The 115343-nt window shown below is 46.8% G+C and carries 90 protein-coding genes and 1 other annotated feature (2 of these 91 cut by a window edge); of the genes, 76 read left to right on the top strand and 14 right to left on the bottom strand.

Going from position 1 to position 115343, the window contains the following annotated elements:
- The 3 genes from ACFQ0C_RS12030 to ACFQ0C_RS12040 form a co-directional block, all read right to left on the bottom strand.
- A protein-coding gene (locus ACFQ0C_RS12030) for a phosphotransferase (protein WP_379367003.1) crosses the window boundary here: on the bottom strand, positions 1-512 show its 5' portion. The gene continues 442 nt to the left of window position 1, outside the view; the window shows 512 of its 954 coding nt (coding positions 1-512); the start codon lies at positions 510-512; its stop codon lies beyond the left edge, outside the window.
- Positions 513-1254: 742 nt separating this feature from the next.
- On the bottom strand, positions 1255-1431 hold the full coding sequence (locus tag ACFQ0C_RS12035) for a hypothetical protein (RefSeq protein WP_379367005.1): 177 nt from the start codon (positions 1429-1431) through the stop codon (positions 1255-1257).
- Positions 1432-1547: 116 nt separating this feature from the next.
- A complete protein-coding gene (locus ACFQ0C_RS12040) occupies positions 1548-3593 on the bottom strand; it encodes a Na+/H+ antiporter (protein ID WP_379367007.1) in 2046 nt (681 codons plus the stop codon).
- A gap of 131 nt (positions 3594-3724) precedes the next feature.
- On the opposite strand from ACFQ0C_RS12040, the gene ACFQ0C_RS12045 reads away from it, so the two are divergent.
- The 4 genes from ACFQ0C_RS12045 (at position 3725) to ACFQ0C_RS12060 (ending at position 6248) form a co-directional block, all read left to right on the top strand.
- Positions 3725-4006: an EamA family transporter gene (locus tag ACFQ0C_RS12045; RefSeq protein WP_379367010.1), complete on the top strand. Its 282-nt coding sequence runs from the start codon at positions 3725-3727 to the stop codon at positions 4004-4006.
- Between the two features lie 168 nt (positions 4007-4174).
- On the top strand, positions 4175-4417 hold the full coding sequence (locus ACFQ0C_RS12050) for an EamA family transporter (RefSeq protein ID WP_445324354.1): 243 nt from the start codon (positions 4175-4177) through the stop codon (positions 4415-4417).
- A 30-nt stretch (positions 4418-4447) separates the two neighbouring features.
- Positions 4448-5872 carry an aspartate ammonia-lyase gene (gene aspA, locus ACFQ0C_RS12055; RefSeq protein ID WP_379367012.1) on the top strand — a complete coding sequence of 475 codons (1425 nt, stop codon included), beginning with the start codon at positions 4448-4450 and terminating at the stop codon, positions 5870-5872.
- A 28-nt stretch (positions 5873-5900) separates the two neighbouring features.
- Positions 5901-6248, top strand: a complete 348-nt coding sequence (locus tag ACFQ0C_RS12060) for a hypothetical protein (RefSeq protein ID WP_379367014.1) — start codon at positions 5901-5903, stop codon at positions 6246-6248.
- A gap of 202 nt (positions 6249-6450) precedes the next feature.
- Here ACFQ0C_RS12060 and ACFQ0C_RS12065 read toward each other — a convergent pair whose 3' ends face one another.
- Positions 6451-7395 (bottom strand): hypothetical protein, encoded by a 945-nt coding sequence (locus tag ACFQ0C_RS12065; RefSeq protein ID WP_379367016.1) that lies wholly within the window; start codon positions 7393-7395, stop codon positions 6451-6453.
- Positions 7396-7574: 179 nt separating this feature from the next.
- On the opposite strand from ACFQ0C_RS12065, the gene ACFQ0C_RS12070 reads away from it, so the two are divergent.
- From ACFQ0C_RS12070 to abc-f, 5 genes are all read left to right on the top strand, one after another.
- Positions 7575-8585 carry a medium chain dehydrogenase/reductase family protein gene (locus ACFQ0C_RS12070; protein WP_379367018.1) on the top strand — a complete coding sequence of 337 codons (1011 nt, stop codon included), beginning with the start codon at positions 7575-7577 and terminating at the stop codon, positions 8583-8585.
- Positions 8586-8605: 20 nt separating this feature from the next.
- Positions 8606-9031: a MerR family transcriptional regulator gene (locus ACFQ0C_RS12075; protein ID WP_379367020.1), complete on the top strand. Its 426-nt coding sequence runs from the start codon at positions 8606-8608 to the stop codon at positions 9029-9031.
- A gap of 15 nt (positions 9032-9046) precedes the next feature.
- Positions 9047-9847 (top strand): SDR family NAD(P)-dependent oxidoreductase, encoded by an 801-nt coding sequence (locus ACFQ0C_RS12080; protein ID WP_379367022.1) that lies wholly within the window; start codon positions 9047-9049, stop codon positions 9845-9847.
- Positions 9848-10004: 157 nt separating this feature from the next.
- Complete coding sequence (locus ACFQ0C_RS12085) at positions 10005-10148, top strand: hypothetical protein (protein WP_379367024.1); 144 nt, start codon at positions 10005-10007, stop codon at positions 10146-10148.
- Between the two features lie 104 nt (positions 10149-10252).
- Entirely contained in the window at positions 10253-12259 is a 2007-nt protein-coding gene (gene abc-f, locus ACFQ0C_RS12090) for a ribosomal protection-like ABC-F family protein (RefSeq protein WP_379367026.1), read from the top strand.
- Positions 12260-12328: 69 nt separating this feature from the next.
- On the opposite strand, the gene ACFQ0C_RS12095 is transcribed toward abc-f, so the two are convergent.
- Positions 12329-12547, bottom strand: a complete 219-nt coding sequence (locus tag ACFQ0C_RS12095) for a hypothetical protein (RefSeq protein ID WP_379367028.1) — start codon at positions 12545-12547, stop codon at positions 12329-12331.
- Between the two features lie 30 nt (positions 12548-12577).
- On the bottom strand, positions 12578-12784 hold the full coding sequence (locus tag ACFQ0C_RS12100) for a DUF1657 domain-containing protein (protein WP_258215899.1): 207 nt from the start codon (positions 12782-12784) through the stop codon (positions 12578-12580).
- A gap of 226 nt (positions 12785-13010) precedes the next feature.
- On the opposite strand from ACFQ0C_RS12100, the gene ACFQ0C_RS12105 reads away from it, so the two are divergent.
- From ACFQ0C_RS12105 to ACFQ0C_RS12210, 22 genes are all read left to right on the top strand, one after another.
- Positions 13011-13517: a DUF3189 family protein gene (locus ACFQ0C_RS12105; protein WP_379367031.1), complete on the top strand. Its 507-nt coding sequence runs from the start codon at positions 13011-13013 to the stop codon at positions 13515-13517.
- 175 nt (positions 13518-13692) lie between these two features.
- A complete protein-coding gene (locus ACFQ0C_RS12110; protein ID WP_379367033.1) occupies positions 13693-14454 on the top strand; it encodes an MOSC domain-containing protein in 762 nt (253 codons plus the stop codon).
- A gap of 23 nt (positions 14455-14477) precedes the next feature.
- On the top strand, positions 14478-14891 hold the full coding sequence (locus ACFQ0C_RS12115) for an HIT family protein (RefSeq protein WP_379367035.1): 414 nt from the start codon (positions 14478-14480) through the stop codon (positions 14889-14891).
- Between the two features lie 694 nt (positions 14892-15585).
- Complete coding sequence (locus tag ACFQ0C_RS12120; RefSeq protein ID WP_379367323.1) at positions 15586-17196, top strand: gamma-glutamyltransferase family protein; 1611 nt, start codon at positions 15586-15588, stop codon at positions 17194-17196.
- A gap of 60 nt (positions 17197-17256) precedes the next feature.
- Positions 17257-18240 (top strand): N-acetylglucosamine kinase, encoded by a 984-nt coding sequence (locus tag ACFQ0C_RS12125; RefSeq protein ID WP_379367037.1) that lies wholly within the window; start codon positions 17257-17259, stop codon positions 18238-18240.
- A complete protein-coding gene (locus ACFQ0C_RS12130; protein WP_379367039.1) occupies positions 18237-19565 on the top strand; it encodes a 6-phospho-beta-glucosidase in 1329 nt (442 codons plus the stop codon). Before ACFQ0C_RS12125 ends, ACFQ0C_RS12130 begins: the two co-directional genes overlap by 4 nt.
- Positions 19566-19889: 324 nt before the next feature.
- Entirely contained in the window at positions 19890-21212 is a 1323-nt protein-coding gene (locus ACFQ0C_RS12135) for an extracellular solute-binding protein (protein ID WP_379367041.1), read from the top strand.
- 45 nt (positions 21213-21257) lie between these two features.
- Positions 21258-22079, top strand: coding sequence for a sugar phosphate isomerase/epimerase family protein (locus ACFQ0C_RS12140; protein WP_379367046.1), 822 nt, complete (start codon positions 21258-21260; stop codon positions 22077-22079).
- A gap of 1 nt (position 22080) precedes the next feature.
- Complete coding sequence (locus ACFQ0C_RS12145) at positions 22081-23208, top strand: Gfo/Idh/MocA family protein (RefSeq protein ID WP_379367048.1); 1128 nt, start codon at positions 22081-22083, stop codon at positions 23206-23208.
- A 26-nt stretch (positions 23209-23234) separates the two neighbouring features.
- Complete coding sequence (locus ACFQ0C_RS12150; RefSeq protein ID WP_379367050.1) at positions 23235-24107, top strand: carbohydrate ABC transporter permease; 873 nt, start codon at positions 23235-23237, stop codon at positions 24105-24107.
- Between the two features lie 25 nt (positions 24108-24132).
- Positions 24133-24960 carry a carbohydrate ABC transporter permease gene (locus ACFQ0C_RS12155; protein WP_258215909.1) on the top strand — a complete coding sequence of 276 codons (828 nt, stop codon included), beginning with the start codon at positions 24133-24135 and terminating at the stop codon, positions 24958-24960.
- Between the two features lie 118 nt (positions 24961-25078).
- Entirely contained in the window at positions 25079-26872 is a 1794-nt protein-coding gene (locus ACFQ0C_RS12160; RefSeq protein WP_379367053.1) for a sensor histidine kinase, read from the top strand.
- Positions 26869-28449: a response regulator gene (locus ACFQ0C_RS12165; RefSeq protein ID WP_379367055.1), complete on the top strand. Its 1581-nt coding sequence runs from the start codon at positions 26869-26871 to the stop codon at positions 28447-28449. Before ACFQ0C_RS12160 ends, ACFQ0C_RS12165 begins: the two co-directional genes overlap by 4 nt.
- 38 nt (positions 28450-28487) lie before the next feature.
- Positions 28488-29675, top strand: a complete 1188-nt coding sequence (locus ACFQ0C_RS12170) for an MFS transporter (protein ID WP_379367057.1) — start codon at positions 28488-28490, stop codon at positions 29673-29675.
- A gap of 256 nt (positions 29676-29931) precedes the next feature.
- Positions 29932-31002 carry a Gfo/Idh/MocA family protein gene (locus ACFQ0C_RS12175; RefSeq protein ID WP_379367059.1) on the top strand — a complete coding sequence of 357 codons (1071 nt, stop codon included), beginning with the start codon at positions 29932-29934 and terminating at the stop codon, positions 31000-31002.
- Positions 31003-31025: 23 nt separating this feature from the next.
- Complete coding sequence (locus ACFQ0C_RS12180; protein ID WP_258215914.1) at positions 31026-31901, top strand: sugar phosphate isomerase/epimerase family protein; 876 nt, start codon at positions 31026-31028, stop codon at positions 31899-31901.
- A gap of 27 nt (positions 31902-31928) precedes the next feature.
- The gene (locus tag ACFQ0C_RS12185) at positions 31929-32777 is read left to right on the top strand and encodes a sugar phosphate isomerase/epimerase family protein (protein WP_379367061.1); all 849 of its coding nucleotides are present in this window, start codon (positions 31929-31931) and stop codon (positions 32775-32777) included.
- A gap of 131 nt (positions 32778-32908) precedes the next feature.
- On the top strand, positions 32909-33997 hold the full coding sequence (locus tag ACFQ0C_RS12190; RefSeq protein ID WP_379367063.1) for an alanine racemase: 1089 nt from the start codon (positions 32909-32911) through the stop codon (positions 33995-33997).
- A 26-nt stretch (positions 33998-34023) separates the two neighbouring features.
- Positions 34024-35649 (top strand): N-acyl-D-amino-acid deacylase family protein, encoded by a 1626-nt coding sequence (locus ACFQ0C_RS12195; protein WP_379367065.1) that lies wholly within the window; start codon positions 34024-34026, stop codon positions 35647-35649.
- Positions 35650-35818: 169 nt separating this feature from the next.
- Positions 35819-36283: a RidA family protein gene (locus ACFQ0C_RS12200; RefSeq protein WP_258215918.1), complete on the top strand. Its 465-nt coding sequence runs from the start codon at positions 35819-35821 to the stop codon at positions 36281-36283.
- Between the two features lie 400 nt (positions 36284-36683).
- A complete protein-coding gene (locus ACFQ0C_RS12205) occupies positions 36684-38078 on the top strand; it encodes a transposase (RefSeq protein WP_379367068.1) in 1395 nt (464 codons plus the stop codon).
- A 510-nt stretch (positions 38079-38588) separates the two neighbouring features.
- Complete coding sequence (locus ACFQ0C_RS12210) at positions 38589-38867, top strand: DUF2277 domain-containing protein (RefSeq protein WP_379367070.1); 279 nt, start codon at positions 38589-38591, stop codon at positions 38865-38867.
- Positions 38868-38903: 36 nt separating this feature from the next.
- On the opposite strand, the gene ACFQ0C_RS12215 is transcribed toward ACFQ0C_RS12210, so the two are convergent.
- Entirely contained in the window at positions 38904-39674 is a 771-nt protein-coding gene (locus ACFQ0C_RS12215; RefSeq protein ID WP_379367072.1) for a VCBS repeat-containing protein, read from the bottom strand.
- Between the two features lie 481 nt (positions 39675-40155).
- Between ACFQ0C_RS12215 and ACFQ0C_RS12220 the strand changes: the two genes are divergently transcribed.
- The 4 genes from ACFQ0C_RS12220 (at position 40156) to ACFQ0C_RS12235 (ending at position 44774) form a co-directional block, all read left to right on the top strand.
- Entirely contained in the window at positions 40156-40479 is a 324-nt protein-coding gene (locus ACFQ0C_RS12220; RefSeq protein WP_379367074.1) for a phosphoribosyl-ATP pyrophosphohydrolase, read from the top strand.
- 113 nt (positions 40480-40592) lie between these two features.
- Positions 40593-41144 carry a class I SAM-dependent methyltransferase gene (locus tag ACFQ0C_RS12225; protein ID WP_379367076.1) on the top strand — a complete coding sequence of 184 codons (552 nt, stop codon included), beginning with the start codon at positions 40593-40595 and terminating at the stop codon, positions 41142-41144.
- Between the two features lie 369 nt (positions 41145-41513).
- Positions 41514-43193: a cache domain-containing sensor histidine kinase gene (locus tag ACFQ0C_RS12230; RefSeq protein ID WP_379367078.1), complete on the top strand. Its 1680-nt coding sequence runs from the start codon at positions 41514-41516 to the stop codon at positions 43191-43193.
- 21 nt (positions 43194-43214) lie between these two features.
- Positions 43215-44774 carry a response regulator transcription factor gene (locus ACFQ0C_RS12235; RefSeq protein WP_379367080.1) on the top strand — a complete coding sequence of 520 codons (1560 nt, stop codon included), beginning with the start codon at positions 43215-43217 and terminating at the stop codon, positions 44772-44774.
- 140 nt (positions 44775-44914) lie between these two features.
- Here the strand turns inward: ACFQ0C_RS12235 and ACFQ0C_RS12240 are convergent, their stop codons facing one another.
- The 5 genes from ACFQ0C_RS12240 to ACFQ0C_RS12260 form a co-directional block, all read right to left on the bottom strand.
- A complete protein-coding gene (locus ACFQ0C_RS12240; RefSeq protein WP_379367082.1) occupies positions 44915-47995 on the bottom strand; it encodes an S-layer homology domain-containing protein in 3081 nt (1026 codons plus the stop codon).
- Positions 47996-48198: 203 nt separating this feature from the next.
- Positions 48199-49698, bottom strand: coding sequence for a sulfatase (locus ACFQ0C_RS12245; protein ID WP_379367084.1), 1500 nt, complete (start codon positions 49696-49698; stop codon positions 48199-48201).
- 26 nt (positions 49699-49724) lie between these two features.
- Positions 49725-50588, bottom strand: coding sequence for a carbohydrate ABC transporter permease (locus ACFQ0C_RS12250; RefSeq protein WP_379367086.1), 864 nt, complete (start codon positions 50586-50588; stop codon positions 49725-49727).
- Between the two features lie 19 nt (positions 50589-50607).
- Positions 50608-51525 (bottom strand): carbohydrate ABC transporter permease, encoded by a 918-nt coding sequence (locus tag ACFQ0C_RS12255; protein ID WP_379367088.1) that lies wholly within the window; start codon positions 51523-51525, stop codon positions 50608-50610.
- Between the two features lie 96 nt (positions 51526-51621).
- Positions 51622-52932 (bottom strand): ABC transporter substrate-binding protein, encoded by a 1311-nt coding sequence (locus tag ACFQ0C_RS12260; RefSeq protein ID WP_379367091.1) that lies wholly within the window; start codon positions 52930-52932, stop codon positions 51622-51624.
- Between the two features lie 314 nt (positions 52933-53246).
- Between ACFQ0C_RS12260 and ACFQ0C_RS12265 the strand changes: the two genes are divergently transcribed.
- From ACFQ0C_RS12265 to ACFQ0C_RS12290, 6 genes are all read left to right on the top strand, one after another.
- On the top strand, positions 53247-55022 hold the full coding sequence (locus ACFQ0C_RS12265; RefSeq protein WP_379367093.1) for a glycoside hydrolase family 35 protein: 1776 nt from the start codon (positions 53247-53249) through the stop codon (positions 55020-55022).
- A gap of 102 nt (positions 55023-55124) precedes the next feature.
- Positions 55125-57170 carry a hypothetical protein gene (locus ACFQ0C_RS12270; RefSeq protein ID WP_379367096.1) on the top strand — a complete coding sequence of 682 codons (2046 nt, stop codon included), beginning with the start codon at positions 55125-55127 and terminating at the stop codon, positions 57168-57170.
- Positions 57171-57194: 24 nt separating this feature from the next.
- A complete protein-coding gene (locus tag ACFQ0C_RS12275; protein WP_258215932.1) occupies positions 57195-57725 on the top strand; it encodes a YbjN domain-containing protein in 531 nt (176 codons plus the stop codon).
- 753 nt (positions 57726-58478) lie between these two features.
- Complete coding sequence (locus ACFQ0C_RS12280) at positions 58479-59411, top strand: ornithine carbamoyltransferase (RefSeq protein WP_379367098.1); 933 nt, start codon at positions 58479-58481, stop codon at positions 59409-59411.
- Complete coding sequence (locus tag ACFQ0C_RS12285; RefSeq protein WP_379367100.1) at positions 59404-60006, top strand: transglutaminase-like domain-containing protein; 603 nt, start codon at positions 59404-59406, stop codon at positions 60004-60006. The genes ACFQ0C_RS12280 and ACFQ0C_RS12285 overlap by 8 nt, the downstream gene beginning before the upstream one ends.
- 30 nt (positions 60007-60036) lie before the next feature.
- The gene (locus ACFQ0C_RS12290) at positions 60037-60801 is read left to right on the top strand and encodes an alpha/beta hydrolase family protein (protein ID WP_379367102.1); all 765 of its coding nucleotides are present in this window, start codon (positions 60037-60039) and stop codon (positions 60799-60801) included.
- A gap of 22 nt (positions 60802-60823) precedes the next feature.
- Here the strand turns inward: ACFQ0C_RS12290 and ACFQ0C_RS12295 are convergent, their stop codons facing one another.
- The gene (locus tag ACFQ0C_RS12295; protein WP_379367105.1) at positions 60824-62614 is read right to left on the bottom strand and encodes a methyl-accepting chemotaxis protein; all 1791 of its coding nucleotides are present in this window, start codon (positions 62612-62614) and stop codon (positions 60824-60826) included.
- Positions 62615-62843: 229 nt separating this feature from the next.
- Here ACFQ0C_RS12295 and ACFQ0C_RS12300 point away from each other — a divergent pair, with 229 nt between their 5' ends.
- From ACFQ0C_RS12300 to ACFQ0C_RS12370, 15 genes are all read left to right on the top strand, one after another.
- A complete protein-coding gene (locus ACFQ0C_RS12300) occupies positions 62844-64616 on the top strand; it encodes a sensor histidine kinase (RefSeq protein WP_379367107.1) in 1773 nt (590 codons plus the stop codon).
- The gene (locus tag ACFQ0C_RS12305) at positions 64603-66228 is read left to right on the top strand and encodes a response regulator (protein WP_379367109.1); all 1626 of its coding nucleotides are present in this window, start codon (positions 64603-64605) and stop codon (positions 66226-66228) included. Before ACFQ0C_RS12300 ends, ACFQ0C_RS12305 begins: the two co-directional genes overlap by 14 nt.
- A 337-nt stretch (positions 66229-66565) precedes the next feature.
- Positions 66566-67939 (top strand): ABC transporter substrate-binding protein, encoded by a 1374-nt coding sequence (locus ACFQ0C_RS12310; protein ID WP_379367111.1) that lies wholly within the window; start codon positions 66566-66568, stop codon positions 67937-67939.
- 321 nt (positions 67940-68260) lie between these two features.
- Positions 68261-69160, top strand: a complete 900-nt coding sequence (locus ACFQ0C_RS12315; protein ID WP_379367113.1) for a carbohydrate ABC transporter permease — start codon at positions 68261-68263, stop codon at positions 69158-69160.
- A 153-nt stretch (positions 69161-69313) separates the two neighbouring features.
- Complete coding sequence (locus tag ACFQ0C_RS12320) at positions 69314-70087, top strand: carbohydrate ABC transporter permease (protein ID WP_379367325.1); 774 nt, start codon at positions 69314-69316, stop codon at positions 70085-70087.
- Between the two features lie 48 nt (positions 70088-70135).
- Positions 70136-72331 (top strand): heparinase II/III domain-containing protein, encoded by a 2196-nt coding sequence (locus ACFQ0C_RS12325; protein ID WP_379367115.1) that lies wholly within the window; start codon positions 70136-70138, stop codon positions 72329-72331.
- A gap of 91 nt (positions 72332-72422) precedes the next feature.
- A complete protein-coding gene (locus tag ACFQ0C_RS12330; protein WP_379367117.1) occupies positions 72423-73892 on the top strand; it encodes an arylsulfatase in 1470 nt (489 codons plus the stop codon).
- A 46-nt stretch (positions 73893-73938) separates the two neighbouring features.
- Positions 73939-74195: a binding site (T-box leader), on the top strand.
- Between the two features lie 46 nt (positions 74196-74241).
- Positions 74242-77325, top strand: a complete 3084-nt coding sequence (gene ileS, locus ACFQ0C_RS12335; RefSeq protein ID WP_379367119.1) for an isoleucine--tRNA ligase — start codon at positions 74242-74244, stop codon at positions 77323-77325.
- A 921-nt stretch (positions 77326-78246) separates the two neighbouring features.
- Positions 78247-78951, top strand: coding sequence for a response regulator transcription factor (locus ACFQ0C_RS12340; protein ID WP_379367121.1), 705 nt, complete (start codon positions 78247-78249; stop codon positions 78949-78951).
- 1 nt (position 78952) lies between these two features.
- Entirely contained in the window at positions 78953-80350 is a 1398-nt protein-coding gene (locus tag ACFQ0C_RS12345) for a sensor histidine kinase (RefSeq protein ID WP_379367124.1), read from the top strand.
- A gap of 78 nt (positions 80351-80428) precedes the next feature.
- Entirely contained in the window at positions 80429-80986 is a 558-nt protein-coding gene (locus ACFQ0C_RS12350; protein WP_379367126.1) for a hypothetical protein, read from the top strand.
- Between the two features lie 80 nt (positions 80987-81066).
- Positions 81067-82167: a putative lipid II flippase FtsW gene (gene ftsW / locus ACFQ0C_RS12355; RefSeq protein ID WP_379367128.1), complete on the top strand. Its 1101-nt coding sequence runs from the start codon at positions 81067-81069 to the stop codon at positions 82165-82167.
- 79 nt (positions 82168-82246) lie between these two features.
- Positions 82247-82861 (top strand): undecaprenyl-diphosphatase, encoded by a 615-nt coding sequence (locus tag ACFQ0C_RS12360; RefSeq protein WP_379367130.1) that lies wholly within the window; start codon positions 82247-82249, stop codon positions 82859-82861.
- 951 nt (positions 82862-83812) lie between these two features.
- Positions 83813-85150, top strand: a complete 1338-nt coding sequence (gene mgtE / locus ACFQ0C_RS12365; protein ID WP_379367132.1) for a magnesium transporter — start codon at positions 83813-83815, stop codon at positions 85148-85150.
- Positions 85151-85307: 157 nt separating this feature from the next.
- Positions 85308-86420, top strand: a complete 1113-nt coding sequence (locus ACFQ0C_RS12370; protein ID WP_379367134.1) for an FtsW/RodA/SpoVE family cell cycle protein — start codon at positions 85308-85310, stop codon at positions 86418-86420.
- Positions 86421-86475: 55 nt separating this feature from the next.
- On the opposite strand, the gene thrC is transcribed toward ACFQ0C_RS12370, so the two are convergent.
- Positions 86476-87864, bottom strand: coding sequence for a threonine synthase (gene thrC / locus ACFQ0C_RS12375; RefSeq protein ID WP_258215951.1), 1389 nt, complete (start codon positions 87862-87864; stop codon positions 86476-86478).
- 356 nt (positions 87865-88220) lie between these two features.
- Here thrC and ACFQ0C_RS12380 point away from each other — a divergent pair, with 356 nt between their 5' ends.
- From ACFQ0C_RS12380 to ACFQ0C_RS12475, 20 genes are all read left to right on the top strand, one after another.
- Positions 88221-89228: a phosphotransferase enzyme family protein gene (locus ACFQ0C_RS12380; protein ID WP_379367137.1), complete on the top strand. Its 1008-nt coding sequence runs from the start codon at positions 88221-88223 to the stop codon at positions 89226-89228.
- Between the two features lie 121 nt (positions 89229-89349).
- Entirely contained in the window at positions 89350-91107 is a 1758-nt protein-coding gene (locus ACFQ0C_RS12385) for a chondroitinase-B domain-containing protein (protein WP_379367139.1), read from the top strand.
- An 887-nt stretch (positions 91108-91994) separates the two neighbouring features.
- The gene (locus ACFQ0C_RS12390; RefSeq protein WP_379367141.1) at positions 91995-93572 is read left to right on the top strand and encodes a spore germination protein; all 1578 of its coding nucleotides are present in this window, start codon (positions 91995-91997) and stop codon (positions 93570-93572) included.
- A gap of 2 nt (positions 93573-93574) precedes the next feature.
- Positions 93575-94774: a Ger(x)C family spore germination protein gene (locus ACFQ0C_RS12395; RefSeq protein WP_379367143.1), complete on the top strand. Its 1200-nt coding sequence runs from the start codon at positions 93575-93577 to the stop codon at positions 94772-94774.
- A gap of 11 nt (positions 94775-94785) precedes the next feature.
- A complete protein-coding gene (locus ACFQ0C_RS12400) occupies positions 94786-94983 on the top strand; it encodes a hypothetical protein (protein WP_379367145.1) in 198 nt (65 codons plus the stop codon).
- Positions 94984-95021: 38 nt separating this feature from the next.
- A complete protein-coding gene (locus tag ACFQ0C_RS12405) occupies positions 95022-96110 on the top strand; it encodes a GerAB/ArcD/ProY family transporter (protein WP_379367147.1) in 1089 nt (362 codons plus the stop codon).
- Positions 96111-96353: 243 nt separating this feature from the next.
- Positions 96354-97259 carry an ABC transporter permease gene (locus tag ACFQ0C_RS12410; protein ID WP_379367327.1) on the top strand — a complete coding sequence of 302 codons (906 nt, stop codon included), beginning with the start codon at positions 96354-96356 and terminating at the stop codon, positions 97257-97259.
- A gap of 18 nt (positions 97260-97277) precedes the next feature.
- The gene (locus ACFQ0C_RS12415) at positions 97278-98156 is read left to right on the top strand and encodes a carbohydrate ABC transporter permease (RefSeq protein ID WP_379367149.1); all 879 of its coding nucleotides are present in this window, start codon (positions 97278-97280) and stop codon (positions 98154-98156) included.
- 28 nt (positions 98157-98184) lie between these two features.
- Positions 98185-99702, top strand: coding sequence for an extracellular solute-binding protein (locus ACFQ0C_RS12420; protein ID WP_379367151.1), 1518 nt, complete (start codon positions 98185-98187; stop codon positions 99700-99702).
- A 94-nt stretch (positions 99703-99796) separates the two neighbouring features.
- The gene (locus ACFQ0C_RS12425) at positions 99797-100675 is read left to right on the top strand and encodes a family 43 glycosylhydrolase (RefSeq protein ID WP_379367153.1); all 879 of its coding nucleotides are present in this window, start codon (positions 99797-99799) and stop codon (positions 100673-100675) included.
- A 64-nt stretch (positions 100676-100739) separates the two neighbouring features.
- Positions 100740-101636: a glycoside hydrolase family protein gene (locus tag ACFQ0C_RS12430; RefSeq protein ID WP_379367155.1), complete on the top strand. Its 897-nt coding sequence runs from the start codon at positions 100740-100742 to the stop codon at positions 101634-101636.
- Between the two features lie 217 nt (positions 101637-101853).
- Positions 101854-104160, top strand: coding sequence for a helix-turn-helix domain-containing protein (locus tag ACFQ0C_RS12435; RefSeq protein ID WP_379367157.1), 2307 nt, complete (start codon positions 101854-101856; stop codon positions 104158-104160).
- A 408-nt stretch (positions 104161-104568) separates the two neighbouring features.
- On the top strand, positions 104569-106113 hold the full coding sequence (locus ACFQ0C_RS12440) for a glycoside hydrolase family 28 protein (RefSeq protein ID WP_379367159.1): 1545 nt from the start codon (positions 104569-104571) through the stop codon (positions 106111-106113).
- A gap of 600 nt (positions 106114-106713) precedes the next feature.
- Positions 106714-107379, top strand: coding sequence for a GntR family transcriptional regulator (locus ACFQ0C_RS12445; RefSeq protein ID WP_379367161.1), 666 nt, complete (start codon positions 106714-106716; stop codon positions 107377-107379).
- A 238-nt stretch (positions 107380-107617) separates the two neighbouring features.
- Positions 107618-108715: a mandelate racemase/muconate lactonizing enzyme family protein gene (locus tag ACFQ0C_RS12450; protein WP_379367163.1), complete on the top strand. Its 1098-nt coding sequence runs from the start codon at positions 107618-107620 to the stop codon at positions 108713-108715.
- 133 nt (positions 108716-108848) lie between these two features.
- The gene (locus ACFQ0C_RS12455; RefSeq protein ID WP_379367165.1) at positions 108849-110189 is read left to right on the top strand and encodes an ABC transporter substrate-binding protein; all 1341 of its coding nucleotides are present in this window, start codon (positions 108849-108851) and stop codon (positions 110187-110189) included.
- Between the two features lie 86 nt (positions 110190-110275).
- Positions 110276-111157 (top strand): carbohydrate ABC transporter permease, encoded by an 882-nt coding sequence (locus ACFQ0C_RS12460; protein ID WP_379367167.1) that lies wholly within the window; start codon positions 110276-110278, stop codon positions 111155-111157.
- Positions 111154-111969 carry a carbohydrate ABC transporter permease gene (locus tag ACFQ0C_RS12465; protein ID WP_258217167.1) on the top strand — a complete coding sequence of 272 codons (816 nt, stop codon included), beginning with the start codon at positions 111154-111156 and terminating at the stop codon, positions 111967-111969. Before ACFQ0C_RS12460 ends, ACFQ0C_RS12465 begins: the two co-directional genes overlap by 4 nt.
- A gap of 92 nt (positions 111970-112061) precedes the next feature.
- The gene (locus ACFQ0C_RS12470) at positions 112062-113771 is read left to right on the top strand and encodes a sensor histidine kinase (RefSeq protein WP_379367170.1); all 1710 of its coding nucleotides are present in this window, start codon (positions 112062-112064) and stop codon (positions 113769-113771) included.
- Positions 113772-113800: 29 nt separating this feature from the next.
- Positions 113801-115343, top strand: partial view of a response regulator transcription factor gene (locus tag ACFQ0C_RS12475; RefSeq protein ID WP_379367173.1) — the 5' portion only. 95 nt of this gene lie beyond the right edge of the window; the window shows 1543 of its 1638 coding nt (coding positions 1-1543); its start codon is at positions 113801-113803; its stop codon lies beyond the right edge, outside the window.

Raw genomic sequence — 115343 nt, forward strand, 5'->3', positions numbered from 1 at the left:
TCTTGTACCAAGGCGTAATCATCCGAACGATGCTGCAAAAAAGGGAGGATGTGCTGAACAGGTTCATCCAGCAGATGCTTCGCATCGAGCGAAAACCGGCTGTGTAGAGGCATATATTCGTCTGCAGCCCGGTGCAGGAGGGCGACCGATCGCCCGAATATTCGACTCGTCTGCACATCCACTTTCGTTTTTCCATGGGCGAATGTAAATAATACCGCGTACCGCAGCCCTTCCGGCGCTTCAAGCTCCGTCAACCATCCGCCGTCAAGCCGTGGAATCGGTGTAGAAACTGGAATTCCATGGTGATGCAGATGTACTAGAAAATCCAGTTCATAGTGGATATCTGATTCGGATCGCCATTGATGTTTATAGATGCGCAGAACGAACGCCCCCTGGTTTGTTTCAACTATATAGGTGTCATTGAGGCCGTTCATAACAAATCGGCTCGAAATTGGAGTTCCAATGTTATAAAGCTTGGAGATAGTATTGAACAGCTCCTCTTTCTGGAACACGGTATGTACAGCTGGGATATGGACTATGTTAATCTCTTCCTTTCAGCCACGATATGGAGGTGTATGACTATCTTATTTCAAATGGAATAAAAAGGGGATAGGGACGATCGTTATATTGGATTTTTCCTCGCTCCAGTTTATGCGTAATGTTCGGTTGAGAAAAACGTCCGATAGGCTGACTACGTTATACGATATACCGGCTTTGGGAACGAGAGTATATATGGAGGTAAATTGAAATGCTTGCTTTAATGATGCATCTAAATACAGAAGGGGCAGCTCCAAAAGTAGTTTTAGCTACTAGGGGCTGCCCCTTCTGTGTTGCTTAAGTGATGGCGTGAAAACCGATGATCAAAGGTTGTTTTCATTCTAGAGGAAACTAGGATTTTCGGAAGGCTGCCGGACAATAGATGGAAATCCTCCCGTTAATCCAGCCTGGATATCGATTGAAGCTAATATAGCTGGAAAAGCTACAGCTAATATAGGCGATATGGATGATACTAGCCAAAATATTCAGAATTAGCATGAGGAATTCCAGCTATAGGGCTTGGAACGCTATTTTTGGAGTAATTAACCCGACATTTTCCAGATAATTTGCGCGGAGGGTTCTATGTAACCGGATAAGTGGTGGAAAGGCTGTCCCAAAATGACTTTAGAGATAGCACGTTTTTGCATTGGTCATACAGACTGTGATGTGACTATGCAATCCTTTAATAAAATAAACGAATTGGCCACTCAGCAGGCATTATTCATTCCACGACTTTGGCTTCACTTTGATATTCTGGCGTAAATCTAACTTCTGCCACCATTTTCTTTGCCGCTTGCTCTCTTGGTAGGTTCTTAGCTGCTGCATGAGGAGCTTGGCGCGGTCTTCATCCTGGTACTTTACTCTTAGCTCGTCGTAGAAGTTTTTGGATTCCATGGTATCACCTGCTGTAATATTTTTGGATTTGCAACGCAAATCATTCCAGATATAGAACGTCAGTTCCTATCATATAATATACAGCAGGATCGCGCAATGAAAAAAACGTGCAAAGATCAATTGGACAGCACAGCCATTCCTTCTTCAATGCTATCCGCTTCCCGTATACTAATCATTAATTGAAGCTTGTTGTACTGCTGTCTGGTTAAAAGCCTTTGTTGGAAAAGGGACTGGATTTCATCTCTCTCTGCCTGGATTGCAATCATTTCCAATTCCTTCACCTGCTCGTTCAAACGCTGCTTCTCCGGATCAGAGGATAACTGATCACGAAGCATAGCGATAATATAGTTGTATCGCTTGATAACCCGAGCAGCAGTGGCAGTAGCATCAGGGCTCTCCAAAGTGGTTTTGTGGATTCCTTCAACTGCTGCCTCTAATGACTTTATTTTTATCCGAATCATTTCCTTTTTATGGTCTGCCGATAAGGGGGTGAATGCAGCGCGTTTGGCCGGGATCAAAGTGGCGGCAAGCTTGCTGAATAGTATGGAAAACAGTATGTACCATAGATGCAGGGGGCTTGTCAGCGCTAGCTTAGCTCTCTTTAGATTGGTTTGCATTCTACTGGCATCTTCAGCCCGGATACTGCCTTCCTGCAATAATTGCTCGACCAGCTGCTTTTCTTTCTCAATTCCCAATCTGCGCAACGCCAATTCCTGCTGACGCTCACGGCCGTTAATCCGGACTTCAGAGTTTTCGTTCATCAGCCCTGCCAATCGTAGTTCATAAGCATGGATCACGATAGAAGCTGCAATACTATCGTCATTCTGTGCTTGCCTTACAGCTCCAAGCGCTGCAGCTATGGATCGGGACTCCGCTGTGGTCTCCTTATCATCGGAAGAAGTATCCGGCTGCGGGCTTTCCTTTGCAATCAATAAAGGCAATGTAATACTGGCCATCACAAGCGACAAGAGAATAACGCCGGCTGCCAAGAAAATAATCAGGTTTCTTTCTGGGAAGGGAGCTCCGCTGTCCAGAAACAGCGGTATCGTGAAGGCGCCGGCCAATGTCACGGCACCTCGCACACCGGAAACCGAAAGTAATAAAAGAGGTGTCCACGTAGTTGGTTTCGTTTCTTTGTTGCGTCGCATCCACGATAAGTGGCCGAATACATACAGCCATAAAAAGCGCAGCACAATTAGCAGCACATAAATGACTACCACGTAGCCTAATGCCTTTATGATGCTGTACATGGAATCATCAATTATATGCTGCACGATATCCGGAATCTGAAGACCAAGAATGACAAATACGAGGCCGTTTAAAATGAACAAGATTACAGACCATGTGCTCTCCGAAACTACCTTTAGCTCCAGAGAAGAGGACCGTGTGCGATCCTGCTCAACAGCATGGACAATTCCACCGGCTACAGCAGCTAATATTCCGGAAAGCCCGGCATGCTCCGCCATTAGAAACAGCACGAACGGTGTAAGAATCTGTATCAGCATGTGTACCGTAACATCCTCCATACCAAAGCGCCGAAGCAAGGACCGGAACCAGATGAACACCAGGGATAAGAAAGCGCCAAATATCAGCCCGCCAACAGAGACGATAACAAAGCTGACTGAAGCTTCTTGGATGGAGAATACACCGGTCACTGCAGCTGCGATGGCGAACTTGAAAGCAACCAGCCCTGAAGCATCATTCATCAGCCCTTCCCCTTCGAGCAGCCGATGAATTTTCTTGGGCAAATGAATTCTGGATGCTATGGCGCCTACAGCTACAACATCCGTTGGAGACAGAATAGCGGCTAATCCAAAGGCTGCCGCGAGCGGAATAGTCGGAATCAGGGCGTGGATGGTGTAGCCGCCAACAAGAACCGTAGCAAACACAAGACCTATGGCCAGAAGGAGAATAGGACCTTTGAGACTCCATAATTCCTCACGTGGCGTCCGCTGTCCGTCCTGGAACAATAGAGGGGCAATGAATAGAACAAAAAATAGCTCCGGCTCCAGCGGTACATGCATGTGACCTGGCAATAGGACCACGATAATACCGAGGGCAATCTGGACGAGCGGTACCGGAATAATAGGAAGTAAATGATGAACCACTTGGGATATACCGACTAATGATATCAATACTAAAATATCTAAAAAAGTCTCCATCCTGTCAATCTCCATTCTGTGTCTATGTAAATTTATGGTGGGGGCTATAAGCTATTATGGACAAATAAATGAAAACCAACACACCGACCCTGGTGTTAATGGAGTATACAGGTCGTTGTGCCGGTTTATAGATGATGGTATTAATCAATTGGAATAGTAATATAGATGGCGGTACCCCAACCGAATTTACTGTGGATCCGAATGCCAAATTGTTCCCCATAGGTTTATTCTCGGTAATTGTTTATTTGCAGCCAGTGCTTGTAGCTATTTTCGCATGGATGTGGCTGGGGGAGCGTATGTCCATTCTGAAGGTCGTGGGATTGTTGCTCGGCTTTCTGGGGGTAACGGTGGTCAGCGTGCAAGGGTTTTATGGGTATATTTCATTGCTTGGCATTGCATTGGCTTTGGGTTAAGCTATTGGTTGGGGACTCGGAACGGTTTATGTGAAAAAGGTAAGCTGTCGAGTGGATTCTATGTGTCTTGCAGCATTTCAATGTTTAATCGGAGGCTGTTTGTTAACGGGTATGGCTTGATAGGGGAGTTGGGGTGATGTCGTATGGAATCTGACCTATGTTTCAGTATTGCTGTACGGGGGGATACTAGGAGTTGCGGCTTCCTGGGCAGTCTATTTTACACTGGTTAATTCCGGGGATGTGAGCAAGGTGGCTTCCTATACCTTTCTCGTTCCTTTTGTATCGATTTTAACCGGAACGCTTCTTCTAAGGGAATCGTTTACGTTTCAGCTCTTTGCAGGACTTATTTTGATTGCTGTCAGTATATTTTTCATTAACGGCAAGCCCAAAAAGATTCAGCAAATGGCTTAAGAGCAAGCCGATCAGAAGGGAGACAGTAGCATGTTGAATGAAGGAGTACGAATAGAGAAGGATTTTTTAGGAGAGAAGGAAGTGCCTCAGGGTGCTTATTACGGGATTCAAACCTTAAGAGCTGTGGAAAATTTCCCGATTACCGGATACAGAATCCATGAAGAGCTGATTAAAGCTATAGCTATGGTCAAAAAGGCGGCAGCATTGGCAAATATGGAAATAAGGCAATTAAATCCGCGTCTGGGTAACGCCATTGTAGAAGCTGCAGGAGAAGTGATTTCTGGACATTGGCATGATCAGTTTATCGTGGACCCGATTCAGGGAGGTGCAGGAACTTCCATTAATATGAACGCAAACGAGGTTATAGCCAATCGGGCTATTGAGCTTCTTGGAGGAACCAAGGGCGACTACTTTTCCCTAAGTCCAAATTCCCATGTCAATATGTCCCAATCAACTAATGACAGCTTTCCTACAGCTATTCATATTGCGGTCTTATCGTTAATTGAACGGCTGTTGGTAACTTTGCAGCATTTGCATGAAACGTTTTTACGAAAAACAAAGCAATTCGACGGAGTTATTAAAATGGGTAGAACCCATTTACAGGATGCGGTTCCGATTCGGCTCGGCCAGGAGTTTGAAGCTTACAGCCGGGTGCTTGAGAGGGATATAAAAAGGATCGCGCGGACGAAAGAGCATTTATATGAAGTGAATTTGGGGGCCACCGCAGTAGGAACGGGTCTGAATGCCGATCCCCAATATATTGTCAGGTCCGTTGAAATATTAGCTGGCCTTAGCGGGCTGCCTTTAAAAAATGCCGAGCATTTACCTGATGCTACTCAAAATACCGATGCTTACACGGAAGTTTCCGCCGCTTTGAAAGTATGTATGATTAATATGTCAAAGGTGGCAAATGACTTGCGTCTAATGGCTTCCGGACCGCGCGCCGGCTTGGGGGAAATCAGCCTTCCCGCTCGTCAGCCTGGATCGTCGATTATGCCGGGTAAAGTCAATCCGGTGATGTGCGAGGTAATCAATCAGGTAGCTTTTCAAGTGATTGGCAATGACCATACGATTTGTTTGGCTTCAGAAGCGGGGCAGCTTGAATTAAATGTAATGGAACCGGTGCTGGTTTTTAATTTGCTGCAATCTTTAAGCATGATGAATCAGGCCTTTGGAGTATTCAATACTCACTGTTTGGAAGGGATAGAGGCCAATGAACAGAGATGCAAGGAGTATGTGGACAAAAGTGTTGGCGTTATTACGGCGCTGAATCCCCATCTTGGCTATGAAATAGCCGCAAGAATTGCACGTGAAGCTATTGAAACGGGACGATCCTTGCGTGAGTTGTGCCTGCTATATAATGTGATGACGGAAGAAGAGCTGGATATTATTTTGGATCCTTACCAAATGACTCAGCCGGGAATAGCCGGAAAGGTGCTGCTGGATAAAAATTGATTGGTGTCAGAATTAAGCCAAGGCTGGAGTGATTACCAAAGAAGCCGTTATTGAGGGCGGCAACGGGCATGGATGCGCGTCTACAGATGTCGGCGATGTAAGCTGGCTCGTCCCTACTGGACAAGTATACGTGACGACCTGCGCATTCGGAACAATGCCGCATAGCTGGCAGATGGTTGCACAAGGCAAATCTTCTATTGCCCACAAGGGTTTGCTGTTAGCCGGTAAGGTTATGGCTTCCTCTGCCATTGAAGCCATGCTAAACCCGGAAATTATTGAAAAAGCAAAAGCTGAGCATAAAGAACGTTTGGAGGGTGAAGTATACCAGTCGTTGATACCGCTCGGCACCAAGCCTGCTCCGATCCGTACTAACTAATTTCAGCTAGTTAAGCTTTGGCAGGGGATCTGCTGTTCTGTTTCGGAAGTCAATTTTGGATTTATTGAGTACATTGCTATTATTGATTTATAGAACAAAAGCCTCCGAAACCACTTTGACAGAGAAAAGTGGTTTCGGAGGTTTTTTTGTTTGAACTTTGGGACCGGTTCACTCCGCTCTAACAGCCCAATTCTTTTATACATTAGGGTTCGATTTGTTCAATCCACAGGATACGCTTCGTTTTTATTCCTGCCAGTGCCGACTCGGCGGCAGTATGCTCCGTTTGGAGCTGGCGGACGATGGTGCGGATATGATGAATTGCCTCAAGTGTTTGGTCTTGAGCATGTTGGATGCGGCCTTGGACGACCCAGTCGGTAATCAATCCGTCGAACCAATAATCGGCCATCTTCAGCAGTCCGCTTATTTCTATATGGATGTCCACGCTGCGCTTCAAATCGGCCAGCTCGTTACGGAAATTCAGCAGCAGACGGTTTGCATTATGAATATACTGTTTGGCGTCGTCGACATGGTTGTGCTTCACATGTGTACTGATGGTACCGCCGCCCAACATATCCCATTTCCCCCAATTTTCCGCTTTCTCCAAGCTTGCGGAGGCATCCTCCAGCGAGGCCAGCACCCGTCGTCCAGCGGTCAATGCCTCAAAGATTTCTTTGACATGGACGGTCTGATCCGAGATTTGCCCATCCATCTCAGCCAGCATGTTGGCTGAGGATGAAGACTCTCTGCGCAGGACAGATTCCATCTCAGCCATGAGCTTCTCGTACTCGCGCTCTGCGTTGCGGTAGTCCATGAGATCATTGCCGACCTGCTCCAAATCGGCTTCCATGCCCTCGAGCGCCTGCTTGGCTTCTTGCAGCTTGAGTGCGGCAGCTAACGCCTGTTGACGCTCCATCTCAAGCTGTTCTTCTTTGTTTCGAAGAATCGTATGAAACAGGTTGGCAAGAGACATTCGTGTCAATTTGTCCACATCTAATTGCTCCGATTCCAATTGCAGCTCGAGCTGTATGATGAGCCGCTCCTGCTTGCGAGATTCCTTCAGCAGCTCCTCTTTTTGGCGTTCCGCCTTTTGAAGGCGGAATTTCCGTTCCTTCGCTTCCATCAATCGGCTGTGCAATGAGTCTGGCATGGATAATCCTCCGTTTCTTTTTTCGAAATAGCCTTATTTTCATTACGTCGTCACTGCACTTCGGTTTCCAATAGTTAGATTATAGCTGAACGGATCAGAAAAAAACTGCACTTGACTTAGAGTTGACTCTAAGCTATAAAATGCAATTATCTGATATTCCAGTTGGAGGAGACATGCTTATGTTGAATACGCGCGTAGTTGTAACCCGGTACGGAGGAGCTGATGTTCTTGATACGATAGAGGAGCCGCTGTGTATGCCCCATAAAGGGGAGCTTCGCATTAAAGTTCAGAGTGCTGGAGTCGCTCTTGCGGATATTATGAGAAGAGAGGGCGTATATCCGCTATCGCCAACGCCTCCATTCACACCGGGGTATGATATAGTTGGAGTTGTTGATGAACTGGGAGAAGGAGTCGAACACTATTCGCGTGGAGAGCGGGTTGGCGCCTTTTTTAACGGAACCGGCGGTTATTCAGCGTATGTATATGCAACGGTTGAGGATGTATTCAAAGTACCTGAATTTATTGATGCTGCACAAGCCGTTGCGATTATTCTCAACTATGTGACAGCCTATCAAATGCTTCACCGTATTGCTAAGGTTTCCGAAGGGGAGAACATCCTTATCCATGGCGCAAGTGGTGGCGTGGGATCCGCACTGCTGGAGCTTGGAAAGGTTGCGAATGTAATTATGTTCGGCACGGCTTCCGCAATCAAGCATCACAGTGTTTCCCAATTTGGTGCAACGCCAATTGACTATCGGAATGATGATTTTGTCCAGGTGCTCGGTCATTTGGTTCCGCAAGGCATGGATGCAGTGTTTGATCCTATAGGGGGACAGAATTGGCAGCGATCGTTTCAAACTTTAGGTACAAAGGGTAGGTTTGTCGGCTACGGCTACACCTCTGTTTTGGGGCATGAGAATCGTGAGAATTGGGTTAAGGATTGGACAATTTTATCGGAGACAAAGCAAACGGACCAAGGAAACCCAGCTTATCTATATAGCATTACAGCTTTAAGAAAAGAAAGACCGGATTGGTTTAAGGAGGATGTGGGTGTTCTGTTCTCATTGCTAGAGCAGGGACGAATAAATCCGGTGATTTCCCACCGAATTCCGTTGTCTGAAGCGGCATACGCGCAGCAGTTGCTTGAGAAGTCATTATCTGTTGGGAAAGTTGTATTGATTGGTCTATAAAAAGAAAGGAGACGCCCCTCATGTACTCTATCGGAGAAATATCGAAACTGACGGGGATTACGGCTTTTACACTTAGATATTATGAAAAGATAGGCGTTCTTCCCAAACCGGGTCGCCAGGATGGAATGCGGCGTTATGATGATCAGGAGCTCCAGTTTATTCGGTTTATTCATGGGTTAAAGCAGACGGGGATGAGCTTGGAGAGCATCGCAGCTTTTACAAAGGACGGTTGTATCCTTACCCTTAACGATCAGGATGTAGACATTAGCGGTTCGCTGCAGGATAGAATCAGCATGCTGGCACGGCACATCGATCAGTTGGAGCAGCAGATTAAGCATCTGGAAACGGTCAAGGAGATTGCACAGGAAAAAAGCCGGTTCTATTCGAATATGTTGAAAGAGCAAGCATTCAAGAAAGTCCAAAGCAAGGTTAACCTTAACCATTAAAAGGAGGAGATTCAAATGAATTTAGGACTTGCCGGTAAAATAGCGATTGTCACAGGGGCAAGCGCAGGGATCGGGTTTGCCTGCTCTAAAGCGCTGTTCGAGGAAGGGGCTTCCGTCGTAATGGTGGCGCGGGATGCTGAACGCATGCAGCAAGCTGCTGCTTCTATTCGTGAGGGACATCCTGAGGGGGGCGCTTCGCGCATCGTCACAGTAAGTGGTGATATGCGCGAGTTGGAGACGGTGAAGCAAGCGGTAGCAACCGCTTTGGAATGTTTTGGCCGCATCGATATATTAATTAATAATGCCGGGTCGGCGAAGGCAGGCTCGTTTTTCGAGCTGCCGGAGGAGGCGTTTATGGATGCATGGAGCTTGAAGCTGCTCGGGTACATCCGAATGGTGAAGGAAACGGCACCCCATATGATCAATCAGCGTGACGGCCGCATCGTGAATATCGTCGGTGGAGCAGGGCGCACACCGGGCCCGGCGTTTCTGGCCGGCAGTACCGCCAACGCGGCGCTGCTTAACTTCACGAGAGGGGTTTCCAAGGAACTGGCTAAATCCAATGTGAGAATTAACGCCATTTCCCCGGGAACTACGGCTACGGAGCGGGCTGAAAGGCTGGCTGAGCAGCATGCAGAGGCTAAAGGAGTATCCGTTGATGCTCAAAAAGCGGAGATGAATGCAGCTATTCCGCTTGGGCATATGGTAGATCCGGCTGAGATAGCGGCGATGGCGCTCCTGCTCGTTTCCGACCGAGTTCCCTCGATCACGGGTACGGAAATCGTAATTGACGGCGGACAGCAGCCGGGTGTTTAAAAAAAAGAACGGATAAGTTGTTCCGTTCATGCGAAATTCCAGCGGCGGTATACTGCCTTTTAGAAAGCTATAGGTCGCTTAGTTTAGGTTAGAGATTGCAATACCTATATGTTTCGTGCTAAAGTAAAAAGTAATTATTTTCAAGGAGGTGAGGTAGGTGAATCACGAGATGGTGAACAACCGTATTAGCCAGCTGCCGATTGCTATGGCTGGCCTCGTTCATGCTTTTTCTTGCAATGGGAGAAGTCTGTCCGTTTATACCTATACGTTGTTACCATTCGCGAGAAGATGCCTACCTTAACCGATACGGATTGCTGTATCATTCGAAGGGTCGCGGCTTGCTGCTGCGGCTCTTTTTTGTCGTTCGGATTGTGGATAGGGTCTTCATCTCTGGGAGGATCTTATATGATAATTGTTAACGGTCAACATATAAAAAAATACTTGGGAGCCCATCTTGTACTGGACGGGGTTACGTTTGAAATTCACGATGGAGAGAAGATCGGTCTAATCGGCCGAAACGGTTGTGGTAAATCGACGCTGCTGCAGCTCATCTCCAGGCACATGCATGTGGATGAGGGTATGCTGACTCTGAAGAAGGATATGCAGGTCGGGTATTTGCCCCAAATTCCAGCTGAATTCGAGAGTCTTACTGTCTACGAAGTGTTTGCCTACGGTTACCGGGAATTAATAGCGCTTCAGAAGGAATTGTCCCATTTGGAGCAAGAAATGTCCAAACCCGACGCTGCCTCGAGTCCCGAGAAGCTTGAACAGCTTTTGAAAGCCTACGCAGCTGTTCAGGAACGCTATGAACGTGGCGGCGGTTATGAAATGGATGCAAATATAGACAAGGTGGCAGGCGGTCTGCAAATATCAAAGAGCGTCTACGCACAAAGCTTCAGCACACTCTCCGGAGGCGAGAAGACGAGGGTGTCCTTAGCTTCGCAGCTGATTGTATGTCCGGGCTTGCTGCTGCTTGATGAGCCGACGAACCACCTGGATCTGAAGGGGATTGAATGGCTGGAGCAGTTTCTGCAAAGCTACACGGGCGCATACGTTGTGGTATCGCATGACCGGTATTTTCTTGACCGGGTGGCCTCCAAAATGATTGAGCTCGAGGATGGGGAGGCTCATACGTATACCTCCAACTACAGCGGATATATGAAAGAAAAGGAAGAACGACTGCTGCAGCAGTTCGCTCAATTTCAAGAGCAGCAGAAGGTCATCAAGAAAATGAAGGAGACGATTCGCCAGCTTGAGGAATGGGGGCGTGTTGGAGGGAATGAGAAGTTTTTCAAGCGGGCGGCATCTATCCGAAGGGCGCTGGAACGTATGCAGATAGTGAAACGACCCGTGTTGGAGCCCCGAACCGCTGATTTCGAGCTTTTGCCGCTTGATCGCTCAGGGAACAGGGTTGTTGCTTTCGAGCGGATTTCCAAGGCTTATGGAGAACGCAGCGTGCTGACGGGTGCCGAAGGAAGCCTTCAATACGGCGAAAAGGTTATGCTACTGGGCGATAACGGTTCCGGCAAAACAACATTGTTCAAGCTCCTGCTTGGTGAAGAATCACCGGATAAGGGGGAAATAAAGCTGGGCGCACGTGTCGAGGTTGGATACCTTGCCCAGCAGACGGAGATACAAGATCGCAAGCAGACCGCACTGGAATACTTCCGGCTGGAAGGAGGCATAGAGGAAGGCGAAGCGAGGGGGATTCTCGCCAAATATTTGTTCTATGGCACAGATGTATTTAAGCCGGTAAGTATGCTATCCGGAGGCGAGTGGTCACGATTGCGCCTTGCGCTGCTCGTCCTGAAGAAGCCGAACCTGCTATTGCTCGATGAGCCCACCAACCATCTGGATATCGCTTCACGCGAGGCGCTGGAGGAAGCACTGGAGGAATTTCCAGGGACGGTGCTAGCTATATCGCATGACCGGTATTTCATTAACCGGTTGGCACAATGGGTATGGGAGCTGGAGAAGGGCAAGCTTGCGACGTACCTCGGCGATTTTGACGAGTACCGGGCGAAGAAGCGACAGCAGGAGGAGGCTTCCGCCAGAAACAAGGCGGAAGCTGGAGGCCTAGCCGCTGGCAGTGCGCGGCAAGCCGCCGGAGCCCGGCCCGAAGGCAAGCCGGCCCGCTCTGGCGCATCCGCCGCGGAAGCGCTCGGCGCTGCGGTGGGAAGCGCGGCAGCGTCCGCGCCGCAGCCTCCCGCGCAGGCCGCTGAGCGGCGGCGCGAGCAGCTCGAGCGGCAGATAGCCGCGCTCGAAGCGGAACTGGCTGCTGCAGATGCGAAGCTGCAGCAGCTAGGCGACAGCGGCGGCGATGCGGCGCAGCTGGAGGCGCGGTGGCGCGAGCGGGAAGCGCTGCGTGAGCAGCTCGATGCGCTGTTCGAGGCGTGGCTGGAGCTCGCTTAGAGGTATGCAAAAAAGGATGGCATAATGCCATCCTTTTTTGCATTCTGTGGTTCTCAATACAGCTGGCAGCTAGGATTGAGGCTGTTGGACGGCGGTTTGAAGTGAAGAATATACCTGGCTTACCATCGTTTGCGCCTGGGCTATTTCAGCAGAAGCTGCTTTTAAAGCTTCTTCACATAACGTTGGGTTTGCAGCCGATTGTTCGATCGCTTGAGCAATCATATCTTTAGCGATCGAAGAGGAAGCTTCTGCTTTTTTTAACAGGTTTGTATCGATTTGTTGAGCCATGTTCAAATTCCTCCATCCGGTTAAATGATTTTAGAATCCCTTATATTGAGGTTCCTCGTTCTCTAGTTGCTGAACCCGACTCTCCACCTGCTCCAAAATTTGTTGTGTTTGTTGGGAAGCATTTGTGAAAAGAGTTTTTGCTTCTTGATTTTGAGTTTCCAAAGCAAATTGCTCAAGACTTGCTTGGGCGCTTTTTAACGAAGCTACGCATGTTTTTACTTGGGATGCTACGGTCATTGGTTTCACCTCCTCTTTAAGTAACGAACATAATATATCCCATATTAGTAAAAAAAAACTGGAAAAAATTAAAACCAGCGAAGAGAAGCAATTTTTGAATGAATATGAAAATGAAGGGTACAGCATACTAAGTTAACTTAGAACATTTTCATGCTGCCTGCTCCTAAGCTTTGAAGGCTATACAACTTTGGAATTTAGACAATTACATAGTAGGGAAGGAAAAAATATGATTTATATTTATAATGATTTTGGTGGGACGCACACAACGGTATTGGCAGCCTCCTACCATCTTAATAAGCTGGATGTAAATAGAGAGCCGACCAAAACGGAGATATTAGCTTCGCATAATTTCAATAAATTGGTGTATAAAGACCGAGGCAAGTTATATTTTCATGGAACCGATGATGAGGGGAATCAAGTATATACAATGGGCAGAGGACGATCCAAAATCCTGATTCCGGGCATTTATAATCTTATCCAGATGCTGCTTGATGAAAATGTATTGCATGAGAAAATTATTTTATCGAATACTTCGCCGACCGTACCTCTTTCAATGACGATGGGCGGTATGCTTTCGCGTTGGTTAAAAATTGATTTTATCGGAGTTCCGTTGTTAGTGATGGGGGCAAAGAAAGCTTACAAGGACATTGTTAACTTGGTTCATCAAACGAAACAGGCAGCAAAAATTTCTGCTTCACAATTGGTCATGCTAGAAAATAAAGGCTTAAAATAGCGTTGCGGACAGTAAGCTTCCATCCCCACTTTGACAGTGGTTTTGGAGGTTTTTTTTGTTTGTTGTTCTAGGACTGGCTCTGCTTTGGGGTAGTTTCTTCATGCGGAATACAGTGATAAATGTTAATCTATTTGTCAGTTTATGGTACTATTTATACAGGAAAGGAAGTGTGCGAATGTCGGGAGCATCGACGCTATTATCTATTGGGGAAATAAGGGAAATTAATAGATATCCTATAAAGTCTTTTGCTGGAGAGAGCTTGGAGACAACGAGAATCGAGACCTATGGATTATATGGTGACCGCAGTTATGCCTTTATCGATGAAACGAAAGAGGGATGGTCCAGATATATTACGGCCAGACAAATTCCTGACATGCTTAGCTATAAAGCCAAGTTAATAGGTGATGGTTCTGAAGAGGAGTTTCCCCAAGTGAATGTCATCTCGCCAAATGGCCGGATTTTAAAGTGGGATGAAGAGCTGCTAGGAGAGATACAAGCCTATTCGAAAACAAAAATGTCCATGCTGGACTACAAACCAAGTAATGAAGATCTTTTGGCTGTGGATACATGCAGTATATTGATAATTACAGATGCTTCATTACGGAAGCTTGAGGATATATGGGGCAAAAATTTGGATAAGCGTCGTTTTAGAGCCAACTTTACGGTGTCTTTAGGCGAGAACTCATTTGACGAAAGCAACTGGATAGGGAAACGTTTATTAATAGGGAATGCGGAGCTGCAGGTTGATATGTACTGTAAGCGCTGTTCAATGATTACAATCGATCCGGATACTTTGGAATATGATAAATCTCTGTTGAAAAAAGTAAACGAGGAGATGAATTTAAATTTCGGGGTATACGCTTCTGTAAAAAAGACAGGACAAATTAGCGTCGGTGAGAAGGTATTTTTAATGGATTCACATAATACGACTGACTAATACATCCAATTGGAGTGGTGAGTGTGGGTTGCCTCGGTTGCAGAATTGCTAATGGCAATGAACCTAACTTAAATATGGTTTATGAAAATGAACTTGTTGCTTGTGTTTTGGATATCGCTCCATTCAATGAGGGGCATCTGCTGATTCTACCGAAAGAGCATTATTTGGACGTCGAAGAAATGGATACTGAAACCGCCTATGCTGTAATGGATGCTTCGATAAAGCTGTCCAAAGTTATAAAGAAGGTGTTTGCACCGGACGGAATAACTATATGTCAAAATGGCGGAAGCTTTAATGATCTGACCCATTACCACATGCATCTCATTCCAAGGTTTGAAGGGGATGGCTTTTCTTGGAGTGAACCTCTACATCCTTATGATGCGGGGAATCATCTAAAAGAAACCAAAGAGAGAATGTTAAAAGCTATGAACGATTAAAGCTATTGAATAAGCTTTGCCTCACAGAAGGTTCGGTCTTGTGACTGGTGCTCTTAAGGTGCTGAACGGAACTGAAAATTCCGTTATTGAATCTGCCGCTTCCAATTTAAGATGATAGCGGAAACCAGAATTCCGTTATTTAGAGTGAATGGGAACATATTGAACAAAAACAGAGAGATTACGGAAGAAGTTGTTCCTTTATCTCTCTGTTTGTTGTGCTTTCCAAGCCATAGCGGAACGAATACATCCGCTAAAGCTCTAGCTCATTCCTTGTGGGAGGCCAGATCAAAGACGGGTTAGGAAGTAAGGATCGATGCAAAGTACAGAGTAGAACAAAAGAAGGCGTGGGTGTGGTGAAGGGATCAAGATGTCGTAAATTTGCACTAATTGTGAAACTTTTAAGAACTTTTTGAAAGCGCCATCTATAAATTCGATAACATATAATAATTGTCCCATTTTTGATGCCAAAAAGTGCTGCATGGCAAAAAAACGACAGCGATATACAGGCCGATTTTTGCAGCCCCAGGCCGTTAGAGAAGGCCTTTTAGCGGGTTTGTAGGGGGAGTCCGTGAGCCTCGCAATTTCAGTTGACACCGTGGAAGAAGAGTGCACATAATGTTCATTAAATCGGTCGGCCCGTCGTGGGATCACCGATTTCAATGACGCAATTATGAGGGAGATGATGTCGGTGACGATGCAATACGATGCCTTGTATTATCCTTATTCATCCAGAAGAATGGTGACTTATGCGAGTCGGGGAATGGTATCCACGACCCAACCGTTGGCGGCCGAAGCCGGACTGGATATGCTCAAGCGGGGAGGGAATGCGATCGACGCTGCAATTGCGACGGCAGCTTGTCTAACTGTCGTTGAGCCGAACTCGAACTCTATCGGCGGCGATTCATTCGCGTTGGTATGGACGGAGGGCAAGCTGCACGGGCTGAATGCCAGCGGTCCTTCCCCGGCGGCCATTTCGCTTGACAAGGTGCTGGCTGACGGACATGCCAGAATGCCAACCTACGGCTTGCTGCCGGTTACGGTTCCCGGAACGCCTGCTTCGTGGGTAGCACTGTCGGAGCGGTTCGGCCGCTTGCCGTTGACGGAGGTGTTAGCTCCGGCGATTCGCTACGCGGAACAGGGTTTTCCCGTGTCACCGACGATCAGCAGCTACTGGAAGCTCGGGCATGACAACATCCGTGCTCTGAACGATGAGTTGCTGTTCGCTTCGTGGATGGATGTATTTGTTCCAGGCGGCCGTACGCCCCGCAGCGGTGAGCTCTGGCGTTCGCCTGATCATGCGCGGACTTTGCGATCCATTGCCGAAACGAACGCGGAGTCGTTCTACCGAGGTGAGCTCGCTGAGCGCATCGATGCGTTCTTCCGGCAGCATGGCGGCTTTTTGACCAAGGAGGATTTGGCTGAATACCAGCCGGAATGGATGGAGCCCATCAGTGTGAACTACCGCGGTTACGATGTTTGGGAAATGCCTCCGAACGGACAGGGGCTGATCGCGTTGATGGCACTGAACATCCTCAAGGGACTTGATTTCGACGGGAAGGATACGCCTGCCACCTTGCATAAGCAGATTGAAGCCGTGAAGCTCGCTTATGCGGACGGGCTGCGTTATATTACGGACCCGCGAAACATGAAGGTCACTGTGGAGGAGCTGCTCTCTGAGGCTTACGCGGCACAGCGACGATCATTAATCGGCGAGGAAGCGCTGATGCCGACTGCCGGGGAGCCGCCGAAGGGCGGAACGGTCTATCTGGCGACGGCAGATGGGGAGGGCAATATGGTGTCGTTCATCCAGAGTCATTCCGGCGATTTCGGTTCCGGCCTGGTTATTCCTGGAACAGGCATCTGCATGCAGAATCGGGGTGCAGGATTCTCGTTGGACCCGGCGCATCCCAATGTGCTCGCTCCCCGCAAAAAAACGTATCATACGATCATCCCTGGATTTATCACGAAGGATGAACAGCCCATCGGCTGCTTCGGCGTCATGTGCGGTTCGATCCAGCCCCAGGCGCATGTGCAGGTTGTCATGAATGCGATCGATTTTCACCTCAATCCGCAGGCATCGCTTGATGCGCCAAGATGGCGCTGGCTGAGGGAGAAGATGATCGAGGTCGAGCCTCAATTTCCCGATCATCTTGCACAGGCGCTTGCTCGCAAGGGACATACCGTGCAGCGGGCGCTTGATTCCGGCATGTTCGGACGCGGCCAGATTATATGGCGCGAGCCTGATACCGGCGTGTTGGCCGGGGGGACGGAACCGCGGGCCGATGGACATGTGGCCGTATGGTAAGTTGGAGCGAGTCTTTGATATGAGGCATGGAGTAAGAAGTGAATAACGGAGAGGAGGCAGATGATGCCATACCTAATGGGCATTGATGGCGGAGGCAGTAAGACTTATACGGTAGTTACAGATGGGCAGGGCAACCGGCTTGGACAGGGCATCTCGGGCCGCAGTAATCACCAGAACTTTGGCGTCGAGCAGGCGATGGCCAATATTAGTGAATCGATTGCCATGGCGCTCGCGGAAGCGCAGCTGGTGCATGACGATATCGCCTTTGTACAATACGGACTAGCCGGTGCAGACCGACAGAAGGATTTTGATGTGCTGCTTCCGGCATTGGGCAGGCTTCCGTTCGCGAGCTGGGATCTGGTCTGCGACACGATGACAGGGCTGCGGGCGGGGAGCCCCACCAATACGGGCGTTGTGCTCGTATGCGGCAGCGGTACGAATGCTGCAGGGCGCAACCGGGAAGGACGGATGGTGCAGACCGGAGGGCTTGGGCCCTTGTACGGCGACCGGACGAGTGGAACCGATCTGGCACGCGAAGCTTTCAGCAGCGCCGTTCGCTCGTGGGAGCTGCGGGAGAGACAGTCGCTGCTAACGGATAGGGTTCCCCGTTATTTTGGTTTTGACACGATGGAGGCGCTCGTGAACGATTTTCTCGATCGCGATGTAAGACAAGTTCCAGGGGAATTAACGATCGTGCTTCACCAGGCAGCGGACGAAGGGGACGAACTGGCCATCGAGCTGCTGCGTGGCTCGGGTAAGGAGCTCGGCATTGCGGCGAACTCGGTTATTCAACGCCTCGGCGGCTTCGGCTCTGAAATGGTGCCGATTGTGCTAGTGGGCAGCGTCGTTCAAGAGGGCCGCAATCCTCACCTGCTTCAGGCGCTGAAGGAGACAATCGCTGAAAGGCAATATGCCTTCGAGCTCGTAGTGCCGCAGCTGTCGCCGGTGTACGGTTCGGTGCTGCTGGCGATGGATCGGCTGCAGCTGCCCGTAACGGATATTATCATGAACAAATTCATAGCCTACGGAGGGTACAAATCGTGAGAAAAAAAGCTCTGAAAATAGCGGTCATAGGCGGCGGATCATCGTACACCCCTGAGCTGATAGAGGGATTCATCAAGAATTACAGTGAGCTGCCAGTGACCGAGCTGGTGCTGGTCGATGTCGAAGAGGGAAAGGGCAAACTGGAGACCGTTGGTCGTTTGGCGGAGCGTATGATCGAAAAGGCCGGAGTGCCAATCCAGCTTAGCCTGACGCTTGATCGGCGGGCTGCAATTGCCGGCGCAGACTTCGTTGCTACGCAAATGCGAATCGGACTGCTGTCGGCGCGTTCCCGCGACGAGAAAATTCCGCTCCGGCATGGGCTGATCGGACAGGAAACAACGGGGGCCGGTGGGTTCGCCAAGGCGCTTCGTACGATTCCCGTCATTCTCGATATTTGCCGGGATATGGAGGAGCTTGCACCGGACGCGTTTCTCGTCAACTTCACGAACCCGGCAGGCATTGTCACCGAAGCGGTAATCAAGCATTCCAAGATCCGCACGATGGGGCTCTGCAATCTTCCGATCGGTACTCGTATGCAGATTGCCGCGCTGTACGATATCGATGTTGCGAGGGTTGAAACAGAGATGGTGGGCATCAACCACCTGAACTGGACGACGCGCATCCTGATTGACGGGGAGGATGTAACCCGCAGCTTCCTGAGCAAGGCGGCCGGAGCGAGCGGATTGACGATGAAGAATATTCCCGATTTTGGTTGGGATGACGACTTCCTTCAAGCCGTGGGCGCGCTTCCTTGCAGCTATCATCGGTATTATTACATGAGGAATACGATGCTTGGGCACATGCAGGAGAAGTTCCGTGAGCATGGAACGACACGCGCGGACGATGTAATCGGGGTCGAAGCGGAATTATTCGAGCTGTATAAGGATCCGGAGCTGGCGGTTAAGCCGCCGCAGCTTGAGAAGAGAGGTGGGGCCTATTATTCCGAGGCGGCTGTCAATCTGATTAAGGCAATCTACAACAACGCAAGAAATATCCAGACGGTAAACGTAAAAAACAACGGGATTCTGCCGTTCCTGCCGAATGACGCATCGGTAGAAATCAACTGTGTGATAGATGCGCAGGGCGCTCACCCGATTCAGCCCTTGGCTCCGGTAACAGCACAAATGCGTGGTTTGCTTCAGGTCGTAAAGGCGTATGAAGAATTAACGGTCAAGGCCGCCGTTGAGGGAGACTATGCTTCCGCGCTCCAGGCGCTGACTATTCATCCGCTCGTAGGGGATGCGGCCCTTGCCAAAACAGTGCTGGACGACATTCTGCTGGAAAATAAGGTGTGGCTTCCGCAGTTTCCGCAAGCTGAAGAGTGAGTTTCTCGGTTTTTGGCTACACTAATCGCGAAATGAAGGTGAAAAAATCTGTGATCCTGGCTGGATTGCAGTTTTTTTCTTTTTTTAAGAGCTTTCAAAGCTAACATGAGGGCTAAAAAACAATGGTTTTTGATTGGATGCGCTTACTTACATGTTATATAAACTAACATTAATCATAAAAAATAGACTAAAATTCAATATTAGATTAAAAAATTCAACTTTATTGTATTTCCGTGGGATAGTTAAGCGGATACATTCGGAGTTATAATAGCCGTACGAACTTTAGTGTTAATAATAATGACATTTGAAAAGGGGAATGTTCTTGTGAAAAAGTCGATTCGTAATACAATCTTGGTTGCTGCTTCCGCCGCAATGGTTACTGCTTTATCAGGTTGCGGACAGACGGCCACAACCGAGCAGACCAAGACTCCGGCGAAAGAAACAAAAGGGCCTGTGACCCTGACTATGGAGTACAACTGGTCCAGCCCCAATGTAGACAACGTGCTTTACAAGGAACGGATCAAGAAGTTCGAAGAATTGAATCCTGATATTAAAATTGAGGCACAGGACATTCCATCGGCCCAATATCGTACCAAGCTTCGTACGGAAGCGGCTGGCAACAGTATGCCGGATATGTTCATCCTTTTCCCGGGAATCGAAATGGAGCCTTATATCGCAGCTAATGTGCTGATGCCGATCGACGAGATTATGGATAACTGGAAAAACATACTCCCACAGCAGGCTCTGGCCGGCTTTAATGTGAATGGCAAGCAATATGCGATTCCTACCAAGATGACGTTTGTTGATATTGTATATTACCACAAGGATATGTTGGCCAAAGCGGGCTTTAATGAATTTCCCAAAACTTATGCCAGCTTCCTCGATCTGGTCAAGAAACTGAAGGATTCCGGTGTCACTCCAATGGCGATCGGAAACAAAAATAAATGGCCTATGCAGTCGACCTTCATGTCTGCCGTAGAGGATCGTATCACCGGAAGCGAATTCCTGACTAAGGTGAATAAAGGGGAAGCCAAATTTACCGATGCGGAATATGTGAAATCACTGAATGTAGTGTCTGATCTAGTCAAGCTGGATGCCTTCAACCCTGATATTAACACGATGGACGAAGTACAGCAGCAAGATTACTTCCTGCAGAAGAAAGCAGCCATGACGATGACCAGCTCGACGATTGACACCAAATTCAGAGCTGGAAATACGGATAAAGCAGCTGCCGAAAACATCGGAATCGCGCTGTTCCCTTCGGTTGATGGTGGTAAAGGAGATCCAACTAAGAGTGCGGGAGTCATTCAGTACGGTATCGGGTTGAGCAAAGAGTTGAATGGTGCGAAGAAGGAAGCGGCGATGAAGTTCTTGAAATATTTTTACGCGCCTGAGCTGTACCAGAACCTGATGAGCAAAGGTATCGTTGTTCCGGCCAAGGTCGATATGCCTGCGGATACTAGCCCTTATCTGAAAGAAATGCTGAAGTTAACGCAAAATGGCTCGGCGCTCGTATTCGACAGTGTAATGCATCCATCCGTCAAGGATGCAATGGAGAATGGGATCCAAGCGATCATAACGAAGCAGAAGACACCAGAGCAAATTGCCAAAGAGCTGCAAGATGCCGTGGATAAGAATAAGAAATAAAGCAAACGCAGCCTGGGATCGACTTGGGTCAGGGAGGTTAGGAGCTTGAATGTTTCCATCGGAGGATTTTCTTTTTACCAGCTGCTCAGTGCAGGAGAAATGGATATTTTCGGTTATTTAGAAACGGTCCGGCATCGTTATGGATTGCGATCTGTTGACTTGTGGAATGGATTCTTCACAGACCGGAGTGATCCATTCTATCCGATCGCCGAAGACGATATTTTACAGAAAATTAAAAGATCGCTTGATGAGAAAGAACTGACCGTTGCCAATTTTGCTGTGGACCGGGCCCATATATGGGACCCGGACCCCGGTACCCGGGCGAGGCTGCACCAGAATGCGCTTGATCATTTACGCGCAGCGGAGCTGTTCGGCGCCCGCACGGTTCGGATCGATACGAGTCGTGGGCCGGTAGAGCCTTCTGAGGAGCAATTCGAATACACAGTTATGCGATATCGGGAATATGCCGAGCGAGCAGCAGACAATGGATACACGGTCGGGCCGGAGAATCATACAGGTATTTCGCTCGATCCGAAGTGGATGAAGAAGCTTGCCGAAGCAGTAGATCATCCGGGTTATGGGGTACTTCTGCATATCGGTCGATGGCAGGATACGCAGGCGCAGGGGGATCGGCTGATAGCCCCCTGGGTGAATCATGTTCATCTCGATGCAAAGTCATTAGTCTCGGAGGAATCGATCGAGATCACAAGGATGCTCATGGAGCGCGGTTATCAGGGACATTGGGCGGTCGAGTACAACGCTCCGTCCCTGCCTTACATCGAGCTGGAGTGGGCGTTAGCTTCAGCGAAACGAATACTGGCCAAGGCTGAAATGGCCATGCTGGAACAAGGAAACGGAGGGAAATGAGGTGCAACGAATAAGAATCGGCGTCATTGGTGTCGGCATTATCGGAAAAGCTCATTTGCAGGAATACGCCGGCATCCCCGGGGCTGAGGTAGTGGCCTTATGCGATATTAACGAGCAGGAAGCAAGGCTGATCGCTGATAAGTATGGGATCCCGGATGTCTATACGGATTTTAAGGAAATGCTGGCGAGAGATGACATCGATGCGGTGGATGTGTGTCTGCACAATAATTTTCACGCACCGCTGACGATCGCTGCACTTCGGAGTGGCAAGCATGTTTACTGCGAGAAGCCGATAGCGGGCTCTTACTATGATGGGCTGACGATGCTGGAGGCGGCACGCGAAAGCGGGAAGAAGCTGCATATTCAGCTTGGCACCCTGTACAAGAAAGAAACGAAAGCAGCGAAGGCGCTGATTGATGACGGACAGCTAGGGCGATTGTTCCATGCCCGTTCGAATGGCTTTCGCCGCAGAGGCCGGCCTTATGTGGATGGCTTTGGTACGGTACATTTCACGAAGAAGGCTAGCGCAGGGGGCGGTGCTTTGCTTGATATGGGCGTGTACCATATTGCTCAGATGCTCTACCTGCTCGGAGTAACCGATGTGGAACGGATGACAGGCAGGCTGGTTCAAGAGATGGATATGGACCCGCAGCGCCGGGAAGACAGCGGCTTTGATGTGGAGGAGCTGGCGTTAGGCTTTGTTACTTTCAAGAGTGGCGTGACGCTGGATATTTTCGAAGCTTGGGCCATACATCTGGGCGGAATCGAAGGAAGCAGCATTGTTGGGGCAAAAGGGGGAATTCGACTGCCCTCCTATCATTCAGGAGAACAAACGGGCGATTTCAGCTTCCATACGACAGTGGCGGACCTCGATTTGAACAGTACGGTTGATCTCAACCGGATGGACATCCGATGGCATCGAATGAGATCGAATGAGGATGCCTACGACTCCTCGCAGCAGCATTGGATTGCCGCACTGCAAGGGAGAGTCGAGCTTCTGCCGACAGCGGACATTGCACTTGCGACTCTGCTGATAAGCGAAGGGCTTTATTTGGCCGACTCCCTTGGCCGAGAGGTTACGGCAGATGAAATTGCAGCCAGCTCCCGGTCGCTTGCCGTCAAGATATAACTAACTGTGAACGGAGGCTGCTGCACATGCATGCATTGAAAAGAACTGGATGGACTGTGTTTATTGGAATGCTGCCGGCTCTCATCATTTATATAGGAGTCGCACTAGTGCCTATCGGCATGTCATTTTACTATTCTTTCTTCAATTGGGACGGATTATCCCCTATGAAGTTCATTGGTATCGATAATTACGTTTCGACCCTCAAGGATACGATTTTCTGGAAGGGCGTACAAAACAATATTTTCATGATGGCAACCGGTATCTTCGGCCAGCTTCCGATAGGTCTGTTTTTCGCCCTGCTGCTTAACCGTTCGCTCAAGGGCATCAAGCTTTATCGATCGATGCTGTTCCTGCCTGTCGTTATTTCGGCGGTTATCGTGTCAATTATTTGGGGCATGGTATACAAGATAGAGTCCGGTCTGCTGAACGGCTTGCTTAGCGTGGTCGGCCTGGATGCCTGGAAGCAGGACTGGCTCGGAAGCCCGAAGCTCGGCATGCTCTCAGTCAGCATTACGTATATTTGGCAAAATTACGGCTTTTACATGGTCATATTCCTGGCAGCTCTACAAAATATTTCGGAAGAAATCAAGGAAGCTGCCGTTATGGACGGAGCGATAGGCTGGAAGCATTTCTGGTATGTAACTCTTCCAATGCTGAAGGATACGATCTGGGTAACACTCATCTTCTCTATCAGCAACAGCTTCCGGGTATTTGATCTCATCTATGTCATGACGGCCGGCGGACCGGCGCATAACACGGAAGTGATGACGATATATATGTACAACAATGCTTTTCAAAATATGAATTTTGGATATGGAAGCGCGGTTTCCATGCTGATTCTGCTATTCAGCCTGATTGCCATTTATGCAGCCAACCAGCTTACACGACGCAGCCAATAAGCAGAACCTAGCAGAAGGAGGACCTATGCAAACATCACGTATAAAATTATCATTCATCCACATATTGCTGGCTGTCTTATGTTTGGCCAATATTATCCCTATCCTGTGGATGATCATCAGCTCCTTCAAATCCGAGCAAGAATTTTCTGTTAATCCGATGGGTTGGCCCAAGCTGTGGGATTTTAGCAACTACACCAATGCCTGGAGGGTAGCTCACCTCGGTACTTATTTCTGGAACAGCATCTTTGTGACGATAGCCGCCATTGTATTAACTGTATTTCTCGGTGCGTTGGCCTCCTATTTTATATCAAGATTCGATTTTAAATTGTCCAAGTGGGTTTACGGGCTGTTTATCATCGGGATGACTATTCCGATTCACGCAACGCTTGTGCCGATCTTCATATTAATGAAGAAACTCGGATTATTGAACACCCATTTGTCTCTAATCCTGCCGTATACCGCGTTCCATCTATCGATTACGATTTTTATTCTAGTAGGCTTCATGAAGTCTTTCCCTAAGGATATCGAAGAATCGGCGGTTATTGACGGAGGTGGAGTCTACCGGATCTTCTGGTCCATTATTTTACCGATGACTCGGCCTGCATTGGCGACGGTTGTCATCATTAACTTCATTTACAACTGGAATGAATTTCTATTCGCGCTGGTACTGATCAGCAAGACAGGACTCAAGACACTTCCGTTGGGCCTTGCCAATTTCGCCGGTACGGAGACGAAGTTCCAGACGATGCAAATGGCTGCATTGACAATGGCGCTGCTGCCTGTAGTAGCTTTCTATCTTCTGCTGGAGAAGCAGCTCGTGCAGGGAATGACCGCAGGAGCCGTGAAAGGCTAGCCAATTTCCAGTAGATTCTCCTTCGGGCCTTCCTATATTATAGAAGGAATAGATGGAATCCGAACCGTGTTGGGCAAAATACCGGTAAGGGAATCTATTGGGGGAGGACTTGCGGGAAATGAAAAAAAATCAAGGCAGATTAACCAATATAAGCTTGCGAAAAAAATCGATTGCGATCTTCTTCTTATTGGTAACGCTCCCATCCCTGCTTGTCGGGTATGCGTTTCTGAACAGGTATGACACCATCTTAAGACAGCAATTCATCGATTCCACGGAGAAAAATCTTAACACTATTGAGATGAATCTGTATGAGAAGATCAAAACCGTGGACGATATGACAGACTATATGATTTATCAAAAGGATTTCCGTAATTTCATGCAGACGGCTGAGACGCCTGAGACGTTGGATCAGCTGAACAAAGACCGGGAATCCATAGAAGGCTTTGTTGCCTTTCAGCTCATGTCCAAGAGCTATATTAAATCAATTACGCTGCAGGGTCTGAAAGGAAACACGATGCAGCTTGGGGAGCCGGTGGAGGGACCCGAGCAGCCGTGGATCGATCTGGCAAAGGAAAATCGGGGCAGGATTGTCTGGTCTAATTCCTATCCGCTGACCAGCGCCTGGACTGGACCGAAGCGTGTGGTTTCGTTGTTCCGCATCATCAATTCCTTTGACGATTTAACGAAGACGGTTGGACTGGTCATCGTCAGGCTGAACGAATCGGAGATTTCCAAGCTGCTGACAGCAGCGATTCCGAAGGAGCAGGGCTCCATTTTTATATTACGTCCCGATGGAACCGTCCTGTTGGACAGTAACAAGGAGCTTATTGGACAGCCTTACCCGAATTCTGAGCTGTTGAATGCAGTCAACCAATCATCAAGTCAAGTGACTAAAATAGAAATAAATGGTAAAAATCATGTGGTGTTTAATAAGTTCATGAGATCTACCGGTTGGAACATTGTGACACTGGTCAGTGACGAGACGATCGTAGCCAAGACCAGTGCACTAAAGGTTTCGCTGCAGGCTTTGTTCCTGGTTGTCTTTATATTTGGCCTGTTTGCACTGATTGGATTCGAACTGGCGATTATTCGTCCTATGCTTGAGCTGAAAAAGCAAACAAGCCGTCTGAAGACCGGAGATTTCTCTGCAAGGGTAACGGTTCGTTCTCGTGACGAGATCGGTGAGCTTGGCAGGCAGTTCAATAATATGGTACAGACGATCAAAGAGCTGATCGATAAGAAATACAAGCTGGAGATCCAGCAGAAGGAATCCGAGCTGCGTATTCTGCAAAGCCAGATGGACCCGCATTTCCTGTACAATACGTTGGATATGATCCGGTGGACGGCCAGGCTGGAGAAGGCACCGGAAACCAGCCAATTGATCGAAGCACTGTCAGGCTTCTTCCGGATGAGCATGAACAGGGAGAAGCGCACTGCGACTTTAGCCGATGAGCTGGAATTCGTCCGGTCTTATCTCAATTTGCAGCAGAAACGAATGGGGAGCAAGCTCGCTTTCTCCCTACTGATGGAGGCTTCACTGGAAGAGGTTGTGCTGCCGCGCAGACTGATCCAACCGCTTGTAGAGAACAGTATCAAGCACAGCTTTATCTCCCGGCAGAAGGGTGAGATCCGTGTGCGCTGCTATCGTAGTCTGCAAGATGAGCTGATCATTGATGTAGCGGATACAGGAATGGGCTTCACGAAGGAGCGGCTGCAAGCAATTCGTCAGGCGTTAGCCGAGAAGAGCAATGATGAGAGTCTTGTCGGGCATGCGCTATGCAATATTCATGAGCTTATTTCACTGGTCTACGGCGGAGGTTATGGTGTTGAAATTCCCGAAGAATACAACCAGACTGGGGCTTGCGTTCGGTTAAGAATTCCTATTCAGACGAACGGACAGGAGGCTATATGACCATTAAAATGTTGATTGTAGACGACGAACCTATCATTTGCCGAGGGCTGCGGGAGACGATCCCGTGGGACTCGATCGGAGTTGAAGTGGTGGGCGAAGCCGCCGATGGGGCGGAAGCGCTCGAGCTGATTAACCGCCAGCCGGTCGACCTGGTACTGACGGATATCAACATGGACGGCATGGACGGCCTCGTCTTGTCCAAGTCGCTGAGGGAACGGCATTCAGAGATACGGATCATTATCCTCAGCGGCTATGACGATTTTGAATATGCACGCCAGGCAATCCGTATCGGGGTGGAGGATTATTTGCTGAAGCCGGTCAATGTTGACGAGCTGATGGGGATGGTGCAGCGCATCGGCGGCGAACTGGAGCAAGAGGCCAACCAAAGGAAGGAAGCGGTGCGAGACTGCTGGCTGAACTGGCTGAAAAGCCTGATGCAGAACGGTGGTGCCTTGCCTGATGGAGAAAAAACTCCCTCTGTCCCGGCGGGGGCTCATAGCTTCCGTTTTGTAGCGAGTCAGCTGGAGGATTATGCGATGTGGGCAGAGCAATCGGCAGAGGAAGAACGGCAGATAGTACGCAGAAAATGGGAGCAAGCCGTCCATAACGCCCTCTCGGAAGAGGGGCAGGAGGTTTTCTCGTTTTTTCATCATCCTAATTTGCTAATTTCCTTATGTATCGATTCTCGGGAGGTTAGCAGAGAGAAGCTGCTCGCTGCGTTGGGGGAAGTGCCGGGACCAGCAGCGGAGGCGCATAGTCTTCACTTTGGTGTTTCTCCTGACTTCCAGGCGCTGACGGAGGCATACACGCGCTGTGAGAACGCCATTGCTGCTGTCCAGCTGAGTGCGGCTATGGAGGGAAGGACCGTGTTATTCCACGAGGAATCGGTTTCTCCAAGAAGGAATCGCGGTTTGTTTGCACCTGCAGAGCTGGAGAAGGAACTTGTGAACCTCCTGTTTAATGGGAGCATCGATGAGTTGGAGGATGTACTGGGGAAGATGATGGACCAATCGCGGGAGAAAGGGAATTTGCTCGCAGATATCGTCCAGGCGGTCAAAGAGCTGAAGGTTGTGATTCAACGGAGGCTGCGAACCAGCAGTGTAGATGTGTCGGATGAGATCGAAGGCTTTCTGGCCGGGGAAATCGATCTGCATGTGCATAACTCATACCGTGCGCTTGAAGCGCTGATCCGCCGTGAGCTGTTGTCTTTGTTCACTCTAATCCATTCCTCTGTCGGGGGCAAAAACCATTGGACTATCGATAGGGTCAAAAAATATATTGAATCTCATTACACCAACGATTTAAGGGCATCCGAGGTTGCGGCCTGGCTGAAAATCACGCCGAACTATTTCAGTATCGTCTTCAATCAATATTTCGGTAAAGGCTTCGCGGAATATTTAAACGAGGTGCGGATCGAGCATGCCAAAGCATTTCTGAGAGGAACGCATGACAGAGTGTTCGAGATTGCGGAGAAAGTCGGCTACAAGGATTACAAGTATTTTTGCTCCATCTTCAAATCATATACAGGCGTCACGCCTACGCAGTACCGCAAGCTTGCGGAAACGACACCGACATAAGGCTTCCGGCCGGTACGGGTAAGGAGGTGAGGCATGACATGGAGTTAGCCTCCCGAACGAAAGCGCGGTCATTCACCGTTATTAAAGGCTTTAACTTCTTTATTTACGGCGCGATTGCGATTTACACGTCTTTCTTTCCGCTCTATTTGAAATCAATTGGCATTTCGTCGCTGCAGATCGGACTGCTGCTGGCTGGAGGTCCGTTCATTTCGATTCTGGCAAATCCGTTCTGGGGTTATTGGAGCGACCGCTGGAATAATATCAAACGGGTGCTGATCTTGTTGTTGATCGGCAACGCGGTTGTGATGCTGAGTGTCTTTCTCAGTGCTTCACATACTGTGTTGTTCGCGCTGATGCTGGCGTATTTTTTCTTTCAGAGCCCACTCTTTTCGCAGAGCAATAGTCTGATTCTGGATGTCATCGAGCATACGGGACACAGGTTTGGCTCGTTCCGCCTCTGGGGATCGCTTGGCTGGGCTCTAATGGCGATAGCGACCGGACCTGTTCTGAGCCTGCTCGGCATCGGCCGGTTCTGGGTCGTGTACAGCGTTATGATGCTGGTGGCCATTGGGGTTGCTTTCGCGCTCCCGCGGGGGAATGCACGACCTAAGGAAGCTGTGTTTCGCGGTGGGTACGGACGCATCTTTACGAACAAGCGGTTCCTTGCTTTTCTATTGATCGGGGTGCTGATTTCGATTCCGAACGGTATGAATACGACCTTCGTGTCAATTTATATCTCCGATCTTGGAGGGCAGGAAGGACTGATCGGATTGTCGGCTTTCTTGACATCTATCTTTGAGATTCCAGTTTTCCTGCTCTTCGACCGTCTGCTGCCAAAAAACGGCCGGACTATGATTCTGTGTTTGGGTGTGGTTAGCCTTTTGTATGCGGTACGATGGCTGCTGATGTCTTTGGCCACCTCCCCTTATGAGGTTGTAGGTATCCAAATCCTGAACAGCATTACGTTCGGCGGATACTACTATATAGGCACGCAGCTGACCTCTACGCTAATTCCGCGGGAGTACCGGGCCTCAGGCCAGGCGCTGTACGCGCTGAGCTGGGGAGGCGTGTCCGGTATAGTCGCCGGCATTGCCGGAGGCTGGGTGTTCCACTATATGGGTGCGGTGGCTATGTACCGACTCGGAGCCGTGCTTGCGCTGCTCGGAGTCGCGGGATTCCTGATCATGTTCGCTCTGATGAACCGGGCAAAGTCCTCCACCGGCTGATGATCATATTGCCGCAACGCGCGTGAATCCCGGGCGCGTTGCGGCATTGCATGGCGGTCGGTCGAACCCCGCAAGCTTCTCTCGCGGTGCTGCAAATTCAACGCACCGTCTCATTCCGCCAAATAAGGCTGTAAAATCGGAGAACTAGGAGTGAGGACCAAAGTAGTTCTGCTCGTGCAAGGGTTAAACGATCACCAGGCTTTTTAGAATACGAAGAAAACGATGACTCATAACTCTTTGGGAGGCGTAATTACCTATGAATAAGCTTAGGATTGGTGTTATTGGCGCAGGTTCGATTTCTGCGATGCATCTGGATGCGTATGCAGCTAACAAGGAAGTCGAGCTCGTTGCTATTTGTGATATGAACCATGGACGTGCTGAGGAAAAAGCGGCCAAGTACAACATTCCGAATGTGTACACGGATGTGCACGAGCTGCTGGCAAATGAGGAAGTGGATGCGGTTAGTATATGTACCTGGAACAATACGCATGCCGAATTTAGCATTGCTGCCTTGGAGGCAGGCAAGCATGTTCTATGTGAGAAGCCGCTATGCCAAACCGTAGAGCAGGCGCTTAAGGTGGAGGAAGCAGTCCGCCGCAGTGGAAAAGTGTTCCAGGTCGGCTTTGTCCGCCGCTACGGCCAGACGACACAGATTCTGCGCCGGTTCATTGAAGCAGGCGATCTGGGCGAGATTTATTATGCCAAAGCGAGCTATCTGCGTCGTCTCGGCAATCCTGGAGGCTGGTTCTCCGACAAGGAACGCTCAGGCGGCGGCCCTCTAATCGATATCGGTGTACATGTGATCGACCTGTGTTGGTATTTGATGGGCCGACCGAAGGTTAAGTCGGTAAGCGGCAATACGTACTATAAGCTCGGCAACCGCGCTAATGTAGAGCATTTTTCGTTTTATCAGGCGGCGGATTATGATGCAACTAAAAATGACGTTGAAGATATGGCCAATGCGTTGATCCGATTTGAGAACGGCGCATCGCTTATGGTCGATGTGAGCTTTACCCTTCATGCGGTGAAGAACGACACGACGATTTCGATCCACGGAACCAAGGGCGGCGCTCAGGTTGAGCCTGAGCTGCAAATAGCTGCGGAGAAGCATGACGTGATGATCAACCTGCTGCCCCAGGCCGATCGGCTTTCGTTCGATTTCGTAGCGGGCTTCAATAGCGAAATTGAGCATTTTGTGGGCTGCTGCTTGGGACGTCTAGAGACGCTAAGCCCTGTTGAGGATGGCGTCGAGATGATGAAGATGCTATGCGCCGTATATGAATCCGCGGCATCGGGGCAAGAGATTCGGTTCGATATAAACCGCTGAGGCAGGAGGGGGGAGACGGGCTGATGATGATGACGAATAAAATCGGCGTGATAGTAGATAGCTTCGGCATCGGTGTTCGAGAGGGGCTGCTGAAGGCCCGGGAGGTTAATGCGGATGGTGTACAAATATATGCAGTAAGTGGTGAGATGGACCCTCGGACGTTAACGACGGCTGCCCGACAAGAATTGAAGCGGTACATCAACGAGCTTGGTTTGGAAGTGTCAGCGCTTTGCGGCGATCTTGGGGGCCATGGCTTTCAGGATCATCGTGCCAATCCCGAGAAGGTGGATATGTCGAAGCGTATTCTGGAGCTGGCGCTGGAGCTCGGCACCCGGGTCGTGACGACGCATATCGGCATTGTGCCGGATGATCCGAAGAGTGAGGTATACGAAACGCTGCAGCTGGCGTGCGAGGAGCTTGGGCAGTACGCGAAGAGCATGGACGCTTATTTTGCCATCGAGACGGGACCGGAGCCTGCCGCGCATCTCAAAGCTTTTCTGGATACGTTGAGCACAAACGGTGTGTCCGTCAATTTTGATCCAGCGAACATGGTGATGGTGACAGGGGATGATCCGGTAAACGGCGTCTATTTACTGAAGGATTATATCGTTCATACGCATGTGAAGGACGGTATTCGTCTTCGTGAGGTGGATCCGCGCTTGGTCTACGGAGCATTGGGCTTTGATCCGATGTCCCATGAGCATATTGCGCAGATGGCAGCCGGGGGCGACAGCTTCCGGGAGGTTCCGCTCGGTGAAGGGAAGGTTGATTTTGACCGGTATTTCGCGGCGCTGCAGGATATTGGCTATGAAGGCTATCTGACGATCGAGAGGGAAGTAGGCGAGCAGCCTGAGGAGGATATCCGCAAAGCCGTTCAATTTATTCGTGCCTACCGCTAAGGGGGCGAAACAAATGGAGGGATTGGAGTGAAAACAAGCTTAAGTGTATGGAGCTGTCATAAATACTTTTACGATCAGACATGGAAAAATATCGATTTCATTCGTTTCACCGGTCAGGAGACCTGCGCTGAAGGTATTGAACTGCTGCATCGCTTTTGGTACCCTGATACCGAGAGTCAAGCTATGATCGAACGGGCGCTTCAGCAAGAAGGGCTGGAGGTTGCTTGTGTCGGTGCGAGCAACAATTTTGCGCTGCCGGATGCTGCCAACCGCACGGAGCAGCTCCGCCAAATTACCGATTCGGTCGATATAGCGGCCGGGTTCGGGGCGAAGGTCGTACGTGTCTTCTCAGGCAACCGGCAGGAGGGGGTTGATTTCGGCGAGGCTCGGAGTTGGATTGTGGAAGGGCTGAAGGCGGCAGCAGAATATGCAGGCGCAAGGAATGTCGTGTTATGCCTGGAAAATCATGGACTGTTCGCCGGGAAAGCGGAACAGGTTATGGACATTATCCGGGACGTGGACTCAGAAGCTCTGCGCAGCACGTTCGATATGGGCAATTTCCTGCTGGTCGACGAACAGCCTGGTGCTGCACTTGACGTTTTGCAAACGATGGTAGGCCATGTACACGCCAAGGATTTTACTCGTGTCGCGGGTAGCTATTCCGGCGAATCGTATGAGGCTTTGAGCGGAGACCGCTACGCAGGCAAGGTGCTTGGCGAAGGAAGTGTGGATGTGCGCGGCCTGTTGTCCCGTCTGCAGACGGGTGGCTATAACAGCTGGGTTACAGTTGAATTCGAAGGAGATGACGAGCAGCGACTGGGCTCGATTCGCTCAGTGGAGTACGTGAAGCAGGTGTTGGAGTCCTTAAACAGCTAGTTGCAGCTTCTTGGTTGGATATGTATGGTATATGTATGGCTTATTTATTGCTTATGTATGACCAATGACTCATTACTTATTAAATAAAAACTAGGCAACACATTCGCGCACTGTGAAGGAGGAAATTGTTCATGCCAGAAACCCCGTGCCTGTTAATAGACGTACCCACAATGAACGCGAATATCCGTACCATGGCCGAAGCTGCGCTTCGCCATGGTGCTGCGCTTCGCCCGCATGCGAAAACGCATAAGACGCCTTCGATCGCAAAAGCTCAGATGGAAGCGGGAGCCGTCGGCATTACTGTAGCTAAAATATCGGAAGCCGAGGTCATGGCGGCGCATGGCATCGATAATATTTTCGTAGCCTATCCGCTCGTAACGGCATCCAAAATCGAAAGAGCGGTGCAGCTCAGCCGGAAGATCGAGCTGATTGTCGGCGTGGACAGCGATGAAGGGGCACACCGTTTGTCGCAGGAAGCTGGCCGATTGGGCCATGTGCTGCAAGTGCGGTTGGAGGTCGATACCGGGCTGAAAAGAACCGGAGTGCTTTACGATGAAGCGGTAGCTCTGGCTGGTCGCATACATGCATTGCCCCATCTGAAACTGACGGGCATCTACACGTTCCGCGGTGCTCTGCTGGAAGGCAAGCCAACGCTGGATCTGGAGCGTGCGGGTCGTGAGGAAGGCGAGCTGATGGTACATCTCGCTGAGGCGATGCGTGAGGTTGGCATTCCGATTGCCGACGTCAGCGTCGGTTCGTCCCCAACTGGTCTCTACGCTGCTCAAGTGGAGGGCGTTACGGAAATTCGGCCTGGCACGTATGTATTTAACGACCGGATGCTGGAAGCTTTCGGCGTATGCACTTTAAACGACTGCGCGGCTGTCATTGAGGCAACGGTGGTCAGTCGTCCGTCGGAGCAGTACGCAGTCATCGACGGTGGCAGCAAAACGTTCGCAACCGATGTACAGCCGGGAACGAATCCTTTGCAGCTAAAGGGCTTTGGTCATATTCTCGAAGCTCCGGAGGCTGTGCTGGAACGGCTCTCCGAAGAGCATGGGGTCATACGATTGGAGCCGCATCATACGCTTAAGGTTGGAGACCGAATCCATATTATCCCGAATCATGTTTGCAGCACATTGAATCTGCATAATCATATTTATTTCGTGGACGGCCAGCAGGTGGAGAAGGTATCCGTGCTGGCGCGTGGAATGCTTGAGTAAGGCGGCAGGCCGCTGGAGAAAGGGGAATGTCCATGCTTGATTTAATTATCAAAAATGGAAAAGTCGTTGATGGCACGGGTAACCCGTGGTTTTACGGGGATGTCGGCGTGGCGAATGGCGTGATCGCCGCTGTCGGTCAATTGGATATGGAGGCGCACCGGATCATCGATGCACAGAAGCGAGTTATCTCGCCTGGCTTTATTGATGGGCATTGCCATTCCGATCTGATGATTCTCGACTACCCGCATAGTGAAATCAAACTACGGCAGGGCGTAACAACGGAGGTTATTGGGAACTGTGGCTTGGCTCCTGCTCCGTTCGTTCCGAGCAGGGCGGAGCTTCTGCAGACCTATGTTCAGCCGGTGCTGGGCTCAACGAGCTGGAAGTGGCCATGGGAAACGGTTGGCGAATATATGGCGCATTTGGCCGGTTCCCGTCCATCCGAGCATGTGGCGACTTACGTCGCACACGGCGCGCTGCGGATTGCGGCGATGGGTTTTGAGAACCGGCCGGCGACATCAGCCGAGCTGGAGCATATGAAGCAGCTGCTGGAGGAAGGTCTGAAGGCAGGAGCCATCGGCTTCTCCATCGGACTCCTGTATGCCCCGGGCAGCTATACGTCCAAGGAAGAGCTGGTGGAGCTATGCCGTGTGCTGCCTAAGTACAACGGGCTGTTCTCCACGCATATTCGCGGCGAAGGCAACAATCTGCTTCCTTCGGTGAAGGAAGTTATCTGGATTGCTGAAGCTAGCGGCGTTTCTTTGCACATCAGCCATCTGAAGGCGGCGGGTAAGCGCAATTGGGGCAAGGCGCTGGAAGCTCTCGAGCTGATCGAAGACGCGCGCGCTCGTGGGCTTGACGTCACCTGCGACGTTTACCCTTACTCCGCGGGCTCAACGATGCTGACAACGGTGCTGCCGCCTTGGACACTGGAAGGCGGCATTGGCAGCACGCTGGAGCGATTCCGTGATCCGGCTCTGCGCCAGCGTGTCAAAAAGGAGCTCGGCGAGGAGCAAACGGAGTGGGATAACCTCGTTTGCTCTACCGGCTGGGAGGCGGTTATTGTTTCATCTGTCCGCCATCCCGAGAATGCAGCGCTGGAAGGTAAGTCCATCGCGGAAATCAGCGAAGTGCGCGGCCGGCATCCGGCCGACTGCGTTATGGATCTGCTGCTGGAAGAGGATGGGCAAGTATCCATCGTCTACTTCCACATGGCGGACAACGATGTGGAGCAAGTGGTGGGCTGGGAGAAGTCGCTGATCGCTTCCGACAGCCTGCATTGTGAGACCGGCAAGCCTCATCCGAGGCTGTATGGCTCGTTCCCGCGCCTGTTCTCCCGCTATGTGCGGGAGAAGAAGACGCTCTCGCTGGAGCAGGCGGTGCGCAAGGTAACCTCGTTCCCGGTGCAGCGGTTCAAGCTCGGGAAGCGCGGTCTTCTCGTGCCGGGTTATGCCGCGGACCTGGCAGTGTTCGATCCTGCAACCATTCATGATCGGGCGACCTTCCAGGACCCGCGTCAATATCCGGAGGGTATCTCCCATGTGATCGTCAATGGCAGTGTTACTCTCGATGATGGTGAGCACACCAAAGCCCGTGAAGGAACGCTCATTCGGGCTCAGCATTGCTGCGGCATCGGTCATCACCATCACTAATCAACTATACAAAACAACTGTACTAATCGACTATATTAATCGACTTATACTAAACAACCATACTAATCGACTGTACTAAACAACCGTACTAAACAACCGTACTAAACAACCATATAATCGAGCTCAAACTCTATATAATCCAACTCTATATCCAAAGGAGCTATTTCTTATGTCAACTATCGAAGAACGTCTGAAGCAATTAAATATCGAGCTGCCTCCAGTAGGAGAACCGCGTTTCTCCTACATTCCGTGCAACCGGACCGGCAACCTGTTATACCTATCCGGACAAGACTGCCGTATCGACGGCGTACTGATGTACGAAGGAAAGGTCGGCAGTGATTTGACCATAGAGCAGGGGCAGGAAGCCGCCCGTCAGGTTATCATCAATTGTCTCGCCGTTATGAAGAGCTATCTGGGTGACCTTGACCGAGTTGTCAAAATCGTCAAGCTGCTCGGGTTCGTGAACAGCGCCCCTGGTTTCGGGGACCAGCCTTACGTCATGAACGGCGCCTCGAATCTGCTCATCGATGTGTTCGGCGAAAGCGGGCGACACGCGCGCTCCGCGATTGGTACGAGCGACCTGCCTTTTCATACGCCGGTTGAAATTGAATTGATCGTCGAAATCAGAGACTAGACTAGTAAAGAAAAGCAGACCAAGACTGTATGGTTCCAGTTGGTCTGCTTTTACTGTTATTGCCATCAGAAAATCTTACTTGCAGCGAGCAAGGCACTGAAAAAGTCCGTTTTTTTTCAAATGAAAAAAGGCTCAACCTCAAAATCAGAGCTTGACCCTTAAAAAAAGGCTCAGCCTCAAATTTCGACCATCGCTCCACATAAATTCCTGCGAATATACAGTTATTTTCTACTGAAATTTGCGTTTAAGAAGAATAAACTGCAAAAAAAGTCAATTTCATAATTCGAACCCCTTGCTACGACTGGCTTTTTTCGCATACAAAAAAGGAGTACCTCCCCACAATCTCGAAGTTTATGGTTCCCCAACCAAACAAACACGAGAGAAGAAAGGAGTACTCCTTATGTATCATATTCGACAAGAAGAGCTGTTTTCCTTCGATACCATTATGAAAATGGCGCCTGCCTCCAAAGCCGATCTCGTCTTGGAGCAAATTCCGATGGGGAAAATCCTGCATGCCATCAGCAGCATTTATCGCCGCGGCCGCCCCGAGACCTTGAACATCCGAGCCATGATCTACTCTCTGGTCATCAGCAAAATGGAGCGTATCCGTTACGTGAAAGATTTGGTCCGCCAACTCAAAAGCAGTCTTGAACTTCGGTTACGGTGCCGCTTCACGGGATCCGACCCTGTGCCGAGCGAATCGGCCTACTCCCGGCTCATTACGAAACTCGCGCAATGTGATATTTTGCGTGTCATTCAGGAAGAGTTGGTCGATCAGGCAATCGCCGAAGAATTCCTTACAGGTGATGTGCTCGCCGTGGATTCCTCGCATATTGAAGCCTTCGACCGGAACCCGCGACTATACGCGCACAAATCGGCTCAAGCATCGCCGACGGAACCTGATGAAAATGGTAACCCGGTTTTTCTGGATGAAGGCAGCGGCCAACTGGAAAAAGCCAAGCCCGAGAAACCTAAACGCGGGAAACGCGGGCGTGTGCCAAAAGCCGAAGAAGCTGCCTGGCGTGCAGAAGTCGAGGCCTACAATGCCTCGCTCAGTTATTTCGAACGGGAGGTCGCCAAGATGCTGCCCGCGAGCTATGAGGAGCTCATCGCCGATATGCCGCAGCACCCGAGTACTGGGGCGAAAGGCGATCCTCGCGGCAGCGGACGCGTGAAATTTTGGCATGGTTACAAAGTGAATCTGCTTGTGGATTGCCAGAGTCAATACATTATTGCAGGCGTGAACTGTTCGGCTCATGTTAATGACCAGCGGCCGGCAATTGTGCTGCTGAAACGACTTAAGGAACGGTTTCCGCAGTTGAAAGCCCATTACGTGCTCGGCGATAAAGGCTATGATAGTGAACCTGTTTACCGACAAATCCGCGATGTAGGGGCCTTTCCGCTGATTCCACTGGTTCATCGCAACCAAGTGCCAGATGGTGTCGACGAGCATTTTCGCCCCGTGTGCAAGGCTGGGCATGCGTACGTCTACGATAGCTACGATCCTAAGCGAGACACCGTGAAATTCACGAGACCGAAGGCGTGTGCAACGTGCNTTCGCAAGTACACGGCACCTGGGCGCGGCAGCGAAAAGTTTGCCCAGTTGTTTAAGCAGCGAACCGCCATCGAGAGGGTATTTGCCTATTTAAAACTTTATACGGAACTAGGTTCCAGCCGTAAGCTAAAGAAACGGTCCTTTGTGGATCTGGACTTGAGCTGTTTGACGTACAATTTATGCAAGCTCGCCCTTGATCGCTTGAACAAACGTATGGAAGAAGCTAAGCAGGTCGCATAATTTTTAAAAAAAGAGCCCATGGATTTGGGCTCAGACTGACTTTCAAAGAATTGAATTATGAAATTGACTTAAAATACAGTAATTTTCATGCAATGGGCTCCCGTTTCAGCTAATAATGGAAAAAAGATGCACATTTGCATGAATTCAAGAATACTACGATTAGCCGCCTAAAAGGATGTATAATTGCAGGTTTTAGGGTAGGCAACGGCTTCGAATCGAATAATATCTTGTGCTTGCTGCTGCCATTGTCGTTCCTAGAGTCATATTTAGAGTCGAGCCGGGTACGGAGCCGAAACGAATGACTTTGTCATGCGCTGATTTGAGCTTTGAGCCCCAAAAAACGAGCCTTTAGAATCGCTTCTAAGGCTCGTTTCGTATTTGGGGAGACCTATCCGAATCTCCTACCATCTTTGCTTTAACCTCGCAAAGTGCTGCTTATTCTTTTGACTGGAAGGGCGGGTTGGAGTGTAGTAAAATGGATACCAAAATGGTTATCCAAAGGAGAAAGCTATGTGCCGAAATATTAAAACACTGTTCAACTTCGACCCTCCAGCTACCGATAACGAGATTCAGGCAGCATCGCTCCAATTTGTGAGAAAGCTCACAGGTTTCACCGTACCTTCGAAGGCAAATGAGGCAGCATTCAATCGTGCTATTGAGGAGATCACTGTGGTTGCTCAGAACCTGTTAGACTCGCTAGTAACGAATGCCGAGCCTCGCAACCGTGAGGTTGAGATCGAACGTGCCCGAATTAGATCTGCCAAAAGATTCGGATCTGCAGAGGATTAACTTGGAACTACTGACGATACTGAGAAAAATTAATGCCTAATAAAGTGAAATTAGCTTTGCAGGAAGTATGGACACCGACAATCGTGAGGAAATAAAAGCAGTGCCACCCCATGTCAAAAGGTTTTCGACATAGCCTAATGTATCTGCATTAAATGTACCAATGATTCGTTGCAATGCAAGTAAATCATAGCTCATGCTTTTTTCATCTGTCACAATAGGATATAGCGCTCCCAGAGCAAGAACCTCACCCTTAGTCGGAGTTTTCAGCTTTCCGTTATCGTTGTAATATTGAGATAAATAATCGTAGCCTTTATTGCTTATATCTATGGTAAAAAGCACATCAAGTCGAGGGCTCCCCACACTAACCTTATAGTTATCCTCATAATTCACATTAAACGTATAGTAACTATTATATGCATCGACATCGAACAGCTTCCTCAGAACCTTATTTCTGAAGGAATAAATATAAGAACTAATGTATCCTCCGCTACCTCCGGAATCAATCGTAACTAATATGTCGGCTACTTTATCCTTGTCAAAATCCCCGAGGAACAGCCTGCCATTATAGCCGGCGTTATTCGGAAGATTCACCGTTGTTCTAATTTTGGAATGCCCATCTTGAATGACGAGGGTTATATGATCAGCAAACAATCCTGATTGTCCATCGGGTTTATTGCCGTATAAGTACACGTTATCAAGTATTCCGTCTCCAGTTACATCGGCTTGCTTCATATCCAGTAAAAATAGATTGTTTGACATAGGATTTCTTCCATACATTTGTTGGTATCCTTGAGATTGCCAGCTCATTGCAAGAACCTCCGTTTACGATTTTGTAGAGTTTTTCCATCGTATGCGGATGCCTATTGGAATGTGTTTTGAAGCTATTAAAACAGCCTGGTGCCTGTTACGGCGCTGGGCTGCTGAAGTTTAGAACCATTTTTCGGGATGGGTGGATGTCCTTAAAGGCTTCCATGATTTCTTCTTTGCAGTTCATAACTTAAGAGAGGCTGATGGATCATCTTTTAATGGATCGGAGTGCGGCTTTGCCACCTTCTTTATCTCTAATTAAATTATCTTGATTTGAAGATTAATATCTTGTTTTGAAGATATATTAGACGGGATGATATATCATGAGCAGCAAACAAATGTTCACCAACCGAACGCGTATTGAAAGCGCATGAGTATGGTTTATGAAGAAGGCAATAAGACCCTTGACAAGGGAATGCACGTTCGATAACCTCTTAGATGTAATTAAAATACATTAGTAACTATGAGGTGAGGTGGACTAATGCCGTTGTATAAAAAATTGGTGCGTGATGCAATTCCACAAATAATCGAATCCAAAGGGGAATCCTGCATTTACGAGATTTTGGATAATGATAACTACATAATAGAGTTGCGCAAAAAATTAGATGAAGAAGTTATAGAATATATGAAGGCAGACAATCTTGAGGATGCAACTGAAGAGCTGGCGGACATGCTGGAGGTTATTCATGCTTATGCGTCCATTCACGGAGTAAGTATTGAGCAAGCAGAGTCTGTGAGAATGAAGAAGGCAGCTGAAAGAGGCGGCTTTGCGAAAAGGGTTTTCCTGGTTGAGGTATTGGATTAGTTCGAATACGTATAAAGTGTATTTAATAAAATTATCCTCGCGGAGAGGAGGCGGCAAAGATCAACATTTATGATACCGTATCTATCCTTGTGGCAGGAGTCGTGTTTCTGGCGATGGTATCCATTGTGTATGTGAGCTGGAGGAATGGAATATCACCCATGCCTTCTTCGGCTCCAACGCGCCTTGCGGTAGCGAACGAGATCAATCAAATCTCAGGTCGTGGCACGATCGTAGAAGCGGGCTCAGGCTGGGGAACGCTTGCGCTGCATCTAATGCAGCACTGTCCGGGCTGGAGGATCATAGGGATTGAAAATTCGCCGGTACCGTTGTGGGTTTCGAGAACATGGGTCAGGGTGGCTTTTTCTAAAATATCCGGAGACTCTGGAGCTTCGGCTGTCACACGTGACCCTATTGCCTTCATCCGCGGTGATATTTACGACTATCCTTATGAAAGTGCGGATGTTGTTGTGTGCTACTTGTACCCTGGCGCGATGAAGCGGCTTAGCGTAATTCTTGGGGAACGGCTGGCGCCGAACGCGCGGATTGTCAGCATTTGTTTTGCACTGCCCGGCTGGCGGCCGGAAAGAGTAGTCACATGCGGAGATGTATTCAGCACCAAGGTATACGTATATACCATGGAGGGAAATGATCGTGGGGCGGGTTAAAAGCTAGTAAGGTAGCTTGCCTTTGTATCTTCATCGAATGAGCTTCGAATAGAAGCTTTTCTAATAATATCAGAATTAAGTTTTCAGCAGAGCTGAACCATTCTGATATTGCAAGAAAAGCTACCGCTAAGACACGAATGTATCTTCTTCGAATAGAAGCTTTTCTAATAATTTTCGTATCTTATGGTAAACGCTTGCGTTGTGGAGCAATTCGTTCTACAATACTCCCAACCATTGAAATCGCTATCATTTAATAAAGGAATGAAGAACATGGTGGGGAAACTTTTTGCGTTTAACAAGAGCATTTTTGGCAGACTCCTGGCAACTTTTATTCTACTTAGTATTATTCCCATGAGTGTAGTGGGTCTCGTGTCTTTTAAAGTTTCTGAGAAGCTGCTGGATGCGCAGGTAAGCAAATCAAATATTGATACACTTGAGCAAATTGACAAAAATATAAGTGTGCTTCTTGATCAAGTCAGTGCAATCGTAAACATCTACAATATGAATGATGAGCTTGAGTCGATGCTAACCAAAACTTATAGCAATATCTACGACCAGCTTCAAGATCAGGCCAAAGTGGAGAACAGTATGCTGCGTTATTCCTTTGCATTTGATTGGCTTAATTTCCAATCTTTTCTCAACGGTCAAAATGGGCTTATCTATACTCAAAACTATCAGAACAATATCGTAGATCCTGACCGCCTTCTGGGCTATCAATGGAATGACTATTTGGCTAAAGTACCTGATAGAATCACATGGCTTAGCACCCACAAAAGCTTCTTGAAGAACAATGAAGGAGTTAACGTATTTACAGCAGCTAAATTATTACAGACAGCTAATACGAACAAGTCTTATGGGGTATTCGTCTTAAGTGTCAACGAAAATAACTTATATAATATTTATAAAAACCTGTTGAATAATGGGAAGGAAATTTTTATTCTGGATTCTAACTTGAACATCATCTCACACAGCAATAGAGAGCGGGTTGGAGGAAAGATGGAAGGTGAACCTTACGTTCAATGGTTATCTGATAACGATGAGAGCTACAAAATTTCCACGATCAACAACGAGAAGTACCTCACTTTATATAAAAAGATAAGCCGAGTGGATTGGTACATTGTCGAGAAGATCCCGATGGCCGCGATTTACAAAGACATCGATGTGTTGAAGTCTAGAGTGTTTCTTATTGCTTTTATTTGTGTCCTGCTGTCCTTGGCAGCTGCTTTGTTCATTTCTCGAACGATCGCCATGCCGCTTGGGAAATTATCGAGACGGATTCAAACCTATTTGCTAAAAGGAAATTCCGAATCTATCAAATCGCCCTCATCGGTAAATGAGATTAATTTGTTGACCACCGAATACGATAACATGATCAATAAACTTGATCGGACGATTGGCGATTTAGTGAAAAATCAGGAAGAGAAGCGGGTGGCTGAGCTGCAGGCACTGCAAATGCAGATTAATCCCCATTTTTTGTACAATACGTTGAATTCTATTAAATGTTTGGTCTGGGTCCAAAAAACGCATCTAATCGAACCTACCATCAACGCGCTCGTCAATTTGCTCGAACAAACGATTAACCGTAGTGACGAGCTTATCAGCATCCAGGATGAAATCGATAATATCGATCACTATATTTATATTCAACAAATACGAACGTCCCAAACGATCACGATGAATTACAAAATAGATGAACAGCTCATGCCATACAAGCTGCCGAAGCTGCTCTTACAGCCCATCATTGAAAATGCAATTTTCCACGGGATCGAACCGAATAAAACAACCGGCACCATTTCGGTGTATGGATCGTCATACAGAGGCGGCATAAAAATTGAAATTATCGATAACGGAGTTGGAATGAGCGAGGAAGATATCGATCGTATTTTTAACGAAACAGGCAATCAATCCTCCTCACGCTTCAGCGGGATAGGAGTTCGCAACGTCGATGAACGATTGAAATTGAATTTCGGATTACAATATGGTTTAACGATAAATAGCCAGCCTGGGATGGGGACATCGGTTACCCTTACCCTTCCAAAAGTACAATGAGATTAAAAGAGGTGAAAGCACATGTATAAGGTCATCATTGTAGACGATGAAAAGCTGTTACGCCAAGGCTTTATCCATATGACGGACTGGTCTGTAAACGGCTTTGAAATCGTTGGTGACGCGTCCAACGGAATTGAAGCTTTGGAGCTTGTAGAACGCTATCAGCCTGACATTGTTGTGACGGATATTCGCATGCCTGGAATGGATGGAATTGAATTGACTCGAATCCTTAAGCAGAGATATAAGGACATTCAGGTCATAGTGTTAAGCAGCTATAATGATTTTGAATATGTGAAGGAAACGCTGCAGCTGGGTGCGCTGGACTATATTTTGAAGCCTAAGATGCAATATACCGACTTGGTGAACGCCATGGAAAAGGCCAAAGCGAACAAGCATCATAAGGAGCTGGCTAAGGATACTCAAAGCGAAATAAGGAAAAAGTCCATGCAGAGCTTCTTTAAAAGCCTCCTGTGTGAGACCAGCCAAACCGATGAAGCGATCCTGGAACAGATTATAGCTTTTAGACTACCGCTGCAGCCAGGGCCTATGCGTTTAATATCGATTCAACTTGAGCTTCCGGAAACCGATTCTACTTCGGATGCTTCCCAAGAGGGAGAATTCACAAATACTCTAGTTAACGAACTGCAAGACATGCTGCTGCAGCAACAGAAGGGCTGCTGCTTTGCGGTTAGTCCGCTGCAGCTTATCGTCATTATGAACACGCCAGAGGACGAGTACAGGGATCTGATTGCTCCTGTTCTTGCAGCCTACGATGTGCAGTACTGGCTATGTGTGAGCGAACTGTTTTCCGAATTCAGCGATATTCCTTCGGTATATCAAAGGCTGCTGTCCCTCTCCCCCTACCGGTTTTACCTAAATTCAGGTTCGGTCATGAAGGAAGCTGAGCTTGCAGAGCTAAAAACCAGCATGGATTTGCCGTTTAAAAACTTTAACGAGTACATTGATAAACAAGACTTCTCAGGAATTTACGAGAAGGTGCAGCAGTTCATTACAGACAGCATTCAAAATAAAAATTATATAGACCCCTATGCCATACGGAATGGATTTATTGAAGTTTGCTACTATATTATCCATAGACTTGATGAGATGGGATTAGAGATCGATGAGCTTCACAAGCGCAAGATCACTTTTTTCAAATCGATCGAGAATACCCGGAATGTGACCGATTGTTTACAGGTGCTTAAACATATATTGAGCGAAATTGAAACGTTTTTGAAGGATAGCCGGAATGGGAATTACAGTCCTACGGTAAAATCCATTATTTATTTCATTCATCAGCATTACAGGGAGGATATTTCCCTCCAATCCATCGCGCTTCAATTTCACCTTAACAAAAGCTATCTAAGCCAGTTATTTAAATTGCAAACAGGGGAAACTCTCAATAATTACTTAATAAACCTGCGAATTGATGAAGCGAAGGCACTGTTGAGGCAGTCCAGCTCTAATATTTATACGGTTTGCCAAGCGATCGGTTATTCAAACCCGAGCTACTTCGGTCAAGTATTCAAAAAGGTAGTCGGCATGAAGCCCTCCGAGTATAGCAAATTGTACAATAAATAATGAAAAGCCTGCTGACGGCATAATAAAAACCTAGCGGGAGATGATTTGTTATCACCCCGCTAGGTCCTTTTTAAAGCTTAGAGCAGCCCACCTACGTTTGCGTCGAGAGGAAAGGGAGGACTTATTACCTTCACTTACCGCTACTGTGGAGCAGCTTGAAGCATTCTAAGCACAGTGACGACAACCTCTGCTCTAGTCGCACTTTCGTTAGGCGCGAAGAGATTAGCGCTTCGTCCATTAATGATTCCCTTTGCTGCTGCAGCTGCTACATAGCCTTTGGCCCATGAAGGAATGTCAGCATCATCGGCGAAGCTTGGTTTAGTCAGATTATTATCTGACAGCTTCAATGCTCGGCCTACTATGGCCACTATCTCAGCTCGGGAGATCGGCTGGTCGGGGCGGAAGCTGTTATCTTCATAACCAGCGATCCAACCTGCATTAACAGCGCTGCTGACGCCCTCTAACGCCCAGCTTGGAATCTGATTGGCATCAGAGAAAGCCAGCTTTTCTGCCTTTCCTTGCAAATGCAAGGCTCTGGACATCATTAGCGTAAACTCCGCTCGGCTAATCATGCGATCCGGCAGGAAAGAGCCATCGCTATAACCGTTAATGATTCCCTTGCTTGCTCCATCCTCAATCTGTGCTTGTGCCCAGTGCCCTTTAATATCCTTCCAATTCATACTTTCCGATGGATTTGACTTATCTTCAGGCTTGGACGCTTGTTTATTCTTAGCAAAAACTGCAAATTTGGTAAAGTGGTCTACGGTTGCCGTAATGGTAGTGCCGCTAACGGTACCGCCTACTTCCACCCATTTCTTTGCAGACTCGTCATAATAGAAGATGGAAGCCAGATGATCTCCTAATAAGGCAGCATCCAACTGTAGCGTAAGAGTAACCGGATTTTTAAAATTACCATTGATATTCTTTAAAATTTCGAAAATAGGACTGATCAGCTTCATCTTATCGGTTTTCAAGCTGTCCGTCAGTTCAAGCTTTTGAATGCTGATTTGAGCTGCTTCGCTGAGAGCTCCTTCAGGAATCACAACCGATGCTTCATCCCCTAAGCTGACTTTACCTGAAGCCCCGGCAGCTATCAATATGCTGTTTGAAGGTTGCGCATTCACCGATGCACCGCCACCGCCACCTCCACGTGAAGACGAGTGGGAGCCGGTGGATTGTGCAGCTGTAAACTTAAAAGCAGTGATCGAATGAGCAGGATACGTGTAGTTAAAAGTATTCGAGTTGATAGCAAGCACACTCGTGTCAATGTCCACTGTATTCGGCTTTTCGTTGGTGTTGATGTCTTCAAGCTTATCCGAGTTCAAGGTCCATACTTCAGCCGACTGTGCTTTATAACCGGATAGTTCCACAGCGGAAGTTACTGCATCGGTTGCGTCTTGATTCAGAACAATCATATACAGATCATTATCGGTTCTGGAAGCTACCGTCATCAATTTGTTAATATTTTGATCCTGGTTGTCAATATTGACCGTTCTTACCGGATTATTATCGATGGTCGATTTCACTTGGTTTGCACCGCTCATATGCGTAAACATTTTGTACATGTAAGCGGAAGCTGAAGGTAAAAACGTATACGTGTCAAATAATGCCATAGGTACGGCAGACTTGTTCTCGAACCATCTGTCAATCAGCGAATGCCTCAAAGCGTATTCCAAATCCATATCGATAAAATGCATGAGCATATTGGCGGTTTGCAGAGTAGCTCCCAAGGACCCCTCATATAAAAGGGCGGTTTTGGTTACGCCATTCTCCTGATAGGTCTTAAACTCACCATCATGCTGACCGTATTCCGTTACAATTGGCTTGATATTGCGCCCTGATGCTGTAGCGGATGAGTGTGCGATCTCTTTAACTTCTTGAACCCTTGCTTCCGAATCCAACATAGTGGCATAGTGGTACTTGGCAACGTTATTTGGATCATAAGGAGTAGTCATTGATAAGCCAACCACCGGCTCCTTTTTTAACCCGACGTAAGGATGTATGACAATTCCGTCGTAAGGAACCGTTTTGCCAAGTGCAGCTATAGCATAGCTCTGGTCCATGGAGCTGTAAATCTTGATTGTCGGGTCTACCGCTTTCATTTTGGCATAATATTCACCAACTCCAGCGTGTGTTGTCTGATAGCTAACTTTAATTTCTTTGCCGGCAGCAGGGATATTGCCATGGGTGCCGTCTCCAAACTTGATCGCGCCGGTAGTATAATCCAGTTCAAACGAATAGGTTGCTCCGGTCACTGATAGATTGGATACTTGAGTCCAATTCTGTGCTTGCCAGAGGTCATTTTTGCCTGTAGCAGGGTTATACATGTTATTGCCAATGGATACCTCTACCTGTGATCCCGAATCAATCGGAGCGTATTTGGCATACTTCACTTGGTTTGGTTTGCCGTTGCTTTTGGAAGCATCCGTCGGGTCTGCTTCTCTCCAATCATCGATTAACCCCGTCTTTTGCTGGGTAAATTTGACCGTACCGCCATTGGCATATAAATAGGCCGTCTTTAGATCGGAATTGCTGTTAAGAGCAAGCACTGCGGGATCCTGGGATACGATTTGTCCTGACATCCAATAATTTTGACCAAAAAAATTAATCTCATTTCCCAATTCGAAAGTTTTGATGTTATAAGGCGCCGGATGTCCATTCTCGGCCCGCTTCATCGCCCACGGATGTGCAGCGTCGGCAGGAGAATTCAAATACTCTACGAGCTCGGCGGCATCCTGCGGGTTCCCGTTCCCTACATTATAGACATAGGGCGTATCGAAGCCATGCTTTTCAGAATAACGCATAGCTTCATCCAAGCCAAAATTGGCTTTCTCCGGGCCGTTGCCTAAATAAGGGTTGACCTCATTCAATCTTTGATCAACAGGTCCTATGGAGCGTTTCCACCAAAAAAGGTTAGCTGTTGTCCCACCCGGATACCGAAGGGATTTCAAACCGATATCGGCTAGTTTCTTGTCAAACTCGGCATAAACACTTTTAGTAACAGGATCCCACATGCCGACTCCATTGACAAAATAGCGATGGTTGACGCCGAACAGGCCAGGTTTGATAGAATGAAGCACATTACTAGCTTCTACCGTGATTTTCGTGGTCGACGCTTCAGCAGCAGCGACAGCTTGAGGAGTCATCACGCCTCCTACGAACATGGATGCACATAATAACAAACTGGTGAATCCGCTTACATTTTTATTGAATGATTGCATTGTTGACCTCCCTAAAGTTTTATTTATAATATCAGACTTTATAAGTTTTCAGCAGAGCTGAACAAGTCTGATATTGCAAGAAAAGCTACAACTTAGTCACGAATGTATCTTCCTCGAAAGGGCTTCGATCAGAAGCTTTTCTTATAGTTAACGACAGGTATGTCTCTCTGCTTGTTATTTGTATCGAGACATACCTATCGGTGCTATTCCAGACCTAAACGCAAATACTGCTCATCGGGTGAGTCATGATCCTCTAATGCTTTGCGCAGCAGCTCTAACATCCTCAACTCCACCGTTTTATCGTGAACTGGATGATTCTGTCCATAATCGTCTATATTATGGAAGAGCAGATGCTCTCTTATAAACGTACTGTTGACATGAAAGGACTGTGTTTGATCCTTCATTCGCACATTATCCCCCGGTATTTTGTACACGGGAAAATCTGTCCATTTCAGAAATGGACCTGTTTCGATGCGACTGGGATCAATAATATGATCTAATCCGTAATAATGGCCTATCGTTGTTGGCATAGCCGTGTACAGATGGATCGGTGAATTGTCTTCCTGTGCCGAAGCTCTGAAGTAGGTGTAGGATCCGTCAGTGATATTAACGTTTTTCCCGAAATAGCCGTATAGAGCGCAGTCCCTGATGGCAGAAGTTTCACCGCGTATCAAGGGCAGCCATGATTTGCCATGCAGCTTGTTCCGGCAGCAGCCTGGATCCACTCCGAAGTGCTCCAGCAAGGTTGGGAACACATCGATGTTTTGCGTCAACGCATCGATCCGTTTTCCAGCATACTTGCTTCCCGGCATATGAACCATAAGAGGAATATGGGCAATTTCGTTGTACGCAGGCATAATATTTTTGGCCATAAAATTATGCTCACCGAGCAAATATCCATGATCAGAGGTGAAAATTAACAGGGTGTCCTCCCACAACCCCTGTTGATCCATCGTATCGAGCAGCTTGCCGACTGAACGGTCCGTCATGGTCAGCAATGCAGCATAACGCTTCCGTATATGCTTCAGTGCATCGTCCGGGACATTCACCTGTCCATACTCCGGCCAGTAGTAGGACGGACCTTCGTAATCGTCCTCGTAATCATCGAGTTCGCTGTCCGGTAAGTCGAACGGCTCATGTGGATCGAATGCCTCCACCCATAGAAGATAATGATCTTCCTCTCGATTATCCTCAAGCCAATTCAATGCAGATTGGATCGTTTTCGGTGAGGAATAGTCTTCCTCAGTATGAAACTTTGTTCTATTGAGCGCATATTGCGGCATAAATTTGCCGATCTGTTCCGGTTTCTCGGGCGGGCTGACTCTGGAAACCCATGAATCCAGCTCTTGACCACGGATGAAATCCCAAGTATTGAACTGTTGGCAATAATTCTCTCCGCCTACACGGAAATAATGGTAATGATCTGTTGCAATATGCGAAAATACTCCATTATCCCGCAGTACCTGCGGTAAAGTATGATCAAATGGCTCTATCGGCCCCCAATTGCGTTCCAGAAATCCGAGTCGTCCCGTCAGCATGTCCCTGCGCGCAGGCATACAAGGCAATGAGCCCGACCAATGATTGGTGAAAATAGCCGATTTCTCCGCCAGCCTGTCCAAATTGGGCGTTGCGATGCCTGATGCGCCATAAGCGTTAAGATAATGCCGGTTGACCGAGTCCAGGAGCAATACGATTGCTTTCATTATGCTTTCTCCTTTTTTCTACGTAATTAGCCTTTGATTCCCGAAGTGACAATACCTTCAACAAAGTACTTTTGCGTAAACAAGAATAGAATTAATAGCGGTAAAATGATTAGCGTCGTTGCCGACATAAGAAGATTCCATTGTACCTGGGTTTCATCACGGAACATCGTTAAGGCGAGCTGAACGGTTTTCATCTCATCCGCATTGGTAACAATGAGGGGCCATGTATATTCATTCCAGGATTGGGTAGCCTTTAAAGCAACGAGGGTTGCAAAGATCGGCTTGCTGACAGGCACATAAATGTACAAAAATGTTTGAACACGAGTTAAACCGTCAATTTTCGCAGCATCATCCAGTTCTTTAGGAAAGCCAAGATAAAATTGCCTGAACAAAAACACCCCGAAGGAGCCTGCAACGTAAGGAGCAATTAAGCCCATATAGGAATTAATCCAGCCTAATCCGCCTTGCCCGAACAGATCATTGCCACCCGCAAGAGGAATATGCTTCAGAATCAGGAACACCGGAATCATAGTCACCTGAGGAGGAATCATTAAACCTATCAAGGAAATCAAGAACAGGATATCCCTGCCCTTAAAGTTCAATCTGCCAAAGCTATAGCCGGCAATAGAGTTAAGCAATAAGCTTACAATGACAGTAATTACCGTCACAAACACGGAGTTAAAAAAGTATGTTCCCCAGTTGCCCCTGCTCATAGCCTCGACATAATTATGCCAAACCCATGTTTCCGGGAAAAAAATAAACTGTGGAGCCATTATATCCCCCATCGTTTTCAGCGATGTCAAAACCATCAATATAAAGGGGAAAAGCATGAGTAAAGAGCAGGTTAGTACAATTACAGAAAGCCCTAGCCTGGATTTCGTATCTTCCATATCGTATCAACCACCTTATTTAATCAATGTCATTACCTTGGCCATATTTGAAATTGACGATGGTAATAACCGCAATAATCGCCAGCAAAACCGTTGCCATAGCAGACGAGTAGCCTAACTGGAATTCACCGAATGCACGGTTATATATTTGATGAACAATGGTTGTCGTAGAATTCATCGGACCGCCGTTGGTCAAAATTTTAATTTGTTCAAATACGTTGAAATTGTTAATTAAGCCTGTAATCAATAGAAAAAAAGTGATTGGTTTCAGCATAGGTATCGTGATGTAAAAAAACTTGTGCATTGTATGGGCACCATCTACAGAAGCCGCCTCATACAAGTCGCGCGGAACACCTTGTAACCCGGCCAAATAGATGACCATGTTGTAGCCTACAAATTTCCATATTCCCATAATAATAAGGGCAACCATCGCCCAGTTCGCGTCATAGAGCCATTGTTTTCCTTGAAGATGAAAAACGCCTAGAACGGTATTAGCTATACCGCGAGACGGTTCATAAATCCACAGCCAGATCATGGATACAGCAACCATGGAGGTCACATGAGGCGTGAAGAATCCCGTTCTGAAAAAGGAAAGGCCAATTAATTTGTTATTTAATAGTCCCGCAAAAATCAAACCAAGAGCAAGAGTAAAGAAGAGTGTAAAAAAAGTGTATATCACCGTATTTTTGAGAGATATCCAGAAAAAGGTATCGTCCCATAACACTCTATAGTTTTTGAGCCCAATAAAATCCATACGGTTCATGTCATAATTGGTAAAGCTTAAATAGATGTTCATCAGAATGGGAAGCAGGACGAAGATAAGCAAAAATAAATAAAATGGAGCAATTAGCGCATAACCAATCGGATCACGGTCTAGCTGCTGTTTTTTCAATTTACTGCTTGCTGCCGCTTCATGGGGTACTGTGCTTGCATTCATTGTGGTTCTCCTTCCAGCCAAAAATCTCGATATCTTAAGAATCAGGTTTGTAGAGCTTATAAGCTGCAATCTCTACAAACCTGATTGACCGTACCCTTATTTGCTAATATTTTTCAGCTCTTTTTCAACATTCTCTTGGGCATCTTTCAGAGCTTGCTCTGGAGATTTCTTCTTGCTCATCGCTTCCTCATAAGACTGGATAATGTATTTGTTGTATAGAGTTAACCATGGGACAACAGGCTTTCCTTTACCGTTCTTCACATAATCCAATAAAACACTGTTAAAGGCTGGGTCCTCGTCAGTAAATTGTTTTTCCAGCGATTTTTTCACAACGGGGATTTTCAAATCCTTATATCGCTTCCATACTTGATCGTTGGACATCATAAATTTAATAAATTCGAAGGCTTCGTCCTTATGCTTGCTCGTGTTTCCGATCGTAAACAGGCGGTAGCCGTTGAAAGCGACTTTAGCTTCCTTCTTTAGCACAGGGGCAAAACCTAGCTTGTCCTTAAGATCAGGATTGTTTTTGATGAGATTGCTAATTCCACTGGTTTGCAAAAAGGACATCGCAGATTTACCGCTTATAAAAGGTATTTCATCCTTTTTCTGGTAATTGTATGGGATACTTACTTTTTTACTGTCCAAATCGACCAAAAACTTCAAGCCTTCGATCGCTTTGCTGTCGTTCAGAACGGGCACACTTTGCTGTTCATCAATTAACTTTGCGCCATTTTGACGTAAAAAGGGCTCTACAAACACATCCGCGGAAGTATAAGGAATATCAAAGCCGGCGCGAGTGACGTTACCGTTAGCATCCTTCTTGGTCAATTTCTCAGCGTAACTCGCCAATTCTTCCCAAGTTGCCGGCGGTTTGTTAGGATCCAAGCCTGCTTCTTGAAAATAATCCTTACGGTAAGTCAGAATTTCCGGTGCCGGGAAGAAACCGAGACCCAATGTTTTATCCTGATACTTACCTGCGGTCATCGCGCTTTCCATAACATCGGCCTTCTCATCCCACTTGCTGATATAAGCATCCAATGGGGCAAAGTCACCTTTGGCTCCCCTTGATCCCATGAAAGCCAGGTAGGCGGAGAAAATGTCCGGCATCGTCCCACTAAGCTTTGCCGCGTTTAGCTTGGTATCAATATCTTCTGCAGCAGAGGGCAATACGGTCGTTTCAATCTGAACATTGGGATGCAGCTTCTCGAATTCCTTCGCAGCGTTGTTGAAATATTCATCATTTGCTTTATCTGCACCTGGAAACCAGAACGTCAATTTAACCGGCTCTTTGCTTCCGTTTTCCTTGCCTGATCCTGTTTGATTCGCAGGACTGGAGCTGCAACCTGCCAGAAGTCCCCCTAACATGACTGCACTAAGTGTTAATGCGGATACTTTTTTTACATTCACTTTATACAACCTCCCCTTTTCGCTTTATAATGGTACCTCTGCTTCTGTAACGGTAACCATTGCTTACTCCATTATTATAGAGAACGCTTTCTTTTGGTGGAAGAATTGAAGTTTAGGTAATTCCTTTACTTGTACAGTAGTTTTTCCAGAAACCCCGATAATAAAAAGCTCCTAAGCTCAAAGATCAAAAAATATGCATATAAAACCTTAAAAAATTTAGGTGCGCGGAGATAAAGTCATAACTTAGCTTGTGACTTGGTATATAATGGAATTGCGAAAAATCCAAAATCACAGGAGGAGAGAAGGGGACATACATGGCTATATTTGACGTAGAAGGAGACCGTTTCACTTATAATGGCGAGCAGATACGTATTTTGTCTGGAGCGGTGCATTACTTTCGTGTGGTTCCGGCCTATTGGGAGGACAGGCTTCTTAAGCTGAAATCATGCGGGTTTAATACCGTAGAGACCTATGTCCCATGGAATTTTCATGAACCGGAGGAAGGGCAGTTCTACTTCGAGGGCATGGCGGATTTGGTTCGTTTTATCGAGAAGGCGGGGGAGCTTGGTCTGCACGTTATCGTTCGCCCCAGCCCTTATATTTGTGCGGAATGGGAGTTTGGGGGCTTGCCCGGCTGGCTGCTGAGATATCCGGACATTCGGCTGCGCTGCTCTGATCCGTTGTTTCTGTCCAAAGTGGATGCTTACTATGACGTGTTGATTCCTAGGCTTGTTCCACTGCTCTGTACAAACGGGGGACCTGTTATTGCTGTTCAGGTGGAGAATGAATACGGCAGCTACGGCAACGACAAGGCTTACCTGGAGCATATCCGGCAAGGGCTCCTCCAGCGCGGAATCGATGTGCTTCTGTTCACTTCCGATGGGCCTACGGACCAGATGCTTCAAGGTGGAACGCTTGAGAATGTGCTGGCTACCGTTAACTTTGGCTCCCAGTCAGCAGAGTCTTTTGCGAAGCTTCAAGAATACCGCCCCGGACAGCCGTTGTTTTGCATGGAATATTGGAATGGCTGGTTCGATCATTGGCTAGAGGATCATCATACTCGTGATGCCATAGACGCAGCCAACGTATTCGGTGATATGCTGGAAGCGGGTGCCTCCGTCAACTTTTATATGTTCCACGGCGGTACCAATTTCGGGTTTACTAACGGAGCCAATCATATAAAAGCTTATGAACCGACTATCACAAGCTACGATTATGATAGTCCGCTTAACGAGTGGGGCGAGCCGACGGACAAATATTATGCCATAAGAGAGACCCTGTCTAAGTATGCGGATATTGGACAGCTGGAGCTTCCCAAGCCTATGCCCAAGAAAAGCTATGGCACTGTAAAAGTAACCGGGCGTGCTGATTTGTTCTGTCAGTTGAATCAAATTTCTGAGGCCATACATAGTGTATGCCCTGAACCCATGGAGAAGCTGGGACAATCTTATGGCTTCATCCTGTACACGGCGCAGTTGAGTGGACCCCGAAATGGACAGGAGCTTCATTTGCAGGAGGTTCATGACCGGGCACAGGTCTTTCTGAACGGTACGGAGCTTGGGGTGGTCGAGCGTTGGAATCCTCAGCCATTGAAAATAGATGTACCGCAAGAAGGGGCAAGGCTTGATATTCTGGTCGAAAATATGGGGAGAATTAACTACGGCCCATTATTGAAGGATTATAAAGGAATTACCGAAGGCGTTCGCTTGGACAATCAGTTCCAGTTCGGCTGGAGCATGCATCCGCTGCCGATGGAGCAGCTGGAGCAGCTTCAATTTGAAGTTCTTACAGATGGCGATTCTATTGACGGTCCGGCATTCTACAAGGCTAACTTCCATGTCGGAGAAATCGCGGATACCTTTTTAAGCTTGGAAGGCTGGAGCAAAGGTGTAGCTTTTATAAACGGCTTTAATCTCGGAAGATACTGGAATGTTGGACCGCAAAAAACATTGTATGTCCCAGGGCCCTTGCTGCGTGATGGAGATAATGAATTAATTCTTTTTGAGCTGCATGGCTCCAAGCATGCTGAGGTTGCTTTTATAGATGTCCCCGATTTGGGTAAAGAGGCAGCTATTACGCCTGAGTTTTAGTATGAGCCGCTGAGCAGATTGCTGGGTGTAGATACTTTCCAAATACAGCCAATTCGTATACTATTAGTACAGATGTACATCATGTGAAGGGGAGTTATCGGTATGCACGATAGATCGAAACCCAGAGCCGCTCATAATGTCGCGGCCTCCAGCCGCTCCTCTGCGCAGCAGGGAGGGCAGACCACGCAGACGGTCCCATTTCCAACGGGTGGGGTCGGCATGTCTTCGGCAGCAGGTATCATGCAGCTTCAGCGTTCGATAGGTAATCAAGCGGTAGGCAGAATGATGATGGACAAGCGTATTCAACGCAATACGTCGGGTTCTCCTCCTGTTCCTACTAAGCTGCCCGCATCTCTGCCGAATTCGAAGGCAGCTTCGATGAAATCGATTATGGGTGCTCATTTGCGTGATTATGACAAACAGACCGATGCTGCAACCAATAGTGAGACGTTTACCGTCCAGGAAGATAAAATGATAGGATCCAAGATCAGTTTTCGTGGTGAATTTGAAACCTATGATGTAACCGATAGTACAGGCAAATGGAAATTAGCCAAGTTTGATGGTAAACACGGATTTATTCGAAGCAATAAGATTGGGGAAATCAAGGGACTGTCGGGAGCGAGGGACAAGCTTCAGCAGATCACGGCGCAGCAAGCGCCTAATACTCGTATGGATCAGATCGGCGCTCCTGCCGAAGAAGAAATGACTGGTATTGAAGATCGGATTGAAATGATCGGTGAGGGAAGCGATATAATAAACACCGGACCGGGCGGCGTTTCAGAATCGTTGGATATTCGTATTGATGAGATCGATGGTGTTGAGGGTAAAGAAGAATTAAAAGAGGAGCTGGAGCTGCAAAATGCCAAATTAGGTATGGCAACCGCTCCGGGGGACATGCTAATGTCCGGTCTCAACGGTCTCGTAGCGATGAAGAAGATCGTGGACACGGTTAATGACACGGAAAAGTCGGCTACGGAGAAAGGCTTTGACATTACTGAAGGTGTACTCGATACAGGAAAGTCGCTCCAGAAAGGTGTTGAGAGCACCTCAGGGTTTGCCGATAATATCGGAAAGCTATCTGACACAAGTGTCACGGGAGCCGAAGCGGTAAGCGATTGGTCGGGATCCGTAGGCGAAGCGATATCTGCGATCAAAAGCTCTTTTATGATTGTCAAAAACGTATACGATCTGTTCAGCAAAGCGACCAGCAGCGAGGGCATCAGCGCCGATGAGGCTTTTAGCGGAGGGCTCGAAGTGGTTAGTAACGGACTTAAAGTTGCTCAATCGGCTGTGAAGACTGTGAAATCGATTCTGGACATTCTAAAGGTTGGAGGAGCCGGGCTTGCGCAGGCAATTCCGGGACTTGGCATTGCGATCAGCGGTATTACCATTACGATCAAAGTTTACGGTATGATCAAGTCGGCCATAGCTACTTATCGGATGACACAGGCCAAGCGGAAATTCAAAGAGGATTACGCCAGCAAGGATTACGTTGGGGCCAAGCAGTACACACTGTTTGGCAGAAACTTATGGAGCTCCTTCAATCCGGGGACGGATACGGCCAAGCTGCAGCAGCGAAAGCAGGATTTAATCGCGAAGGGTGCTGCGGCGAGCGAAGCTGAACAAGTGGAGCTGCGGGATATTCAGGAGTACGAAGTAGCCAAAGAAATGAAGTATATCAATCAGAAACGATTGACGAGAGCGGGCATTCAGATTGGCCTTGAAATGACTAATATCGCCGGGGATATCGCTACTTTAAGCGGTGCCGGGGCCCAAGTTGGAGTACCGTTGAAAGCTGTAGCGGCAGGAGTTGGCGTTACAATGAGCTTGGGCCGGAAAGCCAAACAAATAGGCCGTGACCGCGCGGCTAAGCCGGATGCATGGAAGCTTACCAAAATGGTGTTTAATGCAGAGAAATCCTCCACCGTTAAGCATGCGAAAAGAGTTGAGCAAAGTAATTTGATATTGGATATGATAGCGAAGCTTCCAGAGTATAAGCCTAGTGATCCTGACATTAAAAAACAGTACAAGCGCGTCGAGAATTTTATAGCCTCTAGCGGCGTCAATCCTATGGAGCTGTACAGACTTAACGGAGACGTTGGCAAGCAGCGCGAGCTACTGATTAAGAGTATGAAGAAACGCGAATAAACAAACCAACCGGAGGGAATGCCGATGAGTGAAAGTACACAAGCAAGAGATTTGGCTGAGCTGGGCTTTCTTAAGCAATATTTAAAGGAAGCCGGACTCCAATCTGATTTGATCGATCCTTCGGACGATGTGCCAATCGGAGTGCTGCTTGTTCCTATAAACCAGGATGATCGGGAGCGTGATCGCTATCTGACCTTTAGCTTTATTCCCTCTTTGGCTGAACATGGGATCAAGCATATACGGCTGCTGCAAATCTATACTAAGGTTCCAACCATATGGAAAGAAGAGAACCTGGAGCAAGTAGAAAAATTGTTGCTGGCCATCAATTGTCATCTGGCGATCGGGCATTACAGTATTCGTGAAGACGGAGAGCTCTATTATCGGTATGTATGGTGCGTGTCAGGCAGCACGATCTTACCAAAGGATGAGCTGCTGGAGATCATTGATGTATTCATGCTGATGATGGATACTTTCGCAGAAATGATCGATGGTGTTGCTTCGGGGAGAACAGAACTGTCCTCGGCTCTTTCTTTTCTCGAAAAGGGATCGAACTAGGATCAGCTTTATATAGAAGTACCGAAGAGTTACAATCTCGTCCCTAATGGGGCGGGATTTTTAAGTCATGGAATGAGAAGAGATGTTCAAAGTTTGCTTTCATTGTACAGGAGACAGGGATACATTTGCCGGCTGCCGATAGAAAGGTAATAGAAGGAAATCCTCCCGTTAATCCAGCCTGGAAACCGTTTGAAAGCAATCTAACTGGAAAAACTCCTGCTAATAGAGGTGATCGGTATGAGATCAGCCGAAATCCTTAGAATTAGCAGGAGAAATTCCAGTTATAGGGCTTGGGAACGCTATTTTGCGAGAAAATAACGTGACATTTTTCTGATAATTGCGTTGGGTCGCTAGGCTGAAATGCCATGCTGTAACGAACCCCGAACTCCGCGATTAACACGCGTTGGAAAGCGACCTCATCTCTGCTATTTCTCTGCTGAGAATACCCAAGAAGGGCTATATCAAAAGAGTAAGCCCTAGTGAGTAAATGAATCTGATATAATGTGTAAACAAGAACCTTTAATATGGGGGTTCTTTTGTAACCCTATATTCAGAATTAAACGGTGGAAGGGCTATTCCAAAAATGAATTTTGGGACAGCCCTTTCTTATTATCGCAAGAAAAGCTACCGTTTAGACACGAATGTATCTTCATCGAAAGGACTTCGATCAAAAGCTTTTCTTACTGGACAGTCATGGCTTGAATGTATTATTATACATATTAATGAATATTAATACATTGAGGTGAGAGGGTTTTGAATCATTTATTGTCTTTAAAGGAGCTCGACAAGGCTGCGTTATACTCCATTATTCAAAAGGGTATTGAAATCAAACAGAGCCCCCATGATTTTTACCAAGCGTGTGAGAGAAAAGGTCTTCTTATGCTTTTTCAAAAAACATCTACAAGAACCAATCTGTCTTTCCAGTCAGGTATTAATCAATTAGGCGGTTACGCTGTTACGATGGATTGGGAAACGAGTAATTTCAGCATTTCACCGATTCAGTATGAAGCCAGGTACGCGTCAAGAAATTGTGATGTTATTATGGCCAGATTGAAGAAGCATTCGGATTTGCTGCAGTTAGCACAATACTCCCAAGTACCCGTTATCAATGGCTGCTGCGATAAGTATCATCCTTGCCAAGCTTTGGCCGATTTAATGACCATTTACGAAATTAGGGGGACATTCTCTGGCATAACTCTCACCTATGTTGGTATTCACAATAATGTTGTTAATTCACTGGTAGCGGGCTGTGTCACATTAGGGATTAAGCTTTTATTGGTGACCTCGATCATTAATGAGGCGTCATGGGATGAGGAGCTTATGCAGGAAGCTTATTCGAGCGGCTGTATTGAGAATGCAGCAAGCTTGTCAGAAGCTGTTGCAAGAACGGATTTTATATATACGGATACTTGGGTTGATATGGAATTTTACCATGATGCTCATTATGAGAATGAGAAAAATCGCAGGCTTGAGACCATGCTGCCTTTTCAGGTGAACAGGCGCAATCTGCAAGGATATTCGCCCTACATCATGCATGATATGCCGGTTCATCCTGGCTTCGAAATCGAGGAGGAGTTAATTGAATCCGACAAATCGATCATTTATCAGCAGGCTGAGAACAGGATGCATGTTCAAAAAAGCTTGCTGTTACATCTGCTTGGACAGGAGGTAGGAGTGAGTGCTTGAATCCAATCATATAAATGACTATTTGGAAGAAACGGATGAGATTGATTTTAGTCACCCAACGATTAGAGAACAAATAGAGCTTTTAGCGGATGGATCGGCGGACAACGAGCTTGCTTTCATTCAGTCTGCATTTGAATATGTGCGTGACGAGATAGCGCATTCCTGGGATATTCAGAGTACAAGAATTACGTGGAAAGCATCGGATGTACTGTTGTGGAAGGAAGGAATTTGCTACGCCAAATCCAATCTGTTAGCAGCTATTCTTCGCGGGAGAGGGATTCCGGCAGGCTTTTGCTATCAACGATTAACTCTTGGTGATACGCCGGATACGGGATACTGTGTACATGCACTAAACGCAGTGTACGTATCGGGTTCCAAGAAGTGGATTCGACTCGATGCACGCGGCAATAAGGAAGGGATAAATGCGCAGTTCTCAACCGAGGAAGAACGGCTGGCTTTTCCGGTTAGAGAGTTTTTTGGAGAAATTGATTATCCCACCATATATTCCAAGCCTAATGCCAAAACAATGGAAGTGTTAAAGAAGAATACAAGCTGCTTAAACATGTACCTTAATAAACTGCCTACGGACATCTAATTGGGTGCGGGGGAACGGAGAGCCTAATCTATGCCTATCATTTCGGAGCCTTTCAAGCTAGAGGATATCGCAGCAATTTCTGTTTATGACGCAGACGAAGCAGGCAAGAGGCCGATAGTCCTGCTGCTGCATGGAGCCGGATCCGGGAAAGAATCTGGCCTGGAGGCCGCTCATCTGTTGGCTTCTGCTGGTTATTTTGCTGTAGTCTTTGACGCATCTGGTTATGGAGAGTCGCCTTATGCCGCTCAGGAGCTGAAGGATCCACTGGATATTTTTATAATCTACCGAGAGACCTCGGGTTACATTAATCGATTGATCCGGCATTTAGCTGAGCATCCTGCGGCAGATGCGGAGCGAGTGGGTCTGATCGGCTTTTCGATGGGAGCTCATATTATTTATTATTACTTGGCGCAAGAGCGGCTGAAGGCAGTAAAGGCAGCTGTCCCGATCTCGGGCTCTCCACGGTGGGATAATATCGTACGCAGGTTCATTGTTACTTTCAATCAATTTCGCCATTTGGGTGGGGAAGAAACGATACAGGACTATGAAAGACAGGTGTCTGCATTTCATCCGCTGCCGTTATTGAATGAGCTGAGCGAGCTTCCACTGCTTATCCTGACGGGTGAGAACGATGATAAAGTTCCGGCAGCGGATTTAGAGGCATTTTATCATCGTATCGAGAGAAATTACAGCAGCAAGGAGCAGGTTAAATTGACCGTGTACTCTGGAGTCGGGCATAAATTTACGGCGGATATGATGTCCGATGGTATGGAGTGGTTCAAGAAATATTTATAAATGAACAGCTGATTGACGTTATTCAAACGGTAAATAAATTAACTTGCTGCCTCAGCTTTTGAGCAATGGTGCTCAAGTGATTGGCGGAATAAGCCATTTCATTAACTGAAGCCAGCTGTTGGCCTGTAGTTGTGACGACATGAGTAGCCGCTGTAGCCGATTCGGCGGCAATGTTTTCCATAACTTGTATGGTGGCATATACTTCTTGAGCGCTTCCTGCCAATCTTTGTGCAGCGAAGGAGATGCTTTGAATACTCTGGCTAACATCTTCGGCTCTATGTACAATGCTCGTGAAAGAGGCTTCAGCACTTCCAATCGAAGCCATTCCCGACTCGACTTCGGTTAGCCCTTGTTTCATCGTCTCCGTAACCTTGGCGGTATCCGTTTGAACCTTCGTAATAATACTGCCAATTTGCCTAACGGCGTCTGAAGATTGCACAGCCAGCTTGCGTACCTCATCGGCTACAACTGCAAAACCTCGCCCCTGCTCCCCTGCACGAGCCGCTTCAATTGCTGCATTGAAAGCAAGTAAATTAGTTTGCCCGGCAATATCACCGATGATATCTACTATTTTTCCAATATCCTTGGAATGCTGCCCCAACTGATTCATCCCTTGCTCAGCACGCAATACGACCTCGTTAATATTCCCCATTACATGAATGGCTGAATTCATTGAGGAATGTCCCAGCTTCGCCTGACGTGAAGCTTCATCGGCCACACCCGATAATTCAGTGGTGGAATCCGCAATGAATTGAACTCCGTCGGTAATTTTTTCTATAGATTGCCCCGTCTGGCTTGCACTGAGCAGTTGATTGTCGGATCCTTCAGCGACTACCTGGATCGATTTGTTTACTTCATCTGCAGCCAACGTGTTCTGCTCGCAATTGATCAGAAGCTGGCTGGAAGAGGTGGCTACCGTATCGGAAGCCTCATGAATATGCATAATCGTCGTACGAAGATGGAGGGTCATCTGATTTAAGGAGTCGACGAGTTGACCGATTTCATCGCGATTTTTCACTTTTAGCGCTTGCTGTGTCAGATCCCCTTCTGAAATTTGTTTCAGCACCTGGGATACCCGCTTAACCGGTCCCGCCAGATTGGCTGCAATAAGGAGGGCTAGTCCAACTGAAATCACAACCGATAGCAGCACAGTAATTCCGATATCACGAACTGCGCTTTTATATAGATTTGCGCTTTTCTCAGAGGACTCTTCCGCTCCAATCTTATTTAAATCGACAAGCTCATTAATTTCTTTCTGCATTTCCTGATAAGCCTGCTCGGATTTGGTGAGCATAGCTGCAATCTGAGTGGAGTAGGCACCCGCACCCTCTACGAAATTAACTCTGGTAGCCATAATGAAGGAATCCGAATAAATATCTTTGTAGGTAGCCCATTTCTTCTGCAGATTGTCAAAATGACCTTGTTCCTTGGCATCTTTAATCATTCCCTGGTACATGGCTAACCCATCATCGATTTTTTTGAAAAGCTTACCGGATTCCGGCATGAAGTTTCCTTTTTTACTATCATTAGGCTCCATAATCATGGTGGCCTGGAGGGCCAGCATATCTTTGGCGTACAAATTAATATTACTGATGGTCTCAATGCCCTTCATCCAGGAGTCTGTTATTTCACTTGTTTCTTTCTGCATCAGGGACATCCTCTGCATACTAACGGCCCCTATGATGCCTAGAAGAATGATTATCAGAAGGAATGAACCTAATAGTTTTTTCCGGACGGTAAGATGTGTGGGCAAGGAAATGAATTTGCGTATACGTATATTTTGAAACTCGATTTTCGACCATTTACTCCACATGGGCACAAGTCCTCTCTACCATATTCTCGAAACTAGTATCAGTATAAGGCACAATTTGTAGCTAAGTGTCATCTGCAAGTAAAGGTATTATAAATTTGATCTATATAAAATATTGTTTACTATAGATTTTATTTATACAATTGACGAGTTGAAGGATTCTACTCCGTTGCGTTGAATCGTTTACATATCGTTTGCTGAACCATTTTAACCGCCCAGGGAGTGTTAGCTTATGAAACAGCTGCTGTATCGTCTTTCCTTCAAAAAAAGAATTTGGGTTTCTTTCGTTCTTCTGATGACACTGGCGATTGCCGCCTCGGGCTGGAGCTCTTACACCATTTCCGCAACAATCGTCGAGCAGAATGCACTCCGGCTAAGTCAGGATACGATTAATAAATCGTCCCAGGTGCTGGATGAGAAGCTCAAAAAGATTGTTTTATCGATCATGTCCCTTAAAATAAGCGATCCGTATAAAAATGTTCTTGATGATGTATCGATGGAGGATGTTAGCCGATATTATTATCATTTATCCTCGCTTCAATCGATGCTGGCGCTGCTCAAATTTAATGATGACTTTATACAGTCGATTCTTATTGCTACGCCGATCGGCGATTTTTATCCAACCACTTACACACGCCTGAAGGAAAACTCCTTTTATCAATCCGAGATGTATCAGAAAATTAAAGCTATGCAACGGGGAGTATGGATCGAGAGCCATGAAGACAGCTTTTTTTATGGAAAAGACAGGGTCATTTCCTTTGTGGTGGATGGCAGTGCGGCGAAGTATGTAGAGGACGTGTACATTGTAGTTAATATTAAGGAGAAGGATCTGCAAAATTTAATCGTCGATCAGATCAGCACCTCCACAGGCTATTCGCTTGTGAACAGGGAGGGGAAGCCTGTCATAGGTCGTGTTGGTAATGGGGAGGAAACCTGGAGGCAGGATCCGGAATTTCTCGGCAAATTTAAAAATGAGAAGAACGGTTACTTCAGCTCAATAATCGAGGATAAAGACTATCTGATCAATTATTCCAGGCTGGATGTCGGAGAGGATTGGATTTTATATGAAACTCAATCCAAGCAAGTTGTATTGCAGCAGGTGGAAGCCATTAAATGGACGACGTTGCTGGTCATATTGGGATTCGTGCTGCTCGCGCTGCTGCTGTCGAACGTGCTTACTGATCTCTTGCTGAGACCCTTATTCCGGCTTAATAACTTAATGAAGCGGGTGGAGCATAATGATCTGGATGTGCGATTCCACAGCTTGTACCAGGATGAGGTATCACAGGTGGGCATGAGGTTCAATTCGATGCTTGAGGAAATCAAGAAGCTGATCGCTAAGGTGAGATGGGGAGAAGAAGAAAAACGCAAAACGGAAATTAAAGCGCTTTCCGCTCAGATGGAGCCGCATTTTCTGTATAATACGTTAAACACGATTTATTGCAAATCCGTGCTAGGTAATAATGAGGATGTCAATGAGATGATTTTATCGTTATCTACGTTGTTTCAGCTTGGTTTAAGCCAGGGCAAAGATATTCTACGAATCGAGGAAGAGCTGCTACATGTCAAGCATTACATGACTCTTCAGCAGAAGTGCTATGAAGGTAAGTTCGATTTCATTATTGATGTCGAGGACGAAACTATTTTAGAACTGGAGATTCCTAAGCTGATTTTGCAGCCTCTGGTGGAAAACTGTATTCTTCATGGATTTAAGGATCGTGAGGAAGGCGGTCTTATTCGGATAATGCTGAGGAGAACAGAGCAGGCTTTGTGCTTTTCAGTCGAGGATAACGGCATGGGTATGGATGTAAACAGCTTGAAACGTTCTATAGAGCAGCCGCAAGTCTCTCACAAGGGCTATGCACTGCGGAATATCGCTCATCGGCTTCATTTATTTTACGGAGAAGGAGCAACGATTGAATATGATAGCAAACCGGGGATTGGCTCCAAAGTTCAGTTGATCCTATCGCTTCGGGAGGGGGAGAAGGCGTATGCAAACAGATAACGTAATATTCAAGCTATGTGTGATTGACGATATAAAAAGTACGGTTGAAATGATTGCCACCAAAATTCCTTGGGAGGATTACGGGATTGAGATTGCAGGTACCGCAAAAAATGGAGAAGAAGGGCTGCGTATTATTCAAGAGGTTCGGCCTGATATTATTCTAACCGATATCCGCATGCCTCGAATGGATGGACTGGAAATGATCAGCCGCATTATTGAACAGCTTCCTGATTGCAAAATTATTATTCTCAGTGCTTATACGGATTTTGAGTATGCACAGCAAGCGATCCGTCTGGGGGCCTTGGATTTTATGAAGAAGCCGTTCTCCATACAGGAGATTACGAAGGTAGTGCTGAAGGCGAAGCAAGCGTTGGAGAAAGAGCAGAATAAGCATGAGCAGTTTCAGATTATGGAGAAAAAGGTTCAGGAAAGCCTGCCTTTATTGCGTCAAGAATATTTCAGCCGCTTGCTGCAATACCAGACCCGGAGGGAAGATGCGGAGCGATACTGGAACGAATTGAAGGTCCATATGGAGCTGGAACGATTCGTAGTTCTGATCATTGAGATCGATCAATTTACGGACAAATATGCCACACAACCGATTCATGAAATCGAGCTCGTCCGTTTTGCCTTGCATAACATTATCGAGGAAACCATTAGCAGCACTACCCAAGGCATCGTTTTCCGCGATGGACAGAGCTACTTCACATGTATCATAAACAGTGACCGTCTGGAGGAGGTAGAGCTTCTTGCCCGAGAATGCTGCTCCAACATAGCGGAGTGTACACGGTTTACCATTTCAATAGGTATTGGATCCATGGTCCGTGAAATTCACGAGCTGCCGCTCTCTTATAAATCGGCTTTATCAGCTCTGGCCTATCATTTCTATACAGGGGGAAACGGAGCATACAGCTTTACCGATGTACCGAAGGAGCGGGAGGCTTTCCCGCGTTATTCACCGGCCAAAGAGCAGGAGCTGCTCATATCCCTTCGGGCAGGCAATTTGGACAAATCGCTACAAGAGCTGGAATGTATCTTCGAGGAAATGAATCATCTGAGCCCACTCCCCGATCCGAATTATATTCGCAGCCTGTATTATGAGTTGGCCTTCATTATGCTGCGTGTTCTCTACGAGCTGGTTCCATTCTCCAGCTTGCAGGAATACGACCGTAAAATCCGTGATCGTAGCAACCAGGAGCTGGTTATGGTACAGGAATTTCAGCAGATGTTGAAGGATATCAGCAGGGTAGGGTGCGCTTGGATTGAGAAGGAAAAAGTAAGCGATTCGACTAAGCTGATCTATCGGGCGATAGAGTATATTCGTACGAACCTGCATTTGGATTTAACGGTGGAGCATTGCGCGAGGTTCATGAATATAAGCGGAGGGCATTTTGCCAATCTGTTCAAAAAGGTAACGGGAACTACGTTTAACCAGTTCGTAACTAACGAGCGGATTGAGAGAGCCAAAAGATTGCTTATCGATAATTATCAGGTGCAGGAGATTGCTCAGTCCTTGGGTTATGAGCACAGACGCTATTTCAGCGATGTGTTCAAGAAGCATACGGGCCAGACCCCCTCGGAGTTTAAGGATGCCTATCTAGGGCAGAAATAATGGATTTCTGCCCTCTTTCTTTGTTTTGCCACATTATGCCGCATCCTTTTATCCACTACAATAAACAGCAAGAGCTAGGAATCTGTTCGACGATTTGATCTACGTGAATAATTATTCATGAGGTTATGGAGGGATAAGGGAATGGTACGGAAAGTTTACGGCCGCCTTTGAAATGAAGTTGTTACCGCAAGGTAAATTAAAGACAACTTAAATTTCAAGAGCGGTGGAGTACCATCCCTTTCCTGTAATAACCACAGTAGTGAATAAATATTCACGGATTTGCTTGCGTCGGACAGACTCCTGGACAATAACGAGAGAAAAGGGAGGCCTTTTAAGGATGAAAAAGACGGCTGTAACGGCAATGAGCGTGTTGCTATCGGTAAGCTTGGCTGCATGTGGAGCAGCTCCGGAGGAAGGGAAGAAGGAAGCAGCAGCTGGCAGCAAGCCGGGCGAGAAGACGAAAATTACGTATTGGACCCTCGATCGTCACGACGCGGATTATATCAAAGAAGTGATCGAAAAGTTCAATACGACGAATAAGGACAACATTGAAGTGGAGCTGGTCGTGAAAGCGGATGATTATGCACAGGCTCTAGACTTGGCCTTTGCGGCTGCACAAGCGCCGGACGTGTTCAGAGTGAAGGAAGGTGCAGTGATTCAAACCTTTTATAAAAAAGGATATATGGCACCGATCGACGGTTACTTAACGGATGAGCAGAAAAAGAAGTTTCCGGCAATGGCCGATCAGAATCTGTTCGACGGTAAGTTGTACAGTCTGCCGAACTATGGAAGCACTATGAGGCTCGTATACAATAAAGATTTGTTCGAAAAGGCAGGAATTGCTAAGCCGCCGGCCACGCTTGCAGAGATGGTAGAGGCTGCCAAGAAGCTGACGGCAGCAGGTAAAGCAACAGGTGCATATGGTTTTGCATTGCCGTTCAAAACACCTGCAAGCGCTTGGAACCGTTCAGCCAGGGTAATAGCCGAGCTAAGCGGCTATGGGGGCTTCGGTTATGACTTCAAAACCGCGCGTTTTGATATGAGCGGATTCAAGGAAATTACGAAGGCGTTCAAGCAAATGCGCGATGACGGCAGCACTTTGCCTGGGATGGAAGCGCTTGATATTGATCCGCTGCGCGCTCAGTTCGCTGAAGGTAAGATCGGGATGTACTTGTCCTATTCTTCGGAGCCTGGAGTTTATAAGAGTCAATTCCCGGCCAAAATCAACTGGTCATCGGCTCCTGCACCGACTATCGATGGCAACGCGAAGGGCGCATCCGGCTTCCTGGGAGGTCAATGGCTTGCGATTAATAAAGACTCGAAGAAGAAGGACGCCGCATGGAAGTTCATCAGCTATATGAACGGTGATGACATTTTACAAACGTATCACGAGAAGGGCTACGGGATTTCCATGGTTCCCTCTATTATTGCGAAGGCGAAGAAGCCTGAAATTAACGGAATCGAAGGATTTCTGCCCAATAAATACGATGGCGTATGGCCTACACAACCGACTGTGAACGTGCAGGGAGTGAAATACGAGGATGCCTTCTGGAGATATATTTTGGAAGGTGGGGACTTGGATAAGATCGTGGCTGATCTGAATAAGCGCTATAACGAAGCGCTCGATAAAGCTATTGCAAGCGGTGATGTAAAAGTAGCGCCGGATCCAAGCTTTGATCCTGCCAAAATGCAAGGCTCGTTTGCGAAATAACGAGATTCATGGAGCCTGTCACAGTCAGTCAGATTCAGTCTGCTGTTGCAGGCTCCTCTTTTTTAAAATATCAAACTCGTCAGCGGAGCTGAGACAAGACTGATATTGCAAGAAAGCCTGCTTTTAATTCGCGGTCGCTCATCTTGAATGGCCTCGATACAGGTTTTCTTATAATATTTGAAAGTATAAGTTTGAACCGGAGGTTCACCTTTCTAATATTGAAAGAAAAGCAACCGCTAAGACACGAATGTATCTTCATTGAGAGGGCTTCGAATAGAAGCTTTTCTTATCAACAAGTGAAATTAGGAGGAGGGCTGACAGATGAGGAAATTACGGCCGCAGCTGGCAGGTTACGGATTTACATTGCCAAGCCTGATCTTAACGCTCGTATTCGGCGTATACCCTATCCTATGGGCGATGCGGTATATGTTTTATGATTACAAAGGCTATGGCAAAGAGCGTTTCGTCGGTCTGGATAACTTTACCCAATTATTGAATGATCACACTTATTGGGATTCGGTGGTAAACACCTTCGTGTACGCAGGAGGAAAGCTAATCATTACGCTGCCACTGTCCCTTATATTGGCTGTGATCCTGAATAAGGGGCTGAAGGGTAAGCATCTGCTGCGGGCTATTTATTTTATGCCTACTATCGTGAGTACATCGGTCATTTCCATTGTTTTCTTCATTATTTTCAATTCCTATAACGGAATTCTCAATCAATATTTAACCCGCTATCATATCATCTCCAAAAGTATCGACTGGCTGGGACCCGGTCATGCCATGCTTATCGTCATTATTATTGCGGTATGGGGTGCGGTAGGCAATTATATGCTTCTCTTTATTGCGGGGCTGCAAAATATTCCGAATGATGTCTACGAGAGCGCTTCGTTGGATGGAGCCAATTCGGTGCAAAAGTTTTGGTACATTACGATTCCGATGCTGGGCCCGGTGCTGCAAATGGTCATTATGCTGGCTATTATCAACTCCCTGAAAGGCTATGAAAGCATCATGGTGTTGACGGAAGGCGGTCCGATAGGCAAAACGGAAGTCATGTATCTGTATGTTTACAAGCTGTTCTTTCCTCTTACTTCCTCAGGCTCGGCTGTGGAGCAGCAGATCGGCTACGGGAGTGCCGTTGGCTTTGTAACGGCATTGATTGTAGGGGTCATCACTGTCATTTATTTTTATTCATCCAAACGGATGAATAAAGTGTACTAATCAGTGCTTGCTTGCAACAAGCCTAAACTCACAGGAGGTGTGCAGATGGAAACCAAAGCCGCAGTAAAGCTCAACTCTACCACCAATGGATGGTCGGTCAGCTCAGCTGCTAAAAGATGGGCTTTATGGATATTCCTTATTATAATAGCCGCAATGACTTTATTTCCTATCGTGATGGCATTGTTAGGCTCATTCAAGTCGAACGCAGAGCTAACGGCGGGAGCAACGATTTTACCAGATGTGTGGCATTTTAAAAATTATGCCGAAGTTTGGGAGCAAGCCCATTTTTCCACCTACACGTGGAATAGCCTGTATGTTAGTATCCTTACGACGGTCGGGACACTTATAGTTGCATCCATGGCGGCGTATGCTGTAGATCGGCTCAATTATGTTGGGAAAAGCGTATATGTCGCTCTACAAGCTTCTACAATGTTTATTTCCATAGGGGCGGTTGTCCTTCGACCGCAGTTTGAATTGATGGTTAAACTTCAGCTGCATACGTCTCTGACAGGTGTTATCCTTATTCTGGTCAGCGGACATGCTTATATTTTCTTCATTTTGCTTAGCTTCGTTAAAGCGATTCCGCGGGAATTGGATGAAGCTGCTATGATCGATGGATGCTCCAAGGTGTGGATATTTACAAGAATTATTTTTCCCTTATTAAAACCAGGGCTCGGCGTGGCCGCTTTGTTTACTTTCCGAAATGCCTGGAACGAATACATATTGCCACTTGTGTTCACGATGAGCCAGCCGAAGCTGCAAACCTTAACGGTCGGGCTTGCTGGCTTGCGGTATGGCATCGCCTCGGCGGCCCAAACGCATTATATGATGGCCGGTGCATGCTTGTCGATTTTGCCGCTGCTCATCGTCTATGTGCTGGCTAATAAAACCTTCATGCAGGTCACATCGGGATCTGTCAAAGGTTAACTTTAGGGGAAGCTTGCCTCCTGATATTTTAGGAAAGAAGGGAATTTCATGAACGTCCTCCGATTGGAAAAGCTGCTGAGTAATGCTGCCAATCCCAGCTATAGCAAGGCGTTGGAACAGCTTCATGCGCTCTCCAAAAGCGCACAGGAGATCGACTATACGATCACTGATGGGGAACGTGGTAATTGGACTCACTACTATTATTGTCATCATGACGCAGCCCGGCTCCAATTCGATTGGAGCTCTCCGAAGCAGCATCTATGTCCAGTCTGCTCTAAGCCATGGACAGGGGAGCCGTTCGATGCGGCTTGGGTAACGCTGGCTCACTCGCAGCTCGGCATTGGGATGAAGCATCTCGCATTAAGCTGCTTGATAGAAGATGATATAGAAGCATCGGGCAAGGTTAAGGCAGTGCTGCTCGATTATGCCAAATATTACGTCAATTATGAGATTCACGGAGATATTCCTTACAACGGACCGGGAAAGCTGTTCGCCCAAACGTTGGATGAAGCCCATTGGATTATCGATATTTGTTATGCGTACCGCTTTGTTGAGCGCATGCTTACTGACGAAGAGAAGCAGCTGATTCGCAGCGGCTTGCTGCTGCCCTGTGCGGAATTTCTTATCGAGCATAAAGAAAAGCAGCTACATAATCATGCGGTTCTGATCACTTCCGCGATAGCGATGCTTGGTTTTCTTCTTGAGGATGAAGCCGTTCATCTGGCTGGATTGAAGGGAGAGTATGGCCTCCTTGATCAAATTGACCGCGGTGTATTAGCAGACGGGATGTGGTATGAAGGAGCTTTTCAATATCATTTCTACGGATACCACTCGCTTTTGCAATATGTCATTTTGGTTGAAAACACGGAATGGGATCTTAAGGCGCACCCTACGCTTAAGAAAATGTTCGATTTCCCGCTGGGATATATATTACCGGATGGTACACTGCCGAATCTCAATGATGCGAGTTATACGGCGAACATTCAGAGGCTGGCGCCCTACTATGAAATCGCTTTTGATTGGTACGGAGATGCCCGGTATGGCGAGCTTTTACGATTGGCGTATGGATTTAGTAACCCGAATGGAGAGCAAAAGGATTCCGGTCCATTTAGTGAAAAAAATGTGCAGCAAAGCTGGAAGGCTCCTTCGGTTGCTCCTGTAGACCGTGATTCCCTTGAAGCGCTTTGGTTTGGCGAAGAATTGGACAACGGGCAGCATATTAAGGCCTCAACAGCTCAGGATGCGGCTACCGGAGATCGTTCTTTGGCTCAGCTCCTCATGTCAGACACCACCTCGGATGCCAGCGGGTTGACCAAGCTTGTAAACCGCAAGGGCTGGCATTTGCTGGTGAAGCACAGCAAGTTTGGCGGAGAGCACGATCATATGGATAGACTTGGCTTGTCATTCGGAGCCGGGAGCGTGCTGTTGTTCATCGACCCGGGCACCACGGCGTACGGAGTTCCAGCGCATTACGGATGGTTCAAGCACACGTATTCCCATAATACCGTGAGTATTAACGGTAAGGACCAACCACCGGCTGACGGAAAGCGGCTTCAGTATCATCAAGAGCACTGGGGCTCATGGATCGAAAGTGCTGTGGAATGGAATGATTCAGCCTATACGGTCAAGGACTCCATTATTTTGCCCGAGGAGATGTGCCCCTGGGATGATCAAGCCTATGACGGGGTTAGCCTGCGGAGAGTGAATATGGTTACTGAGCACTTGCTGCTGGATATGGTTAAGGTGACGGTACCGGAAGAACGGGACATCGATTTGTTATATCATTTGAGCGGCGAACTGGCGGATAACAGCTTATGGCAGCCTTCCGATGCTGAACTTAGCGAGCTGGGAGAGCATTGGCTTCAAGATAAAATGAGTAAGCAGCTAGTCGCTGGGCAGCACTTGGAATGGAAAATGAGAGAAGGGATGCTGCAGCAGGTAAGCTGGTGCTCGAGCCCAGTTCAATTGATTACTGCACGTACAGTTGATAACCCGCCGAACCGGTCCAGGCAAACACTCGTTCAGAGGGTAGGCGGCTCTAGGGAGCGGGAAGTCTTGTTTATTAATGCGTTCTCTTATGACAATGAGACGGATCGACAAGGACAGATTTCGGGACACTTGAAGCTGAATGTTGGGACAAAAAGCGATGGCAGCTTGCTGCTGGAGCTGACGCTTTCTGATGTGGAGTTAAGTTTTACATTGGATTGGAAAGAGGAACAGGCAATACTGGAACAGGTGAAATAGAGTCTTTACCAAAATGATTGCTTCCGCTGTGAGGGGCGTTAAGCTGCCAGATCATTTTAAGACGACAGAGTAAAGGAAGGGGGATACTACTATGAAGCCTAATATACTGCTAATCTCAGTAGATCAGATGCGCGGGGATTGCCTCAGTATATTAAATCATCCAGTAGTGGATACGCCTAATCTGGATCAGTTGGCTCGCAGCGGCGTCTTGTTCCGCAACGCCTATTCTGCGACGCCAAGTTGTATTCCGGCTCGTACGGCGATGCTCACAGGGATGAGTCAGCGCAGTCATGGAAGGGTAGGCTATCAGGATAAGGTTGCATGGGATTATAAGCATACGCTTCCCTCGGTTCTGGTTGAGGCAGGATACCATACTCAATGCGTAGGCAAGATGCACGTATACCCAGCGCGCAACCTGTGCGGTTTTCACAATGTTGTGATGCACGATGGATACCTGCACCACAACCGGATTCGTTCGGCGAATACGGTGACGGAGTCATTCGACAGCTGCGATGATTATTTGCCATGGCTCCGGGAGAGGGCAGGGGCGGATTGTGACCTGCTGGATCTCGGACTGGACTGTAATGCCTCGACGGTAGCCCGCCCGTGGCATTTGCAGGAAGCTTTGCATCCAACCAATTGGGTTGTGACCCAGTCCATTGATTTTCTCCGCCGCCGTGACCCACGGAAGCCTTTTTTCCTAAGCATGTCCTTTGTTAGGCCGCATCCGCCGTTTGATCCGCCGCAGGCATTTTTGGACATGTATACGGACGTTGACATGCCGGACCCTGTCGTTGGGGAATGGGCAGAAGCGGCAGATCCCGACCGCAACGGGCTCAATCCCATAACTAACAGAGGGATCGTACCTCGAAACAGGCTGAGAAGAGCGCAAGCTGCTTATTATGCTCTGATTACACATATCGACCATCAGATTGGAAGGTTTCTACAGTCGATGTTAGAGTATGGTGTGCTTCATAATACAATCATCCTGTTCACCTCGGATCATGGAGAACTTCTGGGTGATCATCATCTGTTTCGTAAAGCATTGCCTTATGAAGGAAGTGCCAAGGTTCCTTTTATACTTGCCGATCCCGGTGGCCTATTAAATTTGCACAAAAATATAGTTAACGATCATGTGATAGAAATTAGAGATATTATGCCGACATTGCTTGATGCTGCAGGGGTGTCTATCCCTAATACCGTTGACGGCCTAAGTCTGCTCCCATTGGCTAGGGGTGAGAGTGTACAGTGGCGTAATGATATTCATGGAGAACATGAGTGTAAAGACATGTCTAATCATTACATGACAGATGGTGTCCAGAAGTATATCTGGTTTTCCCAAACGGGCCGTGAGCAATTGTTTGATCTAAGTCAGGATCCGCAGGAGACAAGGAATCTGGTTGAGGATACGCGATATAAGGTTAATCTGGATAACTGGAGAGGACGGCTCGCGGCAGAATTGGCTGATCGAGAGGAAGGCTATAGCGACGGGAAGCAGTTATTTGTCGGGTGCCATGTGCAAACGGTGCTTAAACGATCATTGGGCGATGCGCCCGGTTGACTTTTTAATGGACTTGGTGTAAAAATAAAGTTAGTTGAATCTCTTTATAAATTCATTGACGAGAACGAGTATGCTAAATCCTTGTCCCCCAGAGAGTTGGCCCTGCGCTGAAAGCCAATGTTCAAGACTTAGCGGAATATCCTCTCCGAGAAGGAAAGCTGAAGCAATTAAGTAAGCTGTCCCGGGATCCCGCCGTTACAAGGGCCGCGTATGATGGTACGCAGCATGAGGAGTCGTTAGATCATATGGATATGATCGTTACGGAATTAGGGTGGTATCGCGAGAGCTAATCTCGTCCCTTATGGGACGGGATTTTTTTGTTTTTTTATTTGAAGAAAGGATGATCAACATGAGAAAAGTGGATGTGAAAGAAAAAGCAAGAACCCGGGAGCTGCGTGTTCTTGAACAATGGAAACAGAATAATACATTCAGCAAATCGATCGAAAACCGCGTGGGCAAGCCAAACTTTGTTTTTTACGAGGGTCCTCCGACTGCAAATGGTAAACCTCATATCGGGCACGTGCTCGGCCGCGTTATTAAAGACTTCATCTGCCGTTACAAAACGATGTCTGGATACCGTGTCGTCCGCAAAGCCGGTTGGGACACGCATGGACTTCCTGTTGAGCTTGGTGTGGAAAAGGAGCTGGGGATCTCCGGTAAACAAGAGATCGAAAAATATGGCGTTGCTGAATTCGTGATGAAATGCAAAAGTAGCGTATTCGAATATGAGAAGCAATGGCGTGAGCTGACCGAAGCAATCGGATATTGGACGGATATGGATAATCCATATATTACGCTAACCAACGGTTATATCGAGAGTGTGTGGCATATTTTGTCCGAAATCCATTCCAAAGGACTGCTGTACAAAGGTCATCGCGTCAGCCCGTACTGTCCGTGCTGCCAAACAACGCTTAGCTCGCATGAGGTGGCACAAGGCTATGAAGATGTGAAGGATTTGAGTGCCACAGTAAAGTTCAAAAGCAAGAACGGAGACGAATCGTTCCTTGCATGGACGACAACTCCATGGACGCTGCCGGCTAATGTGGCGCTAGCTATGAATAAAGATATCGACTACGCCAAAGTTAAACAAAACGGCGAAGTTTATATTGTTGCAATGAATCTTGTTGAAAAACTGTTCAAAGAGGATTACGAAGTTTTATCGACGCATAAGGGAGCCGAGTTTGTAGGTACTTCTTATGAACCTCCTTTTGGATATTTCAGCGTGAACAAAGGACATATCGTTGTAGATGCGGACTATGTCAGTGATTCAAGTGGAACGGGTATCGTCCATATCGCTCCGGCTCATGGGGAGGACGACTATCGTACGGCTCGCCAGCACGAGCTGGATTTCGTTAACGTGGTTAACTTAGCCGGATGTTATACCGATCAAATCACCGATTTTGCGGGACGTTTTGTTAAGGATTGCGATGTCGATATCGTGAAATACTTGTCTGCGCGGGACCTGTTATTCTCTAAGGAACGCTACGAGCATAGCTACCCGTTCTGCTGGCGCTGCAAATCGCCGCTGCTTTATTACGCAATGGAGAGCTGGTTCATCAAAACGACAGCGGTCAAAGACCAGTTGATCGAGAACAACAGTAAAATTGCCTGGTACCCTCCACATCTGCGTGAAGGTCGTTTTGGCAAATTTCTGGAGGAGCTCGTCGATTGGAACATCAGCCGGAACCGTTATTGGGGTACACCGCTTAATGTTTGGGCATGCGAGGATTGTGGTTCCGAATATGCGCCGGGAAGCTACAAGGATTTGCAAGAGAGAGCGATTGAACCGATCGGTGAAAACCTGGAGCTGCATAAGCCTTATGTAGATGAAGTAAAGCTTCGCTGCTCTTGCGGTGGAGTCATGACAAGGACACCGGAAGTGATCGATGTTTGGTTCGACAGCGGATCGATGCCATTTGCACAGTACCATCATCCGAGAGGAAACGAAGAGCTGTTCCACGAGCAGTATCCAGCAGATATGATCTGCGAAGGAATCGACCAAACGAGAGGCTGGTTCTTCAGCCTGCTGGCCGTTTCGACGCTCTATAATGGTCAATTGCCCTATAAAGCGGTGCTGTCGACTGGACATATCCTTGATGAAAATGGGCAAAAGATGTCCAAGAGCAAAGGAAATGTTATCGATCCTTGGGAGATCATTGAGGAGCTGGGGACAGATGCATTCCGTTGGGCTTTGCTGGCTGATAGCGCACCTTGGAACAGCAAGCGGTTCTCCAAGCAAATCGTAGCTGAAGCAAAATCGAAAGTAATCGATACGATTAACAATACACATGCTTTTTACGCGTTGTATGCAACGATTGATCAATATAAGCCTGAAGAGCATCCGCGGCTGGATTCTGCGAACTTATTGGATCGCTGGATTTTGTCGAGAGTGAACAGCACTTTGCAAAATGTTGTCACTGGACTTGAGGTCAACGATTTCTTGAATCCTGCGAAGCAGATCGAAGCGTTCATTGAAGAGCTGAGCAACTGGTACATCCGCCGCTCACGTGACCGTTTCTGGGGCAGCGAAATGACTTCGGATAAAGTAGCAGCGTACCAGACATTGCGCGAAGTGCTGCTGACGCTTGCACGAATGATTGCGCCATATGCGCCGCTAATTGCGGATGATCTGTACAATAACCTCGGAGGCGAGGGAAGTGTGCATCTCGCGGACTATCCTTTGGTGAACGATGCTGCCATTGATAGAGCACTTGAGAGCGACATGGAAACGGCAAGGCAGATTGTTGAGCTCGCGCGCAATATCAGGAATGAAACCAGCATCAAGAACCGTCAACCGCTGTCAGAGCTGGTTGTTTCGCTTACGCGGGATTTCAATCTAGGTCAGTTCGAGGATATCATCAAAGATGAGATTAATGTTAAAGAGATCCGTGTGGAACAAAGCGACAGCGGCTTCGCTCAATACAGCTTGAAGCTGAATCTTAAGGTTGCAGGCAAAAAATACGGTAAATTCGTAGGTCCGGTGCAAAGCCAGCTGAAGCAATTATCTGCTTCCGCCTCCAAACAAGCGGTGGATAGCGGCTTCCTGGATTTAACGATTGATGGAGAAGCGCTTCACATCACTCTTGATGAGCTGCTTGTTGAGAAACAAGCCAAAGAGGGCTTTACTTCCGCATCGGGTTATCAAATGATTGTGGCTCTGAACACAGCAATTACCGAGGAGCTGGAGCAGGAGGGTCTTGTTCGCGAGGTCATTCGGGTCATTCAGGATTACCGTAAAAAGCTGGAGCTTCCGATAGAGAAGCGTGTTGACCTCGTTCTCGATGTCGATTCGCAGCTGAAAACGGCATTGGAGCGTTTCGATCATGTTCTGCAGGATAGTGTACTGTTAGCGAGTGTACGCTACGCTGAAGCAGAGGGTATGGAAACTATAGCAATTGGAGATAGAACGCTTCGGTTGTTTATTGAGTCTTAATTAATTTGTACAAAAGAACCTTCAAACCACATAAGGGTGGTATTGAAGGTTTTTTTTCATACTATCAGACTTTACAATAGGGGAAGTCTCTCTCTTGCTGGGGGGAGGGGGGGCAGTATGAACATTTTCTTCTTTCGTATGCTATGTCTTTGGATCCATTCTAACATGAATTCCGTTGATTTACGGAACGTCGATCCTTTATTTTTTGAAAGCCCATCCTATTTCATGATGTAGCGGAACTACGATGCGTTATTGCGACTTTTAATAGACTGAAATGACCTATTTACAACAAATAAGAGATCTTAGTTCCGTTTCACTTGAATAATAGCGTTAAAACAAGGAAATAGCGCACCTCACTTCCCTTTATCCTTCTAAGCGAGTGATTGGCAGCGTTATAGGAGATGAAGACACGCCATCGTAGGATTCGACCGACCTACCACCATGCAACGCCAAAACGCGCCAACTTTGAAGGTACATATGGAATACTACAACAGGGAGTATGGCTATGAATACCGGATCGAAGAGCGGATAGGAAGCAAGGAAGTAACGCAAAACACAAAGTAGAATAAAAGAGGGTATGGGTGTGGGGTGGAGGAGCGACAGCGCCCGCCCTGGTCGTCACCTCCCGTGACTGCTCGGGTATGCAATCTACCTTTGAAGATCGTATTCCCACCGCTGCAAGCCTACAATTCGAAGGAACACGAGCTTCAACAGCGGCCGGAATCCCACACTCATCCCTCCCCGCGCACACACGTATGAGTTTGCACATAAAAGGACCGTGAATTTCTGACGGTTTTTTTCTTATAATAGCATCCCGATGGAAAATAGTACCTGGCATGGATATGCGGCTTTTTATGCGCTGCAGCGCTGCATGTGGTACTATCACGATGAGGCGGATTCGCCAGGTTTAAGGAGGCTGCTATGGAAACGGTATATCGTAACGAAGTACTTATCATTGAAGATGACGACAACATAAGACGTTTTGTAACTATTAATTTGGAAAGAAACGGATTTAAAGTCTCTGAGGCTGCTTTGGGCAGAGAGGCTTTGTGCATTATCGACTTAAACCGGCCTGATGTTATCGTACTTGATCTCATGCTTCCGGATATGGACGGATTTGAAATTTGCAGGAAGCTCAGGGAAAGCGATCCCGACATTGTCATTATTATTGTAACGGCACGAGGCCAGGATATGGATAAAATAAAAGGTCTGGGGCTTGGAGCCGACGATTATATCGTAAAGCCGTTTAATCCTTTGGAGCTTGTAGCCCGAATCCGGACGGTGCTGCGTCGCACTCAGCATGTGGAGAAACGGCAAAGAAAGGTGCTTCAATCCGGTCCGATCCGTATAGATCTGGATTCGAATAAATTGTTTAAACATGACTGTTTAATAGAAGTAACACCCAAGGAATACCAGCTGGTCAAAGTATTTGTAGAAAACCCGGATCAGGCGTTATCGAGGAATGAATTGCTAAACCTTGTGTGGGGTGAGGATTTCGTTGGCGATACTAAAACGGTGGATGTCCATGTCCGCAAACTAAGGGAGAAGCTTGAAGACGACAGCTCCAACCCGCTGCTGATCGAAACCGTCTGGGGCCTGGGATACCGTTGGAGAAAGGACGATTGAATTGCTTGGAATCCAAAAAAGATTAGTCGGCAGCTACCTTATAGTTATTTTGATCACGGTGTTGATCTTGGAATTGTTTCTTATCTTTTTCGTCAGGTACTATTATTATCACAATATAGAACGGATTATGATGAATCAGGCGGAGCTGTCCGCTACTTTTTTTAATCAATATTTTGCAGACGAGGATTTGGAGAAGCAGTCGGAAAGGTTATTAAAAGGATTTTCGCAGCATTCCACCGCGCAAGTCCAGATTATCGGTACATCCGGGGAGATTCTTCAAGACTCTTCAGGAAAGCGCATGGATGCGCATGCAGCCGATTATCAGGATGTGCAGGAAGCATTCAGCGGCAATACAGGCTCCTGGAGAGGGTATGATCCCCGCACGCATGAAGCCATTCTGGCTGTATCTTATCCGCTGAAGGCAGACCAAACTATTGTAGGGATTGTCCGTTTCATTACCTCTTTAACGGATACGAACACAACCATCAATCAAATTTCGGCCATTTTCATCGCTGTGGGCCTTGTTGTTGTAGTAATCGTCGCCGTTCTCGGCATCGTTGTTTCAAGAACAATTACAGGCCCGATCAGGGAGCTTAAGCTGGCGGCCGAAAAGATGGCGGAAGGCGACTTTACAGTGACCGCAAGGAAACGGTATCAGGACGAGCTTGGGACATTAGCTGATATTTTAACAATGATGGCCGCTACAATCCGGCGCAACGAGCGACTTAAAAATGATTTTATTTCATCGGTCTCCCACGAGCTTAGAACCCCGCTGACTTCTATTAAAGGCTGGACGATAACGCTGAAATCAAGCTCCGAGGACGGAAAGGTCGATCTCATTGAAGGGCTGGATATCATCGAGGCCGAAAGCGACAGGCTGACACGGCTTGTGGATGAGCTGCTTGATTTTTCCAAAATGGATAATGGGCGATTGATGCTAAGCTGTGCCCCACTTCAGATTGGGGAGCTGCTTCAACATATCGGCAAGCAATTAGCTCCCAGAGCTGCACGTCAGGGCATTTCTCTGAAAGTGAGTTCAGATGCGCCCCTCCCTCTCCTTCAAGCTGATGAAAACCGATTGAAGCAGGTATTCATTAATTTGGTCGATAACTCGCTTAAATTTACTGAACCCGGAGGAGCTATCAAGATCCATGCCCGCCCGACTCATGAGCAGATCATTATAACCGTCGAGGATACAGGATCAGGTATTGCGGAGCAGGATTTGGAGCATGTTTTCCAAAAGTTTTACAAGGGAAGCAGCCATACTGCGGGAAGCGGTATTGGTCTGTCTATATCTGAGCAAATTATTAAGCTGCATGGCGGGCAATTGAGAATAGACAGCCGTGTTGGAAAGGGAACAACAGTCGAAATTAGTTTGCCATATGAGTCTTGGAGCTAAATTTAACTTTTTCATAACCCTTTCTACTTCTTAACCTTATAAAATAAAATCAGGATCGTGACAAGAGAGGCGAAACGAATGATCAGCAAACCGCTCAGGGTAGGAATGATCTTAACGGTGTTATGGATAACAACCGGGTGCGGTATGCCAGCTACTCCTATCGATTTGATCAAGCCCCCCTCCTCGGAAGGAAGCTTCCCGAAGGGCAATTTACGCGCCACTCTTCTAGCCTTGCTCCCTGATGGAGCGCGTTTGCTTACTCCAAACCATGGCGATGAGAACCAAGTCGCTTCATTCGGAGACGTGGACGGTGACGGGGTCGATGAAGCTGTGATCGTGTATGAGGAAAGCTCGCTTGACGAAAAAATGATTAAAGCTTCGCTGTTGAAGCAGCAGAATGCGGTATGGAGGATCGTTGGCGACGCCAAAGGTCTTGGTTACGGAGTCGATTATGTTCGTCTGGCTGATCTTAATGGGGACGGTACTTCCGAAATTATGCTGGGATGGTCTCTGGGAGCAGGAGGCACTGGAATGGACATCTATGAATGGAAAAATAACGCATTAAAGCTATGGGGCAAACAAGGGTACGATAATCCTCTCCAATTGGAAATAATCCCGGGTCAAGCGGGTAACTAGCAGGATCAGCCTAAGAGAGGACCGGCAGTAGAGCGCCCAAGCCATTCTGTGACGCTGCTTTCAGGAGGTACTTCACAAATATGAATGGCAATGGCAAAAGAGGGCAATTGGATTTTTTATTGCTTATCGTTACGGTGCTGCTAGTCGGCTTTGGTCTAGTCATGATCTTTAGCGCCAGCTCGCCTTTGGCTATATATAAATACAACATACCTTCGTATTACGTTTATAAGCAAAGCCTATTTGCAATCATTGGATTAGCTTCCATGTTTTTGTTTATAGGCATACCCTATCCGTTCTGGCAAAAAACCGCGCCTTACCTGTTGCTAATTTCGCTGCTGCTGCTCATCCTCGTATTAATTGTCGGAACATCCGTCAACGGAGCGAGGAGATGGTTTATGGTGAGCGGCCTCACTCTCCAACCGGCTGAATTCACGAAACTATCGATCATTATCTACTTGTCCGCGCTCATTAGCAAGAAAGGCGACAAGACCCGTCTGTTCAAGAGAGGCTTGCTGCCCATTCTGATCGTAGTCGGGCTCATCTTCCTGCTGATCATGCTGCAGCCGGATTTTGGTACCGTACTGATCCTGCTATTTATAGTAGGAACGATTATATTGATTGGCGGTTTTAATTGGCGCCACCTGTTCATGCTCGGTTTGGGGCTAGTTCCGCTGTTCATTTATTTGGCTGTCAGCAAAAGCTATCGATTGAAACGGATCACCTCGTATATGAATCCTTTCGATAATCCTTCCGATTCCGGCTATCAGCTGGTACAGTCGCTCTATGCCTTGGGACATGGCGGGCTTACGGGCGCAGGGCTCGGAGGAAGTGTGCAGAAATTTTTATATTTACCGGAGGCGCATACGGATTTTATTTTTGCCGTGATTGGTGAGGAATGGGGATTTGTAGGATGCGGGCTGTTTATCCTGGTCTTTATTCTCTTTATATGGCGGGGATGCTTGGCAGCAGTCCGATGTCATGAGCTATTTGGCGTTCTGCTCGCGATGGGCATCGTTGCGATGATCTCCATCCAAGCTCTGCTTAATCTTGGGGCCGTTACCGGCAGCTTGCCTATTACGGGCGTGCCTCTTCCTTTTATAAGCTATGGCGGTTCTTCATTAATTCTTTGCATGGCCAGCACCGGTATGTTATTAAGCATTTCCCGGGACCAAAGGCAATGACATCAGCTGGCATCATGGGATTAGTCTAGCCCAGCATAAAAAATAATCTACTTAAACATGGGTGAAGGAGCGCAAGTTAATGTTAACGGAAATCGACTATCGAATATTTCAATTTATCAATCTAACAGCCGGTAAAGACAGCTTCATCTACCTGCTGATGCGTTTTTTTGCGGAGCAGGCCGTCTATCTATTCGTTCTCTGCTTGCTGATGTATGGATTAACTCGTTCGGAGCGAAATCGACTGATGGTTCTGGAAACGATCGTGGCATCCGGCGCAGCGTTTGGCGTCAGCAAATTATGCGGCATTTTCTTTTTCCGGGAACGTCCGTTTGTCGCACATGATGTTATCCAATTGATTGCTCATCATGCTACGGCTTCTTTTCCGAGCAATCATGCAACCGGCACATTCGTTATCGCGGCAGTTCTTCTGCTGTACCGCAAGCCTATAGGATGGGTTTTGTTCCTGTTAGCATGCTGTGTGTCGTTCTCCAGAGTATGGGTCGGAGTCCACTACCCGCTGGATATAGTGGGCGGCATGATCAATGGCATTTTGTGCGCGATTGTCATTCGTATTGTTGTAAGCAAATGGGCTTGGGCCCAGCATATGCTGCTCTCGATTGTTCGCTTGTATGAACGGATCGAACAGCGGATACTTACACGCATAGGCAAGAGCCCGCGGCAGCTAACCAAATAAGGCGGCGCTTCTACTAGAGGTTTTCTTATAATATCAGACTTGATAAGTTTTCAGTGAAGCTGAACAAGTCTGATATTGCAAGAAAAGCTACAGCTAAGCCACGAATGCAGCTTCATCGAAAGGTCTTCGAACCGAAGCTTTCTTATAATATCAGACTTGATAAGTTTTCAGCGAAGCTGAACAAGTCTGATATTGCAAGAAAAGCTACAGCTAAGCCACGAATGTATCATCATCGAGGGGTCTTCGAACCGAAGCTTTCTTATAATATCAGACTTAATAATTTTTAAGCGAAGCTGAACAAGTCGGATATTGCAAGAAAAGCTACAGCTTAGCCACGAATGTATCATCATCGAAGGGTCTTCGAACCGAAGCTTTTTTTATACAGAAAGTTTAAGTGCTTATAGCAATAAAGTGGAAATACCCTGTCTAATGTTGCGTAAGTCATGGATCGTGAACGGATGTTCGAAGGTTGCTTTCTTTGTAAAGGACATACAGGATTACTGTTACGTCTGCCGAAAGAAAACCGTTAGATGGAAATACTCCCGTTAATCCAGCCTGGATATCGTTTGAAAGCAATCTAACTGGAAAAACTCCTGCTAATCTAGGTAATAGGGATGATATCTGCCAAAATCCTTAGAATTAGCAGGAGAAATTCCAGTTATTGGGCTAGGAAGGCTATGTTTTGGGGAAAATAACGTGACAATTTCCTGATAATTGCGTGCGTGGGGTTCAATAGGCTGCCATGCCATGCTGTAAACCTAACCCCGAATCCCTATACCCGCGATTAGCACACGTTGGAAAGCATGCTCATCTCTACTATTCGCTCTTATATATCGTAATACTTACCAACAGATCAGACAATTGTGGCGTGCTGGACATTTAGGGAAAGCAGTTGAGCGCACTTCCAATTATTTCATAATGCATCATTCTATCACGAGGGAGTAGACCCGAATGATCCCTATTAATGAAATGAAACATATACTGGCTCAATCTGATATGGCTTCACTGATAGCCTATGTTGAAACGTTCCAGCCGTATGATTTGGCCAACTGTGTAGAAAGACTCGAACCGATGGAACAGCTTCAGCTTTTAGGATTATTGCCCCCAGATCGGTCTGCTCCGATATTGGAATATTTGGAGCCTGTGCTGCAATATCGAATATTGAATCAACTGGAGGAGACCCAAACATCGCTGGTATTGAATGAAATGTCTAGCGATGTGGTTGTCGACATGATGTTGGCTTTGCATCGCCATCAGGCGGACAGGTTGCTGGAGCTTCTTCCGGAGACTTACCGGCGAAAGCTTCAGACGTTAATGACCTTTCCGGAACATACGGCAGGCAGCTTGGCAACCATCGATTACATCGCAGCACGCTGCACGTGGACTATTGAGAGAACGTTGCAGCATATCCGAAAAATCGGGCATGAGGCCGAAATCACGTCCTATGTCTATGTCACCGGAAATAAAGGTGAGCTTGTAGGTGTAGTTTCGTTGAAAAATATTATTTTGGCGGAGCCCAAAACGGAAATATCGGAAATTGTAACCGGGGATGTAATTTCAGTACCAGCGTCTATGGAGCAGGAGGAAGCAGCGGAGCTTTTATTCCGATACGATTTGGTTGCCCTCCCTGTAATCGATGCGAAAAAACGATTAATTGGTGTAATTACAGTTGATGACCTGATTGATGTCATGCAGGAGGAAGCAACGGAGGATATTCAAAAGCTGGGCGGCAGCCAACCGTTAACGGACACTTATTTCAAATCCTCTGTGTTTCATCTATACAGGAAACGAATTATTTGGCTATTGATTTTATTTGTGGCAGAAACGTATACGGGGACTGTGCTAAGGCACTATGAAGAGACGTTGTCCGAGGTCATAGCACTATCGTTCTTCATTCCATTGCTGATCGGTACCGGAGGAAACACAGGAACCCAAACCGTATCTACGCTCGTACGGGCGCTTGCTGTCGGCGAAGTGAAGTTCAGCGATATTTTCAAGGTTATCCGAAAAGAAGTTTCGACGGGCCTCATGACAGGGGCCACAATTTCATTGATAGCCTATATTCGAGCCTTGATTCTTGGGGTTGAATCGAATATTGGACTTGTTGTCGGCATAACAGCTATGGCCATCGTCATTTGGGCGTCCTTTGTCGCAGCAGTCCTACCTTTAATCCTGCACAAGCTGAAAGCGGACCCTGCAGTTATCTCTGGGCCTTTTATCACCACATTGGTGGATGGTACCGGACTTATTATTTATTTCACGATCGCCAAAGTATTACTTCATTTATAGTGTTATATGCAAGCCGACTATAGTTTCCGAGCTGTAGATCTTGGACTGTAGCTTGCTGTGTCGGCCTCAACAACTCTCCTTGGCTTACACCCGTGGGGAGTTTTATTTTGCCAAAAATATTTCTTGAAATAAACGCGTTAGAGCGGAGTTGAATATATTGCTTAGTAAGCTCAAACAACTGGATATGCCGATTCTGTTCATTTTAAGCATTTTTTTAGTACTCAGCACCGTTGTCATTTACAGCGCAACCTTTGAAACCAGTTATGAAGGCCTGTATAAAAACAATCTCATCACATTCGGAGTTTTGTTTATTCCCATGATCGGATTGAGCTTATTGGATTATCGTGTTATCATCCACCGATTTTCTTATATTTTATATGGCTTAGGTATTTTACTGCTGCTTCTCGTTTCCTTTAAAGGTATGCAAATTAACGGTGCTCAGCGCTGGCTTTCATTAGGCGGGATGGTATTTCAACCATCGGAGATCATGAAGCTATTCCTTATTATGGCTTTGGCCAAATGGCTGAAAAACCGTGACGGGCTGCCGATTCGAATATGGCATGAATTGATTCCCGCGGCGCTCTTGGTAGGCATTCCCTTTTACATGGTGCTAAAGCAGCCTGATTTGGGTACCTCGATCGTATTATTATGCATTTTCATCGGGATATTATGGATTGGAAACATGCAGTGGAAGCACATTCTCATAGGCACTTTAGGTGCAGCTTCAGCAATTGCAGGAATTGTTTTTCTTTATTTCTACGATTTTGAGCTGTTTTCCGCAATTGTTAAGCCTCACCAACTGCAGCGTATTCAAACGTTTCTTGATCCTCTGTCTGATCCGGATCGAAGCTGGCATGTCGTTAATTCCATCCGAGCCATCGGCACAGGACAATTAAGCGGAGAGGGCTATCTTAACGGGTTGTTTATTCGTAGAGGCTTTATACCGTACAGCTACGCGGATTCCATATTTGTCGTGATAGGGGAGGAATTCGGATTTTTAGGCTGTGCTGTTTTGCTGATGATTTATTTTCTGCTTATTTACCGGATGGTTCGGATTTCCATAGATACTCAGGACATAGAAGGCAGGTATTTAATTGTCGGTGTAATTTCGATGTTTTCGCTGCAAATATTTGAAAATATCGCGATGCATATCGGCCTCATGCCATTGACGGGGATCGCGCTGCCTTTCGTCAGCTATGGAGGCAGTTCGCTGTTGACGAACATGCTGGCGGTAGGGTTGGTTTTGAGTGTCAAGCTGCATCCACGTTGAAAAAAAGAACGGCTCCGTCGCAATTGCTTGCGAACAGAGCCGTTCTTTTATTTAATTAAAAAAACGTCAATAGCTGTTTCTTGATCTCTTCGTTGGTTCCATCAACTACGATTTGGTTTTGCGGTTTATCGAACAGAGCTTGAATTTGCTCCGGATAAGTCTGGCTAATATTGCGCAGCCGGATAGACTCGTCGAACTTGGCCGGGTGAGCTGTCGAAAGTGCGACCGTTACTTCTCCGTCAGCTGCAAGCTTGTCGGATGCTGCTACACCGCAGGCGGTATGGGGATCCAGCAGGTAGCCATACTTCTCGTGATATTCCTGGATTGTGTTCAGGCAATCCTCATTATCCACACTGTAAGCGGAGAAGTCAGCTTGCACACGCTTCAACAATTGTTCTGGAATGACGATGCGTCCTTCTGCCTTGAACTGTGCCATGAGAGAAGTGACAGTAGCCGCGTCTCCTCCATACAGATAGAACAAGTAACGCTCGAAGTTGCTTGCCACTTGAATGTCCATGGACGGACTGTACGTACCACGGAAATCCCCAGGTTGATACAAGCCTTCGTTTACGAAACGCGCCAGGATGTTGTTCTCGTTCGTCGCCAATATGAGCTTGTGAATGGGAAGACCCATTTGCTGAGCCAGGTAACCGGCAAAAATATCGCCGAAGTTGCCTGTCGGTACGCTGAAGCTGATCTTCTCGGCTTGTCCTTTGTTGGCCAGCTGGAAGTAAGCATAGAAGTAGTACACGGTCTGTGCGAGAATCCGGGCAATATTGATTGAGTTAATGGCGCGCAGATGGTACTGATGCTTGAAGTCTACATCAGCGAACAATTCTTTAATAATACGCTGGCAGTCATCGAAGGTGCCTTCGACAGAGAGGTTAAGCACATTAGTGTCACTGACTGTCGTCATTTGAAGCTCCTGCACCTTACTCACCTTCTGGTGGGGATGTAAAATGCAAATGCGGATTCCTTCTTTGCCGCGTACGCCCTCTATCGCTGAAGCTCCGGTGTCGCCTGAAGTTGCTCCGAGGATATGGATGATGGAATTATTTTTACGGGAGATGTAAGAATACAGATTGCCTAGAAATTGCAGCGCTACATCCTTGAAGGCAAATGTGGGGCCATGAAACAGCTCCAACACGTACAGACCTTCATTAATCTGGTGCACTGGCGTTACATCCTCGTGCCGGAATGTTGAATAGCTATCATCAACCAGCTTCTTCAGATCCGCCCGCGGAATCTCATTATTTACAAATAAGGAGAAAACCTCAAGAGCAAGCTCCTGATAAGAGAGCTGCTGCCATTGTTTAAGGGTTTCTTCCGACAGCTGAGGCAGCTGCTCAGGTACAAGCAATCCTCCGTCATCGGCAAGTCCCATCAAAATTGCGTCAATAAAGCCAGTAGGGGCTACCTGTCCCCGTGTGCTGATATATTTCATTGTATGCTCTCCTTGTGTCCAATTGAATTAGTTCCATTGTAACAAATTTGGAGGCTAGTGGTCGACCCCAAACTTGACGCGGTATTTATCTTGGAGAAGTTATCGATCGGAAGGATAGTACAATATTTGAAAAACAGTGAAAAAGAAAGAAATCGCAAGAAATTCATAGCCAATCATTTTCTGAAAAACTTAGCATTCCATATCCTGTAAGAAGCTTTCGTCCTAGCTAAAAGGATTAAATCAACCGGAACAGCGTTTGACTATAGAACATCAGTTCTATAAAGTTTTGAGGTGAGCGCTCAAGCTTTTATGGCCATACGAGTTCATTCATCCATAGGAAAAAAGGTGATCCTTCATTGTCAATTTTTATGGAAGCCCGCGTAACCGATGATTCTGAGGTAAGGGAAGAAGTATTCGCCCATTTAGCGGAATTATTCAGCTTGCGAATTTATAGTTATGTCCCCAATTTCTTAGGTTTACATAATATGAAGTGGATTGTAACAACCAATGCCGGGGAGCTGTTCGTAAAATGTTACCACCCTAAGCGGTATCAACTGACCGATTCCGATCGCCGTGCCAAAATTGGACGTTCGCTATCGTTTCAGCATGTGCTGCACAACCAGGCGGGTGTGTGTCCCGGATTGTGGAGCCGGGATGGAGAGTACATTTTTCAATCCCCATCGGGTCATTGCTATGTGGTCATGCAGCATGTTGCGGGCCGTCCGCTTCAAGCTGGCTTGGTGGACACAGAGACCATGCATAAGCTGGGGAAGGCTGCCGGCCGAATGCATGTCATACTATCAAGCTATCCGGCAGAGGGCGAGAGTTGGGCACCGTCAATGACGACAATGATAGATAAATGGCGAATCAATCTGGAGAAAGCATTAGAGAAGAGCACTCAGAACGAGAAAGCTGTCCGCGCTATCAAAAGGCAAGGAATGCTGCTGTCGAGCCTGGATTTATCAATGTTTAGCGAGCTTGAACACGGTTGGGCGCATTGGGACTTATGGGTCGATAATATGCTGATCGGCGAAGATTGTGAAGTTCGTTTCGTTGATTTCGATACCGTCCAGTTCGGCTATCCGGAAATCGACATTGCACGGTTGCTGCTGTCCTGCGCTTTGCACAAGGGGGAGCTTCGTATGGAACCTGCTGCCGCCTTTCTTGCGGGTTACAGGGAGGAACGGCTTTTTCCGAGAGGTCGGCTGCCGCTAGCCTTGAAGCTTGTATGGTGCCGTGAGGCTCACTGGTGGCTAAAGGTCGACATGGACGATTATAATACGCCCCCCAAAAGGTTTGCTGAGGAAATGATATGGTTGACCGACCATTGGCATGATCTTGAAGAAGGGTTTGGACAGTTGTAGCCTTGTAGCCCCGAATGGACGAAAATGGAAAAAACAACAGATCACCTAAAAACAACCGCTACCTCATTCAAGTGGACTTGTAGGATAATTACAGTACATTTGCATGAGGAGGCATAGTATAGTGAAAAAATGGAATCGGGCTTTATTACCGCTATGTATTGTAATCGCTTTCTCGACTGCCCCGACTGGGGCTTCTGCTGAGACAGCGGAAGTTAAAGTATCTACTGTGGATGAAATCACTGCTGCAATGAAGAAAGCGCAGCCTGGCGACACGATTGTTATGAAGAACGGCGTTTGGAAGGATGCCGCTGTTGTTGTAACAGGAGAAGGAAAAGAAAATAAGCCTATTACATTGCGCGCTGAAACTCCTGGTCAAGTATGGTTGACCGGTTCCTCTACATTAAATATTGGAGGGTCTTACCTGACAGTCGATGGCTTGGTATTTAAAAGCGGGGGAGATATCGATGATTCGGGCGTTATAGAATTCAAGGTTGGTGACATTGAAGCTTCACACTCCCGCCTTACCAATATTCAGATGATCGATTATAATCCATCAAGTAATGAAACGAATACCAAATGGGTAGGCATATACGGTGACCATAACCGTGTGGATCATTCTTACTTCAAGGGCAAGAAGAATATTGGCGCAACTATGGTAGTATGGAGAGAGAAGGTAGGCGAGAACTACCATCAGATCGATCATAACTATTTTGCTGGACGTCCTATTCTGAGAGATGATAAAGGACAGGTTGTGAGCAACGAAGCGGAGACGCTGCGAATCGGCACGAGTACGCATTCCCTTACGGATTCGTACACTACGGTTGAGGCTAACCTGTTCGAGAATAACGATGGCGAGATTGAGATGATGTCCGTGAAATCGGGCAAAAACGTGATCCGCGGCAATACGTTTTTGAACAATGCGGCTACCGTTACGCTTCGTCACGGCAATGGCTCGCATATTGAGAATAACTTCTTCCTCGCTAATGGGAAAACGAATGCCGGCGCAATTCGTGTTATCGGTGAGGATCATGTCATAGCTAACAATTACATAAGCGGTATTGTTGGTTCTAACGTAACTCGGGGAGCCATCACAATGACCAATGGCATCCCGAATTCAGATCTGAATAAATATTTCCAAGTGAAGAACGTTACTATCGCCAATAACACGTTGGTTAATAATGAAAACAACATTATTGTAGGCGACAAGAAAAGCGCCACTAATTCACTGGCGCCAGCAGGTGCCGTGCTTGCAAATAATCTTGTAGCAGCAAGCGGGAAAAGTACGTTGCCGTTAATCAAGGTGCTTGATGATACCGCCGAGCTTAAGTATGAAGGCAATTTCATGTATGGCGCTGAGCTCGGTATCGATCCGGTAGCAGGCATAACTGTACAGGATCCGAAGCTTGCTCTGGGAGCAGATGGAATTTATCGGACTACCCCGCAAAGCCCTGCTATAAAAGCATGGAGCAGTGAGTCCCAAGCACCAGTAATCAACGAGCCTTTGAAGCCGAAGGATGTTGGGCCTGAATGGTTGAAGGGAGTCGAATACGGCAAAATATACTTGGAAGCGAACGGCAAAGCGGTTGCTTTGGAAAAGGAGCCATTCATAGCCTCAGAGCGCACAATGGTACCGGTCAGCGTCATCCAACAGACGTTGGGCGCGGAGATTAAAGGTGATGCTAAATCCTCGGAAATTACCATAAGCCGCAAAGGAAAGACGATAGTGCTGAAGATAGCGGACATTCCAGAGGCAGAGGCGCAAGTGAAGCAAGGAACGGTATTCGTTCCGGTTCGGAAGGTAGCGGAATCGTTGGCTGCGAAGGTAGAATGGAATTCCGACTACAAGCAAATTGCCAATCTGATCACAATCACTCCGTAATTATTGTGTAATCTGAATAATCCGTAATTCTATGCTTAACGCGCCCCTCGATTGCCCGCCCCAAACTCTATCATTTGGATCTTTTATACAAGTACAGCGAGCAGCTCGCCCTACCAGGGCGGGCTGCTTTACTTTAACACATAAGACTTCGATGCCTCTTACGCGACACCACTGATGAATGAAAGTGCTTTACAGCGCTAAAGTAAGGATACTCTTTCTAATTTTACTTTAATGTTGCTTTGGTGATGGCGCGAGAACAGATGGTTAAAGGTTACTTTCATTCTAAAGGAAACCAGGATTTTCGGACGGCTGCCGAAAGAAAGACTATAGATGGAAATCCTCCCGTTAATCCAGCCTGAATTTCGTTTGAAAGCAATCTAACTGGAAAAACTCCTGCTAATAGAGGCGATAAGGATGATATCAGTCAAAATCCTTAAAATTAGCATGAGAAATTCCAGTTATAGGGCTTGGGACGCTATTTTTCGAGAATATAACGTGACAATTTCCTTGTAATTGCGTGAGGTTCGCCAGGAGGCTGTCATGCCATGCTGTAAACGAACCCAGAACCCGGAACCCGCGATTAGCACGCGTTGGAAAGCGACCTCATATCTGCATTTCGCTGAGAATACCCAAGAATGGCTGTCCCAATAGGGTAAGCCCTAGTGAGTGAATGAATTCCATAGAATGTGCAAAAGTACCTTTAATTCCATAATGGAATTGAGGGTACTTTTGTTCAACCCTATATTCAGGACCAAGGACGCTGAAATGTATTTTTCGAAGCCCTATAAGAGAAACTACGTGCTGGAATACGGTTGATTTAACCGAAAAGTGCATAATCAGTAGCGATTAATGGAAATCTATATAGAAATTGCCTACAGAGGTGAATCATGTTCTTTTCCAAATGGTTCAAGAAGCAGCGCAAAGGGCTAATTCGTAATTCGTCGCCTTCTTACATCTCTTCTTCAGAGAAGGAAGTAAGGAATGATCTGGCTTCAAAGGTTATTTGGTTCCGTGAACAGCTACAAAATTGCACGGACATCAAGTTTCATGATGTTCGCCTTCCGGGAGATATTCCTTGTGTATTTATTTATATAGAAGGTATTACCGATCAAAAGCTGCTGCAGGAGCAGGTTTTATCGCCGCTTATGTTTGAAGTAACGGGTGTAACCGGAGCCGAGCTGGTGCTGAAAATCGCAGGCTTAAAGCAGCTGCCTGTCTCATACGTGGAAACCAGTTTGGAATTGGAGGCTGCTTTAAATTCATTATTTGAAGGCACAATAGTTCTTCTGGTTCATAACGAGCCGCAGCTCATTTTATTTCCGATGAAAGCCCTGGAGAAGAGGGCGATCCCCCAGGCGGAGAACGAAACTGTAATTCGAGGGCCGAAGGAAGCCTTTGTTGAAGATATTTCTACCAACATCACAATGATTCGCAGAAAAATCAAGCATCCCGCCCTTAAGCTAGAGCATTATCAGTTCGGTTCATATACCAGAACGGCTGCTGTCATTTGTTATATTGAAGGCATATGTGAACAGAAGCTGATCGATGAAGTGAAGAAACGATTATCTCGGATTGACATTGACGGGGTGCTTGGCAGCAGCTATATCGAGGAGTTTATTGAGGATAACCCTTACTCTCCCTTTCCTCAGGTTCAATACACGGAACGGCCGGATGTCGTATCCGCCGCGCTGCTAGAAGGCAGAGTCGCTATTCTAATAGATGGAACGCCAATCCCTCTTATTGTGCCTGTTACCTTGTACATGCTGCTTCAATCACCTGAGGATTATTATCAAAGGTTTGTTGCTGCGACTTGGATCCGTTGGATTCGTTACATCTTTTTATTGATCTCCTTTTTGCTGCCCTCTATTTATATAGCGGTTAGCACGTTCCACCCGGAAATGCTGCCTCCCAATCTATTGATTACAGTTGCATCAGCCCGTGAGGATGTCCCGTTTCCTGCCATTATTGAAGCCTACATTATGGAAATCACATTTGAGGCGCTCAGAGAAGCGGGACTGCGGATTCCCAAGCCTATCGGGCAAACCATTTCCATTATTGGAGCATTGGTAATCGGTCAAGCTGTAGTTCAGGCAGGAATCGTTTCTGCGCCTATGGTTATAGTTGTTTCCATTACGGGAATTGCATCGTTTATTATCCCGCATTTTGATCTGGGACTAACCTTTCGGCTATTGCGTTTCCCGGTTATGATTCTAGCCGCAAGCTTCGGTTTGTATGGGGTTATTATTAGTATTTTACTTATTTATGTGCATCTGGTTTCGTTAAGATCATTCGGTACGCCTTATCTTTCACCTACTGCGCCAATCGTCTTTAGCGATTGGAAGGATGTACTGATTCGGGCTCCATGGTGGATGATGAAGAAGAGGCCCCTGCTGTATGGAACCAATGATGATAAGCGGCAAACCTATCGGAAAAGGCCGCAAATTCCAGAGGATGATGGAGATTAACGATGCTGCGTAAGCGAACAACAGGTGTAGGACTCTTATTGGTCTTGTGGTGTTTGCTGATTTTAACCGGATGCTGGTCCAGAGTTGAGATTAACGATCGGGCTTTCGTGACGGCAATATATGTTGACCGTTTAGAGGATGGCGCCTATGAGTTGTCCGTAGGCTTTCCTCTGCCTAACCGGATTGCTTCAGGAGGAGGCTCATCCACGGGGCTAGGCAGCAGCGGCGGCGATGGCGGCAATCCATATACGATAGTGACTAAAAAAGCTGAGAGTATAGCCATTGCGCTCCGTTTGATTCGCTCGGACTTAAGCCGGGAAATCTCGTGGGGACACTGCAGGGTTATTGTAGTCGGGAGGAAGATGGCAGAATCGGGGATCAATCCTATCCTTGAATTCGTAGCCCGAGAACCGAACTTTCATACCAAGAGCTATTTCATGGTCGCCCCAAACACGGCAAGGGAAATCTCCTATTTAACGCCTGTATTTGAAAGGCTTCCTGCAGAAGTGCTCCGCGAATTTGCGAAGCGGAAAGTGACGCTGGATACAAGCATTAAAGATTTTCTGGAGTCAGCGGCAACAGACGGGGATACGGCTGCGGCTATGCTAACTATAGGGGATACGGAAATGCTGAGTGAAAAAGGGAAGAAAAGCACTTGGGTTGGAACCGATGGAGCGGCTATTTTCAGGAAGGATAAAATGATCGGGACATTCGACGTTAAGGAAATGAGAGCATGGCTATGGTTAAAAGGAAAAATGAGAAATGCGATGATCTCACTAAAGTCTCCGACGGATGGCAAAATGATCAGCTTTATCATTCTGAGCTCCAAAGCAGCCGTACATCCTGTTGTCAAAGGGGATAATATCCGATTTGATATTAGCGTTGAAGCAGAAGATGACATCATGTCGTCTGAATCTAACATTGATTTAACAAATCCGGAGCAAATACTTAAAGTACAAAATATGCTTTCCCGGCAGCTGAAAGGAAGAATTCAGCATGCCATTCGGAAATCTCAAAATATGGGGGCTGATGTGTTCGGATTCGGCCGGCTTCTGAATTGGAATTATCCCAATGTATGGAATGAGCATGAGGAGCAGTGGCTGACCACATATAAGAAAGTTGAGTTTAATGTGGATGCCAAGGTAAATGTAAAAAGAACCGGAACGGAAAAAAATCCGATCATACGTCAGTTTCATCGCTAAGGCGGCTAACCATGACTACTATTACGATTGTTTTTATAGTGATAGCTTCGCTGGAATGGAATTTTCTAAGACATCACCAACGGAAGAAAAGGACCTATTGGCTGGCGGGCTGCTCTTTACTTGTGGCCTATGTATATATAATGCTGGTCTACTCTGTTAAGAGCTTTCCGAGCCCTAATGGTTGGATTGAATTTGTGTTTGGCAAGTAGCTTTATTGGCTAGCTACGAAGTAAGGGAGGTAACCGTTATGCAGCGAATATCCCAGCTAGAGCTTGGAATATTATTCATCCTGTTTCATTTTTCTACGGCAACGGGATTTTTAATGTCCTTGCTTTTTTCAACTGCAGCGTATCAAGGCTGGCTGACTCTGATTGTTGCTGCCGCTGGAGGACTGCTGATTACCTATATATCGATTGTGCTTGCGAAGCAGAGAGCGAGTGAGTTCCTCGTTCATTATGGAAAGGAGCTGGTCGGCCGATGGCCTCATGTCATCCTGATGATAGGCTCCTGTTTCTTTTTTATTCATCTTGCAGGCATTGTACTGCGTCAGGTTACAGATTTCATGGTGCAGGTATATCTGCCGACCACACCGACATGGGTCGTTGGCGCGTTATTCGCTTTTGTCGTAACGATGGCAGTAAGGACAGGAATCGAGACCATTTTCCGATGTGCCGCAGGCTTTTTTTTCGTTATATTCGGCGTGGGTGCAATCACTCCCTTCATGGTTGCCAATGAGCTTAATTATGAACGTTCGATTGCGCTTTTGACTCATTTGAATGCGGCTAGTTTGTTCAATAACTCTTATCCCTTCATTCCCTGGTTTGGTGAAATGTTTATGATAGTATTTATTTTTCCATACATAGCCCATTCACAGAAAACATTCCGCTCGCTGCTGTGGTCGACGGTTATCAGTCTTATTTTTATTGAAATAAGCTTTATCTTATGTTTTCTATTATTCGGCTCTCATCTGTCAGGGCAAATGACTTACCCCATATTAGAAATGATCCGTTTTATCCGCATTGGCGATTTCCTCGAAAATTTAGACCCCGTCGTTGTTGCGATCTGGTTGGGCAGCTTATTTATTAAAGTAAGTATTTTGCTCTATATTCCGGTATTGATCTCTACACAGCTTATGGGGCTTAAAGATACCAGACCGTTTTCCTTTTCCTTCGGTGCGATTATGCTGGGAATTTCCGTAAATATGGTTAATAACACGATTGAGCTCAATGAATTTATTTTACGTTCCTGGCCTACCTTTGCCCTGTTTGTAGAATGTCTGCCGTTAATATATTGGGCGATGTCTATGGTTAAAAAGCGTCGAGCGAATATCTCTTAGACAAAGTCTGCAATCCCTCATGATTATTAGACCTGCCGTATTGATTATGAATTCGCTTAACGGGCAAGAATCCAGCTTCTATAACCATTTTACGGCAATGATATGCCATGGTGATTGTAGACATGAATTCATAACACGTTTAAGTTAGGAGTATCCCTGGTGAGCATAAACAGATGGGAAACTTTGGAGGGATGTGTGATGCAGGCCGATTCTGCAAAAATTCAAACGCTTACAGCTTCTAAGATGATTATCTTCAACCGCCGGCTTAAAAAGCAGAAATGGTTTTATCTCATGCTGCTGCCCGGGCTATTATACTTCCTTATTTATAAATATGTGCCAATGTGGGGCGTTCTGATAGCCTTTCAGGATTACCAGCCGTTCCTGGGCTTTTTTGGAAGCAAATGGGTTGGCTTTAAGCATTTTGAAACTTTTTTCAATGATGAAACCTTCTGGATGCTGTTTCGCAACACTTTTATTCTAGCTGTTTACAACATAGTATTCTTCTTTCCATTGCCGATTGTTATTGCTCTCATGTTGAATGAAGTGCGCAAGGATGTATTCAAACGATTAATTCAGACCTTCATCTATATTCCGCATTTTGTTTCCTGGGTTGTGGTAGTCGGGATCAGCTTCCTGTTTTTTTCAACGGAGAGCGGCATAGTCAACAATATGCTGAACAGCGCAGGCATTGAGCCGATCAACTTTTTGCTTAGCCGTGATTGGTTTCGTACTATCATTACTTCACAGGTGATTTGGAAGGAGACAGGCTGGGGTACTATTATTTTTCTTGCAGCGCTCGCTGGCGTTGATCCGCAATTATACGAAGCAGCGCGAATGGATGGGGCTAATCGTTGGCGGCAAATGTGGCATATAACCCTTCCTGCTATTCGCAGTACGATCATTATTTTGCTCATTTTGCGGATTGGCAGCTTTCTTGATTCAGGCTTCGAGCAAATTTTTCTGATGGTCAATCCGATGAACCGCGAGGTTGGCGAGGTGTTTGATACGTATGTGTATTCGACCGGGATTTCACAGGGCAAATTCAGCTACAGCACAGCGGTCGGTATGTTTAAATCAGTAGTGGGGTTAATCTTGGTCGCCTCTGCGAACCGTCTAGCTAAGCGATTTGGCGAAGAGGGAATTTACTGACAAAAGGAGGGGACAGAGATGTTAGACCATCGATTGCCCGGTAGAATCTTGGATGGAATGAATTATTTATTACTATTGCTTGTCGCGGCTGCGTGTGTGCTGCCATTCATCTATATTTTGGCGTCTTCACTGACAGCTCCTGAGGAATTACTGAAGAAGGGATTTATATTATTCCCAACCAAATTTTCGCTCGAAGGCTACCGTTATATTCTTTCGACCGATATTATTTTATCCAGCCTTGGGGTTTCTATTTTCATAACGGTAGCTGGAACCTTGGCCAATTTGCTTTTCACTGCACTGATGGCATATCCGCTTGCGCAAAGAGATCTGATGGGCGTAAAGCTGTTCATGAAGCTGGTAGTGTTCTCCATGCTGTTTAGCGGCGGAATGATTCCCACATATTTAGTAGTAAAGGAGACAGGCCTTCTCGACAGTCCGGCGGCACTTATTGTTCCAGGCTTGATAAGCGCTTTTAACCTGATTATTATGCGCAGCTTCTTTCAACAGCTTCCCGATGGGCTTGAGGAGGCCGCAAGAATTGACGGCTGCAGCGACATCGGAATTTTGTTCCGAATAGTGCTTCCTCTGTCAGCGCCTGTGCTAGCGTCACTTGCTTTGTTTTACGCGGTGGGACATTGGAATGCTTATTTTAACGCTATTTTATACGTCAATGAAAGTAAGTTTTGGCCTATTCAGGTATGGTTAAGGCAGATCGTTATATTATCACAAGGAGGGATCGGGGATTCTACTCAGTTTGATGACAGCTACGTAGCTCCACCGGCAGAAACGATCAAGATGGCCGTTATTGTTATTTCTACTTTGCCTATCTTAATTGTATATCCGTTTCTGCAAAAGCATTTTGCCAAGGGAGCATTATTGGGGTCAGTGAAAGGCTAAATATACGAAAGAAAAGAGGAGATTTTGTATGAAAACCTATGCATCCAGCAAGTCTATAAAATTGCTCACGGTTGTTTGCGCCACCTGCTTAACAGCTTCGATGCTGACAGCTTGCACTTCCTCCAAGACAGAAGCACCAACTGGACAACAACCGGCGGCAGGTACCCCTGCAAAACCGTTGGAATTAAAAGTCATGATGATTCAGCAATCCCCGGAACCACCCAAAAAGGATAGTCCTTTTTTAAAGAAAATTGAGGAATATACGAATACAAAGCTGGATATCACTTGGGTTCCGGGTGCGGGAACGGCTTATGATGATAAGGTAAGCGCAACGATTGCTTCCGGCAATTTGCCCGAGGTGATCCTGCTGCGGAAAACGAAAGAGACAGCGAACCTGAATGCGCAGCTGTCAGGTGCATTCTGGGAGTTAACTCCCTACCTGAAGGACTACAAAAATTTAAGCAAAATGAGTCCGGTAGCAGTAAAGAACGCAAGTATCAGCGGGAAGCTGTACGGTATTCCGAGAGAGCGTGTGCTTTCCCGTTACGGAATGATTATCCGCAAGGATTGGCTCGATAATCTGGGGCTGCAGATGCCTAAGTCATCTGAAGATCTTTACAAAGTAGCTAAAGCGTTTACAGAAAATGATCCGGATAAAGATGGCAAGAAAAATACGTTCGGCATTCAAGAGGACGCCACCATGGAGCTGCTCAAGCAATTGGCCATTTACAACGGTGCTCCGAACGGCTGGGGCTTGAAGGATGGCAAGGTTATCCCTGATTTTATGGCTCCGGAATTCAAGCCGGCATTGGATTTGTATAAGAAAATGGTCGCTGAAAAAATCATTGCTTCGGATTTCCCCATAGCTAAAAAATATGATTACTTCAATCAAGGAAAAGCCGGCATGTATTTCTCCGTTATCGATGACGGCTACGGCCGCCATATAGATATGATAAAGCAGAACCCTAAAGTAGTGGTTGATGTCGCGCAAAATTTTGACGGGCCGCAGGGACAACGAGTAAGAGGCACTAATGGCTATGATTCATTGATTGCAATTCCTAAGTCAAATGTAAAAGATGAAGCGAAATTGAAGCAAATTCTCGGATTCCTGGATAAAATGGGTGATGAGCCGATGCTGTCCTTGATTAATGCTGGAATAGAAGGAACGGATTATAAGACTGAAAACGGAAGCGCGAAAAAAATTGACGGGTCCAAGGGCTCTGACGATTGGCAAAACTTTAGATGGGGCAATCCATATGCGGGTGTGAAAATTCAGAAAACACTGCTGGAGCAAAAGATCGACAAGCTATTTACGGATAACGAAAAAATAGGGGTCGTTGATTTAAGTGCTTCTCTGCTTTCGGATATGAACACACAAAAAGGTGTTGATCTGAAGAAGGCCGTTACGGATGCTCAAGTCAAATTCGTTCTTGGTGAGCTGGATGATAAAGGCTGGGAGGCTGCTGTTGCCAAGTGGCGCTCCGGTGGTGGAGACAAAATCATCGAAGAGTTTACTGCTGATTATAACAAGAGCAACGGTAAGTAAAGCCTGATCTTTACTGGAGTCCGCCGAATCCTCGGCGGATTTGCCTGGTTTAAGGCCGACGAATTCTAACAACGAATAGAAGGAACTGGTGACGATGACAAAGCCGCTTAAATTACCGCAACCGTTCGAGCCTTTGTTCGACTATCCGATTCGTGACACCTCGATTTGTATAGGTGGCGATGGTTATTATTATTTGACAGGAACGACTGGCTCTCCTGATTGGTGGGCTGTTACGGGAGATATTCAAGTGTGGAAATCGGCCGATATGCACACATGGACTCCGGTTATAACCGAGCCACGTAAAAGATCTTCAGTATGGAACGTGGATCGCGACGGTACTTGGCAGAAGGAGACAGGCCTTCGCGACGGTGCACCGTTCCGCCCACTTTGGGCTCCGGAAATTCATTATTTGAAGGGCACCTTCTGGATCACGTACAGTATCCCGAGATTAGGCAACGGTTTATTAAGAAGCGTCAGCGGGAGGGCGGAAGGCCCCTATATGGATCATATTGCCGCCAATTCGCCACTCAACCCACATATTGATGCTTCGTTATTTCAAGACGATGACGGTACCGTGTATTTCTTGTGCGATAACGGTAAAATTGCCAGGATGAATGAAGATATGTCGGGTTTGGCAGAGGAGCTTAGACTGTTGAGTCCATCCAATGCCGAGCATGTTGGCTTTGAAGGAACCTTTCTGTTCAAGGCCCATGGCAGGTATTACCTGGCTGGAGCAGAATTTATTGCAGGAGATTACCACTGCTACGTAGCAAGCTCGGACCATATATATGGTCCTTATGGTGAACGCTATTTAGCCGTTCCGCATGGAGGACATAATATGTTTTTTCAGGATAAAAGCGGACAATGGTGGAGTACATTTTTTGGCAACGACTCCAATGCGCCTTTTCGGGAGAGGCCTGCCGCGTTGAAGGTTGAATTCGATGAACAATTACGAATTCGACCCGTGTTGTAACGGGAAGTCGAGCTGATGCTTACCAAGTAAGTTTTGCTTAGCAAAACTCTCAGGAGGGATGAAATTGACTGCTTTGAATTTGAACCTTATTCAGTCACCCATATTGCTCCATGGAGACAAACATACCGGATACCGCGATCCAGCCGCAATTTATTATGATGGTGTATTCAGGCTGTATTATACTCTGGTTGAGACGGAGCCCGATGGTCAAGTATTTATGTACACGGCGATGAGCCATAGCGTGGATCTTGTGACTTGGAGCGAGCCGACGCGCTTGACACCGAGAGACCGAAGCTTGAACTATTCAAGCCCGGGCAACATTATCCGTTACAAGGATCGATGGGTTATGTGTCTCCAAACCTATCCGAGGCCTAACGGGGAGAAATACGGCAATGAGAGCTCCCGGATTTGGAGCATGGAGAGCACGGACCTCGTACATTGGACAGTACCGGAGCTTCTTCTGCTGAAGGGAGATCAAGTTTCAGTCGAGTCTATGGGGCGGATGATTGATCCTTATTTAATTGAAGACAAGGATGAACCGGGCAAATGGTGGTGTTTCTATAAACAGAACGGCGTCAGCCATTCCTATTCGCATGACTTGATTCATTGGACGTACTGCGGAAACGAAAGCGCTGGAGAGAACGTTTGTATTTTGAAAGTTGAGGATCAATACATTATGTTTCATTCTCCGGAGAATGGAATTGGGATCATGAGATCCTTTGATTTGAAAAACTGGAATCATGCTGCCGCCTTGCTGACATTAGGCCAACAAGATTGGGATTGGGCTAGAGGAAGGATAACCGCGGGCTTTGTATTGGATTGCAGACTAGTTCCCGGAATTCAGAAATTCCTTATGTTCTTTCACGGAACCGGTCCCGAGGACGAACGCGTAATCTTCGATACCTACGCATGTATTGGAATCGCATGGAGCGATGATCTTGTTGAGTGGCAATGGCCTTAGGAGCATTTTTCACAAACTATAAGCAGTGATGACGTATGATTTTTAATAAGCCTTAATAGAAATCGGTGTAGTGCTCAACATGAAAAAGCTGCCAGAAGGTCACTGTAAGCCGGCCCTCGCAGTTTTTTTGCTTAATGAGTCCTTTTGAGCTTTTTTATTAAATAGACTACAATGTTACATAGTAGAAAACTTTCACGTTTGCATCGGAGGGAACCGCATGTCCAGGCTGTTTACATCCAACTATTTGGTTCGACTCCTCATATTCAGTCTTCTGATCGGCACGGTTCCAGTGGTTACGTTAGGCACCTTATCCTTCATTCGGGCGAAAGACAGCGTTCAGCAGAAGGTTAATGATAGTAATATGCAGCTTCTGCAGCAAACCCAAAAGAATGTGGAGCAGGTGCTGCAATTATTTGAGAACCTCATGACCCAGTATGTAAGCACTTCGCTTGTGAGGGAAGCGTTACAAACGCCTATTACCGAGCGTAATTTTGAAATGTTAAATGAGCTGACCGCAGGGCTGAACAAAATGCAGCCGTACGAGCTGGGCGCGAAGAACGTGTACATGGCCAATCTGAAAAACGGATGGATCATCTCCAACCAAGGTTATTCAAAGCTTGAGGATTCCGACATGTTGGGGTCTGTTCAGAGCTACATTCAAGCCGAGGCAGCTTCCTATTGGACTAGTGTCGTCTCTCAGAAGCAATCGGACAGTCAGACTGCACTCAGCCTTACGCATGACCCGGCATTGGGTGTCAGGCTTATAAAGAAGCTTCCGCTTGGTTCTCTTAGCAGTACCGGGTTGATTATAGGCGAGCTTCCGGCCTACTCGTTAGAGAAGCTTGTGTTTAACGAATCACCGGATCGCGAGACCATCATTCTAGATCGGGAAAACCGGTTGTTAACGCAGCCCGAAGGACGTGTAATCCAATCTACGGAAGAGTTGAACCATGCTATTGAAAGCATTAATAATTCGGATGACAAGAATAGCGGCTATTTAACGTTCAAGACTCATAATGAAACGATAGGTGTTATGTACCGCCAATCTGCCTATAATGGCTGGAAGTATTTGTCCTTCTCCTCTGTAAGCGATATTACCAAAGATTCTCGGGCAATAGGCTGGTACACTCTGTACGTGTCGCTTGGAGTTTTCTTAGTGATCTTCTTCCTGTCCTGGGCGGGGTCTAAACGTATGTATTCACCGATTCAACGTATACTGTCCTTTGCTGTCGGTGATCAATCATCCGATGACCGCCACATCAAGGATGAGCTTCAATTCATTGGTGATCATATTCATTCGCTGCGAAATTCCCAGACGGAGCTGCGCGATCAGCTGCGCAAGCATTCCAAGCAGCTGGAGGCCTTCTTTATCCGCAGGCTTCTGCAAGGGGAAATCCGCCCTGGAGAAACGCGGGAGCGCTGGCAGCAGTTCTCATATGATTCGGAACCTGCTCAGTTCGGTGTGATGACAGTCCAGATCGATAACATGGAGAATACAAGATATACCGAGAGTGATCTTGATTTATTGATGTTTGCCATCAACAATATTGTGGGAGAGCTTATTCCTGCCACGCAACGCTTGGAGCCGGTTGTTATGGTGAACAATCAAGTTACCATATGCCGCAGCGGAATAGAAGAAGGCAATGATTACGGGAATGACTTGTACCGGTTCGCCGAACGGATTCAAGCAACAATCCGGGAGCTGCTGAACCTCAAGATCAGCATCGGCATCAGCCGTCTGTATACGGATATCAACGATACACCACATGCCTATAAGCAAAGCCTGGAAGCCTTAACCTACAGAGTGCGTTTCGGCGAGCAGGTGATCCTGCCTTTTGACAGCGTATTACCTGACACCCGTATTGCCGCGGCCTATCCGGATTGGCTTGAGAAAGAGCTGATCGATGCGGTTAAGACGGAAGAAAGAGATAAAGCGCGGGATATTTTAAAAGAGTTTATTCAAAAGGTGCTGGGTGATTATCCGCGATACTATGATTTTCAGATGGCGATGACGAGGCTGCTAATCGATTTGATTCGCGAATGGCAGGAGGCAGGGGAATCGGTGAACCCTCTCCAGGCATCGGGCAAACCGATTAACGAGCATCTGCTGGAGCTTAAGACGGCCGAAGAGATCGAAGAATGGATCTTCCATGATGTTATCGAACCAATGATGGCCTCGCTGCACCAGCGCTGGGAAAGCCAGAATAAGAAAATATCCGAACGAATGCTGGATATGATTCATAAGGAGTTTGAAAGCGAGCTTACTTTGGAGCTGTGCGCCTCCAGGTTGAATTATCATCCCAATTATATAAAGACGGTATTCCGCAAGGAGACGGGCAGTAATTTCAGCGACTACCTGTCGAAATATAGATTGTCCGTAGCAAAGCAATGGCTGGTGGAGACGGATATGAAGATTAACGAAATTGCCGAAAGGCTCCAATACCATAATTCGCAAAATTTTATCAGGTATTTCCGCAAGCTGGAGGATATGACCCCTGGGCAGTACCGTGAAAAGCATCGGTAATCCGTCATTGCATAGAGCTTAAGATATAGAAAATGTAAATGATCAAGACACAGGAAACACAGGAATCACTGTGACATATGGTCCGTCCGTAAAAGCAAGCCGCCCTTACATTCTTATTTGAAGGTAAGGGCGGCTTTTTTGCCTATATGGAAGGGGCTCCCCGCAAAGTATCTGAATCAACTTCGAAGCAGGACCCCACTTTGTGGGGATTTTTTATATGTTTCGGGGCTCCCCGCAAAGTATCTGAATCAACTTCGAAGCAGGACCCCACTTTGCGGGGATTTTTTACGCGCTGTAATGATTACTCGGTCTGCCCCTATGATTATTACCACCCGGTAGATGCTGTTGGGATTGTCGACAGGAATCTGGCAGCTTAGTACGCTGATATATATGGAAAGGGGGATTATTATGAGCGCTATTAACATTAAAGATTTTGGTGCAATTGGGGATGGAATTTCACTGGATACTCTGGCTATACAGGCGGCAATTGACTTTTGCAATGAGCAAGGCGGAGGAACGGTAACTGTACCGAAGGGTAATTATTTATCAGGCACCATTATGCTAAAATCAAACGTGAACCTTCATCTGGAAGCAATGGGTCGAATTGTTAGCAGTATGGATGAGAAGGATTTTACGCCGGATCCTAACGTGGGTACCTGCGGTTTAATTAGTGCGCGTCATGCCAGCTGTGTCTCGGTGACGGGCCCGGGAATTATTGATGGTCAGGGAGAACGGTTTTTGCAGGAGGATGACGGTCAAGGAGATCATGTACTGCTGCCGCTGCAGGATTTCCGTCCGAAGCTTGTGGACTTGGAAGGCTGTACGGATGTACTATTCCGGGATGTTACCCTATACCGAGCATCATCCTGGTGTCTTCATATGACCGGTTGCCGTCGTGTTAATGTGCAGGGCATCAAAATTCTCGGTCAATTGCGCGGTCCTAATAACGATGGCATTGATCCGGATAGCTGCTCGGACGTGCATATATCGGACTGTCACATAGAAGCCGGGGATGACTGCATTGTGTTGAAGACTACGAAGCACGGTGCTGCCGCATATGGAGCCTGCGAGAATATTACGGTCACTAATTGTACGATGATTTCCAGATCCTGCGCTTTAAAGATAGGAACGGAGACGTTTGCCGATATTCGCAATGTCGTATTCCAAAACTGTGTGATTCGCTACTCAAACCGGGGGCTGGGCGTTTGGGCCAGAAACGGCGGTACGATTGAGAATATTTTGTTTTCCAACATCATTGTTCAAACGCGTTTATTTAGCGACGAATTCGAGCAGCAGCGCAAGCGTAAATGGTGGGGCAAAGGAGAAGCAATCTTCGTATCGGCAGAGCGCAGACGAGAGCATGGTTTTCCAGGAATTATCCGAAACATCCGGTTTGAGCATATTCTGGCAGAAGCGGAAAATGCTGTTTACCTGGAAGGCTCAGAGGAGAGTATCATCGAAGGTATCTCGATTCATGGCTTGAAGCTGAAGATGCGTGATGAGAGTGGATATCCCGGTGGTGTGTTCGACTCGAATCCATCGTACCGTGGAGTTTTTCATCATCCTATTCCAGCGGTTTTCTGCCGTTACGGGAAGCATATCACGCTGAAGGACATCGATATCGAGTGGCAGAGCCCGCTAAACAAGCATTGGTCCAATGCGTTGTATGGGGAGCATCTTGAGCGATTATCATTGAGTGAATTCCGAGGCGCTCCGGCTGAACCGGGCGGGACGGCAATCGAGCTCAAGCACGCGGACGGCGTGTCCGTGCAAAATTGCAAGGCAGAGCCGGGGACTGGCACGTTCCTGCTGCTGGACGATGTGCCTGCAAGCGGTCTGTTCATCGTCGGCAACGATATGCTAGAAGCGGAAACGGCAGTCCGATTTGCTGACGGGACGAGCCCGCACTATTTTTCCGCCGCTAACCGTATGCCTGATGGCGGAGCAAGCTAGATTATAAATGGAATTGGCTTAATTTATAGATGAATGTGGTCGACTGCCGTCATGCAACAGAAGCACCGCACGCTGGGAACAGCGCGCGGTGCTTCTGTTAGCAGATACGGCTGAATGTTAGTGGAGATGACGGGAAAAGACTAACAGGAAAACCTCAAGCTAATTTATAGTAAACATCCAAAGTTAGAAGAATAACAGGAAAAGCTCAAGCTAATCTTATCCATTTTTAGGAAATGGCCGGAACTGAATCGAATTAGCGGTAGGAAATCAAGCTAAACAGGTAAATAAAGGTGATTTGAGTGGAATTAGCGGGATGTTTTCCAGTTAGCTCCCCCGAAAATGACTTGCCGGGTCCTGCTCTCATCTACGTCGCATTATAGCCCCTACGTTCCTTTGGAGAGTTTGAACAACCTACCAAGGTAAAAAAAAGATAGGTATTTCTTAAATTTTTACTATATAAAGCCACTCCTGTTTCCGCGTATCATTAGGTATAGACATTGCATTGCATAAGTGTGGTTGTTGGTCGAATGAATTGTGAAAAGATGGAAACCGGCATATAATCATACATGATACATCATCCCATCGACGGAGAATCCAAATATGAAAAAGAAATTAAGTAAATATGTTCTTACTGATGAAATATACAAAATTATTAAGGAGCAGATCTTATCCCACGAATTGGCTCCGGGCGAGAAGGTTAACATTGATAAGCTTGGCCGGGACTTGGAGGTAAGCAATATCCCCATTCGAGAAGCGCTGTCCAGACTTTCTTCCGAAGGATTCGTGGATATGATTCCTTATAAAGGCATGTTCGTGACCCCCATGTCGCTTAAAGATTTGAATGAATTGTTCGAACTTCGCATTCACCTGGAAACCCTTGCGGTTGAAAAAGCGGTCACGCTCATTCCAGAGCAGGAGTTGCTTCATATCAAAGAGAAAATGGATTCATTCGCCAAAGTGAAGCCTGCCAGCGATAGCGAATTTTTGCAGTACGTATTTGAAATGAATGAGATTCTTCACGGTGTTATTTTGCAATATTGCGGTAATGATATGCTGCAAAATGTAGTCAGCGGCTACATCGAACGGATTCAAAGCTACCTCGTCTTTTTACAAAAAAATATGAACATTGATCATAGTCAACTGGAGTGGGAGGAGCACGCCCAGATTTTACATCATCTGATACAAAGAAATGTGCAGGAAGCTTCCCAGGCATTGCGTCTTCATTTACAAAATTCATTGGAAAGAACGAAAGTTTATTTTCATTAAAACTTTCTTTTTTTAAGAAAAATCATACACGATATATGATTGATGACGAATTTATGAGAGGAGGTGAGCAATCCGGCTCGATCGTTACCGTAACAGCAGCGCCGCCAGGGTACGCTGTCTACTACAAGGCGCATCCAAATATCTAGACAAGCAGATTTCCGTAGTTGCTCCGTCAGGGGCAGGCGGTGATGTGCTAAATACTTATTTTAAAAAAGTAAACTCACAAGGAGAGAAAACGATGAAAATAACAAAAGTAGAAAGCTTTATTCTGCATATCCCTTTGAATCCGCCTATTACGGATGCCATTAACGCCCCGACTCATTGGGGGTTGCCCGGCGTGAGAATATTCACTGACGAAGGAATCACCGGCTATGGTTTTACAGGCACATGTGCGAATGGGGACGAGATGATAGCCGATACCATAGACCGTTATTATGCCCCGGTTTTACTGGGTAAAGATCCGTTTATGGTAAAAGAGATTTGGGATGAGCTGCGCTTCGGCAAAATGCATTGGATCGGACGTGCCGGCATTACGCATATGGCCATGGCAGCAGTGGATATTGCACTGTGGGACATTATGTCCAAGGCTGCGAACAAACCGCTATGGCAGTATTTGGGCGGCCACAAATCGAAACGGATCAAAGCTTACAACACGAACGGCGGTTGGCTCAACTGGCCCAAAGAGCGCTTGCTGAAGGACATAACCTCCTTTGTTGAGGAAGGCTTTACGGGTGTCAAAATGAAGGTCGGCAAACCGGATTCGCGCGAGGATTACGACCGTGTGAAGGCGGTCAGACAAGCGATCGGGGACGACATTATTTTGATGATCGATGTCAATCAAATGTGGAATATTAACACGGCGATGACTTGGGGAAAGAAGCTGGAGGAGTTCGATTTGTATTGGCTTGAGGAGCCTCTCAATCCCGATGATATATTAGGGCATAAAAAGCTTGCGGACGAATTGAATGTCCCGATTGCCTTGGGCGAACATGTCTATTCTAAATATGCATTCCGCGACTATATCCACCAAGGGGCTGTAGAATATGTTCAGGTAGACGTTACCCGCGTAGGAGGAATTACAGAATGGCTGCAGGTAGCAGGCTTGGCCGCTTCTTATGATCTTCCGATTGTTCCGCATGTCGGAGAGATGGGACAAATTCATCAGCATCTGGTTGCTTCTACCCAAAATGCTATTATGCTGGAATATATCCCATGGATTCGCGATATTTTCATAGAGCCCGCTACCGTGAAGGACGGCTTTTATGTGCTGCCTCAAATGCCCGGGGCCTCAACGGAGATTATCCCCGCCTGCTTTGAGAAATTCCGTGTGAAATAACGAAGTATTGGCGAAAAGTAAAAAAATGATACAGAATTCTTTAATAATTACCATATAAACCGTTGCCATTTCTCTTTATGATAGAAATTGAAATGATGTTAGTCCAACTATTGGGAATAAAGGGAGGTTTCATATGTATAAGCATTTAAAGAGAAGTGTTGCAGCTTTGCTGACTGTCGGATTAGTCGGCACAATGGCAGCATGCGGTGGACAAGCAGGTACAAACACTGGTGCAAGCAAAGATTCCGCGAAAGCGGATACAAAATCTGCACAGCCGTTTGCAGGTAAGAAAATCACTGTTTTTGCCTTAAATCATCCTTGGAGCGATACGATCAAAGCTTCGTTAAAGGAATTCGAGGCATCATCCGGAATGAAGGTCGATTTTCAATTGATCGGAGAAGATCAGTTGTCGCAAAAGCTTGCCGTCCAAATCGCCTCTGGGGCTGTGGATCCGGATGTGTTCATGTACAGGCCGTATATGGATAAAATTCTTTATCACAAAAACGGTTGGACTACACCGTTGAATGATTACGTCAATAAAGATCCGAAGTATGATTTTGCTGATTTTGCGAAATCTTCCATTGATGCAAGCACCATCGATAACAAGATCACATCCATACCGGTTTATACCGATCAATTTGTTCTCTATTACCGAAAAGACATTTTGGAAAAGAACGGAATTGCCGTTCCCAAAACAATGGTCGAATTAGAAGCGGCTGCCAAAAAATTGCATGATCCGGGCAAAGAGTTTTATGGATTTGTCGGACGGGGACAAAGAAATGCGTTGGTAACAGCGGTATCCTCCTTCGTCTTCTCAGAGGGCGGGGATTTCATGAAGGACGGAAAAGCTGCCATCAATACGCCGGAAGCGATCAAGGGCTTCCAGCTGTATGCCGATTTGATTAAAAATTATGGGCCGCAAGGTGTTCTGAACATGTCATGGCCGCAAGCAGCGGGAATATTTGCCCAAGGCAAGGCTGCCTTCTACACGGAGACCGCTTCAGTATATAAAAATACTACCGATCCGGAGAAATCATTGGTCAAGGACAAAATCGGGTTTGCTCAGCTTCCCGCAGGCAGTGCTGGCACTAAGCCTTATAGCATAGCGGCATGGGCACTCGCAATCAATTCCAAATCCGTTAACAAAGATGCCTCTTGGGAATTTATGCAATGGGCAACCAATAAGGAAATGGTGTTGAAGACCCAAAGAAGCGGCGTACCGGGCCCGCGTAATTCCGTCTGGAGCCAGAAAGAGGGCGTAGAAACTTTCCCGCCTGATCTTGCAGCAGCTATTCAGGAAACAATGAAAATCGGTGTAGGCCACAACGTTCCGGAAGTGATTAGTGTAGGTGAAGCACGCGACGCAGTTGGCAGTGTAGTTGTAAAAGCTGTGCTTGGCGAGGACATCAAGGCTGCTGCAGATAAAGCTAACGCAGAGTTTCAAGCCATTATTGATAAAGACAAGACCAAATAAATAAACAACAATGACGGTAGTCACAGGGGGATACGCAATGGAGCCCCCTTTGATCTATCGAATGCATCAGGAAGGAGCGTTAATGGATGAGCTATGGATGGTTGGATCGGAATATGAAATGGATATTTACTTTACCGGCAGCTTTGTTTGTTTTGCTCGTAGTGGCTTTCCCGATCGCCTATACGGTTCGGATCAGCTTCTATGAATGGAGTATGTCCGCAGTGGCTGCTCCCAAATGGGTTGGACTGGAGAATTACACGGTATTATTAGCAGACCCAAGATTTTGGGGCTCTATCCTTCGTACACTATACCATTCGGTCCCATCAATTATTATTGAGACCGTTCTGGGTGTTGCTATCGCTGTATTGTTCTCACGCAGTTTTATAGGCAGTAAGTGGGTTAAGTCATTCCTAATACTGCCGATGGTCGCTACTCCAGTAGCAATCGGACTGGTATGGCTGCTCATATATGAACCTTCCATCGGTTTAGCTAACCAAATGCTGAGAGGTTTAGGTTTAAAAACATATTCCTGGCTAGGTTCAGTGGATGAAGTTATTCCCTCCCTTATTATCATAGATGTATGGCAGTGGACACCGATGATTGCGCTGCTCGTTATGGCAGGTATAACTACATTGCCAACCGAGCCGTATGAGTCTGCAGATGTAGATGGAGCCACATCCTTTCAGAAGTTTTTCCATATTACGCTGCCGCTTCTTCGCCCTACGATCTTGATTGCTGTCATCTTAAGGACCGTCGACTTGCTGAAGACATTCGATACGATCTATTCGACAACCCAAGGCGGACCTAACTTTGCATCAGAGACGTTGAACATAATGGTCTACACGCAGGCCTTTCAATATTTGAAGTTGGGTTCAGCTTCTGCGCTGCTAATGCTCTTCTTCCTAATCATCATGTTTTTCGTACTGATTCTTGTCATGGTCAGGAAGAGAATGGAGGCTATGCAGTGAAAACCAAATGGTTGCCAAGCACTTGTTATTCCGTGTTAACTTTAATTGTGCTGCTGTTTTTTACGTTTCCTTTTATATGGATGCTGCTGGCCTCCTTTAAAACGCAAGTGCAGGTCCTATCAACGGATCACATGTTCTTTTTTACACCGACCTTCAAAAATTACGTGGAAGTATTCGAACAAAATGATTACATCCATTTTTTATGGAACAGCTTTCTGGTGGCGGTTGGTTCTACCCTCGCAGCTTTGTTATTAGGATTGCCGGCTGCTTATGCGATTGCCCGATACCGTCTGCATGCATTTGCAACTGTCATTCTGATTGCCAAAATCATTCCCGGGATCTCCTACTTGGTGCCTTGGTATATTTTGTTCACGAAGCTCCATCTTGTAGATACCATTACCGTTCTCGTCCTCAGTCATATGGTTATCGGGCTGCCTCTTATTATGTGGATCATGATTCCGTTTTTTGAATCGTTTCCTATGGAGGTTGAAGAATCTTCGTGGATCGATGGAAGCTCCAAAATCCGGGCTTTTGCTTCGATCGTGCTGCCGATATCTCTTCCGGGTATTGTAACTTCCGGCTTGCTGGCGTTTATTTTTTCATGGAATAACTTTATGTTCTCTCTGATCCTGTCCGGGGAGAAAACGAAGACATTGCCGATAGCCGTGTTCAATTTCATCTCATCTTCGAGCATTAATTGGGGAGGGCTAATGGCGGCGGCTTGCATCATCATTATGCCTGTATTGATCATGGCTTTGCTTACGCAAAAATATGTGGTGAGCGGCTTGTCAGCAGGTGCTGTTAAAGGTTAACTTAGGTAATGGCGCATAAAAGAGTACCCCTGTCAGCGAAATTAATATACACTATGCATACATAGGGCATCAAGAGATGGGGGCACACAGTCATGCGCTTAAAGCTGAACATTTTCAAAAAAATTATGTTATTCATCATCATTTTGCTAATCCCTATTGTCATCTTGTACAGCTATTCCAACCAGGTATCCGTGACAGTCGTAGAGGACGAAATACAGAATTCGAACTTAAACCGGCTATCCTTCTTTACCTCGCAAATGGATAATATAGTGAATCAGCTGTCCATTACTTCAATAATAGTAAGCAAGGATCAGAGCATTAAGGAGCTGCTCGATACTTCCAATCAAAAGTCGATGTTTGAGCAGCTGAGATTGCAGGAATCGATCGTTGGAAAGCTGAATTTGTTAAGCGCTACAAGCAGCTGGTCCAATCGATTAACGATTTATTTTCCGAAAACCAAGCAGGTGGTTTCCAACGATTACAACGGTGTGTATGACCCGGATTTTTTACGTAAAAATTTGAAAACGCATTGGGAGTACCATCCGCAGGAAGCGGGCGATGCCTATTTCACCAAGTTTATGGTGAGTCCCTTGATCTCTTACTTAGATCCCGAGGATGCTGAAGCTATTATCGAGGTGAGGTTTTTTCAGCAAAATTTAATTAATATGTTAAGTGATTTCCAGCAGGTTGGAAAAGGGACCCCCTTTCTGTATTATCCAGGTGAAGAACCTATTATGAATACGGTTTCAGACCCGACATTGATCCACAAGTTGGTTGCACGTTTGGATAGCGAGCATCTGGAGCCGCTCGGGCATCTTATTGTCGAGATGAACCAGGAGAAATATTTGGTTGATTATGTGAAGTCGAAAAATCTGGACTGTTATCTGGTTGATTTTGTACCGCTTGAGAAGATTTTATCCCCGATCGTCAAGAGCCGGAATTTATTTTATTTTTCGATAGGGCTGCTTCTGATCATGAGTATTGTCGTGGCGCTTCTGCTTTACAAGCAAGTGCAAATTCCTATCAAATGGCTGCTGCGGGGTGTACATGGAATCAGGTCCGGCCAATATGCGATGCGCTTGCATTATAACCCGAACAATGAGTTTGATTATCTTTTTTTGCGCTTTAATGAGATGGCTGGACAAATCCAGGAGCTGGTGGAGAAAGTATATATGGAAAATATCCGCTATCGCGAAGCCAAGCTGAAGCACTTGCAATCGCAGATCAATCCTCATTTTTTGTATAATTGTTTGTTTTTTATAAAAAATATGATTGCCGTCGGAGATAAGCAGGCCGCTACAGCTATGGTGTTGAATTTAGGTGACTATTACCGCTACATCACTAAGCTTGAGAATGCAATGACCACACTGCAAGACGAGATGAATATGGTCCAAAATTATTTGAACATCCAAAACCTGCGAATTGAGCGGTTTCACTATGAAATCGACATTCCGGAATCGATGGCTCAGCTCGTAATACCCCGGCTGATGATCCAGCCTATTGTAGAAAATGCGATTGTCCACGGCATCGGCAAGATGGAGCGATACGGTATTATATCAATAGAAGGAAGCCGAACGGAGACCGGGAACCGGATCATCATCGATGATAACGGGATCGGAATGTCCGATGAAAGGCTCGCGGAGCTGCAGCAGCGGGTGGCGCTTCCTATGGAGGAAGAAATGAGCTGCGGATTGTGGAATGTACATCAACGGCTTTTATACCAATTCAATAAAAATTCCGGGCTCGTGTTTTCACATTCCCCGCAGGGCGGTATTCGTGTTGAAATCAGGTGGGAAGAGTAGCACAGTTCTGCAAGAAGAGGGGTAAGAGCATGCTTCAATTATTGCTTGTAGACGATGAAATGAACGTGGTGGAAGCTTTGGCCGGTGCGCTGCCTTGGAAGGAAGCGGGTATAGACAAGGTTCATAAAGCTTATTCCGCAACGGAAGCGCTGGATATACTGAAGACGAATGCCATCGATATCGTCATTACCGATATTTGTATGCCCGGAATGGACGGCTTGCAGTTGATTGAACAAATTCAATTGAACTGGAAGAAAACCAAGTGCATCCTGCTTACGGGCTTCGCCGAATTTGAATATGCCCAAAAAGCGATTCAAAGCCAAATCAGCGATTATTTGCTCAAGCCTGTCAGCGATGAAGAGATTATATCCAGGGTGAGGCATGTAGTCGAATTGATCCGCATGGAGCTTGAAACGAACGAAACGCACCAACGTGCTATGAAGGCTTTACGCGACCATTTACCGAAGTTGAGAGGCGAGCTTCTTCAGGATATGCTGCAGGGCAAGCGGATTTCTCCTGATAAATTGGCGGAAAAAATGAAGCTGCTGGAAATTCCCGTCGGCTTTCAAGATGAATTTGTCCTGCTGCTTATTCGCTTCAAAGATCAATTTGCCGACTACGATCCGTTCGAGCTGTCATTGATGGAATTCGCCATCGGTAATTTAGCTACGGAAACCTTCGAGGAATATTTTCATTTATGGCTTTGTAAGGATGTACACGATTATTTGATCATTATGCTTACACCCAACGATAAGTTACAAGGCTTAATGGCCGAGAAAAGCAAGGGTGAATTCAAATATCACTTGGAAAGATTGGCTAACGAGCTGCAATTGAATGTTCAGCATTATTTGAAAAGAAGAATATCCGTATTGATCAGCCAGTGGGGAGTATTTCCTGTTGACCTGACCAAGCTTTATTATAATTCGCTGTCGATTTACAGAAAAAGATTCGGTGATGAGAAGGACCTTCCGGTCTATACGGCTGACGAATCGGAGAGCGCGGATATGAATATCCTGTACCGCTTGTACGAGCCGCCGATGCTTGTCCATCTGATGGATGCGGGAAATTGGGAGCTGGTGCAGCAAAAGCTGGACTCCATTTTAGAAGAACTGGACTTATACTGGCCGGAATCTTCAGAGCATATTACGGAAGCTTTCTTCTCTATTTTCGCGTCGTTCTCCTTCATTGCCCATAAGAACGGTAAAATGCTGGGCGAGCTTATCGGCAATGAATACGCCCGTGGCAAAGAATTGGCCCCATGTCGAACCGTCCAGTCGCTTCGCGAGTGGATTTGGAGTGTAATGGAACGGCTGCAAATCTATACAAGCAGTGAAACGAAAAACGCCAGGGAGTCGGCTGTCCAGCAAACCCAGAAGTTTGTTCAAGCTAATTTAACCGTAGATGTATCCTTGCAGGCGATTTCGGATTGTTTGCAGATGCACCCCGCTTATTTATCCCGGATTTACAAGCTGGAGACCGGCGAAAATTTAAGCGATTATATATACCGATTAAAAATGGAGCAATCCGCACATCTTTTGAAAACGAGTACGAGAAAAATTTATGAAATTGCCA

It is taken from the genome of Paenibacillus sp. GCM10027630, from assembly GCF_042676305.1.
Taxonomy (GTDB): Bacteria; Bacillota; Bacilli; order Paenibacillales; family NBRC-103111; genus Paenibacillus_S.

Coding starts and splice junctions, on each gene's coding strand:
- ACFQ0C_RS12270 (WP_379367096.1), top strand. CDS start 55,125: ATGCACGATAGATCGAAACCCAGAGCCGCTCATAATGTCGCGGCCTCC.
- ACFQ0C_RS12170 (WP_379367057.1), top strand. CDS start 28,488: ATGGAGTTAGCCTCCCGAACGAAAGCGCGGTCATTCACCGTTATTAAA.
- ACFQ0C_RS12390 (WP_379367141.1), top strand. CDS start 91,995: ATGTTCTTTTCCAAATGGTTCAAGAAGCAGCGCAAAGGGCTAATTCGT.
- ACFQ0C_RS12310 (WP_379367111.1), top strand. CDS start 66,566: ATGAAAAAGACGGCTGTAACGGCAATGAGCGTGTTGCTATCGGTAAGC.
- ACFQ0C_RS12325 (WP_379367115.1), top strand. CDS start 70,136: ATGAACGTCCTCCGATTGGAAAAGCTGCTGAGTAATGCTGCCAATCCC.
- ileS (WP_379367119.1), top strand. CDS start 74,242: ATGAGAAAAGTGGATGTGAAAGAAAAAGCAAGAACCCGGGAGCTGCGT.
- ACFQ0C_RS12190 (WP_379367063.1), top strand. CDS start 32,909: ATGCCAGAAACCCCGTGCCTGTTAATAGACGTACCCACAATGAACGCG.
- ACFQ0C_RS12275 (WP_258215932.1), top strand. CDS start 57,195: ATGAGTGAAAGTACACAAGCAAGAGATTTGGCTGAGCTGGGCTTTCTT.
- ACFQ0C_RS12165 (WP_379367055.1), top strand. CDS start 26,869: ATGACCATTAAAATGTTGATTGTAGACGACGAACCTATCATTTGCCGA.
- ACFQ0C_RS12445 (WP_379367161.1), top strand. CDS start 106,714: ATGAAAAAGAAATTAAGTAAATATGTTCTTACTGATGAAATATACAAA.
- ACFQ0C_RS12405 (WP_379367147.1), top strand. CDS start 95,022: ATGCAGCGAATATCCCAGCTAGAGCTTGGAATATTATTCATCCTGTTT.
- ACFQ0C_RS12045 (WP_379367010.1), top strand. CDS start 3,725: ATGATGGTATTAATCAATTGGAATAGTAATATAGATGGCGGTACCCCA.
- ACFQ0C_RS12070 (WP_379367018.1), top strand. CDS start 7,575: ATGTTGAATACGCGCGTAGTTGTAACCCGGTACGGAGGAGCTGATGTT.
- ACFQ0C_RS12315 (WP_379367113.1), top strand. CDS start 68,261: ATGAGGAAATTACGGCCGCAGCTGGCAGGTTACGGATTTACATTGCCA.
- ACFQ0C_RS12290 (WP_379367102.1), top strand. CDS start 60,037: ATGCCTATCATTTCGGAGCCTTTCAAGCTAGAGGATATCGCAGCAATT.
- ACFQ0C_RS12160 (WP_379367053.1), top strand. CDS start 25,079: ATGAAAAAAAATCAAGGCAGATTAACCAATATAAGCTTGCGAAAAAAA.
- ACFQ0C_RS12305 (WP_379367109.1), top strand. CDS start 64,603: ATGCAAACAGATAACGTAATATTCAAGCTATGTGTGATTGACGATATA.
- ACFQ0C_RS12330 (WP_379367117.1), top strand. CDS start 72,423: ATGAAGCCTAATATACTGCTAATCTCAGTAGATCAGATGCGCGGGGAT.
- abc-f (WP_379367026.1), top strand. CDS start 10,253: ATGATAATTGTTAACGGTCAACATATAAAAAAATACTTGGGAGCCCAT.
- ACFQ0C_RS12065 (WP_379367016.1), bottom strand. CDS start 7,395: ATGCCAGACTCATTGCACAGCCGATTGATGGAAGCGAAGGAACGGAAA.
- ACFQ0C_RS12225 (WP_379367076.1), top strand. CDS start 40,593: ATGGTATCCATTGTGTATGTGAGCTGGAGGAATGGAATATCACCCATG.
- ACFQ0C_RS12110 (WP_379367033.1), top strand. CDS start 13,693: ATGTCGGGAGCATCGACGCTATTATCTATTGGGGAAATAAGGGAAATT.
- ACFQ0C_RS12255 (WP_379367088.1), bottom strand. CDS start 51,525: ATGAATGCAAGCACAGTACCCCATGAAGCGGCAGCAAGCAGTAAATTG.
- ACFQ0C_RS12265 (WP_379367093.1), top strand. CDS start 53,247: ATGGCTATATTTGACGTAGAAGGAGACCGTTTCACTTATAATGGCGAG.
- ACFQ0C_RS12195 (WP_379367065.1), top strand. CDS start 34,024: ATGTCCATGCTTGATTTAATTATCAAAAATGGAAAAGTCGTTGATGGC.
- ACFQ0C_RS12235 (WP_379367080.1), top strand. CDS start 43,215: ATGTATAAGGTCATCATTGTAGACGATGAAAAGCTGTTACGCCAAGGC.
- ACFQ0C_RS12180 (WP_258215914.1), top strand. CDS start 31,026: ATGATGATGACGAATAAAATCGGCGTGATAGTAGATAGCTTCGGCATC.
- thrC (WP_258215951.1), bottom strand. CDS start 87,864: ATGAAATATATCAGCACACGGGGACAGGTAGCCCCTACTGGCTTTATT.
- ACFQ0C_RS12295 (WP_379367105.1), bottom strand. CDS start 62,614: ATGTGGAGTAAATGGTCGAAAATCGAGTTTCAAAATATACGTATACGC.
- ACFQ0C_RS12175 (WP_379367059.1), top strand. CDS start 29,932: ATGAATAAGCTTAGGATTGGTGTTATTGGCGCAGGTTCGATTTCTGCG.
- ACFQ0C_RS12200 (WP_258215918.1), top strand. CDS start 35,819: ATGTCAACTATCGAAGAACGTCTGAAGCAATTAAATATCGAGCTGCCT.
- ACFQ0C_RS12425 (WP_379367153.1), top strand. CDS start 99,797: ATGACAAAGCCGCTTAAATTACCGCAACCGTTCGAGCCTTTGTTCGAC.
- ACFQ0C_RS12245 (WP_379367084.1), bottom strand. CDS start 49,698: ATGAAAGCAATCGTATTGCTCCTGGACTCGGTCAACCGGCATTATCTT.
- ACFQ0C_RS12035 (WP_379367005.1), bottom strand. CDS start 1,431: ATGGAATCCAAAAACTTCTACGACGAGCTAAGAGTAAAGTACCAGGAT.
- ACFQ0C_RS12120 (WP_379367323.1), top strand. CDS start 15,586: ATGCAATACGATGCCTTGTATTATCCTTATTCATCCAGAAGAATGGTG.
- ACFQ0C_RS12340 (WP_379367121.1), top strand. CDS start 78,247: ATGGAAACGGTATATCGTAACGAAGTACTTATCATTGAAGATGACGAC.
- ACFQ0C_RS12350 (WP_379367126.1), top strand. CDS start 80,429: ATGATCAGCAAACCGCTCAGGGTAGGAATGATCTTAACGGTGTTATGG.
- ACFQ0C_RS12150 (WP_379367050.1), top strand. CDS start 23,235: ATGCATGCATTGAAAAGAACTGGATGGACTGTGTTTATTGGAATGCTG.
- ACFQ0C_RS12400 (WP_379367145.1), top strand. CDS start 94,786: ATGACTACTATTACGATTGTTTTTATAGTGATAGCTTCGCTGGAATGG.
- ACFQ0C_RS12080 (WP_379367022.1), top strand. CDS start 9,047: ATGAATTTAGGACTTGCCGGTAAAATAGCGATTGTCACAGGGGCAAGC.
- aspA (WP_379367012.1), top strand. CDS start 4,448: ATGTTGAATGAAGGAGTACGAATAGAGAAGGATTTTTTAGGAGAGAAG.
- ACFQ0C_RS12455 (WP_379367165.1), top strand. CDS start 108,849: ATGTATAAGCATTTAAAGAGAAGTGTTGCAGCTTTGCTGACTGTCGGA.
- ACFQ0C_RS12300 (WP_379367107.1), top strand. CDS start 62,844: ATGAAACAGCTGCTGTATCGTCTTTCCTTCAAAAAAAGAATTTGGGTT.
- ACFQ0C_RS12440 (WP_379367159.1), top strand. CDS start 104,569: ATGAGCGCTATTAACATTAAAGATTTTGGTGCAATTGGGGATGGAATT.
- ACFQ0C_RS12240 (WP_379367082.1), bottom strand. CDS start 47,995: ATGCAATCATTCAATAAAAATGTAAGCGGATTCACCAGTTTGTTATTA.
- ACFQ0C_RS12435 (WP_379367157.1), top strand. CDS start 101,854: ATGTCCAGGCTGTTTACATCCAACTATTTGGTTCGACTCCTCATATTC.
- ACFQ0C_RS12125 (WP_379367037.1), top strand. CDS start 17,257: ATGATGCCATACCTAATGGGCATTGATGGCGGAGGCAGTAAGACTTAT.
- ACFQ0C_RS12100 (WP_258215899.1), bottom strand. CDS start 12,784: ATGACCGTAGCATCCCAAGTAAAAACATGCGTAGCTTCGTTAAAAAGC.
- ACFQ0C_RS12395 (WP_379367143.1), top strand. CDS start 93,575: ATGCTGCGTAAGCGAACAACAGGTGTAGGACTCTTATTGGTCTTGTGG.
- ACFQ0C_RS12215 (WP_379367072.1), bottom strand. CDS start 39,674: ATGAGCTGGCAATCTCAAGGATACCAACAAATGTATGGAAGAAATCCT.
- ACFQ0C_RS12410 (WP_379367327.1), top strand. CDS start 96,354: ATGATTATCTTCAACCGCCGGCTTAAAAAGCAGAAATGGTTTTATCTC.
- ACFQ0C_RS12210 (WP_379367070.1), top strand. CDS start 38,589: ATGTGCCGAAATATTAAAACACTGTTCAACTTCGACCCTCCAGCTACC.
- ACFQ0C_RS12095 (WP_379367028.1), bottom strand. CDS start 12,547: ATGGCTCAACAAATCGATACAAACCTGTTAAAAAAAGCAGAAGCTTCC.
- ACFQ0C_RS12105 (WP_379367031.1), top strand. CDS start 13,011: ATGATTTATATTTATAATGATTTTGGTGGGACGCACACAACGGTATTG.
- ACFQ0C_RS12040 (WP_379367007.1), bottom strand. CDS start 3,593: ATGGAGACTTTTTTAGATATTTTAGTATTGATATCATTAGTCGGTATA.
- ACFQ0C_RS12360 (WP_379367130.1), top strand. CDS start 82,247: ATGTTAACGGAAATCGACTATCGAATATTTCAATTTATCAATCTAACA.
- mgtE (WP_379367132.1), top strand. CDS start 83,813: ATGATCCCTATTAATGAAATGAAACATATACTGGCTCAATCTGATATG.
- ACFQ0C_RS12155 (WP_258215909.1), top strand. CDS start 24,133: ATGCAAACATCACGTATAAAATTATCATTCATCCACATATTGCTGGCT.
- ACFQ0C_RS12420 (WP_379367151.1), top strand. CDS start 98,185: ATGAAAACCTATGCATCCAGCAAGTCTATAAAATTGCTCACGGTTGTT.
- ACFQ0C_RS12415 (WP_379367149.1), top strand. CDS start 97,278: ATGTTAGACCATCGATTGCCCGGTAGAATCTTGGATGGAATGAATTAT.
- ACFQ0C_RS12250 (WP_379367086.1), bottom strand. CDS start 50,588: ATGGAAGATACGAAATCCAGGCTAGGGCTTTCTGTAATTGTACTAACC.
- ftsW (WP_379367128.1), top strand. CDS start 81,067: ATGAATGGCAATGGCAAAAGAGGGCAATTGGATTTTTTATTGCTTATC.
- ACFQ0C_RS12460 (WP_379367167.1), top strand. CDS start 110,276: ATGAGCTATGGATGGTTGGATCGGAATATGAAATGGATATTTACTTTA.
- ACFQ0C_RS12470 (WP_379367170.1), top strand. CDS start 112,062: ATGCGCTTAAAGCTGAACATTTTCAAAAAAATTATGTTATTCATCATC.
- ACFQ0C_RS12220 (WP_379367074.1), top strand. CDS start 40,156: ATGCCGTTGTATAAAAAATTGGTGCGTGATGCAATTCCACAAATAATC.
- ACFQ0C_RS12075 (WP_379367020.1), top strand. CDS start 8,606: ATGTACTCTATCGGAGAAATATCGAAACTGACGGGGATTACGGCTTTT.
- ACFQ0C_RS12320 (WP_379367325.1), top strand. CDS start 69,314: ATGACTTTATTTCCTATCGTGATGGCATTGTTAGGCTCATTCAAGTCG.
- ACFQ0C_RS12450 (WP_379367163.1), top strand. CDS start 107,618: ATGAAAATAACAAAAGTAGAAAGCTTTATTCTGCATATCCCTTTGAAT.